The organism is Brucella thiophenivorans (assembly GCF_002252445.1).
GTDB classification, from domain to species: Bacteria; Pseudomonadota; Alphaproteobacteria; order Rhizobiales; family Rhizobiaceae; genus Brucella; species Brucella thiophenivorans.
The window spans coordinates 1-115,343 of sequence record NZ_NNRJ01000010.1; the positions used below are offsets into that span (position 1 = coordinate 1).

The following is a 115,343-nucleotide window of genomic DNA, read 5'->3' on the forward strand; positions in this document are numbered from 1 at the left end:
CAAGCTGATCCATCCCGAGTATGAAGCAGGTGTGCGCAAAGCACTACGGGATGCATATAATTACAGCGCTTAAATCTTTGAGCTCTCTACACTTTTATCCCTTTTTACTTTCCTGCGAATTGCAACACGCTTTCGCAGGCCATCTTACAAAAGTGATTTAATATGTTTAAGAAATTGACTGCCGAATTTATCGGTACATTTTGGCTGGTATTCATCGGATGCGGTGCAGCAATCATTTCAGCCGCGTTTCCCAATATGGGCATCGGCATTTTGGGTATTGCTTTAGCATTTGGACTGAGCCTCATGACAATGGCCTATGCCGTTGGTGGCATTTCCGGCGGGCACTTTAATCCGGCGGTTTCGCTTGGCCTGATGACAGCGGGACGCTTTCCTGCAAAAGATCTTATTCCCTACTGGGTCGCACAGGTTGCAGGGGCAATCGTTGCAGCCGGCGCACTCTATTTGATCGCGTCTGGCAAAGCTGATTTCACGGCTGGCGGCTTCGCAAGCAACGGTTACGGTGAGTTTTCACCCGGCGGCTACAGCTTGTTCGCCGCCATTATTTCAGAAATGATCCTCACCGGCTTTTTCATTTTTGTAATTCTAAGCGCAACATCATCCTCAACACCCGGTGGATTTGCACCAATCGCAATTGGTTTGTGCCTAACCGCAATCATCCTTATGTCGGGACCGATAGCAAATACGTCAGTCAACCCTGCCCGATCAACCGGTGTTGCTCTGTTCGCGGATGTGCCTGCCATGAGCCAACTTTGGGCTTTCTGGGTAGCTCCACTTTTGGGCGGAGTGCTCGGGGGAGCCGTCTGGAAAACACTGTTCGGGAACTCTGAGGCAAAATAATCTAACCCAAAGCAAAAATGGAGCCGACTTTACGCTCATGTAAAGTCGGCTCCATTTCTTTGTCAGAGCACAAGCTGAAAAGTAAGAAACGGTTTTCAGGATGTGAAACTTAAAAAGTTAGAGCGCCGATCTGATAACATCAGATCGGCGCTCTCAATCAGCGTCAGAAAACTATCAAAAATCTTATGCGCTTTCGCGCAGTTCTGAGCCATCGGGCTCACGCAGCACATAGCCACGACCCCAAACAGTTTCAATGAAGCTCTGGCTACCGGAAACGGCATCAAGCTTCTTGCGCAGCTTGCAGATAAACACGTCGATGATCTTCAGCTCAGGCTCATCCATACCGCCATAAAGGTGGTTGAGGAACATTTCCTTGGTGAGGGTCGTACCCTTGCGAAGCGAAAGCAACTCAAGCATCTGATATTCTTTGCCGGTCAGATGAACGCGCTGGCCACCAACCTCAACAGTCTTGGCGTCGAGGTTCACAATCAGATCGCCTGTTGTGATGACCGACTGGGCATGACCCTTGGAACGACGAACAATCGCATGAATACGTGCGATCAGCTCGTCCTTGTGGAACGGCTTCGTCATATAATCGTCTGCGCCAAAACCAAGGCCGCGAACTTTATCCTCAATGCCAGCCATGCCAGAGAGGATGAGGATCGGCGTCTTGACCTTCGAAAGGCGCAAGGTACGCAGAACCTCATAACCGGACATGTCCGGCAAGTTCAGATCCAGCAGAATGATGTCGTAATCATAAAGCTTGCCGAGATCGATGCCTTCTTCACCCAGATCGGTGGTGTAAACATTGAAGCTCTCGGACTTAAGCATGAGTTCAATGCTTTGTGCGATAGCACTGTCGTCTTCAATCAAAAGGACGCGCATATCTTATCCCCTTTCCGCCGCTGACCAGATATCCCTCACGGCAGCTGACGGAACTGTCGTTGCCTTAGCCTGAAGGTGCCTGCAAATGGTTAACAAAATATGATTCCTGTTGGCAAGCATAAATATTTCCTATTTAGAAAAAACTCTTATCCAACTGAATCATAAGTGATTATTTTATTCCTCAGTCATTCTTAATCACATTAAGAAAACGCCTTAAGTGATTCAATTGACTCTAACTTTTACCTGTTACTCAAAAACCACACCAGATTTACCGAGCCTTAATTCCTAACGCGTATGATTAACGTTGCAGGTAAAGGAATGGTTACCAAACGAGCGAAATCTTAACTTTTTGTTTCGCTTAATAAGATCATTCTTATGACCAGCGGCATAGTCCAGGCCCTGAAAAGCAAGGCTTTGCAACGGATTTCACGGCATATTGCGGGAAAGTAGCCCTCGCATAAGCCTGTTAATAAAGTCGGGGGGAACGCCCCAACATTTAAAAGAGCTGGTTGGTGTTCAAGGAGTATTGCGTATGAAGCCACGTGAAAGCCTCGTCAGGCTGAAATTGTTCCAGGTAAAGGAAAAACGCCGTCAACTGGGCCAACTTGACCTGATGATCGGAGAGTTCGAACGAATGGCCGGTGAACTCGACGCCCAAATTCTATCGGAAGAGAAGAAGGCGGGTATCACTGACATCAATCATTTTGCCTATCCGACCTTTGCCAAAGCAGCGCGTCAGCGGCGCGATAATCTGTTCGGATCGATTCGCGATCTGATGTCGCAAAAAGAAGATGCCGAGGCAGAACTGATAATTGCCGAAGCTGATCTCACAAAAGCTGAGGCTCTCGAAGAGCGTGATGGGGGCAAAGCGCCACGCGAAGTTATCGAGCGCCCTATCAACCAGCGTCGCGCGATGATCGGCTAAGGCCAGATCGAAAATTATAACGCACCTCTTAAAGCATCACCTCTCGTGGGTGATGCTTTTTCTTTGAAATGATAATTGCCGCACGTGACACACAATCTTGGTTTGCCTTTTCCTCCCTTTGAGTTGTAGGGAAGGAACGCCATGCAGAAACACGTCCCCCAAGGGCAGGAAAAGGCCCTCAATAGGTTCACCCTCAGCAAGATACCAAAGCCGGTCCAATGGGGCATGCTGTTTATCATCTCTGCGCTTTTGATCTATGTGGGCGAGGTTCTTGGGCTTCCTGCGGCATTTCTTCTGGGTGCCATGCTGGGAGCGATCCTGCTGGCCTCGCGCGAAAGCCATATCCGGGTTCACAAAAGCCTCTCGCTGCTTTCACAGGCCATCGTCGGGCTACTGATTGCGCGCGCGATGACTGCAGAATTTTTCACAAATATGGGGCAGCATCTGCCGATCATTCTGCTCTCGACCGGCTTTACACTGTTTGCGAGCACAACCATCGGCTATCTTCTGGCGCGCTTTCGCGTTTTGCCCGGCACCACCGCCGTTTGGGGTGTCTCGCCGGGAGCTGCGACGGCAATCGTTTTGATGTCCGAATCTTTTGGTTCCGACGCGCGCCTCGTTGCCTTCATGCAATATTTACGCGTGGTGCTGGTCGCAACGACGGCTTCGCTCGTTGTCATGTTCACAACCGATATTGAGGCAACCGCTCCGGTGGCCATAGAATGGTTTCCGCCCATCAACTGGCATACACTCGCACCAACCCTCACCTTGATCATCTGCGGTGCCTTTCTGGGCGAAAAATCACGCATTCCGACCGGAGCAATGCTCGTACCCCTGGCACTGGGAGCTTTATTGCAGGATACGGGTCTTATGATGATAGACCTGCCGCCGTGGTTACTTGCTGCAAGCTATGTCTTCATTGGCTGGCGCATTGGTCTTGGCTTTACACGCGGCATCATTGCACATGCCGCACGCGCCTTTCCGGCAGCGCTTGCCTCAACGTTGATTCTGATCGCTGTCTGCGGGTTGTTCGGCATGGTTCTCGGTCATGTCCTAGGCCTCGATCCATTGACCGCCTATCTTGCGACCAGCCCGGGCGGCGCGGATACGGTGGCAATCATTGCAGCTTCCAGCAATGTTGATCTGCCATTTATCATTGCGCTGCAAACCAGCCGGTTCTTCATCGTGCTGCTGGCAGGCCCGGCGATAGCTCGCTTCGTCGCCTCCCGCATTGCCAAACGGAAATAAAAAGCCCAGCTTTCGCCGGGCTTTTCAAATCGATACCTTATCAGGCTTATTTGCCGTGGAAGCCGCGGATAGCGCCAATGATCTTGTCCTGATCTTCTTCCGAAAGATATGGATGCATTGGCAGGCTCAAAATGCGTGCAGGCAGCGCTTCCGAAACAGGCAGGCCACCTGGGGCAATCGGATAATGCTTGTATGCTGTCTGCAGATGCAGTGGCTTCACATAATAGATGACCGATGGAACGCCTGCCGCCTGAAGATGTGCCTTCAGGCCATCACGGTTTTCGCTTTCAATCGAATACTGTGCCCAGGCCGAACGATTGCCAGCAGGCAGGCCCGGAACCTTGACCACATCCTTGAGCAACTCATTATAGCGCTTGGCAATACGGTCACGCGCAATCATTTCATCTTCAAGGATCGCCAGCTTTTCGAGAAGAATAGCGGCCTGAATCGTATCGAGACGCGAATTGATGCCAATGCGAACATTGTCATACTGCGTTTCGCCTTTGCCGTGGAACAGCACGGAGCGCAGCGTGTCGGCGAGTTCAGCATCGTTGGTGAACATTGCGCCGCCGTCGCCATAGCAGCCAAGCGGCTTGGCAGGATAGAAGCTTGTCGCACCAACATGGCCGAAAGCACCGCACATGACATTGTCGCGCTTGCCGCCAACCGACTGCGCAGCATCTTCTATCACAAACAGGCCTTCGCGCTCGGCGATTGCACTGATGCGATTGTAATCGGCAGCAAGACCGAACAGATCGACAGGAATGATTGCCTTTGGCTCCAGACGACCTTCCTTGCGGATAGCAGCAATGGCAGCTTCAAGCTGTTCGACATTCATGTTGTAGGTGTCGGCATCAACATCAACGAAAACCGGCTCTGCACCAACAAGGGCAACGACTTCAGCGGTTGCAGCGAACGTAAAAGACGGAACGAAAACCGCATGCCCCGGACCAATGCCGCGCGCCATCAAAGGCATCTGCAGCGCATCGGTGCCATTTGCACAGGCAATCACATGTTCGACGCCCAGATACTCACCAAGCTTCTTTTCAAACTCGGCCACTTCAGGACCCAGAATATATCGGCCTTCTGCAACAACCTTGGTAACGGCGGCATTAAGACGGTCTTCGATACGCGCGCGCTGCGCCCCAAGATCAATGAACTGCATATTGGCTCCAATTTATCAGGTTCGCCTCAATGAGTAGGCGAATCCACGGCAACCTATTTATTCCTTCACGCCCCGTCCTGCCATGGGTGGAACGTTCAAAGTTTTGCGACTTCCGTAACACCAGTTGACAGAGGATCCGCCAAACATTTTGTCAGGAATGACTTACTGAACCTTCGGTCAGTATCCGCAAGACGCTGATTGCTTCCTGCCCATCAGTGCGCGGCGTTTCGCGTGTTTCGATGCAGTGCAGGAAATGCTGCAATTCACGCGTTAGCGGCATGCCTTCTTCAACAGGTACATATTCCGGCTCAACGGACTTGAAAGCCCACTGATCATTCTCACGCCAGACTTCGTGCTTGTAGAATGCAAGTTTGCGATCCCAGGGTTCAGCATCGTCAAAGACAAGCATACCCTTGGTGCCGGTCACACTCAAACGGCGCTCGCGATAGGAATTTAGCCTTGAGGCAAAGAGATGACTCTTGATGCCGCTTGGAAACTCAAGATGCACATGCGCGAAATCGCTGATTTTATCGATGATGGCCGTGCCTTCGCCGCGCACCGATGACGGCTCTTCGCCAGTAATTGCTAGGATCATCGACAGATCATGCGGCGCAAGATCCCATAGCGCGTCAAACTTATCATGAAACTTGCCGAAACCGACGCGGTGCGAATGCACATAGCGTATATCGCCGAGCTCGCCGCTTTTTACCATATCGAGCAACTTCTCAAATGCCGGATGGAAGCGAAGAATATGCCCGACCATGAAAACACGACCATTTTCGCGCGCGGCTGCGACTTCCGCCTCTGCAGCGGCAACTTCCAGCGCAATTGGCTTTTCAACCAGAACGTCTTTGCCGTTCTTCACCGCTTCAATTGCATATTGCGCATGAAACTGTGCAGGCAGCGCCATAACGATGCCGTCAATGTCGGGATGGGAGAAAAGTGCATCGACGGGAATATTGGGAACACCGAACTCAGAAGCGAATCTTTTAGCATTCTGTGGATTGGCGTCAGAAACACCATGAAGAACGCCCAGGCTCTTCAGGGTACGAATATGGTTGCCGCCCCAATAGCCACAACCCAAAACCGCAATGCGAGGTGCCATAAAACTATGCCTTTGCTTTCCCACAGTTACTTATCTGCGCAAATCATGGAAAACAAGGCACAAGCCATGCTAAGAATGCTTGACAGGGTTTCATTCCCCACATATACCGCCGCCATTCCTTGTGAAAACATTCGCTTGAGACACTGGAAACGGTGTAGGATGGGTTTCGCAAATGGCATGGCGGAGTAGCTCAGTAGGTTAGAGCAGAGGAATCATAATCCTTGTGTCGGCGGTTCGAATCCGTCCTTCGCTACCATCACCCTCTTCCACTTGAAATATTGCCGTCTAGAGCAAATTTTTATCTCAACAAAACAATCAAACTATTATAACCATCAACCAAAACATGAGTTGGTGGTATGATTTATCTAAATTTTGCTTTCCTCGTTCTTCATCTGGTTTCTGTTGTTACGGGCGTGGCCGCCGGCATCCTTTGGATGAGATCTGCTGGCGTTAACGTTCCCGCTATCAAACCATCGAAGAAGCTGCGAAAACCGGATGGCTCATTATCCGGGGAATGGGTCAATGAAGTCGCGTTAAATCTTGATTCGCATCACAAGGGCTGGGTTAAGGCAACACAGTATAACAAGGCCGCAGCGACCGCAGCTGCTATTGCCGCCCTTGCGCAAGCCACTGTTTATGTTCTCAATATTGTACAGAATCTTATGTCGCTCTGAGTAGACGCCCCGATTTTTTGAAGCTTATCTTCGCCACAAAAACAACAGACTGGAGCCGAAATGAAAGCACTGATCCTATTCATTACATGGATTTTTGGCCTCGCCTGCGGCCTGTCAGTCGCAAGTTGGATGATGGCCAATGAACGCATTGGCGATGCAATCGTCATGCTCTACACGTCAAGCATCTTCGCAGTTTTAGCTCTGATTGTGCTCGTCTATCTCGTGATACGGCATGAATGGAAAAGCAACCACCGTTAGAGCGCGTTTTGCTCTAATCGCAAAGCTTATCGTTCGCGTAGTGCTTCACTGGCCCGGTTCAACGGCTTAATCAGATAGTCAAAGACCGTCTTGGCGCCCGTATGAATATCGACCGTTGCAATCATGCCGGGTACGATAGGAAAGCGCTCCTCATTTTTGTTGAGCAAGGCGTCAGTCTCAGTCTTAATGAAGACACGGTAATAATATTCTTCCGGCTTCGTTTCATCCTGAATAGTGTCAGCCGAGATGCTCACCACCTTGCCATTCAGCGCCCCGTAAATTGAATAATCATAAGCGGTGATCTTCACTGTCGCGCGCTGATCGGGATGGATATAGGCGATGTCACGCGGCAGAATGCGTGTTTCGATCAAAAGTTGTTCGTCGAGCGGCACAATCACCATCAGCTTGCCATTGGGCGGCACCACGCCGCCGATGGTCGAGACCTCGATATTCTTGACAATCCCGCGCACAGGAGAACGAAGCGTCATGCGCGCAAGCGAATCCGTGCGACCACGAATGACAGATGAGAGCGAATCCACCTCGGCATTGGCTTTTGCGAGTTCTTCGCGTGCCTGCACGATATATTCCGACCTCACTTCGGTTTCCTTAAGCTGCAATTCCACCAATTGCCGCTTGAGACGAATGACCTCCACATTGCTCGCTGCACCCATTTTCGTCAGCGACTGGCTGATGCTTAGTTCATCCTGCACCAGCTTCTTAGATTCAACAATCCATCCCAAAGCATCCGTGAGGCTTTGCCTGCGTGCCTCAAACAATTGCAATTCAGACATTTTGAGCAAAGGAAATGCATCAAGCTCAGGTGAGAACTGCAACTCGGTCTGACTGACCTCGGCTTTGAGACGTGCCGAACTTGCCAAAGCGGCACGATATTTCGCAGCACTTTCCTGGACGCTCGATTCCGTCATCGTGGGATCAAGCTGGGCCAATATCTGCCCGGGCTCAACCACATCATCCTGACGCACCAGAAGCTTTGCAACGACTCCGCCTTCCAGCGACTGAATGACCTGCTCCTGCGAGGTCGGAACCACCTTGCCCGTGCCGGTCGAAACTTCGTCAAGCAAAGCGAGATAGGACCAGCCGATGAGAACGACAAAGAAAATAAAGACAAGGCGCACGAAGCGTTTTGAGCGCTTAAGGCGCTGCCCCTCAGCACTTCCATTCACCCAAGCACCAAAGTCTTCGCCAGTGGCAGCCATGCCCCCTTATCCCTTCTTCGATGGTTCGACTTTGCTCATGCCCAGCAAGGTCTGAAGACCGCGTTCCTTGCTGTCATCAAGCGCAACCTGACCGTTCTCCACCACTATCAGCCGCTGCACCAGTTCGAGCACCCTCATCCGGTGTGTCGCAATCACAACCGTACGCCCGACGCTCCATTTGGCGAATTGTTCAATAAAATGTCGCTCGGTCGCCTCATCCATTGTCGAGGTCGGCTCATCAAGCAAAACCACCGATGGATCACGGATCAAGAGGCGCGCTAAAAGAATTGCCTGCTTCTGCCCGCCCGAAAGGCCACCGCCGCCTTCCTGTATTTGATGCTCGAGACCTTTCGGCAGCTTGCGTACAAAACCATCGGCACCAACCATCACCAGCACGCGCTGGATTTCTGCATCTGCTGCATCGGGGGCACCCATGGTGATATTTTCGCGCAATGTGCCGAAAAACAATCGAGAGTTCTGCGTAAGCAAGCCCACATCGCGACGCACATCGGCAGGGTCTATCTGCGGTAAAGACAAATCATCAAGCAGAACCTCGCCGTCCGAAGCGTCGAGAAGCCCCGATAAAGCCATCAACAACGTCGATTTTCCTGCGCCATTTCGGCCCAGCACGGCAATGCGCTCGCCCTGCCCTATCTTGAGATCTTTGACCAACAGAACCGGCGGCGAGCTCTCATCCCCATAACGGAACGAGGCAGCTTTCAACTGATAAGAACCACGGATTTTCGGGCAATGAATGCGCGTTTCACTGTCGGGATGATCGACCGGCATCTGCATGAGCTGGTCAAGGCCCTTTTTGGCGATACGGGCGTGCTGCAACCGACCCAATATCTGCGAAAGTTGTCCCATTGGTGCCAGCATACGCGATCCGAGGATGGACGCACCGACCAGCGCACCGGTCGTCATATCGCCTGCAATGATCAGTGGCGCACCAGCAAACACCGTCAATGCATACACACCCATCTGCACATTCTGCGTCCAGACACTGAGACTATTGGTCAGTGCACGTAGCCTGATCTGCGCTTCGCCCGTTACAGCATTGAAATGGTTCCATTGCTGCTGAAAACGATCTTCCGCCTGCAGGCCTTTAATGTCTTCAATGCCCTGCACTGTTTCAACCAGCATCGCATTGCGCAATGACGCTTCACGCATCGCCTGATTGGCATAGATTCTCAAGCGACGTTGCAACAAAAGCCCCGGCAAAATCAACGCAATCAATGCACCAATAGGGATGACGACAAGCCAGCCAGCGAGAAACCAGTAAATCACGAGAAACAGGAAGAAGAACGGCAGATCGGCAAGTGCAGCCACTGTTGTCGACGTCAGTAGCTCGCGCACCTGTTCGGTATCGCGCAACTGCGCAATAAACGATCCTGTCGAAGTCGGTCTTGCACGATTACGCACACGCAGCGCATGACCAAACACCACATCCGACATTTGCAAATCGGTCTGTTTTCCCAGCACATCGATGATGCCCATGCGCGCACGCCGCATCAGAAAATCGAACAGAATTGCCAGCAAAACGCCACTGAAAAGCACATAAAGCGTATTGAAAGATTGGGCTGGCACCACCCGATCATAAACTTGCATGGAAAAGAGAATACCCGCAAGACCAAGCGTATTGGCAATCAGCGACGCGATCAGCACATGGCCATAGGAACCCTTGTCGCGAAACAGGATACGCCTCAGCCAGTTTTCTTCATAGGGCTTGATATAGGCATCCACACGCGCATCAGGAATTGTTTTTGAAGGGCGCGCCAGAATGATCTTTTCCGTTTCAGCCAAAAGCACATTGAGCTTGAAAGGTTGTTCCAGACCACCCTCGCCGATCATCCAGACACTGACTTCACGATCTTTGGAGAGCGTGTTTACAACAGCAAGCTGACCGTCATTGAGCTTGAGCACAAAAGGTACATGCCATGGCGAAAGCGAAATCTTTTTGGGATCCACGGACCTGACACCCAGACCAACATGCCGGGCGATTGAACGAACTTTCTGATCTTCGCCAACACTTATATCGGCACTGGCCGCGATCTTTGTGCTCTGCTTGGATATGGGAATATGGTAATGCGTAGCGATCCGCCCAAGTGCTTCGAGCCAGCTCTCCACATCGAAAGGCAGCACATCCAGCTTTTGAGGCATGCCGCCATTCAGGATGAAACCTTCACACTCAGGGAGATTATCATCGCGTTTCATAGGCTGCCCCCGCTTGCCCGCAATGTTGCTGGATTAAGCCCGAAACTCTGGCGTGTTTTGCCCGAGTTATAAAGACAGCTAATATCCAGCCGCCTTATGTCATGCACCGTATTGGCCGTCTGAAAACGCGCTTCGTGAAGTTCCTGCTCGGAATTGAGCAGATCAAGCAGCGTGCGTGTGCCGAGTTCCACATATTGCTCGCGATAAAGATCGCGGGTTTTCACCATCATATCAGCCCGCAATTCCAGCGAATGCATCAACCGGTTCAACGTGCCGATCTGGCTGCGCGATTCCATGAGGTTGCGCTGAATGTCATAGCGCGCGGTGCTGATAGCAGCTTCCGCTGATTGCAGCGCATAAGCCGCAGCTCGCTTGCGCGCACCCGTCTGACCGCCATTATAAAGGCTTGAGGAGACATTCACGCCGACCGAATATTCTGGCTGCCTCTCATTGCCGGTCGTATAATTTTGCGAGCTGTTCAGGTCATAACCTGTAGTTGCCTCAAGTGAGACAGTCGGCATTGCATCTGCGCGGCTGGCCGCAAGCTGCGCTTTCGCTTCCTCTTTTGCGGCTTGCGCTTCAAGCAGTGCTGGAACCTCCTCCCAGTCGGGAGCAGCAACATCGCAGGCCTTACCCAGCCAAGAAGGAACAGACGAAGCGGGATTGTGCGCACCACCGCCAAGCAATGCCCCAAGTGCCACCTGCCAGCGGCTCAGTTCGGACTGATACTGCAATTGTGTTGCAATCGCCGATTCAACCCGCGCATCGGACTGTACCTTGTCCGACATGGTGCTGGCACCCTTGTCAGTTCTCTCATTAACGAGCGCTGCAATTTTCTTGACGCCAGTGACTTGTTCCTGCGCCAGTGATGACAGCGATCGGAAACGCTGCACTTCGACAACCGCATTGGCGGTATCGCGCGCCAGATTATCGACAGTCAGAAGAAGACGCGCATTGTTGATTTCTTTGCCGGCCCGTTCCGCATTAACGGAACTTGAAACCTTGCCAAAATCATAAAGCATCTGCGAAGCGCCGACATTGAATTGTGGTCGCCATCCGTCGCGATTGTTGCTCCGGTAGCCGGAATTCACACCAGCCTCCAGCTTGGGATAATAACCAGCCTGTGCCGCACGTATGCGCTCATCGGCCTCAAAAATCTTGCCGGATGCTTCATCAACTGCAGGATGCCAGCCCAACGCGCGCCGGACCGCAGTCTCCATCGTCAGAGAACCACGGTCCGGGGTCCCGGGAGGAATAGCGCTCGTCACAGCCTCTCTGTCAACCGCCGTTACGGGGGCGAAACCGGCAGTTGACAGGGGCCGCGGGGACTCGGTTTTCTTTGACCGTGACAATGTATCCGCGGTCGAAGCAGAATTATTGGGTGTCGTCTGGCATGCCGCCAAAAGACATAAGCTGATCAATAATGTCGCGAAACGTCTTAAGACCCAAAATTTTCGCATCCAATATCCATTATGACCGGTAGAGAACCGGGATATGTGATCTGCCCCTAGCGCCGATAATTTCGACGGCGGGGCAAAACCAGCGATCAGACCGCGTGTATCGTGCTGAGATTATCCTCCTGCATCAGTGGATCAGGGACCAGATGAGCCAGCGGATCATCGGATGGGATCGATTGTGTATCGGCTAAGTCAAATGCAGCTTCTGTTGTGACGAGTGAAGGCGTTGCACCACTGTCGTCCTCACTGGATGGCAAGCTAATCTCACTGTTACCATCGTCCAGCACCAAAGCCTCACGCAAACCGCTGAAAGATTGTTGATCCTGATCTGCGTTCTCCTGCTCGACGTCAGCGATGGGAACCACATCAGCGACCGCGAAGCTCGACAGAATTTCGATCGCTTCACCAGAATCCTGCCCCTCAACCGTACCGTTAACTGTCACAGTGAGTGATGCCGTTTCAACACGGCCATCGATTTCCACCTGATAAGCAAACGTATCAATCTGCGTGCCAATATTCGCGCGATCATCTGGTGTATAGGTGTAGCTTCCATCCGCATTGACTTCGAGCGTGCCGAAACTGCCTTCAATTGTATAGGTCTCACCGGCAGGCACGTCGAAGAAGGTAAGTCCATCTGCCGAAATCTTGAATGGGATAGGCTCAGAGCCAAGAAGATCGTTCTCGAACAGATTACCCGATGCAGAAAACAGATTTGGATTTTCAGCATATTCGGTGAGGTCTGTTATCGAAGAAGACATATCAAGCGAGAAACCACCCGCCACGCCAACCCCGGTTGTTACTGTCCGGATTCGATATTCGCCCGTTTGCAGCCCCTGAATAAGCAAGTCCCCCGGGCCATCGCTTCCCAGAAGGGCAAGCAACTGCGAACTGTTGTATTCGGCATAAGGATTCCACACAGTGGCGCCCACTGCTCTGGTCTCCACATAAACAAGCACCGAGCCTCCAAGACCCAGAAGATTACCCGCATCAATGGAAAGTGTGAGGTCCTGCGTTGTATTCTCCGCGACGGTGAAAGCGACAGTCGAGTTCTCGCGTGGAAGAAGGGAGAGTACCCAGCTGTCATTGATTGCATTTGCAACATTGATGCCTGGGATCACCAGATACTCATACTCAATACCGGCCTGAGCAACATCTCCAGTAAGCCTTGCCCCATCAATCCCAATCGATAAATTTGCCTCGGCACTATTGGTTCCGTCCGTGATTGTGTAGGTAAACACATCGGTCTGCCCAACGGATGCTGCGGAGCCATTTGGCGTGTAGACGTAGCTGCCGTCTGACTGGATAACGAGCGTTCCGTAAAGACCGGCTATCGTAATCCCACCGATACCCATCGTTACAACCAAGCCCGAACTATTTTCCACCTGCGTGACGCCTGAACCCGGAACCACCGTATCCTGACCAGCTTCACTACCCACATCCGGATCGATAACATTTCCGCTGATCGGTGTGTTACCCTCCGAGAATGTATGTTCCGTCAGTGTGACGGTAACCGAAGTATCCTGCAGCAATGTCAAAGTGTTGCTCAGCAAGGCATCGGCCACAGCACCAAGAACCTGATCCAGCGATGACGTGAGACCAAGATTACCCAGTGTCGTTGTAAGCACCTCTACAAGCTGTCCTGCACCGATTGAATCGACAGTCCCCAGCACAAGCTCCAGAACCCCTCTAACCGTTCCTCCGAGAACCGGCCCAAGAGCATTTTCGACAGCGTCGAGAACCAATGCCTGATTTTCGCTACCCAAAACAACGCCGCCCTGGCCAAGTTCTTGTAGGGAGACACCGTCGCCGTCAGCATCGAGCAATGTACCAAGCGCACTGTCCCCCTTGCGGACAACAACAGTGTAATTTCCAGGTGCTAAGCCGTTGAAGTTGGCAACCAGTGTATTATCGCCTGTCAAACCGAATATTTTTATCCCGGCAACATCTCCAATTAACGGATCATTGCCCGTTGTTGCAACAGCAACAAGATTTCCCTCCGCGTCATAGAGCTCAACATTGAAAGCATCGGCTACAGCAATAAGTGCAGTTTGGCTGACCTCAATAGCCAGATCACCTGTTGAGCCCGCAGCAATTGTAACCGGAACACCGTTTGTCGGTGTACCCGTATCCAGTAGCCCCAGCACTTCAAGACTTGCATCGCTTACAGGCGGCTGCGTTGTTGAAGCCCGACTGCCCAGATCCGCTGTTGCATCATCATTTGCAGCGGCCAGTTCGACCACCGTTACTGCGCCAAGAGATATGCTGTTGCTGACATTATCAGCTGCATCGGTTTGGCGGACCAGAACCTGACCATCGGTATAAACACCAACGGGAACCGCGAAACTCGTCCCTGTTCCAGTCTCCCAATCTACACCGCCATTCAACGAGTATTCCCAACTGGCCCCCTCTTCCAACCCGCCAATGTTGGCGGTTCCATCGCTGGTAATGCCGTCATCATCAATGCCAGTATCGACATTAAGCGCTACAGTCAGTGTTTCAGGCGCTAACGTATCGGGCAGTGTTGCCGGTGTGTCATCCGACACATTGCCTGCCGCATCGCTTTGGCTGACGCTCACAGCCTGACCATTGCTTGGGGCAACCGTGACCGTGCCAACACCATCCTCATCCAGAACAACACTGCCAAGTGGCGTGCCATCAGCTGCCGTGACTGTCGCAGTCGCACCAGCCTCGCCGGTAATGGTCAGCGTCAGACCGTCTGCACCAACCACAACTGTCGGTGCATCAGGGGTCAGCGTCAAACCGTCTGCACCAACCACAACTGTCGGTGCATCAGGCGCTAACGTATCAGGCAGTGTTGCCGGTGTTTCATCCGATTCATTGCCTGCCGCATCACTTTGCGTCACCGCCACGTCCTGACCATTGCTTGGAGCAAGCGTATAGGCCGCGGTGCCGGTTTCCCCGAGCGCAACCGTGTCAATGACATCGCCATTGGAATCATAGATTGTCGCTGTTGCGCCCGGCTCGCCGGTAATGGTCAGCGTCAGACCATCTTCACCGACCGTGACTGTTGGAGCATCAGGCGCCTCCGCATCTGAGTCTGAATCGGCGTCTGCATCCGCATCTGCATCGGCGTCAGCGTCTGCATCAGCGTCTGCGTCGGCATCGGCATCGGCATCTGCATCTGCGTCGGCATCAGCATCAGCGTCTGCGTCGGCATCTGCATCGGCGTCTGCATCAGCGTCGGCATCTGCATCAGCATCGGCATCGGCATCGGCATCGGCATCGGCATCAGCATCTGCATCAGCGTCAGTATCATCAATAATGGGATCACTATCATCACTGGAAGAACTTGCAGCGATTGCGCCAATGGCGCCGAGACCTGCTAGGCCAAGCAGAATTGGAGCCAGACTATCACTGCCTCCTACAAGTTGGTCGACATTCTGAATTTCACTGAAATTGAAATCGGCGAGACCATCGCTATGATTTCCTGCCCAAAGCTTGCCGTTTTCATCCACAAAGATGAGATCGTTATCCTGATCATTACTATATTGCGTGTAATAATTTACGATGCGGATCGTATCGCCGTTGTTAAGCTTGATGAGAAGATTGTCGCCTATTCTCTGATATTCGGAAACCGCATTAGGGCTCAGAGAAATTTTTACGATACTCGGCGCTGTTAGAATAATATCATTGCCAGAAATAGTTTGAGAATTACCACTCGCCTTATTCGTAACAACAGCAACCATGACTCTCTCCTCAAATCAAAATCGAGCTCGGAGGGCCAATATTGCTACAATCAGACATCTATGAAAAATAGATAGACTGGCATGAAATATTATAGAAATAAGAAGGAAATTTTTTAAAAAATGAACACGATTATGCAATATAACTGTTCATAGGAAATATGCCAGAAATCAACATCTCACAATGTCTGCTGAATCAACCCCTCAAAGACGACAACTACCCTGCCCAAAATTCTGTATTAAAAGAATTGTGTCTATGCCGATATCGACTTCTTTTGTATAAAATATGCATGTTTACAAATTACTTTACAGATGCAGCAATATTATTTTTATACTTTTTCCTGTAGGATGCAGGGCTTGTCCCGACAATTCTGCCAAAAAATCTTGTCAGATGAACTTGATCCGCGAAGCCGCACTCATGTGCAATTTCTGCAATTGGTGTGTCTGTTTCAGTCAAAAGATCGCGTGCACGCTCAACCCTGCGCTTGATGATATACTGGTGCAACGTCACATTTGTTGCACGCTTAAACAAACGGGCAAATTGCGCTGTTCCTACACCTGCTGTCACAGCAAGCCGGTCAATAACAATCCGGCGGTGAAGATTCTCATCGATGAAATCAAATGTTCTTTGAAGTACGGGAACAGAAAGTCCGGCATCCGTATTCAGATTTTCGGAAGCATTCGTTGAATATTTCGAAATAACGCGCGCGACCAAAACACGAGCAATATACTGAACTTCAATAGACGAGAACCGGCCGCCTGAATACAGCATTTCCTTCAATGAGTTTATGGTTTGCTCGATAAAATCATCGTAAATAGAGAAGCTGTGGTCTAACCTCAAAATACTATTACCTGATGCTGAAAAATCGATAATAATATCATTTACAATTTTTTTTGAGACATAAATATTTATAAATTCAGCTGGGTCTTTCAAAGTAACATCGAGCTGCACATCCGGAGGAAGAATGATTATTGATCCAGGTTGTAAAACTATTTCATATTCAATTTCATCGACCTCAAAGATACCAGTGGCGTGACCTTTAAGAACCATTGAAATGAGCAACGAATCAACCGGAGGAAAAGACGAGCTGAAAGGCTGAACCTTAAGAATGGAAGCATGTAGCTTATTCCATTCATGCTCCGCACTTGTCTTCGCGATTTCAATAGCTTCGACATTACTTACATCATGAAATGAAACCCGTGTTCCCGCCGGATTTAGCATACAGACCCCCAATCATGTATACGTCTGTCCTTTATAATTTATAAGAAATATACAAAAATCAAATATATAATGGTCTTTATAACAGCGAATTTCGATCTTTCTCATATATATCCGCCGCCAGGATTGTTAAAAAACACAGATTGCAAATTTAAACTCATTTTGAAAAATATTTCGATGGCTATTTTTATAGAAAATACAATATAACTATTCGAAAAATTGCACCCTCAAAGCCAATTAAATCGGACAAATAGATCGTATTCCACTTCACGTTGAAATAATTGTTCAACAATATCATGCGGCAAAGCTTCACTGGCATAAGGGCAATCAGCCAACTATATCAGTTGCGAAACCTCACGTGGCATCACCCGAACCCGACGGAAAACGATGACAATTCTTATAAATCAGCCTCACCCTTTCATCGATAAGGATTCTATCAACAAGCTGGTTGTGACGTTTTACGGACGCGCGCGCGAAGACGCTGTCATCGGTCCAATTTTTACGCAAGCGGTCCATAACTGGGACCATCATCTGGAACAGATCTCGCAGTTTTGGTCATCTGTTATATTGAAAACTGGCGGTTATGAAGGCCGTCCAATGCCACCGCATTTGCGCCTCGGCCTTAAAAACGAACATTTCGACCGTTGGCTTGAATTGTTCGAGCAAACAGCACGCGAGATTTTCCCGTCCGAGGCTGCGATTATCTTCATTGATCGCGCTCGCCGCATAGCCGACAGCTTTGAAATGGCAATTGCAACGCATGGCGGACAGATTGCTGGTCCACGCCATTCGCGAAAGGCACTGTGAAAAAGCCTGCCTCATTAGAGAAGCAGGCTTTTCATTTTATGCAGCAGGCTTGGACTTTTCCGCCTGAAGCTGCTGCTTGTGTCGCAGCAACATACCGTAAAGATCACGCGGCTCATCCGGATCGGCGAGCAGATCAAGCTGCACGTAGAAGCCCGTATCCTTCAGCTTATCGCGAACATAGCGCAGCGCCGAAAAATCTTCCGTGGCGAAACCAACCGAGTCGAACAGCGTAATCTGACGCGCATCCTTGCGGCCTTCGGTTTTGCCGGTAATCACTTCCCACAATTCATTGACCGGATAGTCATCGGGCAGCTGCTGAATTTCACCTTCAATGCGGGTCTGGGGTGGATACTCGACAAAAATGTCCGAACGGCGGAGAATATCGCCATGTAGCTCGGTTTTGCCGGGACAGTCGCCACCAACCGCATTGATGTGAACACCAGCGCCCACCAAGTTATCGGTCAGGATGGTTGCATTGAGCTTATCGGCAGTAACAGTTGTGATAATTTCCGCACCCTCAACGACTTCCTCAACGTCCTTGCAGATCGTGATTTCGATGCCAGTGCCCTGAAGATTACGGGCGCATTTTTCCGAAGCGCTGCGATCAATATCGTAAAGCCGCAGCTTATCGATGCCCAGTATGGCTTTGAAAGCCAGCGCCTGAAACTCGCTTTGCGCACCATTGCCGATGATTGCCATGGTCCGTGCATTCTTTGGTGCAAGATGCTTGGCGGCAACTGCGGACGTTGCAGCCGTACGCAATGCAGTCAGGATGGTCATTTCGGTCAAAAGCATCGGATAACCATTGCCCACATCCGAAAGCACACCAAATGCCGTCACCGTCTGCAAACCATCGCGGGTGTTCTTCGGATGGCCGTTCACATATTTGAAGCCGTAAAGCGTCCCATCGCTTGTCGGCATCAGTTCGATCACGCCTTCATCGGAATGCGAAGCCACGCGCGGCGTCTTGTCGAAGCTTTCCCAGCGGCGAAAATCTTCTTCCACGTAATCAGCGAGTTCCTTTAGAAAGGTTTCAACGCCAACAGAAAGAACCAGCTTCATCATGTGATCGACACTGACGAAAGGCACGATATTGAGGTTAGGCTGCGTCATCATTTCTCCCAAAGCGCATCCCCAAAAGTTCAAAGTGATTTTCGGAACAAGATGCACGTAAAATAAACAGATTGAGCATTCTGCGGCCAGATATTTACATTTAGCACGCCAGAAATGCGGTCTCGCGATCAATAGTTGATAGTTGGGCGGTCCATGACGCTGCGGCCAAGGAGACTTGCCATCAGATCAACCATCACCGTTGCAGTGCGTCCACGTTCATCGAGAAACGGATTGAGCTCAACGAGGTCGAGGCTGGTCACTAGCTCGCTGTCATGCAGCATTTCCATAATCAGATGGGCTTCACGGAAGGTAGCGCCACCCGGAACAGTGGTTCCCACGGCAGGCGCAATTGCCGGATCAAGAAAGTCCACATCAAGGCTGACGTGCAGAAGACCCTTTTCGTCTTTCACGCGCTGAAGGAATTTGCGCAACAACGCCGCCACGCCATGCTCATCAATAAGGCGCATGTCCATAACCGAAACTTTTGTCTTCTGGATTGCACTGCGTTCCTGAGGATCAACACTGCGAATACCCATCATGCAAACATTAGCCGGATCAATGGCCGCATCCAGTGCCGGGAAATAGCCTTCAAAGCCTTTCTGACCGGTGTAATAGGCCACCGGTGTGCCATGCAGATTGCCACTGTCGGTGGTTTCAAGCGTGTGAAAATCCGTATGCGCATCAAGCCAGAGCACAAATTGTTTGCGGCCCATTTCGCTCGCACGACGGGCTATACCCGGAACAGTACCTGCGGCCAGCAGATGATCGCCACCCAGAAAAATTGGAAAGCCCTCTTCGCTTTCGCGATAGGCTGCATCGCTGATCGCTTCGATCCAGGCAACAGCCTGCGGCAGCGCCTTAATTGCCTTATTGGGATGGGTCAGCGAACGCAGTTCAGCAGGCTTTAGATTGCCAAGATCGCTAAACTCATGACCCAGCTCACGAATGGCATCTGCAATACCGGCTGCGCGATAACCATCAGGCCCCATATTACAGCCCAGACGACCAGTTCCTTCCTGAACAGGCAATCCCAATATCTTGCAATGCATAAAGTGCTACTCCTGAAAAATTATTGGAATAGATTGATCATTTACCCTTGGCGATGTGAACCATACGGATTGGCAAATTTATCGTTTTGCTTTATCAAATCGGCAGATTTATATTTCAAATTGGAGAAATCATGGACGAACTGGATGAAAAGCTGATCACGCTTTTACGCCACAACGGTCGTCGCAGCATATCAGATGTCGCCATCGACCTTGGCGTTTCCCGCGCAACGGTTCGTGCGCGTATGGAACGACTGGAACGCTCCGGCGATATTATCGGCTATACCGTCATCCTGCGCTCGGATGCAGTTGATCTTCCGGTTCGCGGCATCATGATGATTGAAATCGAAGGTCATGTCGCCGATCGTGTGGTCAAGTCGCTCGGCGGCTTTTCGGAAATATCGGCAGTGCACACCACCAACGGACGCTTTGACTTGATCGTAGAGCTGGGCGCGGCAACGCTCACCGATTTTGATGCAGTTCTGCGTCGCATTCGATTGGTGCCAGGCATCAAGGCCAGTGAAACCAATCTGCTGTTAGCCACCCCGCGCTCAACGAGGGCCCGCCTGTAATAAAAAAGCCCGACACTTTGCCGGGCTTTTTGTTTTTATGATCAGGCGAGAACCGGATAATCTGTATATCCCTTGGCACCGCCGCCATACATATTCTGCTGGTCGAGTTCATTGAGCGGTGAATTGTCCTTCAGACGACGCACGAGATCCGGGTTGGAAATGAATGGCTTGCCAAAAGCAACCACGTCGGCAGCACCACTGGCGATGGCTTCTTCGGCCAGTTCACGGTCATAACCATTATTGACCATCCACGCGCCTTCCCCACCGGCATCGCGATAGACCTGCTTGAAACGTGCATAATCAAATGGCTGCGGTCCCTGCTGGAAGTCACGCGGTCCGCCCGTAGCCCCTTCAATGATGTGGATATAAGCAAGACCATAAGAGGCAAGCTTTTCGATTACGTAATCAAACAACGGCTGTGGATCAGAATCAGATGCGTCATTGGCAGGCGTAACAGGTGAAAGACGGATACCGACCTTGCCCGCACCAACAACCTTGGTGATTGCATCCACCACTTCAAACAGGAAGCGTGCGCGGTTTTCGATTGAGCCACCATATTCATCGGTCCGATGATTGCTGTCCGAACGCAGGAACTGATCAATCAGATAGCCGTTTGCTGCGTGGATTTCGATACCGTCAAAACCAGCGACTTCAACTGCGTCCTTGGCAGCCTTTGCATAGGTCGCAACGATTTCTGGAAGCTCGCTCTTTTCAAGCGCGCGTGGTTCCGATGTTGGCGCAAATTCGCCGGTGCCGTCGGGATGCACGAGATAGGTCTTTGACTTAGCCGTAATGGCCGAAGGTGCAACCGGCTTGCCGCCATTTGGCTGCAATGTATCATGCGAGATACGGCCAACATGCCACATCTGAACGACAATCTTGCCGCCTGCGCTGTGAACAGCATCGGTCACACGCTTCCAGCCTGCAAGCTGCTCATCAGAATAAAGGCCCGGAACATCGGCATAGCCTTGTCCCTGATGGCTGATCGGCGTTGCTTCGGTGATGATTAGACCCGCACTTGCGCGCTGTTCATAATAGGTGACGTTGAGATCGTTCGGCACCGCCTTTGGCGAACGATTGCGCGTCAACGGCGCCATCACAATGCGATTGCCAAGCTCTAAGTCGCCGATGGTGACAGGATCAAACAGTGAAGCCATGGGTATTTTCCTTCGGATTGAGAGAAATATTCAAAGTGTGGAAAGAGCGGCGAGAAAGGCGGAAATCGCCTTTTCATCACGTTTATAGAAAGTCCATTGCCCGACGCGCTGCGGCACGATCAGGCCCGCCTTCGTCAGAACAGAGAGGTGGCCGGAAACAGTGGATTGCGACAGACCACAGCGTTCAAACTGCCCAGCACATACGCCCATCTCCAGAGACATATGCTGCTCGCAAAAATGCTTCTCCGGCTCTTTGAGCCAGTTGAGAATCTCAAGGCGCACCGGATTGGCGAGTGCTTTGAGAATCTCGTCCTTCGCTGTGAGCTGTTCTTCCGGCATTTGTCTGGCCTCGCTGATCTTTATGCATATCGCTATTTCCCGATATATGTATCGCTCATTTCCGATTTTTAAAGACCATGTTCGTTCACAGGCGCGTGAACAAAGAATATACATGCTTTCCTGTGGACCATTATGTCGGTCGTGATTGCGTCAAAAACCTATCCGACTATGTTCAGACTAGATATTTTGAATTGGAATGAATAATGGCCAACGACATCAAGCGCATTGCCGCAATCATTGCAGCGGAGATCAACGCAAAGCCCGAACAGGCAGTTGCCGCCATTGGTCTTCTGGATGAAGGCTCAACCGTGCCGTTTGTCGCGCGCTACCGCAAGGAAGTCACCGGCGGGCTTGACGACACGCAACTACGCACGCTGGATGAGCGACTTTCTTATCTGCGTGAGCTTGAGGCGCGGCGCACTTCCATTCTGGAATCAATCCGCGGACAGGAAAAGCTGACGCCGGAACTCGAACTGAAAATTGCTGCTGTTCAGACCAAAGCAGAACTTGAAGATCTTTATCTGCCCTATAAGCCCAAGCGCCGCACCAAAGCCGAAATTGCGCGCGAACGCGGCCTTGGGCCACTGGCCGAAACCATCCTGACGGACCGCAGGCTCGTACCCGCCGATATTGCGGCGCAATATGTCACTGGCGATGTCGCTGATTTAAAGGCTGCACTTGATGGTGCACGCGACATCATTGCCGAAGGTTTTTCGGAAAACGCCGAACTCATCGGCAATTTGCGCAATTACCTCAAAGACCGTGCGGTATTGCGCTCGCGTGTCGTGGACGGCAAGCAAGAAGCTGGCGCGAAATTCTCGGATTATTTCGATCATTTTGAACGCTGGGCAAATGTTGCAGGCCACCGCGCTCTGGCGATGCTACGCGGTCGCAACGAGGATTTTCTGTCACTCGATATTGAAATCGATGCCGACGATACTTCCCCTGTCAAACCCGTCGAGCGCAAAATCGCAGCCGCTTACAACATCGGTGCAACCCTGCCCGGTGATCGCTGGCTGATGGAAGTCGCGGGTTGGGCGTGGCGCGTCAAACTTTCGCTGTCCTTGTCGCTCGATCTCATGCGCGACCTGCGTGAACGTTCTGAAGAAGAAGCAATCAACGTTTTTGCGCGCAACCTCAAAGACCTGTTGTTAGCTGCACCTGCCGGTTCGCGTGCAACCATGGGCCTTGATCCGGGCATCCGCACCGGCGTGAAAGTCGCAATCGTCGATGAAACCGGAAAGCTGCTCGACACAACGACAGTCTACCCGTTTCCGCCCAAGAACGATGTGCGCGGCACGCAGGCCGAGCTTGCAAACCTGATCCGCAAACACAAGATCGAGCTGATTGCGATTGGAAACGGCACCGGAAGCCGCGAAACCGAAAGGCTGGTCGTGGACATGCTCTCCGACATGCCAGCGCCAAAGCCGCTCAAAGTCATTGTGTCGGAAGCGGGTGCATCGGTCTATTCAGCCTCCGCAACCGCTGCGGCTGAATTCCCGCAACTTGATGTGTCGCTGCGCGGTGCGGTCTCGATTGCACGCCGTTTGCAAGACCCATTGGCAGAGCTTGTGAAAATCGAGCCAAAATCCATTGGCGTCGGTCAGTATCAGCACGACGTCGACCAGGTCCGGCTTGCCCGCTCGCTGGACGCCGTGGTTGAAGACGCCGTGAACGCTGTCGGTGTCGATCTCAACATGGCATCCGCGCCGCTCCTCGCACGTGTCTCCGGTCTCGGAAAATCTCTCGCGGAAGCAATCGTTGCGCATCGTGACGAAGTCGGAGCTTTCAAGAACCGTAAAGAACTTTTAAAAGTCGCCCGCCTTGGCAACCGCGCGTTTGAACAATGCGCAGGCTTTTTGCGTATCGCGAACGGCACCGAGCCGCTCGATGCGTCCTCCGTTCACCCGGAAGCCTATGGTGTTGCCAAGAAGATCGTTTCTGCCTGCGGCCGCGATGTGCGTAGCCTCATGGGTGATAGCGCAGCACTTAAGGCGCTCGATCCACGCGTCTTTGTCGATGAGCGCTTTGGTCTGCCGACCGTGCGCGACATCATTGCGGAACTCGACAAGCCGGGCCGCGATCCACGTCCGGGCTTTAAAACCGCAACTTTTGCGGATGGCATTGATGACATCAAAGACCTGAAACCCGGCATGATGCTCGAAGGTACAGTGACGAATGTTGCAGCTTTCGGCGCATTCGTCGACATCGGCGTGCATCAGGACGGGCTTGTTCACGTCTCACAGCTTGCTGATAAGTTTGTCAAAGACCCGCATGAAGTGGTCAAGGCTGGCGATGTGGTGAAAGTCCGCGTGACAGAAGTCGACGTGCCACGCAAGCGCATTGGCCTCACAATGCGCAAAGAGGGTGGCGAAGCCACCGGGCGTAAAGAGGGTGGCACAACGCTTGCGCCTCGCGAGACTGGCCCGCGCGATCAGCGACCTATTCAGAATGGGGCAAAAAACTTCACGCCACCGCGCAAGCAGGAACAGCCTTCAACCGGCGGCTTTGGTGCCGCCTTGCTTGAGGCTATGAAAAAGAAATAATCTCAAGCCGCCAATTAAGCCTGCGCAACGACGATGGACAAAGCAAGATGAGCTGGAACGGCGCTGGCCCGTTTCAGCATAGCGTTCAGGGAAGTTGCGCCCCTGATTTCGGTGTGATTTTCGACTGCATGAGATACTGCTCCAGCATGATTGCGCTGCATACGCGCCGAGATTGAGCAGATACTATCATATCGGGAAACGCGATCTGTTCTGTTCATTTTACACCTCAAGAACATATTCCTGAAACATCGTTGGGAATGCAAAATGCCCACACTAAGATATTATCTAAGTGTGGGCATATCGGATATTCACTTCAATTATATGACGGTGTTCAGGCGCTTTAGATAATTATCTCAGCTGCATGCGCCACCTGTGCGCCTGCTTCATAATAAGCTTCGCGCAGACCACGAAAACTCTGCTCCTTCGGATCGCTAACCGGCAGTGGCAGATCAACTTCCCCGATCTCACCTGAAACCAGCTTTGCAAGATACTTGCCGAAAACTGTGCCCGGCGCGATGCCACGTCCATTATAACCCGAGAATCCCACGACATTACGGCCAAGGCGATGGAACTTCGGCAGGCTGTCATTGGTCATCCCGATCTTACCGTACCATTCCGACTCAAATTCCACTTCGCCGATTTGCGGGAAGAGACGCTTGAGCGACTTCTTTGCCCATGCCTTATGCACACTCGAACCCGTATTGCGCAGTGCACCAACGCTGCCGAACACAAGACGACCCTGCTGATCAAAACGGAAGGAGGACAGAACTTCCTTGGTATCCCAGGCACCCTGACGTTCCGGCAGAATGCTCTTCTTCACATTGTCTGAAAGCGGCTTTGTCGCCATGTTGAAATAGGGCAGATGCACCAGTTCCGCGCGCACCTCTGCCCACGGCACATTGGTATAGGCATTAGTTGCAACGACAACCCAGTTAGCCGTAACCGTACCCTCAGCAGTCTTGACCACCCATTTGCCGTTTTGTTCACTGGCGCCTGTCACCGGGCTTGCGGTAAATATTTGCGCACCGGCAGCAACGGCAGCACTGGCAAGCCCGCGCACATAGGCGAGCGGCTGAATTGTACCGGCGCGCAGATCGAGCAGCGATCCGGAATAGGCCTTGGTGCCGACTTTGGCTTCGGTTTCCTGCGCGTTGAGCAGCTTCACGTTTGCACCGCGCCGCGCCCACTGCTCATAGCGAGCTTCAATATCTTTGAGGCCGTTTTTACCTACTGAACAATGAAGCGTGCCTTGCTTTTCAACTTCGCAAGCAATCTTGTGCTTCTCAATCAGTTCAAAAACGAGCTTTGGGGCATTGCCGAGCACGTCGAGCAGACGGTCACCATATTGCTGACCAAGCACGCCCGGCAGATCATCCGGCATGACCCACATGCCAGCATTGACGAGGCCCACATTGCGGCCCGAACCGCCATAGCCGATTTCAATGCCTTCCAGCACGACAGCGTTGGTGCCTTTTTCAGCCAGATGCAAAGCCGTCGAAAGGCCGGTAAATCCGCCGCCGACAATCACCACATCGGCAGACAGATCACCTTTCAGCGATGTGGTCTTTGGTGCGGCTGGAGCTGTCTTCTCCCAAAGACCATGCGAGCGAGGATCGTTCAACATTGAAGGCAACCATTTCTTATTTTGGAAAACTGGCGGTTTTTACCGTCGCAACTATTTCATGCTGTGGAAGCCACAAGAACAGCAATATTTCTGCAACAATTCATGCCGGTTGGGAATGACCTAGTGTGGTGGATTTGAAGTTCCTATCATTTGTGTTGCATTCACGTTTAGGAACTTCAAATCCGTAAACCACACTAGATTCAAAATTTTACTCGTATGGCTTAGAACCCGAAATTCGCACCGAGAAACTGCTTCAAAGTGATACGAATTTCGCGTTCGCCATACTAGACTAAAGGACAACGTTCCCCACCTGTCCTGCGATCCACTGACAAAAAACCTGCGTCAGCGGGTTCTCAAGCTTGCCTTCTGGAACCACGAGATAATAGTCATTCTCGGTACGCATCGGCTGCTCGAAAAGCATAACCAATTCGCCATTCCGCAATTCCTGTTCAATCAGATAAAGCGGCAAAAGCGCATAGCCAAGACCAGCAAGAGCCGCACCAATCACCATCGAAAACTGATCGAAACGGTGGCCACGATAGGCAGATTTTCCCTCAATTCCGCAGCTTTCAAACCATTGCGCCCACATTTTGGGGCGGGTTGCGAGATGCAACAGCGGTTCGTTTTCCAGCTCTTCCGGGGTTAACGGATGGCGTGCTTTCAGAAGGCTTGGACTTGCCACAGGCACAATCACTTCGGAGCACAGGAAAGTGCAGGTCGCATGGGCCCAGACCGGCTGGCCATAATGAATGGCCAGATCAAACGGCTGTTCTTCAAAGTCAAAAACGCCAGAACGTGACGCAACATTGATCGCAATGCCGGGATGCTTTTCGATAAAATCGGGAATGCGCGGCATCAACCAACGCGTCCCGAAGGTCGGCAAGGTTGCCACGCTGAACGACGATGTCGATTGCGCCGATGCCATGGCGCGCAGCATCGTGTCTTCTGTCTGATTGAGCAAACGCCGCACTTCCGGCAGGAACTTTCGCCCTGCATCAGACAGAAGAATACGCTGGCGGATGCGCTCAAATAACAATACGCCAAGCTGGCCTTCGAGATCTTTGATCTGACGGCTAACCGCACTTTGCGTAAGGTTGAGTTCGTTAGCAGCTTGCGTGAAACTGCCGTGGCGTGCTGCGCATTCAAATGCCTGTAGCGTGGCAATATCGGGGATCAGTCTCCTGCTAAGCTTCATTCCATTCTCGCATTAACATAGTTGCGTTCGTTGCGATCATAACGGCAAAACCGCTGATATGATACATTTTCATCATAATCATGGCATGTTCCTCCCGCAAAAAACATGTCCGCCCCCAAGATGACCCAAGTTCTACGGAAGCTTTTGCAATGAACACGCAGAAATACGTTTCACCCGATGCCATTCGCTCCGCCTTTTCGGCAGCCATGTCGGGCATGTATAAGGAAGAAGTGCCTGCTTATGGCACATTGATGGAACTCGTCTCCGATGTGAACGCAAAGGTTCTCGCAGACGACAAGCATCTGCATGAGCGTCTAACGGAAACAGATTCGCTCGAACGCATTTCCGAAGAACGTCACGGTGCAATTCGTTTGGGTACAGCCGCCGAACTTTCGATGATGCGCCGCGTTTTTGCGGTCATGGGCATGTTCCCTGTCGGCTATTACGATCTGAGTGCTGCTGGCGTGCCAGTGCATTCCACCGCCTTCCGCCCAATCGACGATGCAGCACTCAAGCACAATCCGTTCCGTGTTTTCACCTCGTTGCTGCGCCTTGATCTGATCTCTGATGAGACGCTGCGTGCAGAATCGGAAGAAGTGCTCGCGAAGCGCAACATCTTCACGCCGGGCGCGATTGCGCTTGTCGAGAAGGCAGAAGCCAATGGTGGCCTTGATGAAGGTGATGCGAAGGTTTTCGTTGTAGAAGTGCTCGAAACGTTCCGCTGGCACGATCATGCCAATGTCAGCGCCGAGCTTTACCATCGCCTCCACGATGCGCATCGCCTGATCGCTGACGTTGTTTCCTTCAAGGGTCCGCACATCAATCACCTGACACCGCGCACGCTCGACATCGACGCTGTGCAGGTTCAGATGCCAGATCGCGGCATCAACCCGAAGGCAGTTGTCGAAGGTCCACCAACCCGCAAATGCCCGATCCTTCTGCGCCAGACCTCGTTCAAGGCACTGGAAGAAGAAGTTTCGTTCGTCAGCGCAGATGGCACCTGGACCCCAGGCTCCCACACTGCCCGTTTCGGTGAAATCGAACAGCGCGGCGTAGCGTTAACACCAAAGGGCCGCGCGCTTTACGACAAGCTGCTCAACGACACCCGTGCCACTGCCCGCCCTGCCCCAGATGGCTCAAACTCGGCTGAATATGTGAAGGCACTGAGCGACACATTTGCCGCTTTCCCTGACACATGGGCAGGCGTGCGTGAAGAAGCGCTTGGCTATTTCGCCTATTCGGTCAAGGATGCCGCACGTCTTGCAGCATTCAAACCTGATACCGATATTGAAACTCTGATCGAAGGCGGCGCAGTCCAGTTCGATCCGATCATCTATGAAGACTTCCTGCCGGTCAGTGCCGCTGGTATCTTCCAGTCCAATCTGGGCGACGACGATGCGCAGGATTTTGTGGAAAGCCCGAACCAGAAGCGTTTCGAGGAAGACCTTGGCGCCAAAGTTCTTAATGAATTCGAGCATTATGCTCGTATCGAACGCGAATCCATTGAAGCTGTACAGGCCCGCTTTAGCGGTCTTGAAGCAGCAGAATAATAATTAGACAGGCTAAGAGGATTAATATGAACACCGCTGTTAAAAAACTCGACGTGAAAAAAGAAGCCGCTGATCTGCTTTCAAAGCTTGGCGTTGACGCAGCCATTTACACGTCGGGCGACCTCGCTGGCTTCAGCCCGGTCTCCGGTGAACAGATCGCTTCGATCAAGACCCACAGCAAAGAAGATGCAGTTAAAATCATCGACAAGGCTGACGAAGCTTTCCGCGCTTGGCGCACCGTTCCAGCTCCAAAGCGTGGCGAACTGATCCGCCTCTTGGGTGAAGAACTCCGCGCTTCCAAGGAAGATCTGGGCCGTCTCGTTTCGCTCGAAGCTGGTAAAATTCCTTCGGAAGGCCTCGGCGAAGTACAGGAAATGATCGACATCTGCGATTTCGCAGTTGGTCTGTCGCGTCAGCTTTACGGCCTCACAATCGCTACCGAACGTGCTGGCCATCGCATGATGGAAACCTGGCATCCACTTGGCGTTGTCGGCGTTATCTCGGCCTTCAACTTCCCAGTTGCTGTCTGGGCATGGAACTCCGCTCTTGCTATCGTTTGCGGCAACTCGGTTGTCTGGAAGCCATCGGAAAAGACCCTGCTCACCGCTATTGCATGTGACGCAATCCTGAAGCGCGCCATCAAGCGTTTTGGCGATGCTCCAGAAGGTCTTGCTGAAGTCGTGCTCGGCGACCGTACTGTTGGTGAAGTTCTTGTTGACAGCCCGAAGGTTCCTGTTCTTTCGGCAACCGGTTCGACCCGCATGGGCCGCGAAGTTGGTCCACGCCTTGCAAAGCGTTTTGCGCGTGCAATCCTCGAACTCGGCGGCAACAATGCCGGTATCGTCTGCCCATCGGCAGATCTCGACATGGCACTGCGCGCAATCGCTTTCGGTGCAATGGGCACTGCTGGTCAGCGTTGCACCACACTGCGTCGTCTGTTCGTACATGAAAGCGTTTATGACGCACTCGTTCCACGTCTGCAGAAAGCCTATGCCAGCGTTACCGTTGGTTCGCCGCTCGAAACCACGGCTCTGGTTGGTCCGTTGATCGACAAGGTTGCTTTCGACAACATGCAGAAGGCACTCAAGGAAGCCGCCGCTCACGGCGGTAAGGTACAGGGCGGCGAACGCGTCGATGCTGGCCATGAAAACGCTTACTACGTGCGTCCGGCAATCGTCGAAATGCCAAAGCAGCAGGGCCCGGTTCTCGAAGAAACCTTCGCACCGATCCTTTATGTCATGAAGTATTCCGATTTCGACGACGTGCTGGCAAGCCATAATGAAGTTGGCGCAGGCCTGTCCTCGTCGATCTTCACGCTCAACCTTCAGGAAGCAGAGCGCTTCCTTTCGGTTGAAGGTTCGGATTGCGGGATTGCAAACGTCAATATCGGCACTTCGGGTGCTGAAATCGGTGGCGCATTCGGCGGCGAAAAGGAAACCGGCGGCGGCCGTGAATCGGGTTCGGATGCGTGGAAGGGCTATATGCGCCGCGCAACCAACACCATCAACTACTCGAAGGCGCTGCCGCTCGCACAGGGCGTTTCCTTCGACATCGACTAATCGATCTCGCGATAAATCAAAAAAACCCCGCCAAAAGCGGGGTTTTTTATTATCTCAACATTCGCGATTAGCGAGATTGTCGTTATGACGTGTCGAAAATCGTGACTTTTGAGAACCAGCGCGCAGCGTACTTGAGTACATGAGCACCGGAAGCGCAGAGAATCGCCATTTGCAGACCGTCAGTGCGTAAATATCGACTGGTCGATCAGCCCATACGTTCGGAGGCGAATGATCCTGGAGAGGCTGGAAATACAACGGTGCGATTGCCGTTGAGGAATGATCGGTGATGAATATGCGCGTGCACAGCGCGCGCCAGAACCTGTGCTTCAACATCACGGCCAATCGACACATAATCGGCTGCGCTCTGCGCATGGGTCACACGAGCAACGTCCTGCTCGATGATCGGACCTTCATCAAGATCGGCGGTTACATAATGCGCAGTGGCACCAATCAGCTTCACACCGCGCTCATAGGCCTGCTTGTAAGGGTTTGCACCCTTAAACGACGGCAGAAAGGAGTGGTGGATATTGATGATGCGTCCCGACATTTTCTGGCAAAGCGGATCAGACAACACCTGCATATAGCGCGCCAGCACCACAAGCTCAGTGCCGGTAACGTTCACAATATCCAGCAGCCGTTGTTCAGCCTCGGGCTTATTGGCCTTGGTGACAGCGACATGATGGAAAGGAATGTCGTGATTGACGACAACCTTCTGGTAATCGAAGTGGTTCGACACAACACCAACAATATCGATTGGCAGTGCCCCGATTTTCCAGCGATAGAGGAGATCGTTGAGGCAATGACCAAAACGCGACACCATAAGCAAAGTCTTGGTGCGATGGGCATTGTCGTGGAAATCGAAGTCCATCTCAAAAGGTGCTGCGACTGGCACAAAGCCATCACGCAAAACATCAAGCGCCACACCGTCTTCGGAAATGAAACTGACGCGCATGAAAAAGCGGCCCGTGTCGAGATCATCGAACTGGGCGCTGTCGATGATATTGCACCCTTTACCCGACAAATAACCCGAAATGGCGGCAACAATACCGCGGGTGGACTTGCAGGTGACGGTCAGGACAAAGTTATGCATCGGACTTCCTTAATTACGCTGGTGTCATGACACCGTGAGTCTTAATCCACACCACGATGTCCGCCATGCCAGAATGCGTAATGCACTGACCGGATTGCGCTATCAAGTGATTTATACGGTTGATGTCACCTTGTTGAGGTGCCGGGGCTTATCCGGATCGTAGCCCTTGCGACGCGTGACTGTTTCAATGATCCGATAATAATTGATGAGCGAAACCAGCGGGTCGAGATGACCATTGCCAGTGCTGGCTGACGGTACATGATGGCCCGGCACCGTAACATCACCAAATGAAACAAGGTTTGCGCCGAACGACCCAAGCCTACCCAGTGCCTGAATGTTTGTTTCAAGCGCCTCATCCTGCGGAATGAACGACAAAATTGGAAAGCCGGTTTCCACCAGCCGCATCGGTCCATGCATCAGCTCGGCAAGCGAAAAAGCCTCGGCATGAATATTTGCCGTTTCCTTGGCCTTGAGTGCCGCCTCAAGCGAAATCGCATAGGCCGTGCCACGTCCGCCAGTGAACAGCGACTTTGCCTCAACCAACAGGTCTTCCACCACCTCGCGGCCTTCCGGCTTTGTAGCAGCCAACGCTTCCGGCAAGCGGCTCAAACCATCTCTTAGCCGCACGTCGTTGCTGGCGGCAGCCACCACGCCTGAAAGTGCCGCCACTGATGCAATGAAGGACTTGGTGGCGGCAACGCTTTTCTCTTCGCCAGCATGAAGCGCAAGCACAATGTCAGCACCCTTCGCAAGCGGACTATCAGTCACGTTAACAACGGCAACTGTCGTTGCACCGCCCCGTTTTGCTGCATCCTGCACCGCAATGATATCCGGGCTTGCACCCGATTGCGACACGGTGAAATGCAGCCCACCGTTGAGTCTCAGTTTCGCACCATAAACAGACGCAACCGACGGTCCGATGGAAGCAACCGGAATGCCGGTGGCAATCTCCATCAGATACTTGAAGAATGTCGCAGCATGGTCAGACGAGCCGCGCGCAGCCGTCGTAATCACTGGTGGCGATTTTTCAAACAAGCGCCCAATTTCCGCAAATGTTCCGGCCTCAGCTGCAAGAAGTTTAGCCACAACATCTGGCGACTGATCGGTTTCTTGCAGCATAAGCGATGGAGCAGTTTGCATGATTGTTCTCCGGTTGGGTCGCCCAACTCATATCAATGTTGTGGCTTTGGCTCCACCGCCGTTTGCGTATTTTTTATATCCGGTTCCTTGATGCGGAACCATGCCACATAAAGCGCTGGCAGGAACAGAAGCGTAATCGCTGTTCCGGCAATGATACCGCCCATCATGGCATAGGCCATCGGCCCCCAGAACACTTCACGGGCAATCGGAATCAGCGCCAGACTTGCAGCCGCTGCGGTCAAAGCAATCGGTCGCATACGATGCTGACTTGCATCAACAACCGCATCCCACGGATGCATACCCTCGGTAATATGCTCTTCAACCTGTACAATCAGAATGACCGAATTTCGGATGAGAATACCGATTAGCGCCAGCACACCCAGAATTGCCACGAAGCCAAGCGGCTGACCACTCGGCAGCAGTGCCGCAACTACCCCGATCAGCCCGAGTGGTGCGACGGCAACCACAAGGAACAGCCGCTGAAAACTCTGCAACTGAATCATCAGCACAGTTGCCATAACGAAGAGCATCAGCGGCACTACGGCTGCAATCGGCCCCTGACTCTTGCCGCTTTCTTCAACCGTACCCGCCGTTACAATCGAATAGCCCGCTGGCAGCTTTTCGATGAAACTATTCACCGAAGGCTGCAACTCGCTGACGATTGTATCCGGCATGGTCGTGTCGTTGATACCGGCAGCCACCGTAATCGTTGGAATGCGCGAACGGCGATAAACAACCGGCTGTTCAAGCTCGTAGCGGAAATTGGCAATGGCTGCGAGCGGGACAGAACTGCCGTTGCCCGTTGCAATCTGCAAGCTCTGCAATGTGTCAATGGAATCGCGTTCGTGCTTCTGCGCCCGCACAATCACATCAATCAGATAGATCGAATCGCGCACCTGCGTGATCGGAATACCACCCACCACGCCATTAAGCGTCGTCGCAATATCCTTGGATGAAATGCCGAGCTTGCGCGCCTTGTCCTGCATCACATCAACACGAATAACCCGGCCCGGTTCATTCCAGTTATAGCTGACAACACCCAAGCGCTTGTCCGCGCTCATGACGCCCGCAAAATCCTGCGCGATACCACGCAGTTCCTGAATATCAGGTCCAGAAATACGATACTGCACCGGACGACCAACCGGCGGTCCGAGTTCTAGGAATTTCACAAACGTATCAGTGCCGACATAATCCTTGCGCAGAACTTCATCGAACTTCGCTTTCAGACGGTCACGCGCTTCGACGTCCTTAGCAACCACGACCATCTGCCCGAAATAGGGATTGGCTGGCTGCACATCGAATGACAGGATGAAGCGGATCGCGCTCTGGCCGACATAGGTGCTCCAATGCTCAATATCTGGATTGTCCTTGAGCATTGTCTGCTCAAAACGCTCCATCTGCGCTTTGGTGTCAGCGATTGAACTGTTCTGCGGCAATGTCCAGTCTATCACCAGTTCGGGGCGATCCGACTCCGGGAAAAACTGGCGCTCGATAAAGCCCATTCCAAAAACCGAGACGACAAATAAGGCGATTGTCGCGACAATCGTGATCCACTTATGGCGCATTGCCAGCAGCAATGTCTTTGAAAAAGCTTGAAAAAAGCGGCTGGGCTTATGCTCATGATGCTTCATCTTTTTCGGCAATATAGTCACGCCGAGAAGCGGCGCAAATAACACGGCCACAATCCACGAAACGATCAGTGAAACCGCAATCACAACAAACAGCGTATAGGTATATTCGCCCGCCTGACTGGAATTAAGACCAATCGGGATGAAGCCTGCAATGGTCACAAGCGTTCCCGTCAGCATCGGGAATGCCGTATGGGAATAGACGTAAGTCGCAGCCTTATTGATAGGGTCGCCCTTTTCCAGCCGCGCCACCATCATCTCGACCGCAATCATCGCATCATCGACGAGAAGCCCGAGCGAGATAATCAAAGCACCCAAGGAAACGCGTTGCAGCGAAATATCCATCAATGACATGACAAGAAAGGTAATCGCCAGCACCAGCGGGATCGACAGCGAAACCACAAAGCCTGCGCGAAGACCAAGGCTTATGAAACTCACGGCCAGAACAATGACCACCGCTTCAAATAGCGCTTTGGTGAATCCGGACACAGCATCCTGAACCACTTCCGGCTGGTCAGCAACCTTGGAAACATTGATACCAACAGGCAGATCGGTCTTCACCTTATCCATCATGGCATCAAGTTTTTCGCCAAACTCCAGCAGATTGCCATTTGGCTTCATACCAACCGCAATCCCGATGGCATCTTCGCCATTGACGCGGAAAATCGCTGTCGGCGGATCAACATAACCGCGCGTGATCGTGGCAACATCCGAGAGGCGGAAGAAGCGATCATTGACACGCAGATTGACGGCGCGAAGATCATCCTCGGAGTTAAACTGACCACTCACCCGCACGCTGATACGTTCCGGCCCAGCCTGCACGACGCCAGAAGGCGTAATTGCATTCTGATCCTGAAGCGCTTTCAGAATTGCTTGCTGATCGAGACCAAGGGCTGCCACCTGACGCGTCGAGAACTCAAGATAGATCGCCTCATCCTGCGCACCGATCAGTTCGACCTTGCCAGCGCTTGGAATGGTCAGAATTTTGGTACGCACATCCTCCGCATAATCGCGAAGCTGACGCATCGATAGCCCATCCGATGTAAAGGCATAAATATTGCCAAACACATCGCCAAACTTGTCGTTATAATAAGGACCATAAACGCCCTCTGGAAGATTGGGCTTGATGTCATCGAGCATGTGCCGCACTTGCGTCCAGGCCTCTGTGACCTCTTTTTTACGCACGGTATCTTTCAGAAACACGAATACGACTGACTTGCCCGGTGTTGTCACACTGCGCGTATAATCCAGCGTATCCAGTTCTTCGAGCTTCTTTTCAAGGCGGTCCGTGACTTGGTTCATCGTCTCATCAATAGATGCCCCCGGCCAACTTGCCTGAACAACCATCGTTTTGACGGTAAATTCTGGATCTTCTGCGCGGCCCAGATCAAGGTAGGAGACGAAGCCCGCAACCAGAAACACCAGCATGAAATACCAGACCAGCGAACGATGGTTCAAAGCCCAGTCAGAAAGATTAAAACCTTTTTTCACAGGCCGCTTCCCTTCGCATCCAGTCGGACTTTTTGTCCTTCTTCAAGCTGGTTCACACCAGCCGTTGCCACGTAGCTACCCACTTCAACATTATTGGCCATAAAACTATCGCGCTCACGCTCCACAACCTGAACATCATGGAGGCTTACGGTCTGCATTTTGGGATCAACGACCCAGATTGCGGTTTTACCGTCTTTTTCCACCAGAGCCTCTATCGGCAGAATCACATGATCTTTCTGCGACCGTGTGCGGCCTGCACGAATGGTTGCCCCAAGCCGGAAGCCTTCTGGTGGATTTTCAAGTGCTATGCGAACACGACGTGTTCTGGTCTGCGCATCTGCTTGCGGCGCAACTTCACGCACTGTCCCCTGTCCCGTCACGCTTCCATCAGCCTGAAGCTGCACATGAAACGGTGTTCCCGGCACAAAAAACTCTGTCATATTGTCGGGTATATCAAGCACGGCTTCGCGAATATCCGGTCGTGCCACCGTCATCACCGCTTGTCCCGCGGCAACCACTTGTCCAACTTCTGCATTGGTGGCTGAAATAACACCGTCAAAATCCGGACTTAGTACAGCATAGCCACGCTGATCTTCCGCCTTACGCAAACCAGCCTGTGCTTTTTGAAGCCCCGCCTCAGCACTGTCACGCGCCTGTTTTGCGGCATCGTAATCGGCTTGTGAAATATTGCTGCCTTTGAGCAGAATATTAAGACGCCCCTCACTCGCAGCAGCATTGGCAAATTGGGCCTGAGCACTTGCAAGATCAGCCTTTGCCGCCTGCACAGAAAGATCAAGTGCCGTAGGATCAAGCATCGCGACTGTCTCGCCTTTATTAACGAGATCACCAACGATGACAGGACGTGCAATCAGTCGCCCCAGCACCCGAAAAGCAAGATCCGTGGAATAGCGCGGTTCGATCGTACCGGCAAAACTGGTTTGTATCGCAGGCTTTGGCGTAGCGATTGTGTAAAGCACCGGACGAACAGGGGAAGCGTCTGACGACTTATCATCTTCCTTGCCACACGCTGCAAGCACAACAAGCGTCCCCGCCAAAGCAAGAGAACCAAAGAATTTCATTGTCGACCTCATTGCGCTGCTGCCCCTTCAAGACCTTGAACAATCTCTGTCTGGGCACCTGCGCGCAACATCTGCGCACCCTTGGTCACAACAAGATCACCTTCATTCAGACCGGACGCAACGATCACCCGCTCTTTTTCAAAAGCAAGCACCTGAACCGGAACCAGCGCTGCAAGCTTCGTATCCTTGGCCACGCGCCACACAGCCGTATTCCCGGCATCCGATGTGACAGCGCTCCAAGGCAGAATAAACACTTCCTGGCCATCCATATGCACGGTGCCGGTCACGATTGCACCAAGCGCCATTTGCGCAGGCACTTCCGAAATGCCAACCTTCACGCGCACAGTGCCTGTCTGCGCATCGACCACCGGAGAAATTTCGCGAATGCTGCCTTCGGTCTTAACATCTTCATCAGAAAGCAAACCCAGCGTCACGCCCATCCCAATCTTGGCGTGATTGACGAGCGTTTCCTGCACATCGAAAATCGCATCGCGCGCACCGTCTTCGGCAATCGAAAAAGCGGTTTGCGCAGCCTGCACCACCTGACCGCTTTCAACATTGCGCGCGGTAATGACACCTGAGACTGGTGCACGAAGGTCTGTGTAAGAAAGTTCATCACTTGCATTTCCAAGCTGACTTTCAGCAGTTTTAAGGGTGCTTTCAGCAGTGCGCAAAACCTGTTGCGCCTGATCAAACTGACTGCGTGTGGTAAAACCCTGTCCAAGCAAGGCTTGCTGACGGTTAAAACTTGCCTGCGCCTGAACAAGCTGCGCTTTCGCTGCATCCTGTGATGCTTGTGCCACGCGCATGTTCGCCTGCTGCTCGGCATTGTCGATCCGGGCAAGAACCTCACCCTTATCGACATGCTGGCCGACTTCGACCATGCGCTCGACAACCTGACCATTAAGCCGAAACGATACATTAACCAGCGAACGCGCAGCAATCGCACCCGAAAGCGTCAATTCTGGTTGGTAATCGACCAGCTTAATCTGTGTGACGGCAACCGGAATGACACCGCTCATTTCGGCACGCGCCTCAAGGCCCGAAGCCAGAAAAGCACTCGTCACAATAACAACACTCGCAATCGCTTTGCGCACCCTCTGCCCCGCATGAACAAGAGGAGAAATTCTTGTGGCCATTTAAACGATTCTCACTGGTTTATTCGGAGGCACGATGCAACCAAAAGCATGCTGATAAAAGCACGCTTTATAAACATAATTAATCATCAAATTCACATGTAAAAATACATCTTCAAAATAAGTTTTCGTGAAGATCAGTGCTCAGCATCAGCCCAAAAATCAGTTAAATTGGAAGTGTTCTCTATAAAAACAATAAATCAGAATTAATTAAAGTCCCATTTCTTCGGCAAGTCGAATACCGGCCGCGTTCAACTCATAACGCGTGCGTTGCGTTCGTTCATCGCGTTGTCGGACGCGGATGTAACCACCATCCGCGTCAAGTGCCACAATCTCACGCAACACAAGCGCGTGAGCCACACCAAATAATCGTGAAAAGGTCCTGCTGTCCGAGGCTATATCAAGCGCGGTTGCAGCAAGAATGCCTGCACCAAGACGCGAAATCTTACCCGACGACGCCTCAAGCGCATCGACAAGCGCCAAATATTCTGCTTCTTCGCTCACGCCCCAACCACCTGCACAGGGCGAAACGACACAATGATCGATTTTGATGTCGGCGTATCGCTCCCCTCACCGGAGCTGCCAAGTGGCACCAGCACATTCATTTCGGGATAGTAGCCTGCAATACACCCACGCGGAATATCATAAGGCACAAAGCGGAAATCACGCGCGACACGCTCCACACCATCGGCAAAATCACCGACAATATCAGCCCGGTCACCTGCCTCGACACCAATATCCGACATATCGGCAGGATTCATGAACACCACCTGCCGTTCGCCATACACGCCGCGATAACGGTCATCCATGCCATAAATCGTCGTGTTGTACTGGTCATGGCTGCGGAAGGTCTGAAGCACATAGCGCCCTGACTTGCCCCGCGCTTGCTGATGCTCAATGGCTTCCGGCAAAGCACCACTCCAGAACGTGGCCTTACCCGCCGGTGTATCCCATTCCAGTTCACGCGCTGAATTGCGCAAATGAAACCCACGCGGCACACGCACGCGCTTGTTAAAATCGTAGAAGTCCGGCAAGACCCGCGCAATATGATCGCGGATCAGATCATAATCATCGGCCAGCGCCAGCCAATCAACCGGCTTTGGTCCCAGAGTTGCATTGGCAATGCCGGCAATGATCGCAACTTCCGAACGCAGCAGCGGTGACGCGGGTTGATTGATACCACCCGACCCATGAACCATGCTCATGGAATCTTCAACCGTTACAATCTGCGCAACAGCTTTAGAATTGAGATCAATCTCGGTGCGGCCAAGACATGGGAGGATGAAAGAATCCTTCCCCGGCACAAGATGCGAATGGTTGAGCTTGGTTGCGATATGGACAGTCAACCTTTGACCGGAGAGCGCTTTGGCGATCATTGGGCTATCGGGCGTGGCACGTGCGAAATTACCGCCAAGGCCTATGAACGCCTTTGCTGAACCATCAAGCATTGCGCCAATCGCACCCAGCACATTGTGCCCGGCAGCGCGGGGCACATTGAACCCAAATTCTTTCTCCAGCGCATCCAAAAATGCTGCCGACGGCTTTTCATTAATGCCGACCGTTCGATCACCCTGCACATTGGAGTGACCACGCACAGGGCAAAGCCCGGCTCCCGGCTTACCAATATTGCCGCGTAGCAGCATGAAATTGGTGATTTCGCGGATAGTGATCACTGAATGCCGGTGCTGCGTAATGCCCATCGCCCACGTGCAAATAACTTTGCCAGCCTGCATGTAAATGCGCGCGGCGTGCTCCAGAGCCTCGCGTAAAAGACCGGACTGATCTTCGATTTCTTCCCACGTCGTCGCATCGACTGCTTTGCGATACGCTTCAAACTCAGCCGTATGTTGCGCCAAAAACTCCCGATCAAGAACCGAAGGTTTACCCTCAGCCAGAGCTACATCATCAGCCGCAAACACAGCTTTTGCCATGCCACGAAAAGCCGCCATATCACCGCCGAGACGCGGCTGATAATAATCGCTGGCAATTGCTTCGCTACCGCCGCGCATCATTTCAAGTTTATCCTGCGGATCCGAAAAACGTTCCAGTCCGCGCTCGCGCACAGGATTAAAAACGACAATCTTGGCGCCGCGTTCGGCTGCGCGACGCAAATCGCCCAACATGCGCGGATGATTGGTTCCGGGATTCTGTCCAACGACAAAAATCGCATCGGTCTGCTCAAAGTCCTCAAGCAGAACAGTTCCCTTACCGACACCAACAGCCTGTGTCAGAGCTACACCACTCGCCTCATGACACATATTCGAGCAGTCAGGAAAATTGTTGGTGCCATAGGAACGCACAAAAAGCTGATAAAGAAATGCTGCCTCATTGGATGCACGGCCAGATGTGTAAAACTCAACACGATCCGGCGTATCAAAGCTCTTTAAAATACTGCCGATAGTCGCAAATGCTTCATCCCATTCGACCGCTTCAAATTTATCAGTCGCCGCATTATAGCGCATGGGATGCGTAAGCCGCCCGGTATTTTCAAGCGCATAATCCGTCCACGAGCGCAGTTCTGAAACCGTATGTTCGGTGAAAAACTTAGGCGTTGTGCGTCGCTCGGTGGCTTCCCACGCGACAGCCTTCACACCATTTTCGCAAAACTCGAAAGAAGAGCCATGTTCCGGGTCGCCCCATGCACAGCCGGGGCAGTCGAAACCGTCGGGCTGATTGGCTTTGAGCAACGCACGCGCACCCGTCAAAGGCGCACCGCTTGCAAGCAATTGCTTGCCGCAGCTTTTCAATGCACCCCATCCACCTGCAGCACTCGACTTTTTTCCAATAAATCCAGTGTCTTGAGTTTTGCTCATTTTGCCATCCTCGACTGCACAGCGCTTCAGCCACACCATTAATGCATAACTATGCTACGTTTCTCAGGCTATTGATTTTCAGTATGCGTCAAAAGCAGCCGCGAATTCTCACAAAGTTCTCTTTACATAATAGCATATGGCATCAACATCTCAGTCACAAAAGCCACCAGATAGTATAGTTGGAAGTGACATGCGATCAAATAACTGAGAGTGAACCGCCTCCGATTATCGGATGGCTCTTGATTTCAGCCGCGCAATCCTTCATGCGATTGGTAAAGAAAACTTACCACAAGGGGTGAGAAAATGCCCAATATCGTCGAGATCGCCGATCTCAAGCGACTTGCCAAGCGCCGCGTCCCGAAAATGTTCTTCGATTATGCGGATTCAGGCGCATGGACGGAATCGACCTATCGCGCCAACGAGAGCGATTTTTCCAAGATCAAATTGCGTCAGCGCGTGTTGGTCGACATGACCAATCGTTCACTGGAAACGACGATGATCGGTGAAAAAGTTTCGATGCCTGTCGCACTTGCTCCGACCGGCCTTACTGGCATGCAGCACGCGGATGGCGAAATGCTGGCTGCTCAGGCGGCGGAAGCAGCCGGTGTTCCCTTTACCCTTTCGACCATGAGCATATGCTCAATCGAAGATGTGGCATCAGTAACCAAGAAACCATTCTGGTTTCAGCTCTATGTCATGAAGGACCGCGAATTTGTGAAAAACCTGATCAGTCGCGCCAAAGCGGCAGGCTGTTCGGCTCTGGTGCTAACGCTCGATCTGCAAATTCTCGGCCAGCGCCACAAGGATCTGCGCAACGGATTGTCCGCCCCGCCAAAATTCACCCCAAAGCATATCTGGCAGATGGCCACGCGTCCCGGTTGGTGCATGGGCATGATGGGGACGCAACGACGCACATTTCGCAACATTGCCGGTCACGCTAAAAACGTCACCGACCTCTCCTCGCTCTCTTCATGGACCGCCGAACAGTTCGACCCGCAATTGAGCTGGAAAGACGTGGCATGGATCAAGGAACAATGGGGCGGCAAGCTGATCCTCAAGGGTATTCTCGATGAAGAAGATGCGCTTATGGCAGCCAAAACGGGTGCTGACGCAATCATCGTTTCCAACCATGGCGGCCGCCAGCTCGACGGTGCCGTCTCCTCGATTTCGATGCTGAAACCCATCGTGGACGCGGTCGGAGATCAGATCGAAGTGCATATGGATGGCGGTATCCGCTCCGGTCAGGACGTACTCAAAGCCCGGGCACTTGGTGCCCAGGGCGTCTATATTGGACGCCCGTTCCTTTATGGCCTTGGTGCGATGGGCAAGGATGGCGTCACACTGGCGCTTGAGATTATCCGCAAAGAACTCGATATAACAATGGCGCTTTGCGGCAAGAGAAACATTAACGACATTGATCAGTCGATACTTAAATCGGCAGATTTCAAGTAAAAATTCCACAATTCATACATCGAGAAAAAGTCACTTAGAAACAGTCATTTAAAGCATCGATCTGCCCCAGGCAGATCGATGCTCTGGAGCTTATTACTTTCAAAACCCAGTCCAACTTTAGTCCCCACTAATAAAAAGTAACATTAGCTTAAGCATATTCATTTACCATCTTTGGCTAACGGTTCGGGAGCCGCTATTTGTTTATTTTGGAGTTGGTTAGATGAAAAATGTTTCCGCGATAGCGCTCATGGCATGTGGAATGCTGATCGGTGCAAATGGAGCGCACGCAGCTGACATTATTCTTGAAGAGCCGGTAGTCCTTGCGCCTGCTCCTCTGCCGGTAGCATCTGGCTGGTACATTCGCGGCGACATCGGCTACAATTTCAAGAATAAGACAGATGGCGATTGGGCTTTCTGGAATCAATTTGACCCGCCTTATCGCGGCATTGACGACACATTGAAATATGATGAGTTCGACCTCAAGGGCGGCGCGTCTTATGGCGTCGGCGTTGGTTATCGTTTCAACGAAATGTTCCGCGCTGATGCGACATTGGATTTCTTCCGCGCTGGCATCAAAGGCCGCACCGATTGCCCAAGCTATGTGAAGTCAGCAAAGGGATTAAACCTCATTGAGGACAACTGCCATTATGAGGATTCCTCAACGGCAAATATCTGGACTGCCATGGCCAATGCCTATGTCGACCTGCCAAAGGTCGGTGTACTTACGCCTTATCTCGGCGCGGGACTGGGCGCCGCCTATGTTAATTATGGCAACTGGAACACACGTCAGGTTTGCACTGAAATCAACTGCGATTACCAGTCCGAGAAAGACGGTCTGGACAGCTGGCGTTTTGCAATGGGCCTGATGGCGGGTGTGAGCTACGATCTGACCGAACAGCTCAAGCTTGATCTCGGCTATCGTTATCTGCGCATCAACGGTGGCAAAGCCTATGGTTACGATGCAGAAGACCGCAGCACCAACCCTTTTGGCAATGTTGAAGGTCCGGGAGCAACCGGAACCCAAGCCCATGACAATGGCTTCAACATCCACACCGTTCGCGCTGGTCTTCGCTACGAATTCCGCTAAGACGCACCTGCCTCATCATGAAAAAGCCCGGCCCCGTGCCGGGCTTTTTCATGCACGGTTTGTCGGCGTCTTTGATAACAGCACCGTACGGATTGCAAAGCTTGAATGAATACGCGCGACGCCCGGCAGTCGCGACAGAATTTCCTTATGAATGATTTCATAGGAAGCCGCATTCTCGGCCTCAACCCGCAGAATATAATCTGCATCACCCGTCATCAAATAGCATTCCTGCACCTCCGGATGACGCCGCACGGCTTCTTCAAAACGATTGAGATATTCTTCCGTTTGCCGGTCCAGCGTGATGCGCACGATGGCCACAAGCCGCTCGTCCCCGCCTGACGAGCCAACGATCGCGGTATACCCGCGAATGACACCACTTTCTTCGAGAATCTGCACTCGCCGCAGACAGGCCGACTGTGACAAGCCGACTTCTGCTGCAAGCTGGCTGTTGGTCATACGCCCTTCGCGGCGCAGACAACGGATTATATTGCGATCAATGTTGTCGAGTGTTGCCATGCAGAATATTCAACCAAAAAGCTAATATGTGCGCAAATCATGTTAAAATTCGCATAATCTTCGATAAATTGCAAAAACATTCAAATAGTCTTCGACTATCATGATCTCTATCGTTTTGAAGGCAATAAATTATGAACTGTTGCTTTCCAGAACGATGAGCTTTTGGGAGGAAGCGGATCGATCCTGTTCATCCCGTAACCATTTGAGTGAACTGGAAATGACCGAGATGTCGATGCATTTTTCCCAGACCGAGCGCGACCTCGCCGCAGGTGGCATATTGACGATCGACCTTGCGGCTCTGCGTCACAATTATTCGACCATTTCCAGCCGCATTGCACCCACGCGCGCCGCTGCCGTTGTAAAGGCAAATGCCTATGGCCTCGGTGCAGAACGCGTAGCACCCGCCTTTTATGAAGCGGGCTGCCGCGACTTCTTTGTCGCCCATCTTGGCGAGGCAATTTCGCTCCGTCCTTTTCTCAACCCTGATGCGACGCTTTATGTGCTCAACGGCCTACAGCCCGGCACAGAAGCTGCCTGTGCACGCGAAAAAATCCTGCCTGTTCTCAACTCCATTGAGCAGATTGAAAACTGGTCGGCACTTGCCGCAAGCCTGAACGAAAAACTGCCTGCGCTTTTGCAAATTGACACTGGAATGTCACGCCTTGGTCTGTCGGCCAAAGAACTCGACCAGCTGATCGATGACCAGCATTTGCTCGACCATATCGATGTAAAATTCGTCATCAGTCATTTGGCGAGCGGCGACGAACCGGAAAACCCAGCCAATGCGCGCCAGCTTGCGGCTATGTCGGCAGCGCTTACACGTTTGCCAAAAATGCCAGTCGCATTTTCAAATTCCGGCGGCTGCTTCCTCGAAAATACCTATCACTTCAATCTCGCACGCCCCGGCGTGGCACTTTATGGTGTAGGACCGGCAGCGGGCGAAAACCCAATCAAGCCTGTGCTCGAATTGTCCGCACGCATCATTCAGGTGCGCGACATCGATAAAGGCGTTGCCGTCGGCTATGCCGGCACATTCATCGCACAAGCACCGATGCGGGTTGCAACCATTGCGGTGGGTTATGCCGATGGCTGGTTCCGCTCTTTGAGCAACAAAGGCTCAGCATTTTACGGCGATACACGCCTGCCGATTGTTGGTCGCGTCTCGATGGATTCGATCACGCTCGACGTCACAGCAGTCCCTGAAGGCACCCTTACCCTTGGCAGTCTGGTCGAACTGATCGGTCCGCATCAGCGGCTCGAAGATGTGGCGCGTGATTGCGACACTATTCCTTACGAAATCCTGACATCACTGGGCGATCGCTATGCGCGTATTTACGTGGATGGTCAGACGCCAAAAGCACAAGCATAAATATAAGAGGCGAACATGCATATCATCATTCTGGGCAGCGGCGTTGTTGGTGTCACAACGGCCTATTATCTGGCCAAGCTCGGCCATGAGGTCACCGTTGTCGACCGTGAGGAAGGCCCAGCACTTGAAACCAGCTTCGCCAATGCCGGACAGGTTTCGCCCGGCTATGCATCGCCATGGGCAGCACCCGGAATTCCGCTGAAAGCTGCCAAATGGCTGCTACAAAAACACGCCCCGCTTGTGCTGCGCCTAACCACTGATCCGAAGCAATATACCTGGCTCTTGCAAATGCTCGCGAACTGCACCGAGAGCCGCTACAAGGTTAATAAAAGCCGCATGGTGCGCGTTGCCGAATATAGCCGCGATTGCCTCGTTGCGCTGCGCGATGAAACCGGCATTCAATATGACCAGCGCACAAAGGGAACCTTGCAGCTCTTCCGCGAACAATACCAGCTCGACGGCATTGGCAAGGACATCGAAGTTCTGCGTCAGGATGGCGTGCCTTTTGAAGTGCTAGACCGCGAAGATTGCGTTCGCGTTGAACCAGCTCTGGCGCGTGCCAGAGACAAATTTGTTGGCGGATTGCGCCTACCCAATGATGAGACCGGCGACTGCTTTAAATTCACCAATGCGCTGGCGAAAATTGCGGAAGGTCTTGGCGTTAAATTCCGCTTCGGCGTCGATATTAAATCGCTTCTGCTGACCAGCGGAAAAGTCTCCGGCGTTGAGACATCGCAAGGCGTGTTGACAGCTGATCGCTATGTCGTCGCACTTGGCAGCTACACACCTGCTCTGGTCAAATCACTTGGGCTGAATGCGCCCATTTATCCGGTCAAAGGCTATTCGATCACCGCTCCGATCATCAATGAAGAACTGGCGCCGGTTTCAACCGTGCTGGATGAAAGCTTCAAAATCGCCATCACCCGCCTTGGCGACCGCATCCGCGTTGGCGGCATGGCCGAAGTCTCCGGCTTTACCAAGGATTTGCCAGCCGCTCGCCGTGCAACGCTCGATCTTTCGGTCAGCGACCTGTTTCCGGGCGGTGATCTGAAAGCTGCAACCTTCTGGTCGGGACTGCGCCCGATGACGCCGGATTCAACACCAATCATCGGTGGCACCCGCTACGATAATGTATTCATCAATGCAGGCCACGGCACGCTCGGATGGACCATGGGGCCCGGCTCCGGCAAGCTACTCGCAGACCTGATCTCCGGTAACAAGCCAGACATTCAGGCCGATGATCTGGGCATTTCACGCTACGCATAATCGCTGCTGAATCACATTGTTAACAAGGTGATTCAGCCCTTTGAATAGCGAGCAATATTAGAAACTTGGTGGTGTGCAGGCGCTCACCACTAAGCACTCCGCCGGCCCCACACATCGGAACCGATGCGGCAACTTGCTTGAAAAATAATAGGCGTCCCCCGGCCCCAGAATTCGGCGATCAGTTCCGACCGTGACTTCGATGCGTCCTGAAATGACAATCCCTCCCTCTTCGCCTTCATGCATGAGTAAGACCTTGCCGGTATCTGATCCCGGCTCATAGCGCTCTTTGAGGATTTGCAACGAACGCGCAAACAGGTGATCCCCCACCTGCCGATAGGAAATTGGACCTTTGCCAATCTCCACAAGCTCATCTGCCTGATAAAACACCTTATGCGGTGCATCCGGTTCAAGTGCAAAAAAATCGGCCATTCCGATAGGAATTCCATCGAGAATACGCTTTAATGCGCCCACCGAAGGATTGGACTGATTGGCTTCGATCAGCGATATGGTGGAGTTGGTCACGCCTGCGCGTTTTGCAAGCTCACGCTGAGACAGATTCTGCCGCATACGTACATAGCGAAGCCTGCCCCCAATATCGATGCTCATCGATGCTTCCTCATACTGTTTATGATGTTCGATATATCACAAACTTTATCTCTAAAGCACGTAAATTCAATGATTTAATTTTTAGGAGAAAAGGACTTGTTGCACGCAAGAAAGCATGTCCTCTTATCCTCAAAATAGGAGGTCCTAATGCTCAACAACACCAACGCACCAAGCCTTGATAACTTCTGGATGCCCTTCACGGCAAACCGCCAGTTCAAGGCCGCTCCTCGCCTGCTCGCAAGCGCTTCGGGCATGTATTACACCGATGTCGACGGCAAACAGGTGCTGGATGGCACGGCAGGTCTTTGGTGCTGCAATGCCGGTCATGGGCGTAAGCAGATCACCCAGGCTGTCGAACGCCAGATCTCGACCATGGACTTCGCGCCAACTTTCCAGATGGGCCACAATATTGCTTTCGACTTTGCCGAAAAGCTGGCAGCTATTGCGCCCGGTGGACCGGATGCTAAGCTCGACCGCGTCTTCTTCACCAATTCGGGTTCTGAATCGGTTGATACCGCACTGAAGATCGCCATTGCCTATCAGCGCGCCATTGGTCAGGGTACGCGTACTCTGATTATCGGCCGTGAAAAAGGCTATCACGGCGTTGGTTTCGGCGGCATTTCCGTGGGTGGCCTCGTCAATAATCGTCGCGTCTTCCCACAGATTCCTGCTGATCACATGCGCCATACACTCGATATTGGCCGCAATGCATTCTCCAAAGGCCTGCCAGCACATGGCATAGAACTGGCTGACGATCTGGAACGTCTGGTTCAGCTGCACGGCGCAGAAAAAATCGCAGCAGTCATCGTGGAGCCCATGTCCGGCTCTGCCGGTGTCGTCCTGCCGCCAAAGGGCTATCTGGAGCGCATCCGTGCAACCGCTGACAAGCACGGCATCCTCGTGATCTATGATGAAGTCATCACTGGCTTTGGTCGCCTCGGCACGCCATTTGCTGTCGATTACTTCGGCGTAAAGCCTGATCTTGTCACCACCGCCAAAGGCCTCACCAACGGTGCCATCCCGATGGGTGCAGTCTTTGCCAGCCGCGCGGTGCATGATGCACTGATGACCGGTCCGGAAAACGCCATCGAGCTCTTCCACGGCTACACCTATTCCGGCCATCCGGTTGCCTGTGCTGCTGGTCTTGCTACGCTTGAAATCTACGCCGAAGAAGGTCTTCTGATCCGCGGTGCAGAACTGGCTGAGCATTGGCAGAATGCCTTACATTCGCTGAAGGGCGCGCCAAATGTCATCGACATCCGTAACCTCGGCCTCGTTGGCGCAATTGAACTTTCGTCCCGTGAAGGTGCGGTTGGGGCACGCGCTTACGACGTCTTCACAGACTGCTTCAAGAAGGGTCTTCTGATCCGCGTCACCGGCGATGTGATCGCTCTTTCGCCACCGCTGATCGTCGAAAAGGAACAGATCGACACCATCGTTTCAATGATCGGAGATGCACTGAAACGCGCAGCCTGATCGCTACCCAGTCAGGCTGCAACAGAGCGCCACGCGCCGTGTCAGCCGCGCGAAGGACGCTCTGAAATTTTCCTACGCATCGCGCTTTCCAAAATCGAAATCGATTTTGGGCTGATGCTGTAGCCGCCGCGTTCCCCTGCGGCGGCTTTTTTTGTCTCTTTCGTTATGAATCATATTGTTTGGAAAAGAGGCCAAAGGATCCCGGCCATTATCATTTTAGCTTCCGCTATGCAGAAACACCCCAAAATCGTAATAACATTACGCTACATAACAGGTCTGTCTCTGTATCTGCCTTCCCAAAAATAAATGTTTCACTTCAACAACTGACGGCATATGAAAGGCTGCGATGTTCTTCGCAATCTCTTTCATATAGTTTGCGCGCATCTTATCCGAAAACCGCTAGACACTTTTCGGGATGCACTTGTTCAGGACCTATACATCATGGCCGTTTCAGTAGAACTTGAAGACCGTATCGTCTATGTAAATGGCGAATATGTCAGCGCCCGCGATGCCCGTATCTCCATCTTCGACCGTGGATTTCTCTTCGGCGATGGCATTTACGAAGTAACCGCAGTCCTTGACGGTAAGCTGGTCGATAGCGACCCGCATATGAAGCGTCTGCGTCGTTCGACAGGTGAAATCGGCATCGCTATGCCGATGAGCGAAGATGAGATTGTCGAGATCGAGCGCGAACTGATCCGCCGCAACAATCTCACTGAAGGTTTGGTCTATTTGCAAGTTACCCGCGGTGACGGTCGCGATCGTGATTTTGTCGCTAAAGGCTTGAAGCCATCGGTGGTTCTGTTCACCCAAGTTAAAGCTCTTGCCAACCGGCCGGAAGTCGCAAAAGGCATCCGCGTGCTTTCACTGGATGATATGCGCTGGAAGCGTCGCGACATCAAGACCGTTTGCCTTCTGCCGCAAGCTCTCGCCAAGGAAATCGCCAAGGGTTCCGGTTGCGATGAAGCCTGGATGTTAGAGGACGGCTATGTCACTGAAGGCGCATCTTCGACCGGCTACATCGTCACGCAGGATGATGTCATCGTCACCCGCCCGAACAGCAATGCGGTCTTGCCGGGTTGCACGCGCTTGTCTCTTTTGCAGCTCATCGCCGAGACCGGCATGAAGCTTGAAGAGCGTCTTTTCACGATTGATGAAGCATACGCTGCGAAAGAAGCTTTCATGACAAGCGCGGGTACTTTTGTAACGCCGATTTCGTTTATCGACGACAAGCCTATCGGTGGCGGCAAGCCGGGTCCGGTCGCACTCAAGCTGCGTGAAATTTATCTCGACCACGCGCGCCGCACTGCAATCTGAGAACAATAAATCAGGCTGAAAACAGATCGGGCCGGAACTGAGTTCCGGCCCGGTTTGCTCACGCCTCCCTCTCCCAAAAGAGCGGAGCAAAAGCGCTAAAACACGTTTTTTGTGCGCATCTTACGCAAAAAAGCGATGTTAAAATTGTGATTGACTCGGCAAATCCGTGTCAAAAATATGGCAATCCTGTGGCAATGCCCCTTTTTAGCGACGTTGGTTGTAGACGTCGATACACACTGCACCCAGCAGAACGATACCCTTGATCACCTGCTGATAGTCGATACCAATACCCAAAATCGACATGCCGTTGTTCATCACACCCATGATGAGCGCGCCGATAACAGCGCCCGTCACACGACCCACGCCGCCATAAGCAGACGCGCCGCCAATGAAGCAGGCAGCAATCACATCCAGCTCAAAACCAAGACCTGCCTTTGGCGTTGCAGTATTAAGACGAGCCGCGAAAACCAGACCAGCAAGTGCAGCCAGCACACCCATATTGACGAATGCAAGGAAGGTCAGTCGTTCGGTTTTCACGCCCGAAAGCTTGGCCGCATGGCGGTTGCCACCAACAGCATAAATCTGTCGTCCGATCACCGTGCGCGTCGTGAGAAACGCATAGGCTGCAATCAGAACAGCCATAATAATCAACACGTTAGGCATGCCGCGATGCGATGAAATCAGCAGTGCGAGATAAGCAATACCGGCAAAAAGCACGATATTCTTGACCACGAAAAAGGCGAACGGCTCTGTTTCCACCTCATGCGCAATGTGGCGTGCACGCGATCTGGAATTCTGCCAGACGAGAAAACCGGCCAGCACCAGACCGAGGATCAGCGACGTCAGATAAACACCACCCGTCGCACCAATGAACTCAGGAATAAAGCCCGACGACAATTTCTGAAACATCGGAGGGAATGGACCGACCGACTGTCCACCAAGAACCGCCAGCATCAATCCCTTAAAAACCAGCATGCCTGCAAGGGTGACGATGAAGGACGGGATATTGAAATACGCGACCCAGAACCCCTGCATCGCGCCGATAATACCACCGGCGATCAGACACAGAATGGCAGCAATAGGGAACGGAATTCCCCACCGCACCATCATTACCGCAGCCAGTGCGCCGATAAATCCGCAAACCGAACCGACCGACAAATCGATATGGCCAGTCACGATAATCAGCAACATGCCAAGCGCCATGATGACGATATAACTGTTTTGTAACACGAGGTTAGTCAGGTTCAGCGGCTTCATCAGCACGCCCCCCGTGACGATCTGGAAAAAGATCATAATCGCGATAAGCGAGAGCAACATTCCCGATTCACGCAGATTGTTTTTGAGATAACGCCCGATACCGCTTGGCGCTTTCTGGACTACGTTCTCGCTCATGATTGTTTTCCCTTATTGCGCATGATCGCACGCATGATGTTTTCCTGCGTTGCTTCTTCGCCAGATACTTCGCCGACGAAGGCTCCCTCATGCATGACGACAATGCGGTCGCAGATTCCGATCAGCTCTGGCATTTCGGATGAAATGACGACCACGCCCTTGCCGCTTTCGGCCAGTGAATTGATGATTGTGTAGATGTCGTATTTCGCGCCCACATCGATGCCGCGCGTTGGCTCATCGAGGATGAGCACATCCGGCCCGGTGAATAGCCATTTCGACAGCACCACCTTCTGCTGATTGCCGCCGGAAAGCGTTCCAGTTTCCTGATAAACATTGTGGCAGCGGATGCTCATCTGCTGTCGATAATCATTGGCAACCTTCATTTCGCGGATACTGTCTATGACACCACCGGGACTAACGCCTCGCAAATGTGCGAGTGATATGTTGCGCGAAATATTCTCGCCAAGAATAAGGCCGAGCTTTTTGCGATCCTCTGTCACATAAGCGAGCCCTGATTTGATAGCGCGGGCAACGGTGGAAATATCAACCGGCTTGCCATTCATCCGTGCTTCGCCGGTAATATTCGTGCCCCATGAACGCCCAAACAGGCTCATGGCGAACTCGGTGCGACCAGCACCCATCAAGCCTGCAATACCGACGATCTCACCGGCACGTACATTGAACGAGACATTTTTGACCGCGTGCCGCTCGGGGTGCAGCGGGTGATAAACTGACCAGTTTTTTACATCCAGAATGGTGTCACCGATCTTCGGCTCACGCTTCGGATAGCGGCTTTCCAGATCACGATCGACCATCTTGCGGATGATCTCATCTTCTTCGACTTCACCCTCATGGCAATCGAGCGTCGCAACCGCTCGACCATCGCGCAGCACCGTGATCTTATCGGCCACTTCGCGAATTTCATTGAGCTTATGTGAGATCAGGATGGAGGTGATGCCCTGCGCGCGAAACTCCTTGAGCAATGCCAAAAGCGCCGCGCTATCAGTTTCGTTCAAGCTCGCAGTGGGTTCATCAAGAATCAGTAGCTTCACACGCTTGGAAAGCGCCTTGGCGATTTCGACAAGCTGCTGTTTGCCAACACCAATATCGGTCACCAGCGTATCAGGCGATTCCGTCAGGCCGACTTTCTTCAACAGAACCTTGGTCCGCTGATAGACTTCGCTGCGGTCAATTACTCCATAAGAACCGGGCGGATTGACGAGAAAAATATTCTCGGCAATCGACATCAACGGCACAAGCGCGAGTTCCTGATGGATGATGACAATGCCCAGCGCTTCAGAATCGTTGATGTCGCGGAAGTGCCGCTCTTCGCCGTCAAAGACAATCGAGCCGTCATAGCTGCCAGAGGGATAAACCCCCGACAGCACCTTCATCAGCGTGGATTTTCCAGCGCCATTTTCACCCACAAAAGCATGGATCTCACCCGGCATAACGGTAAAATTGACGTCGCTCAACGCCTTCACCACACCGAAGGATTTGCTGATACCGCGCATTTCAAGCAGCGGCTGGCCACTCACATGCGGGCCTTCGCTGCCTGTCTCATGCGGGACAGGATTGGCTACATTCATTCGCTCGCTCCCATAACACAGCTGCAGTGCCATCAATTTGAAAGAACCTCGGCGCTGCAAAAGACAACGCTGTCAATCTTTCAGCCTAACCCATTTCGAAAACTGAGCAGTGGGGATGATGGCAATGAAGCAGGCATTCCGGACGCGCCATTTATGGCGCGTCCGGGCATAAAATTACTTGATCTGGTCTTCTTTGTAGTAACCGCTATCGACCAGAACTTCCTTCCAGTTCGACTTATCAACGATTACAGGCTTGAGCAGATAGGACGGCACAACCTTGACGCCATTGTCATAGGTCTTGGTGTCGTTGACTTCTGGCTCTTTACCGCTCATCGCAGCGTCAACCATATCGACGGTGACTTTTGCGAGTTCGCGCGTGTCCTTGAAGATGGTGGAGTTCTGCTCACCAGCGAGGATCGACTTGACCGAAGGCACTTCGGCATCCTGACCGGAAACGGCAGGCATTGGCATGTCGCCGCTACCATAGCCGACGCCCTTAAGCGACGACAGAATACCAATGGAAATGCCGTCATAAGGCGAAAGCACAGCATCGAGCTTCTTGTCGGAATAGAACGCCGACAGGATCGAATCCATACGCGCCTGAGCGGTTGCGCCGTCCCAACGCAACGTTGCTACCTTGTCCATACCAGTCTGGCCGCTGCCAACAATGACTTTGCCGCTGTCGATATAAGGCTGAAGAACCGACATCGCGCCGTTGTAGAAGAAATAGGCATTGTTATCGTCTGGCGAGCCACCGAAAAGCTCGACATAGAACGGGCCTTCCTTGTTCTTCAGATCAAGCGCCTTTTCAATCGACTGTGCCTGCAATACGCCAACCTGGAAATTGTCGAAGGTTGCGTAATAAGAAACATTCGGCGTGTCACGGATCAAGCGGTCATAGGCGATAACCTTGATGCCTGCATCATTGGCTTTTGCCAGAACGTCGGACAGTGTGGTGCCGTCAATCGATGCAACGACGAGAACCTTGGCACCCTTGGTGACCATGTTTTCGATCTGCGCCAACTGGTTCGGCACATCGTCTTCCGCATATTGAAGATCGGTCTTGTAACCGCGTTCCTGAAGGACTTTCACCATGTTGTCGCCATCGGCAATCCAGCGTGCCGAAGACTTGGTTGGCATTGCAACGCCAACGAGGCCCTTGTCCTCGGCATGTGCAAAGCCAGTAAAGGCAAAGGCGGCCAGCGCCGCTGCCAGTGTGAATGATTTCATGCCTGCCATTGTCTCACTCCCATAATTGGGCTGGCTCTTTGAGCCTGCCATTCTCCCAAATTTCCGCCCCCGCCTTAGGCTATGCGGAATTCCTCCATGAACAAGATGCTTTAAGCTTTCGTTTTTACGCATGTCTTTGTCCCAAAACCGGTTCCCACTTTTGGGAGACATGCTCTAGCCCGCGATCTTGTCCCATGCTTCAACGGCACGCTGCGCACGTTCGCGCACGTCAGCGACCGTCAATCCAGCCTTATAAAGACTGGAACCCAAACCGAAGCAGCTCACTCCTGCTGCCCGATAAGTGGCAAAATCATTCTCCGAGACACCACCCACGGCGCCCACCGGAATATCCTTTGGCAAGACAGCGGAGATCGCCTTGATACCGTCGGCACCCAGCACGCTTGCCGGGAAAAATTTCAGCGCAGATGCGCCAGCATGAATGGCACTGAAAGCCTCGGTCGGTGTAAACACGCCGGGCATCGTCACCATGCCATGTCTGCTCGCGCGGCGAATGACATCAGGCTCGACATTGGGACTGACCAGAAGCCTGCCGCCAACATCATTGAGTCGATCCACATTCTCGACCGAAAGCACAGTGCCAGCACCAATCAGCACATTATCCGGCGCAAGCTTTGCCGCCTTCTCAATGGAGACGAACGGCTCCGGCGAGTTGAGTGGAATTTCGATTGTCTCGAAGCCTGTCTCAATCAGTGCAGAAACAATGGCTTCGGTTTCTTCCGGGCGAATACCACGCAGGATTGCCACGAGCGGATAACGAAGCTTTGGCCATGCGATACGTTCGCTCATTGCGCACCTCCCGCAAATGCGTGTTTTGCCGCCATAAACAGCCCATCACGCACCAGTTCATCGGCTTCAATACGGTTCACTTTGATGCCTGCAATCTCAAGCGCGGATGCATAAACCGCACCCATCATTCCATCAGACAGCAGCAGGACTTCGTTCGTTTGTCCGAACAGAGTGCGGCCTCCGACAACTTCCAGTCCGATCAATAGACCCGACAAACGTGCAAGCTGATCTACCGGCTGATAGTCATTCACCAGCCAGCCTGCGCGAACCGTGAACAGCGCATTAGCGATAAGCTCAGGTGTTGCAAGCGAAGCCTTCACACCGGCGGCAAAGGCTGCACTTTGCGGATCAACCGGCCCAGCTCCTTCAAGCGCACCAGCCAGAACCGACTTGTCTTTCAAAAGCGCAAACAATTCACCCGTCATGAAAGAGCGATAATCGTTGAGCTTGCCGTCTGCAATATACACCCATTTGGCGTGCGTTCCAGGCATGACAACCACCGCATCACGCGTGCCGCTATGCACAAGACCAAGCAACTTGGTTTCTTCGCCGCGCATCACGTCCGGCGCATCCTCGCTGCGTCGCGCAACACCCGGCAGCATGATGACATGCCGTTTCGCAGGCACGCGCACCGCAGCAGCAACAATGCCTTCCAGTCCAGCAGGCAGACTCATAAAGGGCGCTTCTATCCAGCCGGTACGCGAACCCGCCATGCCGCAGATCACCACAGGCAGATCATCGGGTGCACCAAGCTGGGTCAGATGCTTTTCAAGCAGCGTCTCAAAGCCTGCTTCTTTTGCAAAGAGCAACCCGTCGTCGCCGCGGCTTTCATTGAGCACATTACTATCAACATCCAGCGTCCAGAGGCGGAACCGGGTCGTTCCCCAGTCCGCAACTGCTGCGAATGGTGTCTTTGCGCCGGACATTTAGTGGTTATCTCGCGGCAGGCCACGCGTATGCGCGATGTCCTGATATTTAACCGCGTTTTCGAGAACCGCACCTGTTTCCATCTGGCCAACAACAGCGCGCTGGATTTCCTGCCATGGTGTCTGGCTTTCAGGATATTTATAACCGCCAGCAGCTTCGAGAGCCTTGCGGCGCTCTGTCAGTTCTTCATCAGAAATCAGAATATCAGCAGTTCCGCGACCAAGATCGATACGAACGCGATCACCCATTCTGAGCAGCGCCAGACCGCCGCCAGCAGCCGCTTCCGGCGATGCATTCAGAATCGATGGCGAACCGGACGTCCCCGACTGACGGCCATCACCAATGCAAGGAAGCGAGCTGATGCCTTTTTTGAGCAGATAATCAGGCGCACGCATATTCACGACTTCCGCCGCACCCGGATAACCGATTGGGCCTGCACCACGCATAAACAGCACCGAACGCTCATCGATTTCCAGAGACGGATCGTCGATGCGGTGATGATAATCTTCCGGCCCATCAAACACGATTGCCTTGCCTTCAAAGGCATTCGGGTCTCTGTCGTCAGAAAGATAGCGATTGCGGAATTCTTCCGAAATAACGCTCAGTTTCATAATCGCCGACGAGAACAGATTGCCGCGCAGCACCCGGAAACCAGCATGGCTCTTCAATGGCTGATCATAGGTCTTGATGACATTGCTGTCTTCAATCGTAGCACCCTTACAGTTTTCACCGATGGTCTTGCCGTTAACAGTTAGCGCGTCTTCATGAATGAGGCCCTGCCCCATCAGCTGATTAACAACCGCTGGCACACCGCCCGCATGGTAATAATCTTCACCAAGATATTCGCCCGCTGGCTGGAGATTAACCAGAAGCGGAATTTCCTCACCATATTTCTGCCAGTCATCAATCGTCAGATCGACGCCAAGATGACGCGCCAGAGCGTTCAGATGGATCGGCGCATTGGTCGAACCACCAATGGCGGAATTGACGCGGATCGCATTGATGAAGGATTCCTTTGTCATGATGTCTGTTGGCTTCAGATCTTCATAGACCATTTCCACAATACGGCGACCGGTCAGATAAGACACTTCCTGACGATCGCGATAAGGCGCGGGAATTGCTGCCGAACCTGGCAACTGCATACCAAGTGCTTCAGCAAGCGAGTTCATCGTCGTGGCCGTGCCCATGGTGTTGCAATAGCCGGTCGATGGAGCTGAAGACGCCACCAGCTTGATAAAGCCCGCATAGTCGATCTCACCCTTGGCCAGCAGTTCGCGCGCCTTCCAGACGATCGTGCCCGAACCCGTGCGTTCACCACGGAACCAGCCATTGAGCATCGGACCAACGGAGAGCGCAATCGCCGGAATATTGACGGTCGCAGCAGCCATCAGGCAGGCAGGCGTGGTCTTGTCACAACCAATTGTCAGCACAACGCCATCGAGCGGATAGCCATAAAGCACTTCGACAAGGCCGAGATAAGCAAGGTTACGATCAAGGCCCGCAGTCGGGCGCTTACCCGTTTCCTGAATTGGGTGAACCGGAAATTCGATCACGATACCGCCCGCTTCACGCACACCTTCACGCACGCGATTGGCCAGCTCCAGATGATGACGGTTGCACGGTGAAAGGTCAGAGCCCGTCTGCGCAATACCGATGATCGGTCGACCGGATTGCAGCTCTTCCTGACTGAGACCGTAATTCATGTAGCGCTCAAGATAGAGCGCAGTCATATCAACATTGTCCGGGTTATCGAACCATGCGCGTGAGCGGAATCTTGGTGCTTTCGGGTCGACGGGCTTATTCATTTCATTGTCCTGCATGGGTAAGAGACCGCCGGGCGGCCCCAATTCCTAATCTTCAAAGGCTTCAACCGCGTGACGCTTTCCGAGAAGAAAAGCATCGGCCACATGGGTCAGCGGCGTGAGATCAACATCGCTGCGCCCCTCGCCAACAAGCTGCACAAAATTCCGGTAAAGGCGCTGATATTCACGATCAGGCTCGGCCATTTTCTCCGTGCCTGCGATGGTCAACCGACTACCGCCATGGCTCAACAGCAGCGTGCCTTTATCGGTCTCGACGCGAATATCCCATGTCTGCGGACCCGTCTGGCGCCAGTCGAGCTCAAAGGAAACAGGCACACCGTTTTCCGTCTCGAAGCTGAGATCTGCTGCAATCGGTGCCGCACGATTTTCAGGGAAATAGAGATCGGACTTCGTCAGGAAAAACCGTTCCGGCAAAATATGCGTGACAATCGACAGCGCATTGATGCCCGGATCGAACACTCCAAGACCACCCGGCTCCCAGATCCATTGCTGGCCGGGATGCCAATGACGCACATCCTCTTTCCACGACACCGCAACAGACTTGATTACGGCGCCTTTCAAAAATTCACGTGCCGGTTCAACGGCTGCGGCTTCGCGTGAATGCCACGTTGCATAAAGCGTAACGCCCTGCTTTTCAGCAAAACGCGTGAGTGCCTGCACTTCCGAGATTGTCGCACCCGGAGGCTTCTCCAGCATCACATGCTTGCGCGCCTTAAGTGCCGCATAGGCTTGCTGAAATCGGCCCTGCGGTGGCGTGCAAAGCGACACCGCATCAATGGCAACGTCACTCTCAAGCAACTGTTCGATGTCGTGAAACGATGGCAGACCATCAAGTCCAGCATTGCGGCTGGCAATGGCTTTGAGCTCAATGCCATCAATGGCTTCGATAGATGGCAGATGTTGGTCGCGGGCAATCTTGCCGAGACCAACAATTGCCAGATTGATATTGGATGCGGCCGCCATTTCAGAGCGCCTTCACGACAACATCTTCGGCGGATGCCTGTGCCAGTCTATTGACCAGCGGATAACGGAAAGGCTTTGCCGAAATTTCGAATTGGTCGCCATTTTCCGTCTTAACACCTTCCGAGAAGGACAGTGTTGCTGTGCCGAAGAAGTGCACATGAATGTCGCCCGGACGACGAAACAGTTCATACTTGAAATGATGATGCTCAAGATTGGCAATCGTGTGCGACATGTTCGCTTCGCCCGAAAGGAACGGCTTTTCAAAGATCACCTGATCGCCACGGCGAATCCGCGAAACACCTTCAACATGATCAGGTAATTCACCCACATAAAGCTCCGCACCCAGTGAAGCATGACGCAGCTTGGAATGGGCCAGCCAGAGATAATTCTGCTTTTCCGTTACATGATCAGAAAACTCATTGGCAAGGCAGAAGCCGAGACGGAATGGTGTCCCATCCGGGCCGATCAGATAAATGCCAGCCAGTTCCGGCTCTTCGCCGCCATCTTCTGCAAAGGATGGCGAAACAAGCTCACCGCCCGTTTCAACCAGCGCGGAGCCATCGCCCTTATAAAACCATTCCGGCTGTACACCTGTCTGACCGGGCTTTGGCTTGCCGCCCTCAACACCCATCAGGAACATACGCATGGAATCGGTCGGCTTTTCAGCAGCCTGTGCAGCCTTATGCATCTTGTCGCGACCATCCGCAGAGCCAAGATGTGTGAGGCCCGTACCAGCAACAATCAGATGCGCCGGGTCAGAATGGATAATTGGCAGGCCAACGCGACCACTTGCAAGCGCTGCATCAATATCAACAGCCTCGCCCGTACCACTGCGCTCAACCTGCTCCGCAAGAGTGATACCAGCGGAAATGGCTGCCCACGCAAGCTCATAAGTCGTTGTCACGCCATTGACGACATGTGCAGCCCCCTCATCATCGCAAGCAGCCACACGTGTTTCTCCGCTTGCATCGCGGAACTGTACCAGACGTAACATTAAACCTCCCATTTTCCGCAAAATGCTTGCAGAACATTCTTCCCGACCGCTTAAATGCATCCATATGCAAAAAGGCGGCTCCTTCTCATTAATATGACTAATTCGCCGGTTACTGTTTTGTCAAGCAAGCGAAAGCGCCCCTTAGCCGCCTCGTGTGGGTTGCCAGCATAAAACAGATATTAAGCTAATGTTTTCGCTATATAATTCGATAATATGCACGTTTGTCGCACCCTCAATTCCGGTTGTTTGAAAGAAATACACTTGCCATAAAGTAATATTATATGCTTGATAAACGAGAAGGCTGGGAGAGCCTTTTATTGGGAGGAACTAATATGAAACGCAGTCTGACGGCTCTGACGGCCGCCCTGTCTTTTGCTCTTATTTCAAGCGCATCCGCCGCCTCGTTGACGGTCGGCTTTTCGCAGATCGGTTCGGAATCGGGCTGGCGCGCTGCCGAAACCAGCGTAACCAAGCAGGAAGCTGAAAAGCGCGGCCACACGCTGAAATTTGCCGACGCACAGCAGAAACAGGAAAACCAGATCAAGGCCGTTCGCGGCTTCATTGCACAGGGCGTTGACGCGATCCTGATCGCGCCGGTTGTTGCAACCGGTTGGGATGCGGTTCTGAAGGAAGCCAAGGAAGCAGAAATTCCTGTCGTGCTTCTCGACCGCCAGATCGATGCACCGGAAGACCTTTATCTCACCGCTGTCACTTCCGATCAGGTCCATGAAGGCAAGGTCGCGGGCGACTGGCTGGTCAAGGAAGTGGGCGACAAGCCTTGCTCCGTCGTTGAGCTTCAGGGCACCACAGGCTCTTCACCGGCGATCAACCGCAAGAAGGGCTTTGAAGAAGCGCTTGCAGGCCACGAAAATATCAAGATTTCCCGCTCACAGACCGGCGACTTCACCCGCACCAAGGGCAAGGAAGTCATGGAAAGCTTCATCAAGGCTGAAGGTGGCGGCAAGGATATCTGCGCCGTTTACGCCCATAATGATGACATGGCAGTGGGTGCTATTCAGGCCATCAAGGAAGCTGGCTTGAAGCCAGGCACCGACATTAAGGTCGTCTCGATTGATGCCGTTCCTGATATTTTCCAGGCCATGGCAAATGGCGAAGCCAACGCGACCGTTGAGCTGACACCAAACATGGCAGGCCCGGCTTTCGACGTCATCGAAGCACTGAAAGCCAATGGCACCGTTCCGCCCAAGTGGATCCAGACCGAATCCAAGCTCTTCACGCAGGCTGACGATCCAAAGGCCGTTTATGAAGCCAAAAAGGGCCTCGGCTACTGATCGCATCATCTTGTCCGGGCTGCGCAGTGAGTGCGGCCCGGAACTGAGCATGTCGCGAAAAAGCGGGAACCGGTTTTTCAATAAAGATATGCGTGAAAATAAAAACGGAGCGAGTGCAGTGGTGCAATTACATGCAACACGCTCTGGTTTTGCAATTCGCAAGCGGAAGACTGCCATGGCTCGCCCCAACATCGCTGCGCGCGAGACGCCAGCAACGCCGCTCCTTGAAGCGCGTTCGATAACCAAATCTTTTCTCGGTGTGACTGCGCTTGATCGCGTCGACTTCGTGCTCAATCGTGGTGAAATCCACGCGCTGCTCGGCGAAAACGGAGCAGGAAAATCCACCCTCATCAAGATACTGACCGGCGCCTATCATGGCTTTGACGGTTCGGTTCTGCTTGATGGTCATGCAATCGCTCCGGCCTCTGTTGCGGAAGCACAGACGCTTGGCATCGGCACGGTCTATCAAGAAGTCAATCTTCTTGAAAATCTGACGGTTGCCGAAAATCTGTTCCTCGGTCGCCAGCCGCGACGTTTCGGTTTCATCGACCGTCGCCGCATGGAAAAGCACGCAACCACGCTTCTTGCGCGCTATGGCCTCACAATTGATGTCGGCGCGCCTTTGTCCGCCTATTCAGTGGCCATTCGGCAGATCATCGCAATCGCCCGGGCTGTTGATGTTTCCGGCAAGGTGCTGGTGCTTGATGAGCCAACGGCCAGCCTTGATGCCCACGAAGTTGAAATGCTGTTCGGTGTGCTGCGACAGCTGCAGGCAGAAGGCCTCGGCATCATCATCATCACGCATTTTCTTGATCAGGTCTATGCAATCGCCGATAGCGCAACCGTGCTGCGCAATGGCCGTCTGGTTGGTAGTCGCGACCTCTCAGAACTGCCGCGCACTGACCTTATTTCAATGATGCTTGGACATCAGCTACAAGAAACAGTTCGTCGCCATCTGACCGAAGATGTGAGCGACAACACGACTGCACCCATCCGCTTTTCCGGCTTTGGCAAAAAAGGCAGTGTCGCACCATTTGATCTCGCCATTAAACCCGGCGAAGCGGTCGGTATCGCCGGACTGCTCGGCTCTGGTCGCACAGAAACCGCACTTTTGATGTTCGGCGTCGATCAATCTGATAGTGGCACACTCACCATTGACGGCAAGGACACTAAGCTACCCTCACCTGTGGCAGCCATTGCCGAGCGTTTTGCTTTTTGCCCGGAAGAACGCAAGTCAGATGGCATCATCGGCGATTTTTCGGTGGCGGAAAACATCGCGCTCGCGGTACAGGCAAAGCGGGGCTGGTCGAAGCCAATTTCCTCACGCGAAAAAAATGCACTTGCAGAACGTTATATCAAGGCACTGGATATCCGCCCGCCTGATCCCAATAAACCCATCAAGTTACTGTCCGGCGGCAACCAACAAAAGGCCATTCTCGCACGCTGGCTTGCGACCGATCCGCGCCTGCTGATCCTTGATGAACCAACGCGTGGCATCGACATTGGCGCACATGCAGAAATCCTCAAGCTTATCGGCGAACTCTGCACCGAAGGCATGTCTCTGGTCATCATTTCCTCGGAATTTGAAGAACTTGCAGCCGTGGCAAACCGCGTTGTCGTTCTTTCAGATCGTCGTCATGTGGCGGAACTCAAAGGCGAGGAAATCACCGCCGACAATATCGTGCGAGCCATCGCCGATACGGGAAGCGAAAAGGAAGCCGTAGCATGATCGCTCGCATGGCCAAAAAACTCAAAAGACTTAGCCCCCAACTGGCAGCCCTCGGGCTTATTCTGGCGGCAAACACCATCATCGCGCCAGGCTTTCTCGGCATTTCCTTTCAAAACGGACGCCTCTACGGAAGCCTGATCGATATTCTGGTGCGTGCTGCACCTGTCGCCATTCTCGCGGTTGGCATGACATTGGTGATCGCAACCCGCGGCATCGATCTGTCGGTCGGCGCGGTCATGGCAATCAGCGGCGCAACAGCAGCATCACTGATCGTTGCAGGCTATCCGTTGGCGATCGTCATTCCTGTTGCACTCGGCGTCGGTCTCGTTTGCGGCTTGTGGAACGGCTTTCTTGTGGCCGTTTTCGACATCCAGCCAATCATCGCAACACTCATACTGATGGTTGCGGGGCGCGGTATCGCGCAGCTGATCACCGAAGGCGCAATCCTCACCTTCAACAATGATTCCTTCGCAACCCTTGGTTCCGGCTCGTTTCTTGGCATACCCGTGCCCGTCCTGATCTGGATACTTGCGGGTCTTGCCGTCGGGATTGCCGTGCGTTCAACAGCGCTTGGCTTCCTGATCGAAGCCACCGGCATCAACCGCCGCGCGGCGATGCTGGCAGGTGTGAAAGCCCGGTTTCTCCTGTTCAGTGTATATGCCGTTTCGGGCCTTTGCGCGGCGCTTGCCGGACTGATTGCCACAGCCGATATTCGCGGCGCAGATGCCAACAATGCCGGTCTCTGGCTTGAACTCGACGCTATTCTGGCGGTCGTCATCGGCGGGACATCATTGAATGGCGGACGCTTCTCAATCATGGCCTCTCTGCTCGGCGCACTGATCATCCAGTCAATCAATACCGGCATTCTGATGGCTGGCTTCCCGCCGGAATTCAACCTGATCATCAAAGCGGGCATTATCGTGATCGTGCTGACTTTCCAGTCGCCAGCGATTGTCAGCTTCTTCACCTTCCTGCGTGCTGAGCGCAAAAACAATGCTGCAAAGCCAACGCACCAAGGAGCACGGCAATGAGAGTGCTTCGCAATCTGCCCTTCGTCACAACGGTCGCGATTTTCCTGCTCGCTTATGCAATCTGCGTCATCCAGTTTCCGAACATGCTTTCAACGCGGGTGATCGGTAATCTTCTGACGGACAATGCCTTTTTAGGCATCGCAGCCGTTGGCATGACCTTTGTGATCATCTCTGGCGGCATCGACCTTTCGGTCGGATCAGTCATCGCCTTTACCAGCGTTTTTGTGGCTGTACTCGTCGGACAGCTTGGCGTCCATCCGCTGATTGCTTTCGGCCTCGTTCTGGTGATAGCGGCGATGTTTGGTGCGTGGATGGGGATGATGATCCATTATCTCGGCATCCCGCCCTTTGTGGCAACTCTTGCGGGTATGTTTCTGGCACGCGGTGCGGCATTCCTGATTTCAACTCAATCAGTGCCAATTTCGCACCCGTTCATCGATACGCTGCAAGGCTTCTATTTCCGGCTTCCGGGCGGCGGCAGATTGACTTTCGTCGCCATGCTGATGCTCGCAGTCTTCATCATCGGCGGTATCATTGCGCATCGCACACGCTTTGGCGCAAACATCTATGCTCTTGGCGGCAATGCGCAATCAGCCGAACTGATGGGCGTTCCCATTGGCCGTACGACAATCGGCATCTATACAATGTCGGGTGTGCTTTCCGGCTTAGCTGGCATCGTCTATACGCTCTACACATCATCGGGATATTCGCTGGCAACGGTGGGCGTTGAACTTGACGCGATTGCATCGGTGGTGATCGGCGGCACGCTGCTGACCGGCGGTGCGGGTCTGGTTGCAGGCACTTTTGTCGGCATTATGATACAGGGGCTGATACAGACCTATATCGTTTTCGATGGAACACTGTCTTCCTGGTGGACAAAAATCGCGATTGGTATCTTGCTGTTCCTGTTCATTGCGCTACAGCGAGGACTTGTATGGTTTTCCGATTTAAGGATTGCCAAACAACGCATGAAGGAGGCCTGAATTGGGACTACTGGAAACGGCCATAACCGGACGCAAGCGCCATAATAGCCACGCAGTTGTCGTGGGTGAACTCGGTCGCGGCATTGTTGCGGGCACGATTCTCGAAGGCTCCATACTTCCGGGCGATAACGAATTGTCGTTGCGCTTTGGCGTTTCCCGTACCGTTCTGCGCGAGGCTATGAAAACCCTTTCCGCCAAACGCCTGATCGAACCAAAGGCCAAAGTGGGAACCCGCGTTTTGGGCGCCAGCTCGTGGAACTTCTTTGATCCTGACGTGCTGACATGGCGCTTTGAAGCAGGCTTCGATGAAGTCTTCGTCGATCATCTGGCCGAGATGCGCATGGCACTCGAACCTGCGGCTGCTGCCGCAGCTGCAAAAAACGCAACCAGCGAAGAGCTTGTCGAACTCTATGCCTTAGCTGCAAAATTTGATGATCCGAAGCATACGCCTGAATCCATCGCCAAGGTTGATCTGGAGTTCCACCTGGCCATTGCCCGCATGTCAGGCAATCCATTCATGCGTTCGGTGAGTAGCCTGATCGAAGCAGCCCTTGCAATTTCATTCCAGCTGTCTTCGCCTGCAAGCTCACCCGAAGGCATCGCGGAATGCGCGGCCAATCACATGCGCATTGCGCATGCAATTGCATCGCGCGACCGTCAGAAAGCGCGCGCAGCGATGGAAAGCGTGATTACGCTTGGCGTAGAGCGTATCCGGGAAGAGATCTGATCACGCTTAAGATACTTTGAGGTCAAACTTTGGATCACCACGCAGCGTATTGCTGACGGTGCAGATTTCCTCGGCCATTTCCGCAAGACGATGCTTTTCATCTGCCGTGAGATCGCCGTCGAAATGGAATGTTATATTGAATCGTTCGATGCGTGACGGGCCTTCATGTGCCTTATCGCCTTTTACTTCCACCCGAACATCGGTGAGCTTCTCACGCAAATCGAGCTTGGTGGCAGCAATGCGCGCACTTAACGCCATACAGGCTGCAACGGACGCATAAATCAGATCAAGCGGATTAAAACCCGGCAAGCTGACGCTGGTGACAATATCAACCGTACCGCCTGTCGGCGTTGTGATCACAGGCAGTTTGCCATGCGGCATCTGCGCAACCGCGCCAGTTTCACGCGTTCTGACTTTCAGTTCACTCATGCCCGCAATCTCCAACACTCCACACAGCACTCATCATTTTAAACGCTCAATCAATGCCATTGCCGCATGTGGATTATGGGCCTTATAACCACTGATCACATAAAGATAGACATCACGCGCTACATTGTCTGGCAACGGCGGCTTGATGGTTTTCAGACTATCCGGCACATCATGGCCGACCGCTATCGCATTGGCACGCTCTGCCCAATGGTCAAGCTCATGATCGCTATAACCAAGTGGCTTGTTTTCCTCAGTACCCATGATGCGCAGATAGGCAAAAGGCGCCGTCATGTCTGCAATTTCCACGAACTTACTGTCGCCCGCAATCACCACCGCAACGCCATATTCCCGCAGCAGTGCTATGAAATCCGGCGCGTTGAAACTGTCGTGACGCACTTCCACAGCATGGCGTAGATCGCGCCCATCAACACGTTTTGGCAGAAGCTTCAGGAAAGCTTCAAAGTCAGTTGGATCGAATTTCTTCGTGCCCATAAACTGCCAGTTGATGACCCCGAGCTTATTTTTTAGCTCAAGCAGACCGCCGGTCACGAATTTCTCGATACCCTCGCCTGCTTCAGCCAAAACACGTTTGTTGGTCGAAAAGCGCGGTGCTTTGAGCGAAAAAACGAAGTCATCCGGTGTTTCGTCATGCCACTTGGCAAAAGTCGTCGGCTTCTGCGGGCCATAATAGGTGCTGTTGATTTCGATGGAGGTCAACTTGCTCGAAGCATATTCGAGCTGACGCTTTTTGGAGAGCTTTTCCGGATAGAAACTCTTGTCCCACTCCTCAAAAGCCCAGCCGCCAATACCCACGCGGATTTTGCCTGAATTGTTCTGGCTCATTTTATCCATACCTCCACGACATGAGTTCATGAGCGTTGCTCATCATGTTTATGCTGTATTCATATCATCCACTGTGTTGTTATCTCTAATGCGTTTGTGAGGAGGAAACAAATGTCAGACCTAAAAGATCCGATCGTGATCGCCAGTGCGGTACGAACACCGATCGGAAGTTTTCAAGGCGCGCTCAAGGGGGAGAGTGCAACGGCACTGGGCGCTGTCACAATCAAGGAAGCAGTCCACAGAGCTAAGCTGAACCCCGATCAAATCGACGAAGTGCTTATGGGCTGTGTGTTGCCCGCAGGGCTGGGACAGGCCCCCGGACGTCAGGCAGCAATGCATGCTGGCCTTTCTCAACACACACCTTGCTCGACCATCAACAAGGTTTGCGGCTCAGGCATGAAAACCGTCATGCTGGGTACCGATCTCATTTCCGCGGGAAGTGCCGACATAGTAGTTGCTGGCGGCATGGAAAGCATGACCAATGCACCTTATCTGCTTGAAAAGGCACGCGGTGGCTATCGCATGGGCCACGGCAAAATCTACGATCATATGTTCCTCGACGGCCTTGAAGACGCCTATGACAAAGGCCGAGCCATGGGAACATTCGCGGAAGAAACCGCCGATCACTACCAGTTCACGCGTCAGCAGCAGGACGAGTTTTCCCTGCGTTCGCTATCGCGCGCACTCAAAGCCACCGAAGCAGGTTATTTTGCAAATGAGCTGGTTCCAGTTGCAGAGCTTGATCGCGATGAACAGCCAACCCGCGCCAAGCCTGAAAAAATACCAAACCTTAAGCCTGCCTTCCGCGAAGGCGGCACAATCACTGCTGCTAATTCCTCATCGATTTCCGATGGTGCGGCATCTCTCACACTGATGCGCCTGTCCAAAGCTGAAAAGCTTGGCATAGAACCGCTTGCGATTATTCGCGGTCACGCAAGCCATGCACAACAGCCCGCCCTGTTCACCACGGCCCCGATCTTTGCGATGAGAAAACTCTTCGACAAAACCGGCTGGAATGTACGCGACATTGATTTGTTTGAAATCAATGAAGCTTTCGCCGTTGTTGTTATGGCTGCAATGCAGGAACTCGACCTCCCCGCCGACAGGGTGAATATCCATGGCGGTGCCTGCGCTATGGGCCATCCGATTGGCTGTTCTGGCGCACGCATCATCGTCACGCTGCTTCATGCCATGAAGCAGAACGATCTTAAGCGTGGAATAGCTTCAGTCTGTATCGGTGGCGGCGAGGCCACTGCCATTGCGCTGGAAGCGCTTTAAGCGGGGGAACAAATGGATATTGAAGGAAAAATCGCCATCGTCAGCGGTGCTGCATCAGGTCTTGGTGCTGCAACTGCACAGGCGCTTGCCGCCAAAGGCGCGAAAGTTGCAATCCTCGACTTCAACATTGAAGGCGCCAATGCGATTGCTGCCGAGATTGGCGGCATCGCTATTCAATGTGATGTTTCAGATGCAGCGAGTGCTGAATCAGCTTTTAAGGCAATCGGCGAAAAGCTCGGATCACCGCATATTCTGGTCAATTGCGCGGGCGTGGCACCAGCAAAGAAAATGCTGGCGCGTGATGGCAGCGTCATGCCACTCGATGATTTCCGTCGCGCTGTTGAAATCAATCTGATCGGCTCGTTCAATCTGCTGCGGCTTTTTGCCGATGTCGCATCCAAAAGCGAAGCGCTGCCAACGGGCGAGCGCGGCGTTGTCATCAACACAGCATCGGTTGCGGCCTTTGACGGCCAGATCGGCCAGACAGCCTATGCGGCGTCTAAAGGCGGTATCGTTGGCCTGACCCTGCCTGCTGCGCGTGAATTAGCCCCGCTTGGCATTCGGGTATGCGCCATCGCGCCCGGTATTTTTGAAACACCCATGCTCAAAGGCCTGCCGCAACCTGCACAGGATGCGTTGGGTCAGATGGTTCCTTTCCCCCCGCGTCTGGGTCGGCCAGACGAATATGCGGCACTCGCGCTGCATATTATCGAAAACAGCATGCTCAACGGCGAAACCATACGGCTCGATGGTGCGCTGCGTATGCCTCCGAAATAGAGCGCATATGCGCCAAAGTCGTTCAGACATTTTGAGGGTTAGGAAATGCACAAATCCACGACCAATTCCAACACACGCAATGGCGGCCAGATACTGGTGGATGCACTCGGCGTTCATGGCGTCGACCGCGTTTTCTGCGTGCCCGGCGAAAGTTACCTTGCAGCACTGGATGCTTTTCATGACGTAAGCGAACAGATTGATTTGATTGTCTGCCGTCAGGAAGGCGGTGCTGCTTACATGGCGGAAGCCTATGGCAAGCTGACTGGCAAGCCCGGCATCTGCTTTGTCACGCGCGGCCCCGGTGCAACGAATGCCTCCGTCGGCGTTCATACCGCTTTTCAGGATTCCACACCGATGCTTCTGTTTATCGGACAGGTCGCAAGTGATCAGGTGGAGCGCGAAGCATTTCAGGAAGTTGATTATCGCCGCATGTTTGGCCAGATGGCCAAATGGGTGGTGCAGATCGATGATCCCGCCCGTATCCCGGAACTGGTCAGTCAGGCTTTTCATCGCGCGATCAACGGACGCCCCGGCCCAGTGGTCATCGCCCTTCCCGAAGATATGCTGACATCACACGCAACCGTCAGCGATGCACCGACTTACAAGCATGTCGAGATGCATCCGGGAAGCGATCAGTTACAGGACATGAAAGCGCTTCTCGAAAAGGCCGAGCGGCCATTGATGATCGTCGGTGGTGGTGGCTGGAATGCGAAAGCGGTTCGCGATGTGCAGACATTCGCTGAAAACATGTCACTGCCTGTTGCAGCATCCTTCCGGTGTCAGGATATGTTCGACAATCACCACCCGCTTTATGCTGGTGAGATGGGAACATCGATCAGCCCGAAACTTGCAGCTCGCGTTAAAGATTCTGACCTTTTATTGGTGGTGGGTGCACGCCTTGGCGAAATGACCACGCAGGGCTATGATCTGATCAACATTCCTGTTCCAAAACAGAAGCTCATTCATGTTCATCCGGGTGCGGAAGAACTTGGCCGTGTCTATCATGCTGATATTCCGATCAATGCCAGCATGCCCGCTTTCGCAAAAGCGGCTGCAAAGCTCACACCAATTGCCAATCCAAACTGGAAAGCATGGGCGCAAAGCGCGAATGCCGATTACAGCGACAATCTAAAAACGCCAAACATTCCCGGTGACGTGCAGATGGGCGAGATCATGGAATGGCTGCGTGCACATTTACCCGATGATGCCATCATCACCAATGGCGCAGGCAATTATTCGGCATGGCCGCACCGCTTCTATCAGTACCGCACCTACCGCAGCCAGTTGGCCCCGACCAATGGTTCGATGGGCTATGGCGTTCCCGCGGCAGTCGCAGCCAAACTCACCGCGCCGGAAAGAACCGTCGTCTGCTTCGCTGGTGACGGCTGTTTTCTGATGAATGGTCAGGAACTCGCAACGGCTGCGCAATATGGTGCCAACGCGATTTTCATCGTGGTCAATAACGGCATGTATGGCACGATCCGCATGCATCAGGAACGCACCTATCCGGGTCGCGTTTCAGGCACTGGCCTTGCAAATCCTGACTTTGCAGCGCTCGCCCGTGCCTATGGCTTGCATGGAGAAACGGTCGAACAGACCGCTGAGTTTGCGGAAGCTTTCAAGCGCTGTGAACAATCCGGCAAGCCGGGTCTGATTGAAATCCGCATCGATCCGGAAGCGCTTTCGCCCAAGATGACGCTGAGCCAGATGCGCGAACATGGATTGGCAAAACAACGCTAAACTGTTTTCAAAAAAAGCGGCCCTCTCTTTTAAAGAGAGGGCCGCACTACTGGCAGATGAGGCAACTGAACAAAAACGAAAATGCCCCCGCTAATTTCGCCTTTGTTTCTGCAAGTTTACCTGCTCATGCCAGAATTATATAAATTCACATTAAAGCTTTCATCGGCATTTGATTTTCGTTGATAGCTTTAACCATCAATTCAACGGCGGATGAGATCGGGGCAATAATGGGCACATCGAACATCTTCTGTAGCTGTTCTGCGGCTTCGCCCAACGGTCCGCCACCAATCACGACAGCTTCTGCCCCGTCTTGTAAGCAAAGCTCAACTGCATAAGCCAGTTCCTCAATCAGGCGCTCCGGCTGTCCCGCTATTTCTCTCGGATTCCCCGGTGTACACCGGATACCAGTATAGAGGTGGGACAAGTCCAGATATTTGGAACGGTTCGCAATTTGAACAGCCAAATCTGGCGTGACCGTGGCAACACCGTATTTTCGCTGACCGTTTGCTGCGATGATCATTGAAGCTTCACAAATTCCGATAACTGGAATTTCCAGTTCGCCCCTGAGAAAATCGACTCCCGGGTCGCCATAAGCACTGACAATAATACCCGAACAACTATGTTTTCTCGCGTTGCCTATTTCGATAACTTGCTGTTCAGAAGCACTTAACTGCTCTCCATTCACGATCATTATAGGATTACGCGTAGATGTTTCTGCGCTCACAACGAGTCGTCCGCCAGCCGTTCGTTGAGCAATTTCGCGCATCATTCCGCTCGTTGCTATTGAGCTGTTCGGGTTGATTAGCAAAACATGAGGTGTTGCTGACATTCAGACATTTTCTCCCTAGTCTTTTTGGAGTGCCTGTTATCTCAAAAGATATCGGCACTCCTTATTTTTGGATCCCGTCTGTGATCCCTTTTGAGGCATTATGACTTTTGTGGCGCTGCCTCCACAAAATCGACTTCGTTGCTGCCGTCATCAGCAGGCTGCGTTAGGTCTTCCATGTTCCGCCCAAATGTTTCCGGTCCAAGCTGGATACAGAAAGCAAAGATTGCATACATAGACGCCGCCAACCCAAAAACGCCGATCATTCCATATGTATCGAATAATGCACCAGCGATTATCGGAATAAAGGAACCAGCAGCAGAACCGCTTGCAAGGATCAGCGCAACACCGAAACCACGAATACGGGTCGGATAAAGTTCTGGAGCGTAAATCCAAATCGACGTATTGAGCAACAATACGAAGAACTGAAACACTGCGCCGAAAAACAGGACGAGATAAAGACTTGTTCCGAGATAAACGATGCAAAGTGCTGCCGCACACGCACACACTGCTCCAACTGTCAAAACCCTCTTACGCGGAAAATAGTAACCGAAAGCCGAAGCTGCGATTGCACCCAGAACACTGCCACTCTGAATAACCATCGTATAGAGAAGGCTGCCAGAAAGCGTATAACCCATCGATATAAAGATCATCGGCATCAGGGTGAGGACCGAAAGCTGTGCGCCATAGCTCATCAAGATCGCGATGGCTACAGGAACGGTACGTCCGATAAACGGCGGCCGGAAAAGCTCCTTCCAAGCGCCCTTTGCAGGCTTGGTTTCACGTTCCTCGATCTTCGACAGATATTCAGTGACTTTCAAGTTCTTCGGGCGAAGCTTACCCGATGCAAGGATCGACAGAACCCTGTTTGCCTCACCTATTTTTCCCTGAGACGCAAGAAAGCGTGGTGTTTCAGGCACATACCAACGGAAGAAGACGACCAGAAGTGCTGGGATCGCAAGCACGCCAAACAACCAGCGCCAGTTATTTTCGCCCGGAAAGATCGTAAAAACCAACAGACCGAAAGCCGGTGCAAGGAAATTGCCAAAGCCGCCTGCGCCCACATTAACAAGACCAGCTGCTGTCCCGCGGAACTTGGGCGAACAGAATTCGGCCAGCATTGTAACAGCCGTTGAAATCTCGCCGCCTACGCCGAAGCCGACAATGGCGCGAGCAAAGCACAGCCAAGCGAAGCTGGGTGCTAAAGCACACAAGGCTGATCCCAGCGTGAAGAGCAACAAATTGAAGGTGAGCATCACACGGCGACCATAACGGTCACCAAGAATGCCAGAAAGAAGTCGCCCAATTGCAGCGCTTGCGAAGGTGATGGTATTCAGGAAGCCAATATCTGTTCCCGTCAGACCCCATTGTTCACGTAGGATAGGACCAACCAGTCCAATTGTGTTCTGCTCGAATGAGTCGAACAAGCAGCCGATGAGCACAAGAAGAAGTATCTTCTTGTGAGCACTGGTGACACCTATACTCCCAAGTGCCTGTTCCATTTGTTTATTCGTCGCGGACGTAGCGCCGGACTGCATCATTTGTTCCCCTGCCATATCGGTACAACCCCTTTTTATTACCGGCATGAAATTATTTTTTCATTATCAAGCCAGAGAAAATCAGTTTTGACAAGCAAAATTTTATTGTTTGTTATCAATTACTTATGTTGCACTCATTTTAAGCAAAAAAGCTACACATCTCGCAAAAAGCTGCTAATAATTAATGCAACTTGAAAAATGGATTTCATAAAACGATCATGAACCCAGCAGAAAGATCCTTTCTTTCCCGTGTCAGAGACGTCCTTGATGGCCTTCCGCCAGCAGAAAAAAGGCTGGGAGAATTCATTTGTGATTTTCCTGGTGAACTAGCGAGCTATTCTGCTTCGGAACTAGCAACACTAGCGCATGTGTCGAATGCCACAGTAACGCGCTTCGTTCGGCGACTGGGCTACGAAACTTATGAAGAATCGCGCCGTCATGCGCGTGAGGAGAAGCAGACCGGTTCACGGCTATTTTTATCTAGTCCGACGAACGGCGACAGCGCTCAATCTCTCTCGTCACATGTAAGCCAAGCAATCACCAATCTTGAAACAACATTTGTCTCTATACGCGATACACAAATCGATTCTGTTGTCGATACAATCCTCGCCGCTCGAAAAACATGGGTGATCGGTTTCCGTAGTAGCAATCCCTTCGCCACATATCTGCAATGGCAGATGATGCAGGTATTGGACAATATCGTTGCTATACCGGGTCCGGGTCAGACGATGGGCGAGTATATTGCCAGTATAAAACCTGACGATCTGGTCATCGTCTTTGGGCTGCGTCGGCGCATTGCTAAGATGGATGAGATCCTTGAGACCATTGAGAAGCGCGGCGCAAAGTTACTCTATATTACGGATGAAGGCGCCCCATTTCGAACCTCTGCGCAGTGGCATTTTCAATGTCAGACACTAGCCCCCGGCCCTCTCTTTAACCACGTATCCGTTATGGCGCTTTGTCACCTGCTTACAACAAGAGCCATTGAAAAGGTTGGTGCGAACGGTCGCAAACGGTTACGAGCGATTGAAACTTTTGGCGATGCGCTGGAAGAACTGTAGCGGAGGGTTTCACCGCAGAAACTGAACTAGACGGTCAAAAAGACCGAAAAAAGTTCTCATGTAGACAAATACAACTTTAGTTTGAACCGATGCAATTCACGGTAGACTTTCAAACCCTACTCAGCGATAACCCGCCCCGAATTGTATGCGGGGGGATAAAATTGCGATCACTAAACCTTTTCATTATTGGCTTCGGCTTCAGCGCGCTCGTCATTACCTGCATATATGCGATTGGCGGGGGCCTTATCTAAGATCGAAGCAGGCTTTCGCCTAAGAACGTTGTTGAGGCTTCACGCACTGCGCCAAGCATAAAATCACTGATCACCCGGATACGCGGGGCTGCCATCACATCAACATGGCAATTCATCCAGTATTCGCGCTCCAGATGCATTTCCTTTGGCAACACAGGCACAAGTTCCGAATGCTGACTTCCAATATAATATGGTAGAACACAAAGCCCATACCCGGTCAGCGTCGCCGTAAGTTGCGCGTGAATGCTGGAGCTTTGATAATTGCAACGCTGTCCGGGCAAGATCTCGCGCATGTAATCAAGGCCTGGTGTAAACACCATATCGTCAATATAGCCGATGAAGGGATGCTGTGAGAGGTCTTCACGCGACCTTATCGGCGGATGACACTTCAAATAATCACCATGGCCATAGATGAATAGTCGGTATGATGTCAGTTTTTCACTGTGATACGGCCCGGTGCGTGGCATATGCAGCGTGATCGAAAGCTCTGCCTCACGTCGCGATAGCGACATGATCTGCTGGATCGTTACCACTTCAACCGACAAGCTTGGATAGGATTTCGCCAGCACCGGCAGGCGATCCGCCAGAAAGAAATTGCCAAATCCTTCAAGCGTTGAAAGCCGCACCACACCTGACAGCGCCGAGAAACTCCCCGTTGCCTCTGTCTGGAATTTCAGCGCCTCGCGTTCCATCACTTCCGCAGGCTCAACCAGTCGCTCACCCATCGGAGTCAGAAGATAGCCGCGCGGATTGCGTTCAAACAATTTGGTCGCCAACGCCTGCTCCAGACGGTCAATCCGACGCAGCACCGTGACATGGCTGGTTCGCAATTGTCTGGCGGCAGTCGAAAGCTGACCCGTCCGCGCCACAGCGAGAAAATACTGTAGATCGTCCCATGTAAACTGGCGCAAGCGTTCCTCCCAATCTCCATCTGTACATTTTCGGACAGACCGTGTTCAAAAATTGTTGTTCTTGTACGCATTTGTCAATGCTACCGTTCCAACAATTAGCCCGCGTGGAGGAACAAACCGGGCCGAGGCAGAAGGGTGTGCGAACTTGAGGAGGTTTGCCCGCCTGGTCTAAAAAAGACTGCTTCACTGGAGGATTCCGTCTGCTCTTTAGCGACGGATATGGAGTTTTTGGGAGGAGAGCACTGAATGAAACTTTTTGCACTTGCGACGGCTGCACTTTTTGCTGCAACCGCGATTTCATCCGCAGCAGAAATATCAGACGGCAAAGTCAAAATCGGCATTCTGAACGACCAGTCCGGCGTTTATGCTGACTTCGGCGGCAAATGGTCTTATGAAGCGGCAAAAATGGCCGCTGAGGATTTTGGCGGAACGGTGCTGGACGCACCGATTGAAATCATCACCGCCGACCATCAGAACAAACCGGACGTTGCCGCAAACATCGCGCGCCAGTGGTATGACACAGAACAGGTTGACGCCATTATGGAGCTGACCAGCTCTTCCGTCGGTCTCGCTGTTCAGGCACTTTCCAAAGACAAGAAGAAAATCACCATCAATACCGGTGCCGCAACATCGGAACTCACAGGCAAGCAGTGCTCGCCTTATGGTTTCCACTGGGCTTATGACACCCATGCGCTTGCGGTTGGCACTGGCGGCTCACTGGTCGAACAGGGGGGCGATACGTGGTATTTCCTGACCGCTGATTATGCATTTGGGTATTCGCTGGAAGATCAGACCTCAAAATTCGTCACGTCAAAAGGCGGCAAGGTTCTCGGCTCCGTCCGTCATCCTCTGAGCACGACAGATTATTCCTCCTTCCTGCTACAGGCACAGGCTTCGGGTGCCAAGGTTGTTGGCCTTGCCAATGCCGGTCTTGATACATCCAATGCAATCAAACAGGCGGCAGAATTTGGCATCGTTGCCGGTGGGCAGCGCCTTGCAGCACTGCTCTTCACCATTGCCGAAGTGCACGGACTTGGTCTTGATGCAGCTCAGGGGCTGACGCTCACCGAAGGCTTCTATTGGGACCGCGACGATGAATCACGCGAGTTCAGCAAGCGCTTCTTTGACCGCACCGGCCGTATGCCAAATATGATTCAGGCAGGCACGTATTCCGCTGTGCTGCAATATCTGAAAGCCATCAAAGAAGCAGGCACCGACGAGACGGAAGCTGTCTCCAAGAAGCTGCATGAAATGCCGGTCAACGACGTCTTCGCCCGCAACGGTAAGGTCGGTCCAAATGGCCGCATGATCTACGACATGTATCTGATGGAAGTGAAAAAGCCTGACGAAAGCAAAGCTCCGTGGGACTATTATAATGTGCTGGCAACCATCCCCGGTGATCAGGCTTATTTGAAGCCTAAAGAAAGCGGCTGTACTCTGGTCACGCAGTAAGAGGCGGATGGCATGAACACAGCAACTCAAAATACTACGGCTCTGCGAGAAGCAGAGCCGGCGAGGATTGTTCTTTCTGCACGCGGGTTGGGCAAGTCGTTTGGCGGCTTTCATGCGGTGAAGAATGTCGATCTTGATGTGGAGCACGCCCGCGTTCATGCGCTGATCGGCCCGAATGGTGCAGGAAAAACAACTGTTTTCAACCTGCTGACCAAGTTCCTCCAGCCGACAAGTGGCGCGATCACGCTGCTTGGCGACAACATCACCAAGACCGATCCTGCCAAAGTTGCGCGGTTGGGTCTGGTGCGCTCGTTCCAGATTTCCGCAACCTTCCCGCATTTGACTGTGTTGGAAAACGTGAAGGTCGCACTTCAGCGCCCAAATGGTTTGGCAACGCAGTTCTGGCGTTCGCTGTCTGCACTGGATCAGCTCGACGCAAAAGCGATTGAACTGCTGGAGCGCGTTGGCCTAGCCGATGCCCGTTATGCGCTGGCTGCTGATTTATCTTATGGCCGCAAGCGTGCGCTTGAAATCGCCACCACACTGGCGCTTGATCCCAAAGTGCTACTACTCGACGAGCCGATGGCAGGCATGGGCCATGAAGACGTGCATATCATTGCAGCGCTGATCACCGATGTGGCCAAGGATCGTGCGGTGCTGATGGTCGAACACAATCTCAAAGTGGTGGCTGACATTGCCCATCACGTCACGGTGCTGCAACGCGGCGAGATCCTCGCATCGGGCAATTATGCCACCGTCGCACAAGACGAGCGCGTACGCACCGCCTATATGGGGACCGAACATGAATAAAGGCAAACCCCTGCTTTCCGTGCGCGGGCTTAATGCCTGGTATGGCGAAAGCCATGCGTTACACGGCGTCGATCTCGATATCTGGCCCGGCGAAACCATCACGCTTCTGGGCCGCAATGGTGTGGGCAAAACCACAACGCTGCGCACGATCATGGGCATTATCCGCAAGCGCACCGGAACCATCACGCTTGATGGCAAAGACATTCTGCGCGTACCGCTGCACCGTATTGCCCGTACGGGCCTTGGTTTTGTGCCGGAAGAACGCGGAATATTCGCAACGCTCAACGTGCATGAAAATCTGCTGCTTCCGCCGGTCGTTGGCAAAGGCGGCATGTCCTTAAACGAGATTTACGAACTCTTCCCTAATCTCTACGACCGCCGCAACAGCCCCGGCACCAAGCTTTCCGGTGGCGAACAACAGATGCTGGCCATTGCCCGTATTCTACGCACAGGTGTCAAAGTTCTGCTGCTGGATGAGCCGACCGAAGGGCTTGCGCCCGTCATCATCCAGCGCATCGGCGATGTGCTGGTGGAACTCAAAAAACGCGGCATGACTGTGTTGCTGGTCGAGCAGAACTTCCGCTTTGCCGCAAAAGTGGCAGACCGCTTCTATCTGATGGATCATGGCGTGGTGACGGAAAACTTCCCAACCGCCGAGCTGCCCGCTCGCATGGCATCGCTCACGCAAGCGTTAGGAGTTTAAGACGATGACGATGATCTTCGGAATTCCCGTTCAGGCGCTTCTCGGGCAATTGCTCGTAGGCCTGATCAATGGCTCTTTCTACGCTATGCTTAGCCTCGGCCTCGCCATCATCTTCGGGCTTTTGCGCATCATCAATTTTGCCCATGGCGCACAATATATGCTCGGCGCTTTTGTCGGCTATCTGCTGTTGAGCGGCCTTGGCATCGGCTATTGGCCAGCGCTTATTCTCGCTCCACTGATCGTGGGTCTGGGCGGCGCCATCATCGAACGCGTTGCGCTTTCAAGGCTCTATAATCTTGATCCGCTCTATGGTCTGCTGTTCACCTTTGGGTTAGCGCTCGTGATAGAAGGCACCTTCCGCTATTATTATGGTGCTGCCGGTCAACCTTATGCCGTGCCACCATCGCTTGCCGGTGGCAATAATCTCGGCTTCATGTTCCTGCCGAACTACCGCGCGTGGGTCGTGGTGGCATCGCTCATCATCTGCATCGGCACGTGGCTGCTTATTGAGAAAACCAAGCTCGGCGCTTATTTGCGTGCAGCAACGGAAAACCCGACCCTGGTTAAAGCCTTTGGCATCAATGTGCCACTTCTACTCACCTTCACCTACGCTTTAGGCTCAGCACTTGCTGGCTTTGCCGGAATTCTCGCAGCGCCCATCTATCAGGTCAGCCCGCTCATGGGGTCCAACATCATCATCGTGGTCTTTGCTGTGGTCGTGGTCGGCGGCATGGGGTCGATCCTTGGCGCTATCATCACAGGCTATGTGCTGGGACTGGCGGAAGGTCTGACCAAAGTGTTCTATCCGGAAGCCTCCAGCATCGTCATCTTCGTTATCATGGCTATCGTCCTTCTGGTGCGACCCGCCGGACTGTTCGGGAAGGAGGCCTGATATGACTGATACTGTTCTCAAAGCAACGACGGCACATCATCAAGCAAAAGCACCGAACCTTAACAGCCTGTCGGCAATCATTCTGGCGATTGCCGTTGCTGGACTGATCGTGGCTCCTTTCATGGTCTACCCGATCTTCCTGATGAAGATGCTGTGCTTTGCGCTGTTTGCCTCAGCCTTCAACCTGTTGCTCGGCTATACTGGTATTTTGTCCTTTGGCCATGCCGCTTTCTTCGGCGGTGCTGCCTATGTGACGGCACATGCAGTCAAAGTATGGGGCGTCACACCTGAAATTGGCATTCTGCTCGGCGTAGTGGCTGCGGCAGTGCTCGGTCTAGTGATCGGCTATCTCGCCATTCGCCGTCAGGGTATCTACTCAACGATGATCACACTTGCGCTGGCGCAGATGTTCTTCTTCTTCTGTCTGCAAGCGGCCTTCACCCACGGCGAAGACGGTCTTCAGGGCGTGCCACGTGGTTATCTCTTTGGCCTCATCGATCTCAATCAGCCGATGAACATGTATTATTTTGTGCTGGCTGTCTTTGTCATTGGGGTGTTCGCGATCTGGCGGATTACCAATTCGCCGTTCGGCATGATCCTCAAATCCGTACGCGAAAACGAAAGCCGTGCCGTCTCCTTGGGCTATTCCGTCAATCATTATAAGCTCGCGGCTTTTGTAATGTCGGCAGCGCTTGCAGGCCTTGCTGGTGGCATGAAAGCACTGGTGTTCCAGTTTGCAACACTCACCGATGTCGGCTGGCAGATGTCGGGCGAAGTGATCCTGATGACACTGCTCGGTGGTATCGGAACGCTGATTGGCCCAATCGTCGGTGCAGCTTTCGTGGTGGCTTTGCAGAACTATCTCGCAACCTCAGACTTCCCCGTGACAATCGTCACAGGCGTCATCTTCATGGCGTGCGTGCTCCTCTTCCGCAAAGGCATCGTTGGCGAGTTCTATGCATCGCGACTTGGCAAGAAATTGTTCGGATAACCGACGGAGCCGCATGTTCATAGGATAGCGGCTCCACCTTTTACTGGATTTAAGATCATGACCGACACCTACGATTATATCGTGGTTGGCGCGGGCACGGCTGGCTGCGCCCTTGCAAACCGCCTTTCTGCCGACCCAAACCATTCTGTCCTGCTGCTCGAAGCGGGCGGAAAAGATAATTATGCGTGGATTCATATCCCCGTCGGCTATCTCTATTGCATCGGCAATCCGCGCACCGACTGGTGCTTTACCACTGAAGCTGAACCCGGCCTGAATGGTCGCGCACTGGGCTATCCACGCGGTAAGGTGCTTGGCGGCTGCTCGTCTATCAACGGAATGATTTATATGCGCGGTCAGGCCCGCGACTATGATCTCTGGCGACAGGCCGGATGCGACGGCTGGGGCTGGGAGGACGTGCTGCCGTTCTTCAAAAAATCCGAAGACAATTTTGCAGGTGCTGATGATCTGCATGGCGCAGGCGGCGAATGGCGTGTGGAAACCGCGCGTCTCCATTGGGATATTCTCGATGCCTTCCGCGATGCAGCAATTGCCGCTGGCATCCCTGCGACCGATGATTTCAATCGCGGCGACAATGAAGGCGTGTCCTATTTCAAGGTCAATCAGAAGCGTGGCATTCGCTGGAACACGGCCAAGGCCTTTCTGCGTCCAGCCCTTAATCGCAAAAACTTACGTGTCGAGACGGGCGCACATGTAAAGCGCATCGAAATAAAGGAATTACGCGCCACAGGCGTCACGTTCAAACAGAATGGAACAACACGCACCATCACGGCAAGGCGCGAAGTGATTCTGGCAGCGGGCAGCGTCGGTTCACCACACATTTTGGAACTGTCAGGCATCGGGCGCGGCGATGTTTTGCAACAGGCCGAAGTCCCTGTTGTTCTGGAACGCGAACAGGTTGGCGAAAACCTGCAAGACCATCTGCAATTGCGTTGCGTCTATAAGGTGAGCGGCATTCCGACCCTCAACGAAAAGGCCAGCAAGCTGAGCGGCAAGGCGATGATTGGCCTTGAATATCTGCTGCGTCGTTCTGGTCCCATGTCGATGGCACCAAGCCAGCTTGGTGTCTTCACCCGCTCCGACCCGTCTTATGAAAGCGCCAATCTGCAATATCATGTGCAGCCGTTGAGCCTCGATAAATTCGGCGATGCGGTTCACCCCTTCCCTGCTTTTACCGCCAGCGTCTGCAATTTAAGACCCGACAGCCGGGGTTCTATTCATATCAAATCGCCCGATCATCACGCACAGCCTGCGATCCAGCCCAACTATCTTTCAACCCAAAGCGACCGCCGCGTTGCAGCCGATGCCATCCGCCTCACCCGCAACATCGTGGCACAGGCACCGTTGGAGAAATACCGCCCGGAAGAATTCAGACCTGGCCCCGACTATGAAACGCAGGAGCAACTCGAGAAGGCTGCTGGCGATATTGGAACCACGATTTTCCATCCCGTCGGCACCTGCCGCATGGGGCGCGATGCAGACGCAATCGTCGATCCCCAATTGCGGGTCAACGGCATTCATGGACTGCGCATCGCAGATGCCTCAATCATGCCAAGCATCACATCCGGCAACACCAATTCGCCAACATTGATGATTGCAGAAAAGGCCGCTCAAATGATCCTCAGCAACCAGCGCTGAAACGTGATTCCCGACAGGCGCGTGAGAGGAAATGACAATCCTCTCAACCTTTTGTGAAAACAATTTCACATTCACCATATCGCGCTTTTCTGAAATAATTTTTCTTGTTTCTTATCCGATAAACGGGAATTATCGGCACCAAGGTGGGCTGGAGCAGAAAGATCGTCTAAAAACGATTGCTTTCTGAAGTCGGTTCTCCAAATCTTTAAACAAGGAAAAACAAAATGTCGTCAGTCCTTTCCCGCTATTCGCTGACCCGCCGCGCTGGTCTCAAAGCAGCCCTTTTCACCGCAGCAGCACTCACCGTTGGCTTTGCGGCAGCGCCAAGCCATGCCGAAGACAAGACCATCAAGGTTGGTATCATGGGCGGCGAAGACGAAGACGTCTGGAAAGTTGTTGCCGAAGAAGCCAAGAAGAATGGCCTCATCATCGAACGCGTCATCTTCAACGACTACAACCAGCCAAATGAAGCACTGCAACGCAAGGAAGTCGACGCCAACGCCTTCCAGCACAAGCCTTATCTTGATGAGCAGATCAAGCAGCATGGTTATGACATCAGCGTTGCAGGTTACACCGCTGTTTGGCCAATCGGCATTTACTCGCGCAAAATCAAGAGCCTTGATGAACTTAAAGAAGGCGCAGTGGTCGGCGTTCCAAATGACCCATCGAACGAAGGCCGCGCACTGCGCGTTCTCGAAGCTGAAGGCCTTATCAAGCTGAAGCCCGATGCAGGCATTCTGGCAACGCCAATCGATATTGTCGAAAACCCAAAGAAGATCGAAGTCAAGGAACTTGATGCCGGTGTTGTTGGTCGTTCGATTGACGATCTCGATGCAGCCATCGTGAACAACGATTGGGCTGGCAAGGCTGGCCTCAAGAAAGAAGAAGCAATCGGTTGGGAATCCAAGGAAAACAACCCATACAACAACTTCATCGCCGTGCGTACCGAAGATGCAAACGCGGATTGGGTGAAGAACCTGGTTGCTGCTTACCAGAACGACACTGTGAAGGCCGAGCTTGACCGCGTTTACAAGGGCACAGGCATTCCAGCCTGGAACTAATCCTTCTAAGGCCTGAAAAGCCGCGCCGGAAAACGTTTCCGGCGCGGCTTTTATTGACGTATGGAAAAAAAATGCCCAAAAGCATCCGGCGCGCACCGAATGCACAGCGCTTTTGCACTTTGGCGTCATTCTCCTTGAAGCCTTATCGATTTAGCAAGTCACGGTTACACCGCGACACAAGATACAGAAGACACGACCGTGACCATTGAACCGCCACTCGCCACATCAGCGCCCATCGTCGAAATGAAAGACGTGCGCCGAATGTTCGGCGAAACACCGGCTATCAATGGCGTCTCTCTTTCGGTTGCACGCGGCGAGATTCTCGGCATTATCGGTCGCAGCGGCGCGGGTAAATCCACGCTGATCCGTTGCATCAATGGTCTGGAAACGCCCGATTCCGGTTCGATCAGGATCGAAGGCCGCGAAATCACACAACTAAATGAAAGCAGCCTGCAGCCGTTACGTCGCCGCATCGGCATGGTTTTCCAGCATTTCAATCTGCTCTCGGCAAAAACCGTGGCACAGAATATTGCACTGCCGTTGAAAATCGCAGGCCAGACAAAGACCCAACGAATTAAGCGCGTGTCGGAATTGCTGGAGCTCGTCGGATTATCAGACAAGATCAATCACTACCCGGCACAGCTTTCGGGTGGCCAGAAGCAGCGCGTTGGTATTGCGCGCGCACTCGCTGCGGAACCCGCCGTTCTGCTTTCCGATGAAGCAACCTCGGCGCTTGACCCTGAAACAACGCAATCTATTCTGGCGCTGCTCAAAGACATCAACACCAAGCTCGGCCTGACAATTCTGCTCATTACCCATGAGATGGAAGTCATCCGCCGCATCGCCGACCGTGTGATCGTGCTCGACCACGGTGCGATCGCCGAAGAAGGTCCAGTCTGGAAAGTCTTTGCAAATCCGCAGTCACCTGTCACCCAAAGCATGTTGCAGGTGCTAACCCCGGAACTGCCTGCCATCTGGCGTGACCGTCTCGACAAAACCGGCGATCTTGCCGTTCTCAAGGTCAAACTGTCCGGCGCTGCTGCCAAAGGCGCTTTTTTCTACGATCTGGCCAATGCCACCAGTATCGCTCCTCAACTGATCCATGGCGGCATGGACACCATTCAGGGCGAACCGGTCGGGACACTTTTCATTGGGTTGCCCGCGCAGGACAAGCCAAAACTGGAAGTCGCAATCACCTATCTCAACACCCATGCAGACGCCACGGAGGTACTCGGCTATGTCTCAGGCAATGCTTGATCTTCTCTGGCGCTCCTTTTGGGAGACCATGATCATGACTGGCTTTTCGAGCCTGATCTCGCTCGTGGTTGGCCTGCCACTCGCAATCATCATGATTCTCACAGAGCGCGGCGGCCTCGCGCAGAACCTGACGGTGAACAGCATCCTGGGTGCGCTCATCAACGGTTTCCGCTCCGTGCCCTTCATCATTCTACTGGTGGCACTGATTCCGGTTACCCGTCTTATAGTCGGCACATCCATCGGCACATGGGCATCCATCGTACCGCTGTCGATTGCTGCAATCCCCTATTATGCGCGTATTGCAGAAGTCTCTTTACGCGAAGTCGATAATGGCTTGATCGAAGCGGCACGCTCCATGGGGGCAAACCGCTGGACAATCGTGCGTGAAGTGCTGGTGCCAGAAGCCCTGCCGGGCATTGTGGCAGGCTTCACAGTTACCATCATCACACTAATTGGCGCATCGGCCATGGCTGGTGCCATCGGCGCAGGTGGTCTTGGCGATCTTGCAATCCGCTATGGGTATCAACGCTTTGAAACAACGGTGATGATTGCTGTTGTGATCATTCTGATCATCATGGTGTGCGGAATTCAATGGGTCGGCGACCAGATGGTTAATCGCCTCGACAAGCGAAATCTGCGCTCAAGAGCCTAAAAACAATCTATCTTGCTCTTTGACGGAAACCCGCTTCCAGTGTGTTTCCGTCGGGATCAAAGACAAGGGCCGCATAATAGCCCATTTCTTCCGGCCCCTGATAACCGGGCGCACCGCTTTCACCACCGCCGCCCTGAAGCGCTGCATGATGAAATGCCTCCACCTCAGCGCGGCTATTTGCATTAAACATCAGATGCAGATGATTGCCCGGTTTTCCGTCCGGCAGATCAGCGTCCGTTTTCTGCCTGCTATGGATCCATAGAAAGGGCACAGGTGCTCTTTCCCCGCCACTGATAAAGAAGCCGCGTTCCGAATGCGAAACAACGGCCAACCCAAGCTTAGGCATGCAGCTTTCATAAAATGAAAGACTGCGGCGAAGATTATTGCTTTGAAACCCGATGTGATCGAAGAGCGACATACAGCTATTATATGTCGCTGTTAAATAAAGGAAAGCGAAACGCGCTATTTAAGCGCGTGTACGTGAAAGACCTGCCTTGGCGGGCTGATAATTCGGATCAAGCTGAATAGCCCGCGTATAGGAATTAGCCGCCTTTGCCTTGTCTCCACGCTGCTCGTAAACCAGCGCCTGATTGGACCAGCTTTCAGCAACATTTCCGTCAAGGTTGATCGCCGTGTTGAAATCATCAAAGGCATTGTCGTAGTCGCCAAGAGCGACATAGGAAATACCACGACCATTATAAGGTTCGGGTGCTGTGGAATTCAGCGAAATCGCTTTCGAGAAATCTTCAATCGCCTGCTTATGCTGTCCCTTGGCCTGGTAAATCAGACCGCGATTATGATAGGCGCGTCCATCAGTGGTCTGAAGCGCAATCGCCTGATTAAAATCGCTGAGCGCCTGATCGAGGCGTCCGGCCTGACGATAGACATTGCCGCGTCCAACATAGGCCGCATCATATTGCGGATTGATCTGGATCGCGCGGCTGTAATCCTGCACCGCCTTAGTGCTGTCGCCCATATAGCGGTACACGAGACCGCGATTGGCATAAGCCTGATAGAAGTTCGGATTGAGCGCTATAGCCTGCTCAAAATCGCGCAGCGCTTCTTTATAGCGCCCGGCTTTGCCATAGGCCGAACCACGCACATTATATGCTTCAGGGTCGCGTGGATTGCTCTGGATGACGCTTGTAAGCGAGCTGATGTTCTCGGTCGAGCCCTGTGCACGATCAATCGAAGTCAGTACATTGGTAGAGGAACTCTGACAACCCGCGAGGCCAAGCGCCAGAACTGCCGTTGCGGCCAACAGACTGTTTCGGGCCATAGCGGTCCCGGACGAATGCATCATCTTAAAACGTGTTGGCAACGACAGCGTTCCTTTCTCAATAAAGGATCTATGGGATTCAACCACCAGCATCCCTCAAATTTATCCCCGACCGTTTAGTCTTATCGCTCTTAATAGCACAGAAAAGTCAGTAGAAAAAACTGTCCCTGACTTAATCCGGTAAAGCGGCAGCGCTCTGTTACAATCAGATCAAGGCGAGAATGAAGGTCTGGATATGGCGACCAACTGACAATTCAAATCACCATGTCTCATCTCGTGAACCTAGGTGATCCCAAACTCCAAATATGCAAAAACCGGCGCAAGCCATAGGCCGCACCGGAATGCAAAAAAAGGCGCTACACAGGCAGCGCCAATTTCAGATCGATCAACGAGCGGCTACGCGACCGCCGCCGATGAGACCTTCACGCTGTGCGCGCTTACGTGCCAGCTTACGGGCGCGGCGAACGGCTTCTGCCTTTTCGCGAGCACGCTTTTCGGAAGGCTTTTCATAATGGCCACGCATCTTCATTTCGCGGAAGATACCTTCGCGCTGCATCTTTTTCTTGAGAGCGCGGAGAGCCTGATCAACATTGTTATCGCGGACGAGTACCTGCACGTGTAATCCCGTATCGGTTAGAATTTCGATTGAGCCTGAGGCATTAGGGCGTCTCTTAACGAGTTCCAGTCAATCGAGTCAACCGGTAAACGCCTAAATTCTCCCAAGCTTCGCAGCTTAAACGCTGCAAATTGGTGCTGGCTATTACCAGATAGCCCCCCACCTGTCCACCTCCAGATGCAATTTTGCCCCTTGTCGCAGATAAATAATACTCTCACATCGATTTATAATGACGAACCAGCCCTTAATACGTTATCTGCCACGCGCATTCCGCACAATTCAGCCTCATTGCTCCATGATAGGAGCAATCGGTAATTCACAGGCTTTTTCCATTTCGATTGATTCCTTCGCGCCATATTCATGACCTTACGCAAACGACTCGTTATTCAATTCACAGGCTACGAAGGCCTACATCCCAAAGCCGTGCGCATACGTCATGCAATGGTATTGAAAGATTTTGACCGGTTATGGAAAGCCAAGACGAAGCTTTCACCCATGACCGACGAGCCGGATGATTGCGGAACGTTGACTGCCACCACCAAAGGCAATGGCTGGGAAACAGAAACGGAGTTCTGTCAGTTCGGCACTGCGGATATTTTCGATGATTATGCAGCACGCTCCACGCCAAAGCGCATGTTGACAGGCTTTTACGCCTTCATGAACATCCTCTTTACCGGAACGCTCTGGCGCTATCTCACCACAAGCTGGCGCTTTGTCATCTTCTTCATGTGGCCATTTCTGCTGTCGATTGCTCTGATTGCCATTGCAAGCCTCATTACCTATGCGCCGGTGCTTATAGGCTTCCCGCTCTGGAACCTCCTATGGTCTGTGCCAGTGGCAGCGATTGCTGCGACTTTGATGGTCCGCTGGCCGGGTGATCGCTTTTTCATGTCTTATCTGCTCGACGACTGGTCGGCAGCCTATGACCGCACTCATGATCGCAACAAAAAGCTCATTGAGCGACGCAAGGCTTTTGCAGAGGCGCTGAAAAAGAAAATCGCGGAAAGCAACGCCGACGAAGTCATCATCGTTGCGCACAGCCTCGGCACGGTTCCGGCAGTGGAAGCGCTTGCAGATGTTCAGCGTGAGCGCCCCGACCTTCTGCGCAAACAACCTGTCTCACTGCTTGCAATCGGCTCGTGCCTGCTGATGATCGCACTTCATCCCAAAGCGCGTACTTTGCGTGAAGATATGCGCGTTGTGATGGAAGTCAGCCCGGTTCTCTGGTCAGAATTTCAGGTACTCACCGACATCATCCATTTCTATGGCTCTGATCCGGCCAAGACACTCAAGATCAAGACCGAGAAACCTCCGCTGATTCACCGCATCCGCTTCAAGAATGTGCACAGTGAGAATCGCTACAAGCGCTCAAAAGGCAACTTCTTCCTCATGCATCTGCTCTATATGCGTGGCGCCGAAAAGAAAAATTTCTATGATTTCGGCATGTTTTTGCACGGTCCGTTTTTCTTCAGCGAGCTGATGACAGCGCACAAAGACAAAGCCGCCCCTCTCGATGAAGAAGGACGGCTTATTACTCTGTAATCAGAGATACTGTTAATCGCGTGGCAGCTCAACAACTGAGATGGTGATCCATGTCGCGGTTAGCGCTGGCTTCATCATGTTTTCGACTTCCAGCGTAACCTCGTAATGGTTGACCACACGACCTGATGGACGAATATCAGCACTCGAGAGCTTGAACCGCGCACGCACGCGCGCTCCGGTTTTTACCGGCGACATGAAGCGTACTTTGTCAAAGCCATAATTGATGCCCATCGTTGCCCCTTCGAGCATCGGCAATGCTTCAAATGCCAATGTTGAAAGCAACGACAAAGTCAGAAAACCGTGCGCAATCGTCCCGCCAAATGGCGTTTCCTTGGCCGCGCGTTCTGGATCAACATGGATGAACTGGTGGTCATCCGTTGCATCGGCAAATTGATCGATCATTGACTGCGTGACTTCACGCCATTCGGAACATCCAACTTCCGTGCCGATTGCTTCGCGCAACTGGTCGAGCGTAATTGCGTCTTTCATTCCATGAAACTTTCTGCTGAACCGATACTCTCTTGTTATCCATTAATCACAAGACAGCAAGACTAGTGATCAGGCTGCTACCAGTATTTCACGGGCAATATCATCCCAGTGGGAGAAAACGCGCTCCGCACCCTTGGATGACAGGCGTTCTGTGTGACCTTCATAGGTATGTCCGCCGCCCGTATAGCCAAAAGCCGTCATACCAGCCGCAACCGCGCCTTCGACGCCAAAGGGCGAATCTTCAATCACAACGCAACGCTTGGGATCGACACCCATCTTATCGGCAGCAAAGAGGAACAGATCAGGCGCAGGCTTGCCACGCTTGACCATGCTCGATGAATAAACCGCATCGCCAAAATATTGCTCAATCCCTGTCTTTTTCAAGCTGAATGCGATGCGCTCAGGCTGCGATGACGATGCAACGCAGCGCTTATAGGTCAGAACTTTTAGAAAATCGGCAATGCCCACGGCAGGCTGCAAATGCTCTGCAAACAACACTTTCGTCTCAGGCCAGAACTGGCTTAAAGCTTCATCAGGCAAACGATGGCCGGTCAGATCAACAATCATCTCAAGAATATCTGCCTGCTTCATGCCAATGCCCTTGGCAACCGTTCCTTCCGGCAGCATCATACCGTGATTGGCATAAACCTGTTCGAACGCACGGCAGGATAGCGGTTCGCTATCGACGAGAACACCGTCGCAATCGAAAATGATGAGGTCGAAGAGTGATGCGTTGCTCATAAAGACTCCGGTAGAATGCGTATTTTGTCGCGTCGATTTGAGATGCGAACGTGTCAGCGTTCATATAGAGACTGTTGAACGATTTCGCATCTATAACAAGTGAAGCGTGACAAAATTATCGCGGAGACTCTCATGACGACGAATGTGGCACTGGTTGGACTGGCGCGGGACTTGCAAACACGCGCCGAAACAGGAAAACCAATCCGCATCGGCCTCATCGGCGCGGGCGAAATGGGAACGGATATTGTCACACAAGTGGCGCGCATGCCGGGCATCGAAGTCGGCGCACTGTCCGCTCGCCGTTTGCCAAACACATTCAAGGCCGTGCGCACCGCTTATGGCAGCGAAGAAAACGCGCGCGAAGCGACGACCGAAAGCACCATGACCAGCGCTATTGAAAGCGGCAAGATTGCAGTAACCGGTGACAATGGCTTGATCCTCTCCAATCCGCTGATTGATGTGATTATCGATGCGACCGGCATTCCCGAAGTCGGCGCTGAAACCGGTATCAAGGCGATTGAAAACGGCAAGCATCTTGTGATGATGAATGTCGAGGCTGATGTGACCATCGGCCCCTACCTAAAAGCGCAGGCCGATAAGCAGGGCGTTATATATTCGCTGGGCGCTGGCGACGAACCTTCATCCTGCATGGAACTGATCGAATTCGTCTCGGCACTTGGGTATGAAGTCGTCTCGGCTGGCAAGGGCAAGAACAACCCGCTTAATTTCGATGCAATTCCCGATGATTATCACGAAGAAGCCGACCGTCGGAATATGAATGTCCGCCTGTTGGTGGAATTTGTCGATGGCTCGAAAACCATGGTCGAAATGGCTGCAATCGCCAATGCAACGGGCCTCGTTCCGGATATTGCAGGCATGCATGGACCGCGTGCCAGCGTTGATCAGCTAAGCCAAACCCTCATCCCGCAGGCTGATGGCGGCGTTCTCAGCAAGAGCGGCGTTGTGGATTATTCCATCGGCAAAGGCGTGTCGCCGGGCGTGTTCGTTGTGGCCAAGATGGACCACCCTCGCCTGAATGAACGGCTAGAAGACCTGAAAATCGGCAAAGGCCCCTACTTCACCTTCCACCGCCCTTATCACCTTACGTCGCTTGAAGTGCCACTGACAGTCGCGCGTGCTGTCCTGTATGGTAAATCGGATATGGTGCCGCTGCCAAAGCCCGTGGCGGAAGTCTGCGCCGTTGCGAAAAAGGACATGCAGCCGGGCGATCATCTCGATGCCATCGGTCAATATTGCTATCGTTCATGGATCATGACGACGCCGGAAGCACGCAGTGCCAAGGCCATTCCTTGCGGCTTGCTGCAAAACGGCACCGTCACTGCACCAATCAAAAAGGGTGAACTCATCACCTATGCCAACGCAGCACCACAGCCCGGCTCAAAGATTGCCGAACTGCGTGCGTTGCAGGACAAGATGATCTACGGTTGATCGAAAATTGCCAGCACAAACAAAAACGGCGGCTCGAAGCCGCCGTTTTTGTTTCTTGCCAGAACACCCCGGCCTTATGAGATTCGGGTAAATGACGTGCCGAAAATGGTGAGGTTCGAGAACCGGAGCGGAGTGAACTTAAAGTACATGAGCACCGGAAGCGCAGAACCACGCCATTTGCAGGCCGTCAGAACCCGAATATCGAAGGCCTAATGGTCAAGCGCTTTCACTATACTCTCAACCATCTTTTTCGCATCTGCAAACAGCATCATCGTATTGTCGCGGAAGAACAACTCGTTCTCGACGCCTGCATAGCCTGAACCCATGCCGCGCTTGATGAACAGCACCGTACCAGCCTTATCGACATCTAGGATCGGCATACCGAAAATCGGTGATTGCGGATCGGTCTTTGCAGCCGGATTGGTCACGTCATTGGCACCGATCACGAAGGCAACGTCAGCGGTTGCAAATTCGGAATTGATATCTTCAAGCTCAAAAACTTCATCATAAGGCACGTTGGCTTCTGCCAGCAGCACGTTCATATGACCCGGCATACGACCGGCAACCGGGTGGATTGCGTATTTCACTTCCACGCCTTCTGCCTTGAGTTTATCGGCCATTTCACGCAACGCATGCTGTGCCTGTGCCACCGCCATGCCGTAGCCCGGCACGATGATGACCTTGGATGCATTTTTCATGATGAAGGCGGCATCGTCAGCCGAACCCTGTTTGACCGGACGCTGTTCTACTTCGCCGCCGCCCGCAGCTGCCACATCACCGCCGAAGCCACCCAGAATAACCGAGATGAATGAGCGGTTCATGCCTTTACACATGATGTAGGACAGGATCGCACCGGATGAGCCAACCAGCGCCCCGGTAATAATCAGCGCGAGATTGCCAAGCGTGAAGCCAATGCCTGCCGCAGCCCACCCCGAATAGGAATTGAGCATGGAAACGACAACCGGCATATCCGCGCCGCCAATCGGGATGATAATCAGCACGCCAAAAATCAACGCGAGGATCACGATCAGCCAGAACACGAAATGGCTTTCGGCGTTGGTCAGAACAGCAATCAGGATCACGATTGCAGCAGCAAGGGCCGCATTGATGACATGGCGACCCGGCAACATGATTGGCCTGCCCGACATGCGACCATCAAGTTTCAAAAACGCAATGATCGATCCGGTAAAGGTGATGGCACCGATCGCAACACCCAGCGACATTTCGATCAGCGCCTGACCATGGATTTGACCGACTTCACCAATGCCAAATGAATGCGGTGAATAAAGGGCTGCCGCAGCCACCAGAACAGCCGCAAGACCGATCAACGAGTGAAAGGCAGCAACGAGCTGTGGCATTGCCGTCATCGCGATGCGACGCGCAATGACCGCACCAATACCGCCACCAATTGCGATGCCGACAAGGATCAAAACCAGACCGCCAAAGCTTGGGCGGGCCAGCAACAGCGTCGTGACAATGGCGATACCCATGCCAACCATGCCGAATGTATTGCCCTGACGGCTGGTTGTCGGATGCGACAGACCACGCAAAGCCAGAATGAACAACACACCGGAAACGAGATAAAGAAAGGCTGCAATATTAATGCTCATGGTGGTTCAGCCTCACTTTTCTTTTTTCTTATACATGGCAAGCATGCGCTGGGTGACGAGGAAGCCACCAAAAATATTCACACTTGCAAGGATCAGCGCAATAAAGCCAAAGCCGGTCGCCCAGCCGCTCAATGAGAGGCCAACCGCCAGAAGCGCGCCAACGACAATCACCGAAGAAATCGCATTGGTAACGGCCATCAGCGGCGTATGAAGCGCAGGCGTTACCTGCCAGACGACATAATATCCGACAAAAATCGACAGGACGAAAATCGCAAGGCGGAAGACGAAGGGATCCACCACGCCGCCACTTGCTGCATGTGCTGCAGCAGCCGCAGCATCGCCATAACCGCCAGCGTTTTCTGCAGCCTGTCTTACGGCATCTGCCGCCTGATTGAGGCTCTCAAGAGCTTTTTCAAGTGCTGTATCGGACATTATGCCTCTCCTCCATCAGCGGAAGTTTTTGCAGCTTTTGCCGGTGTTTTTCTGGCTGTTTTAGCGGCAGGCGCCTTTGGTTTTGGCGCAGCTTTTGGCTTTGCAACTTTCTCGACTACGATCACACGCTCAGCATCAGCCTTGGCAAAAGCCGGATGCACGACCTGGCCGCCGTGCGTCAACAGGGTTGCTTTGACGAGCTCTTCTTCTGGATCAAGCTTGAGAAGCTTGACTTCCTTATCGACCAGCGTTTCAAGAAAAGCATAAAGGTTGCGCGCATAAAGCTGCGACGCAGTTGCGGCGATACGTCCGGGCACATTAAGATGCCCGACGATCTTCACGCCATTAACTTCGGCAATTTGTCCGGCAATAGCACCTTCGACATTGCCGCCACGTTCAACCGCCAGATCAATCAAAACCGAACCTGGACGCATGGCTGCGACCATTTCTTTGGTCACAAGGCGTGGCGCAGGACGACCCGGAATAAGGGCAGTGGTGATGACAATATCCTGCTTGGCAATGTGGTCAGCAACGAGTGCCGCCTGCTTGGCCTGATATTCCTTTGACATTTCCTTGGCATAACCACCAGAAGTTTCAGCGGCCTTAAACTCTTCATCCTCGACGGCGACAAACTTCGCACCGAGTGATGCCACCTGCTCTTTGGCAGCCGGGCGAACGTCGGTTGCCGTCACCACAGCCCCCAGACGACGCGCTGTCGCAATCGCCTGAAGGCCAGCCACACCTGCACCCATGACAAACACACGCGCCGCAGGCACAGTGCCTGCCGCCGTCATCATCATCGGCATGGCCCGATCGTAGGTTTCAGACGCATCGATCACCGCCTGATAACCGGCAAGATTGGCCTGCGATGAGAGAACATCCATCACCTGCGCGCGGGTAATGCGCGGCATGAATTCCATTGTAAAAGCGGAGATACCAGCTTTACCCAATGCCGCAACTGCATCTTCATGACCATAAGGATCAAGCATCGCAAACAAAGCTGCGCCCGACCTATATCCTTTAAGCTCCGCATCGTTTGGACGGCGCACCTTGAGGATGACATCTGCCGTTTTGGAATCTGCCGCAGTTCCAATGCGAGCACCGGCACCCGAAAACTCGGTATCGATGATACGCGATTTTTCGCCTGCGCCCTTTTCCACCACGACATCAAAGCCAAGGGCGGTGAATTTCTTCACCGTCTCGGCAGATGCCGCAACGCGGGTCTCGTTGGGATCACTCTCTTTCGGAATGAATATAGTCTGGGCCAACTGGTTTCCCTTTCGTGGCTTGATCCGGCCAAAGAGCCGGGCAGAATTCAGGGCATCCGGGAAGAAGCCCCATCAATATATAAAAAGCAAAGAACATGCACAAAACCCCGGCGAGGCGCAAGCAGCACCCTTACCAAGGCATTCGATCAAATCGCGATGGGGGTTTAAATCCTTAGAGGATGAACCAGGCAGCAACGCAGATAAGAACAAAGAGAACGGAAGCGGAGAAAGCTCCCCCCGCAAAGAAGCCGAACGCCATGGAAGCAAGAAGCGCAACGAGAGCTACAGTGCCCCATTTCAACAGGCCCATGAAACCGGCATAAGTTTTCTCATGCTCCGGATAATCCATCTTCGCGCCGAGTTCAGCCGAGCCTGTAGTATGATGTTCTGCCATTTTTGTTCCACCCATTGAGTTATTTTGACTATTCTTAGCCAGAATATCCTCAATCTTCAACGCGCATGCAACAGTGACCGACATAAGCGTTGTGCTTTCCTGCCCGGCCCATTGTCGCAGTGCCCCTCACACCGCGCAAGGCGGCTCCTGCGCTTACCTAACCGCAATTTTCAAAAAGTGCTACATCTAAATATTTAGAGCAACTTTCAAAAAGATTTAAATAATCAAATGCAATGATCGTGCGTATAACGTCTTATACGCCAAGACCTGTATATTTCGCAGTCGGCATGATGGTCAGTGGGCCGACGCCATTGACCAGATTGCCAAACATGGCGCGCCGCTCATGTGGTTGCGACTTGAAAAAAGGAAACCGAACAGCAACAGCATCGCGAATATTGCGAACTGGCGCCGCCCCAAGACCAACCTTGATCCCATAACCTTCATGCTCACGGGCTTCCGCCATGACGGTTGTGCCAAAAATCCGCTTATAAAACGCCATATGCTCCGGTTTGACCGATGCAAGACATTGATCGGCTTCAAAATATTCCGAAGCCATCGCCGCAATGCGCAACGTGACATATGGAATAGCCGGATATTCGCTCAGAAGTTCAGGATCAGCAGCAAATCTGGTGGGATCGACAAAGCTCATACCACTGTTGAGAAGCGGATCGAGAATATCGGGAAAGAGTGCATGACTTGTACCGCGGCGATGGTCCGGCGTGATGTGATGAATACGCAGCGTGCTGACCAGTTGCCCATCAATATGGATACCATAGACGAACGCATGGCTGTCACGATCAATATCGTCGACGATGGACGGCACTTCGGCTTCATGCATAACATTTCGAGTACGATAGGAGCGATAACGCAGCCGCCCTATTTCTTCGAGATCTTCGGCCTGAACGACCCGGCGATATTCCACTCGATCCAGAAATTGCAATAGCTGCCGTGCAAAATTGGATAGCGGCGGTTGCCCGCCAGAGACAGCTTCATTGCTCATTCAAATCATATCCGCACTCATCAAATCAGCGCGCAGAATAAGGTGCTTTATGAGCGTGTAAAGGTATAAGTTTGAGTTTTTCTCACAGGCCTGTGACAGAGAAGTCTGCCGCCGCATCGAGTATCATGCTTTGGCGGCTTAATTTTCACAAAGCCCGTTCTGGAATGGCCCATAAACGACCATTCGAGCAGCTTTATCGATTATTTAAAGCGAATTGGCCAAAGACTGAAACATGTGAATAGTCTCATCTTTCATAGCCTGTCCGTCGACATTGTAATCCGCATAAGCCGATGTTTTGACAATAACGACATTCTTTACTGGGTTCACATAGATGAATTGCCCGTAAATGCCGACGCCAACGAAGTCTCCCTGAGGCTCGGATGGAATCCACCACTGATAGCCGTAACCATAAGCCAACTTGCCTGAAGGCAACATTCGGCCTGGCATCAGATACGGCTTATCCGGTGTCACAGAATCATGAACCCACTGCGCTGGCACAATCTGATCGCCACGGTAGTTTCGTCCATCATTCATATAAAGCAAACCAAAACGCGCATAGTCGCGCAGCACTGCATTCAAACCACCTGCTGCAACAACCTCACCTGTTGAATCGGTTAGCCAAAATGCGTCTGCTTCTGCACCAAGCTTTGACCAGAGCCTATCTTGGAAATACTCTTGTATCGGAATACCTGTGGCGTGTTCCAGAACCAGGGCAAGTACTTGCGTATCCGCAGACACATATTGATTGACGGTGCCCTGCTCACGCTCATTTTTCAGATGCGCCGTAAAATCCACAACAGAGCCAGTCAATATCTGGATGATATATCGGACAATATCAGAGTTCAGATCGCCATAGTTCTCGTTAAAGCCAATTCCTGATGACATTTGCAGAACGTTTTTAACCGTGACGCCATTGTAGCCCCCCTCTTTGAGAACCGGCACATAATGATCGACCGTTTCATCAAGCTTGATCTGTCCGTCGGCCACAGCGTTACCAATCAAAAAGGATACGAAAGATTTCGAAAGAGACATTGCAATAGACTGGGTGGCATCCGTATTGCCGCGATCATACTCCTCATGCACGATCACGCCATCTTTAAGCACGATAAGACCAGTCGTATCGGTGCGCTTGAGAAAATCCGCGACGTTCCGCGTCTCGCCCTTATACGTATAAGTTTCTGGCAATGGCCGCTCAGCTATCGGTAAAACACTGACATCGGCATTGTGCGGCACACGAACAGAAGAATACTTTTTATAAAGACTGCGGAAGTTTTCATCGATCACATCTGGCTTGAATGTTTGAGCATACTGATAAACCGCCCAATATTCATGTATCTTCTTCCAGAAAATTGCAGCCCCGGCCCCAGCAATAATAATGATTATCGTCAAAACGTATATTAAATAACGAAAATAGCGCCTCATAAAATCCCTCGCACATTCGCAAACTACATTAGAATAATTGAAATCATACTGAATAAATGTGTCAGATGACGACAGTTCAATATCATCATCTTTCTATGCTTGTTGAAAACCACTAAAACTTGCTAGGCAGTGGGGAGAGACGCGTTACGCGACGGTGCGCCCTGTGTCGTGATGTACGATCGCTTTGGCAGATGAAGTACGGATTTCGTCGGCTGGCATTGGCTTTCCCAAAAGATAGCCCTGAACAAGGTCGGCGCCTGCCGCAACACGGATAAGAGCCAGTTGCTCTTCGGTTTCCACACCTTCAACCGTAACAGCCAACCCAAGCTCATGTGAAAGCTGCGTGACACCACGCAACAGCATCAAAGAACGACGGTCGGTGGTAATATCCTGAACAAAGGAACGATCAACCTTAACTTTGGTCAATGGCAGGCTGTTGAGATAGCTGAGACTGGAATACCCCGTCCCGAAATCATCGAGCGCGATATTGATGCCAGCATTTTTAAGGCGCTGCAAAACAAGTGAGGTCTGGTTACGGTCTGCGATAATCGCACTTTCCGTTACCTCAACTTCGAGCTGCCGGGCAGGCAACTTGGACTTCTGTAACGCGCGCGCAATGTCACGCGCAATATCACTATTTTTAAGATCGATAGCGGAAAGATTGACAGAAACGCCAATCCGATCACCCCATGACATACAATCCTGACAGGCTTGCTCGAGCATGAACCGCGTTAGTTGCGAGATGATCCCGATTTCCTCGGCCAGTGGAATAAACTCCATTGGCGGGATGGGCCCGAGCTCCGCATGCTCCCAGCGCGCAAGCGCTTCATAGGCCACGATACGCAGGGACTGCGCACTGACAATCGGCTGATAAACCACTTTGATCTCACGGTTGGCAATCGCCTGCCGCAAATCGGCTTTCAGCTTCTGACGTCCACGATATTTGGTGTCCATAGCGCTGACAAACAACGCCCATTGCTTGCCTTCATCACCTTTAGCTTCATAAAGTGCTAAATCAGCATTCATATGCATGCTGGCAATATCGCATTTTTCAACGCTTTCAGTTGCCACGCCCGCACTGATCTCAATATGTATCTGATCACCATTGAGATCATAATTGCCGCTCGCAACCGCAATGATGTGATCCATCACCGGCGTGATTTCTTCTTCTCCCCCCAGATTAAAAACAAACACAACGAATTCGTCACCGCCAAAGCGCGAGGTGACATAACGCTGCGGATCAAGCAGATTCAGACGCTCTGCAAAAAGTCTGAGAAACATATCGCCGACATGATGCCCAAGCGTATCATTGACATGTTTGAAATGGTTGATGTCGATGACAATCAATGCTGCGAGCGTATCAGGGTCTTTGTGGGCAAGAAGTGAACGAACCATAGTTTCAAAATAATTACGATTTGGAAGGCCCGTCAGGCCATCAAAACGTGCCATGTGCTGAATCCGAACTTCCGATTCAACGCGCTGCGTCACATCTTCGAACATGAGCACCACACCGGCATTCGATGTCTGGTTGGACACGCATTCAATATAACGATTATCGGCAAGCTGAAAAATATCCCGCGACTTGCGGCCGGCAAGGAGATCGCGCATGCGGGTTCCGATATTGTTCAGGTCATTGTGCGGAAACAAGCCCTGTCGGATGCAATAACGTAGCAAAACCTCAAGCTTGCGCCCGCGCAGCTTCGTATGTTCGGCAATCTTCAGCAGGGCTTTGGTTTTATGATTGATGACAGCAATCCGCTGCTGCGCATCAAACATCAGCAAGCCTTGCGGCATATTATTCAGCGCTGCATCAAAACGACTGGCGACGACCGATAGGCGGCGCTTTCCCATGACGGCTGCGAAAAGAAATTCCCGCAGCCCATTGGCCATCTGAATATTGGATAGGAAATACGGGATCAGCAGCAAGCCAATCACAACGTGAAAGGGAGTCCCCGCAAGAATGAGACCAGCGAGAACAGGCAACAAAGTACAGGCCGACATCAGCACGACTGCCTTTGCCGATGCATAATTGCGCCCGACAATCGATACGACCGATGCAAGAAGAATAGTCAAGCTTGCTAGTTCTGCAAAAGAATCCCGCAGCACATAGCTTGAGAAAAAGCACAGCATACCGAGCGTTAAACAAACAAGGGATGCGCCGACAAGATAGCGAGCCTCCCATTTGTCGAGATCGGCATGGGACAAATTGCCAAGCTTTGCCTGGTCAAATTTGTGCATGTCGTAAATTCGGCCAAAGGCAACAATCGTAAACAATCCGGCAAAGCCCAGAAAGCGCCAGTCAGCCGTTTTTACATAGATGACGACACACGCCACCACATGGGCGAGCAAACCAAACCATAATGTTGTACGATTGCCGTAAAGCGACCGCAAAAACGATAGCCGCACATCGGCAGGTATCTCAGGTTGAAGGCTTCGCCACATATTTTTGATTGCATCCCTTTCAGAGGGGATAATATGCCACCAATCACTTAAAAATATCTTTCGTAAGACTAAACCACAAGCTGTTATTACAGCAATCAGGAGCTGTATTCTTTTTAAAGTAAGAAAAATCAGCAGCATTCCCCATAAAGCAAGAATACAACCCTAAGATATTATTTCAGAGCATTCTGAATATTTGAAAACACCATCATATTTTGACAAAAAGGATATTCGACGCATCGACCCAGTAGTAGAATTCACTACCAAATGCCCTGAAATGGTAGTCACACGCCAAATTTCGTATATTTTACAGATAAAAAGACCATAACGATCGCATTGCTTTTAAAAGGCGAGCTAAAGATGATGACCACCGTCGATTGTAATCACTGAACCTGTCATATAGCGGCTGGCTTCGGAAGCCAGCATAAGCACCACACCATCCAGATCCCGCATCTCGCCAAGACGCTTCATAGGATTTGAGCCTTTTAAGTAAGATGCGACTGGTCCCACAAGATGTTGCTCGTTGATTCGCGTTGGAAACCAGCCCGGAGCAATCGCATTGACCCGAATGTCATAAGGTGCAAATTCAAGCGCCAATGCACGCGTCATTTGCGTCACACACGCTTTGGACATTGCATAACCTGCGGTACTCTTTTGCGGCCTATCGGCAAGTATACTTGTGGTATTGACGATGGCACCGCCTATACCGCGATTGATCATTCGCTTTGCAACATCCTGTGCAGTAAAAAACGCGCCCGTTACATTTACCTCAAGCATATGTGTCAGCATATCGCGCGTCGTATCGAGCACGCGCGCTGCATGTGCAACACCCGCATTGTTAAAAAGCGCATCTATGGGACCGAGAACCCGCTCAGCTTCATCCAAAGCCGCGCTGATTTCGTGTGGCTGAGTGACGTCTGCCACGACATTCAGCACCGAACCATCGCAAAGATAAGCATTATCATCGTCGTGATGGCGTGAAATAGAAACAATGCGTGCACCATGGTTCGCAAGCACCCGAACCATTCGCTGCCCCAGACCAGAAGAGCCTCCGGTGACGGCAATGACTTTGCCGACAACAGAGAAAAGGTGATTGTCGGTCATTTGCCCCCCCAAAGACGCCAATCCATCCCACTGTTTAAAGCAGGATCAACTTTATGTGACTAGAGGACTATGACAAAAAATACTTGTTATCAATAGAATATAAAACAAAACTAGCCTTACAATAATCTTCGTTAATTGTAGACATTACTGATATATGCACTATATGCAGAATAATAAGCCATTTTCGGATTTCAACTGACATGCCAAATTCTGCCCGCCCCCTCATCGCAGTGCCTACTGATGTGAAGCCGTTCGAAAATTACATCTGGCATGCAGCACCAGAACAATATCTGGCAGCGGCCATTGATGTTGCTGAAGTCACGCCTCTGCTGGTGCCAAGTTTTGGTTCAAAGATGGATACCGACGCGATCCTTAGTGGTGTGGATGGCTTGCTTGTCACTGGCTCAAAATCGAACGTCAATCCAGAGCTTTATGGTGTCGAACAAAGTGCCGCTTTCGAGCCATATGATAATGCGCGTGATGCGACCTCGCTCCCGCTAATCCGCACGGCAATCGAAAAGGGTGTCCCCGTTCTGGCGATCTGCCGTGGCTTACAGGAACTCAATGTTGCACTCGGCGGAACATTGGCGACCGAAATTCAGGAACTTGAAGGACGGATGGATCATCGCGCACCGCAATCAGACAGTCAGGCCGAACGCTTTGCGATCCAGCATCCGGTGAAAATTGCGCCAAATTCGTGTCTGGCCGAAATTCTCAAATCTGACAGTGTAAAGGTCAACTCGGTCCACAGGCAGGCAATCGACAAACTGGCACCGGAGCTTGACATTGAAGCCATTGCCGAAGACGGCACCATCGAAGCTGTATCTGTGAAAAATTCCAAAGGCTTTATCGTTGGCGTACAATGGCACCCGGAATACTGGGTTCAGTCCGATGCACCATCGCGCAAAATTTTCGAAGCTTTTGGCGATGCGGTACGTGCGCATAATGCGCAACGCACAGCTTAACAGATCAGGGCTTCTGAAGCCTCACGGTTTCCGGCACGGGCGTCAAAGCTTCGCCCTTGTCAAACCATGAAATCAGATTATCGATGACAAGATCAGCCATGCCCTGACGGGTTTTTTCCGAGGCCGAACCGATATGCGGCAGCAAGACCGTATTTGGTGCATCAAGAAGCTCCTGCGGCACATTTGGTTCATTGGCGAAAACATCAAGACCGGCAGCAGCAATCGTGCCGTTCTTCAAAGCCTCTCCCAGCGCATCTTCATCAACCACCGATCCGCGACCGATATTGATCAGAACACCTTCGGGGCCAAGCGCACTTAGCACATCTGCGTTGACGGTCTTTGCAGTTTCAGCACCGCCCGGCGCCACCAGAATGAGCGTATCGATTGCTTTAGCCAGCTCAAGCAGGCTCGGATAATAGTCATAACTGACATCATCGGCTTTGCGACGATTGTGATAGGCAATCGGCAGGCCAAAAGCTTCAACGCGATGCGCCACAGCCTTGCCAATGCGTCCAAGACCAAAAATGCCGACCTTGCGGCCACGCAGCGACAGCCGGGAGAGCGGGTAACGACCCTTTTTCACCCAATCGCCAGCCCGCAAAAACTCCTGCGACTTTGACAATTCGCGAACCGTATCGATCAAAAGACCAATGGTCGTGTCGGCTACTTCGTCGGTCAGCACATCAGGCGTATTCGTGACCATGACGCGCTTGGTGGCGGCATGCTTTGCATCGACCGCATCATAACCAACACCGAAATTGCCAATGATTTCAAGATTGGGTAGCGCATCAATGAGGGATGCATTGACGCTCGACATGCTGGCGATGCCCTTAACGTCTGCCGCCCAGCTTGCGTCAATAAGATTGGCATCACCCTTGGTGATGCGCTGCACTTTAAATTCACCGGAAAGCCGCTGCACGGCGTAATCGTTAAAATTACCGAGCACCAGAATCGTCGCTTCACGTTGAGCCATGGGCGCTTTCCTTCTATTCATGCAAGATTCAACAAGCCGGAGAAAATGGCTCGCTGATTAGGGATAGGTCAGAGGTTTTTTGGCTTGGATGTCGATTGCCGAATATGGAGTTCCGGCTTGATCAGTTCCTGATTGGAGGAAACTTCAACACCGTTTAATTGGTCAAGCAGCGCACGCGCCGCCCTGCGTCCGACCTCGCGCTGGCCATTCCAGACGGTGGTCAGTGCAGGCGTTGCAATGGCAGCTTCTTCAAGGTCGTCATAACCGGTCACGGAAATGTCTTCACCGGGCACAAGCCCTGCACGCGAAATACCATTCATTAGGCCGATGGCGGCCAGATCGTTCCAGCAAACAGCTGCCGTTGGCTTGTCTTTGAGCGCCAGAAACTGCGGAGCAACTTCAAAACCCGCCTGCTTGGTACGCGGACCTGAAATGCGCCATTCCTGCTTCGCCTCAAGGCCAGCCTTGTCCATGGCCTGCAAATAGCCCTGATAGCGATCACGGCCCGTCGATGTCTGGTCCGTGCCACCGATCATTGCAATGCGTGTGTGACCCAGCGAAATCAGGTGATTGGTTGCAAGACCGATACCGTAAGCATCATCGCCACGGAAAACCGGCGCATGAACACCTTCGACGCTACGCGCAATCAGCACGACCGGCAGACCGTTATCTTCCGCAAGCTGAATGTCTTCCGGCGGCGTTCCAATGGCTGGCGACATGATGACACCATCCGCACCAAGCTGCAGCAACGTATCCATAAAGGTGCGCTGCTTTTCCAACTGGTCATAATGGTTGGAAAGAATGAATGTCTGACGCGAACGATCCAGTTCCGTTTCAATGGAGCGCAAAATTTCGGCAAAGAACGGGTTCATGATGTCATGCACCACGACACCTACGATGCCAGAACGTGAAGTACGCAAGCTCGCAGCACGACGGTTATAAATATAACCGATGGCACGGGCATGTTCCTTGATTTTCTCACGGGTCTGGTCAGCGACAAGCGGGCTGTCGCGCAATGCCAGCGAAACGGTGGCCGTCGAAACACCAAGCGCATCTGCGATGGTCGATAGCTTGATTTTCTGAGCCACGTCGCCTCCCCGAAATGATCTTGCATCAATCACAACAGGAAGGGCTTCAAATCATTTCAATTAAAGAAGCGGCCATCCCATTTCAATTGGTTATGCCATTGCAATCATTGAATTGAAAGTTTTTTCAGCGCGGCTTTATGGCCTTGCGCTTATTCCACATCGTCGTCCTCAATAACTTCCTTGTCCAGCTCATCGGACACCCGTACGGAGCCGCGGGCAGCGAGGTTGTTTTCCAGACGTCCGAGCATTTTGAGAAATGCCTTGCGCTCTTTCTTATCAAGGCCTTTAAGCATGTCTTTTTCAGTCTTGCGAATAGACTTCTCAATGATCTTAATCGCCTCAATACCCTGCGGCGTAAGAAACACATGCGACTGACGCTGATCCGTCTCTGACGCACGCTTGACGACAAAACCCTGACTTTGCAGCCGTGTAATGGTTTTTGTTATTGTCGGAGGACGCACGCCAAGGCGTTGCGCCAGAACGCCGGGTGGCAGACCATCTTCTGCAGCCAGTTGCAGCATCACTGCATCCTGACCCGCATAAAGCCCTAATTCGAGAAGACGTGTGGCAAGCACTGTCCGTGTGAGCCGTGCTACCGATTGCATCCGGTAGAGCATCACTGCCTTGTTGTCCTTGCTCATCGCCACCTCACCCTTGGTCATCCGACTAATAAAATGCAATCTATACTAAGATATTGTCTGGCATATGAAGCCGCAAACACCTGCAACATGTTAGAGCACATCCCGAAAAGTGTGAAACGGTTTTCGGATAAAGATGCGCGATAATATAAGGAGTTAGAGTGCCGATCTGATTCAATCAGATCGAACCGCGCTCTAAGGTAAATATTTCGATTGCAAAGCAACTTTGCCGAAGCAGGTAAAATTGGGCGGCTAACATTGCATGTCTTCGACAGATACGAAACGCAAATGTCGGAATCTGACCAATGGTTGCTGTTTTAATCGATCAACATTAGGCTCATGCCTGATAGTTTAAGAATATTCAGCACGGAGAAAAACATGACCGACCTGCGCGACCAGAACAGCGACATGATTGTCGTCCTGCCACTTGGCGCTCACGAACAGCATGGCCCTCACCTGCCATTTGAAACGGATACGATCATCGCTGAAGGTATCGTCGCGCGCGTCAATGAAGCGCTGCCCGCCAGTCTCAATGTGAATTTTCTACCCGTACAGCCGATCGGTTATTCGATCGAACATATGGATGTTGAAGGCACGCAGAGCCTTGCATTTTCAGAAGCCATAAACCAGTGGATCGGAATGGGCGAAAACCTTCATGCAGGCGGCATTCGCAAACTTGTGATGCTCAATGCGCACGGTGGTAATTCACCGTTAATGACAATCGTCGCAACCGAGCTGCGCAACCGCCTCGATATGCTGACTGTGGCGACAAGCTGGACGCGTTTCGGATTGCCGGAAGGACTGATCACGCCAGAAGACAAGTCGCTCGATATTCACGGCGGCTTCATCGAAACATCGGTGATGCTGGCGCTGCGCCCTGATCTGGTCGATATGACGAAGGCTGAAAATTTTTCCAACAAACAATCTGACTTCACAAATGAGTTTAAACACTTGCGCGCCTATGGCCCACACGCTTTTGGCTGGAAAATAAATGATCTGAATACGCAAGGCGTCGCAGGAAACGCCAGCGCTGCAACTGCCGAAGCGGGCGAAAAAATCCTCGCCCATGCCGTTTCGGGCTTTATCGAACTTTTACAAGATGTCGATCAGTTTGACCTTGCACGCTTTACGCCGGAAGCGCTGGCAAGAACGTGATTGGAGCGGATGTTATAATATAGCATTGCATATAGCATTCCCGGACACCTTCCCTTATATGAAATACCCGATCTGAAGCCTTAATGGTGCGCATCTGCGCGACCATCGAAAGACAGCAACTCAAGAGGCATAAACAATGAGCCAGGCTGAAGCCCAAACTGAGGACAAGTTGACCACAGAAGCAGCCCGCATTCCCGTTACCGTTCTGACCGGGTATCTGGGCTCGGGTAAAACGACGCTTCTCAACCGCATCCTCACCGAAAATCACGGCAAGCGTTATGCGGTTATCGTCAACGAATTTGGCGAGATCGGCATCGACAATGATCTGATCGTCGAGTCGGACGAAGAAATCTATGAAATGAACAATGGCTGCATTTGCTGCACCGTGCGCGGAGATTTGATTCGCGTTGTGCAAGGCCTGATGCGCCGTCCGGGTCGTTTTGATGCGATCATCGTGGAAACGACTGGCCTTGCCGATCCGGTTCCTGTCGCGCAGACCTTCTTCATGGATGACGATGTGCGCGCAAAGACGGTTCTTGATGCCGTTGTGGCCCTCGTTGATGCCAAGCATCTTCCGCTGCGCCTGAAAGACAGCCGCGAAGCCGAAGACCAGATCGCATTTGCCGATGTGGTACTCATCAACAAGACTGACCTTGTCACGCCAGAAGAACTTGCAACCGTTGAAGCCACTGTCCGCGCGATCAACCCGCATGCAGTTATGCACCGTACTGAACGCTCTTCGATCCCGCTTGACCGCGTGCTTGATCGCGGTGCCTTTGATTTAAAGCGTGCGTTGGAAAACGATCCACACTTCCTCGACCACGATCACCCGGATCACGTTTGCGGCCCTGATTGTGATCACGATCACGGGCATGACCATCATCATGGGCACGATCACACATGCGGCCCGGACTGCAATCACGACCATAGACACGATCACCATCATCATGACCATGCATCGCCGATCCATGATGTGACTGTGACCTCCGTTTCACTTCGTTTGGGCGAAGTCGATCCGGCCAAGTTCTTCCCGTGGATTCAGAATATCACCCAGACACAGGGGCCAAATATTCTGCGTCTCAAAGGTATCATCGCGTTTAAGGACGACCCAGACCGTTACGTGGTTCAGGGCGTTCACATGATCATCGAAGGCGATCACCAGCGCGCATGGAAGCCGGAAGAAAAGCATGAAAGTCGTCTGGTCTTCATCGGACGTGAGCTGGATCCGGCTGAACTCAAAGCCGGTTTTGAAAACTGCAAAGCCAATTAAAATTGCCAACTAAAATTGGACACTGATGCCTACAGTTGCCCCACTGGACCTTGACGGTCATTGCCTTTACGCACGTTTTATCAACGGCGTTCCCTTCTTTGTTCTGGCCGATGGAACCATCCATCGGCTGGACAATGGTCACCAGACCAGCACAGCGCATGACGGTTTGCTGAGTGCAACACTGTCCTTTGACGGCAAATCGCTGTTAACCGGCGGCGAAGATGGCCGCATCTGTCAAACCGCCTCCGATGGCACAGTCACAGAGCTTGCCAAAGTTCCGCGCAAATGGATGACGGCAATTGCGAGCGGTCCAAGCGGCACTGTTGCTTTCGCCTCAAGCCGCTCAGCATGGGTGCGCACATCCAACGGCAAGGTTCAGGAATATCCGCAGGAACGCAGCGTCGAAGGCATTGCGTTTGCACCGAAAGGCCAGCGTCTGGCAATTGCCCGATATAATGGCGCAACGCTAATCTGGACAGGCACTGAAGCGAAGCCTGTGGAACTGGAATGGAAAGGCGCACATATCGGTGCGATCTTCTCGCCCGATGGCCGCTTCCTGATCACCTCGATGCAGGAAAACGCACTGCATGGCTGGCGCCTTGAAGACAGCAAGCACATGCGCATGACCGGCTATCCGGCCAAGGTTAAAGATTGGTCGTGGAGCGTAAAGGCCAAATGGCTTGCCACTTCGGGCGCTCCTGCTGCAATTGTCTGGCCATTTGCGGGCAAAGATGGCCCGATGGGCAAGGCACCGCTGGAACTGGGGCTTCGCGGCGACAGCATGGTCACATCCGTCGCCTCCCACCCCGTCGAAGATATCACCGCGATTGGTTATAATGACGGCATGGTGCTTCTCGTGCGCTTTGAAGACCAAAAGGAAGTTCTTCTGCGTCGCCCCGGCAAGGGTGCAATCACCAGCATGGGCTGGGATGAGCAAGGCACACGCCTAGCCTTCGGCTCTGAAACGGGTGACTGCGGTGTCATCGATATGACAACCACCTGATTAACATAGTCAAACAAAAGGCCCCGAACGGGGCCTTTTTTATTACTTCGCTTTCATCGTGACCGTTGGTCCGCCGTCTGGACCAAGGGAAGCCACCCATTGGCTGATAGCGGATGCATCCTTGTCGCCAAGCATATGATTGGCGTCAATCGTCCGCGCATCGACCTTCGCACCACCAGCGCGCAACAGCGCTGATAAAGCGGGTGCAAATGGCGAATACAACTTGTCTTCTTCACCGGTGATCGTCAGCACACGCGTCTTACCAAGATTGGCGACCGACACATTATCCAGAACCGGCATTGAGCGCATCAACACAGCACGTTTCACCAGATCAGGGTGCAGCATCATGGTTGCTGCCAGCAGATTTGCGCCATTCGAATAACCAACGAATGTCGCATGTGGCAGGTCAAGATCCTTCTCGTCCGCCAAACGTGTGAGGAATGTCACAAAGGCATTGGCTTCAAGCTTCACATCTTTCTGGTCAAATTTGACGGGCGTGATGCGCTTATACCAGCGCGTGCCACCATCCTGCATCACGCGACCGCGGACACCCAACAGCGTTGCACGCGGCCAGATTTTTGATGCCATCGGAACAAGGCTGGCTTCATTGCCACCTGAACCGTGCAGCAGAACAATCACTTCATTGGAAGCGTTTTCAGGCTTATAAAAACGATAGATGAACCGCTTGCTGCGCGAGAAGTTTTGTTCCGGCGTCGTTTCAACATCCATTTTCTTGTCACGCATTGTTACGCCCTCACCCAGTCGGGGAGTGCCAGTTTCATCTTTCATAGAAGCGGAGATGCCGTTTAACGCCATGCCTTGTGACTTGCTCACGACCTTGACAGGACTGAGTTCACCCTCTGCGAAAGCAGTGCTTGTTGTTGCTGCGAGCGCCACCATAAGAGTGGCTATAAACATCTTCTTTACCATAAGCCCAACTTGCCATTGATATATTAACGAAGGTTTTATTCCGGCCGATGCCCGTTATGAATAGCAGCGCTTAAACAGGATAGATTTAGCACAAATGTGTCGAAAACACGGAAAGTTACAAACTGTTACATTCGTGTTACACTGCGCTTCCTCATCAACAAAGCGTGAGCCATAAGCAGCTCGCAAAAATATCCATGTTTTTGACGTGTTTAGCGTGAAAATTGACCTAATTAAATTATCCTGACAAAGAGGATTTCGTTATGGGCAGCTATAAACCAGACCGCAATTCTTCGGCCTACCTCAATTCGAGCGAGGTAACGCCGAAGAACCTCTATTTGCGTCGCCGCGAATTTCTCATCGGCGCAGGCGCTATCGCTGCAACTGGATATGCGTCAGGCGCTTTCGCCGACCCTCTGAAAGCGGCAGCTTCAGCCTACAAAGTCGGTGAAAAGCTTACACCCAAAGAATCCGTCACGACTTATAATAATTTCTACGAATTTGGCACAGACAAAAGCGATCCGTCCGCCAATTCCGGTGACTTCAAGCCATTGCCATGGCGGTTGAGAATCGATGGCCTGGTCAAACAGCCCAAAGAATTCGACATACAGGATCTGATTGCCAAAATGCCGCTTGAAGAGCGCATTTATCGGATGCGCTGCGTCGAGGCATGGTCGATGGTCATCCCATGGATCGGCTTTTCGCTCTCAAGCCTGTTGAAGCAGGTCGAACCACTGGGCTCTGCAAAATATATCGCCTTCACTGGTGTTGTTCGTCCAGAAGAAATGCCCGGTCAAAAGGGACTGTTTCAGACGTTAAACTGGCCTTATGTCGAAGGCCTGCGCCTTGATGAGGCCATGCATCCGCTTACGATCCTCTCTGTCGGCCTTTATGGCGAAACACTCCCCAATGCCAATGGCGCCCCTGTTCGCCTCGTCGTGCCGTGGAAATACGGCTTCAAAGGCATCAAATCGATCACCAAAATCAGCTTTGTCGAAAAGCAGCCGCCGACATCATGGCAGCAGCAAGCCGCCAATGAATATGGCTTCTATGCCAATGTGAATCCTGAGGTCGATCATCCGCGCTGGTCACAGGCGACAGAACGCAGGATCGGTGAAGGCAGCTTCTTTAGCGCCAGCCGCCGCCCGACTTTGCCATTCAATGGCTATGCCGAGGAGGTTGCGTCACTTTATGACGGCATGTACCTGCGGACGAATTACTAATATGGCAGTCACAAAAGCCAGATCAGCAAGCATTACGGAACTCAAAATCTGGGGCCTTTACGCCCTCGGCTTCGTTCCGGCTATATGGACATTCTATTTAGGTGCTACCGACCAGCTTGGTGCCGATCCCGTCAAAAGCTTTGAGCATACGCTTGGGCTTTGGGCGCTGCGCTTTCTGATCCTGACGCTTCTGGTGACGCCAATTCGCGATTTAACCGGCATCAGTCTGCTGCGCTACCGACGTGCACTTGGCCTTCTGGCATTCTATTACGTTTTGATGCATATGACCGTTTATATGGTGCTGGATCAGGCATTGAATATTCCGGTGGTAATTGCGGATGTTATCCGCCGACCTTTCATCACCATCGGCATGATCAGTTTCGCGCTTTTAATACCGCTGGCGCTCACCTCCAATAATTGGTCCATGCGCAAGCTCGGTCGACGCTGGACCACATTGCACAAGCTGGTCTATGTCGCCATTGCCGGTGGTGCGATCCATTTCCTCATGTCTGTCAAAAGCTGGCCAGCAGAGCCAATCATCTATGCAGCCATTGTAACCGCACTTCTTATATGGCGCGTGGCACGGCGATTTACCAAACCAGCTAAACGAATAAAGCACAGACCAGAAACAGCGGTAATATTAAAGAATAGGATGTAATCCTCTTCCTCTTATAGGTTCTAATCTATCAGATAAATTGCCTGTAAATCAGGATAGGCCATGACATTCCAATGCAAATCATGCCAGTATCTCTATAAATTCGACAAGTGAAGCGGCGGGCGAGTACGGGATGTCAATGTCTTCTATAGGAAAATCCAGACCCGTACGCTTCACAGGCAAAATTGTATTCATTCTATTCGTTGTAATCTTTGCGATTTGGTCGAGCTTCGGAATGTGGTTCCAGCTTCCATTCGGCAATGCTGTGCGCGGCTCGATCATTGCAGCTTGGCTCTTCATTGCGCTTTGGGTGATCGTAGGCGAGCGTAAGCTCCATTGCCGACGCAAGCGGCTATTTTTCTGCCTGCTCGCACTTGCTTTTCTGACTTGGTGGGCAACGATCCGCCCATCACTCGACCGAATATGGGCACCCGAAGTGGCCCGCACTGTGACCGGCAAGGTAGAGGGCAATCAGGTTACGCTCTATAATGTACGTGATTTCGACTGGCAAACGACAGATGACTTCACCCCGAACTGGAAAGACGAAACCTACGACCTTAATAAAATAACCTCAGTCGATCTTTACCTGTCGTATTGGGCGGGACCTTCCATCGCGCACACGCTTTTATCGTTCGGCTTTGAAGATGGGCGCCATGTCGTGTTCTCTGGCGAAATCCGCAAGGAGCATCACGAAGTTTACTCCCCGATTGGTGGTTTTTTTCGTGAGTTTGAGCTTGCGATGATCGCTGCAGAAGAAAACGATATTATTTTCCTGCGTACCAATGTGCGCAAGGAAGACGTTTATCGCTATGAGATTGACCTCCCGCCAGCAGCCGCGAAAGAACTATTTCTGACTTATGTAGAGCGCGGCAACCAGCTCGCGCAAAAAGCCGAATTTTACAACACGGTGACGACCAACTGCACGACCATTATTTTCCAGATGGCGCGGTTTCTCGATCCGGGCATCCCGTTCGATTACCGCATTTTGCTGTCCGGTTATCTGCCCGGTTATCTCCATGACCATGGATGGATAAAGAACGATGGCAGCAGCACCGAAGAAGCCCGCCGGCGCGCATCCATTGATGCAAAGGCGCAAGCAGGCGGACGCGAGGGCTATTCAGAACGCATTCGCCAATAAAAAAACCCCGCTTGCGCGGGGTTTCCAATCAACAACTACAAAGAATTAGATTGCAGCGGTAATGATGATTTCGACCTTGTAATCAGGCGTTGCAAGCGCTGCTTCGCCGGTCGCACGGGCTGGTGTGTTGGCCTTATCGACCCAGCTATCCCAGACTGCGTTCATTTCGGCAAAGTCCTTCATGTCGGCAAGCCAGATGATCGCCTGAAGGATTTTCGACTTGTCAGAACCGGCAGCTTCGAGCAGACGATCGACTTCAACCAGAACGGCCTTGGTCTGATCGGTCACGCTTGCACCCGGCTCGCCAACCTGGCCAGCGAGATAAACGGTATTGCCGTGAACAACGGCCTGGCTCATACGTGGTCCGACTTCGATACGACGGATGCTCATGGTGAACTCCTCTCATGACTGCTGCGGATATACCCGCTTGTAAAAATGGTGCGCATCCTTATTAGAGCGCATCCTGAAAAGTGTGAAGCGGTTTTCAGACAAGATGCGCGTTAAAAAAATCAGGGATGATTTGGTCTGACCGATACACCTCGCCCCCTGCCCACTTTGGCAATGGCTGATACATATATAGTGTCAAGAATTATTGCCGGGCGATTGACTCTTTACACCCCTTTCCCTATAAGCCGCACCACGTTCGCCCATAAGGGTCAATGGATGGTTTTTGCTATCCTTCTTTATGGGAAAAGAACTCGCTCCTGTTCAATAGAGCTTGGTCCTGAAACGTAACTTTAGATTTCAGACAAGACCATGCTCGTCGTAAAGACAGAACCAAGAAGGGCCGCACACCGCGGTATTAAATAAATGAAGCGTACTTTTCAGCCATCCAACCTCGTCCGCAAGCGCCGTCACGGTTTCCGTGCACGTATGGCAACTGCCGCAGGTCGTAAAGTTCTTGCCGCTCGCCGTTCGCGCGGCCGCAAGCGGCTTTCCGCTTAATCTTTTCCCGCGCGACCAGCGCGGTGAATAAAGATATGAAAAAGCAGAAACAAATACTCCGCCTTCGCAAGAGAGCGGAGTTTTTGTCTGTCAGGAATGGTGAAAAACGGCGTGGTCCACTGTTTCTTTTGGAAGTCCGGGAACGGTCTGAAGAAGAATCTGCGGCGGCCAAAATCGGCGACAACCCCCGCGCAGGCTTCACTGTCACCAAGAAAAACGGCAATGCAGTGATACGCAATCGTATCCGTCGCAGGTTGCGAGAAGCGGTTCGTTGTCACGTGGGGAGTGACATGGCGCTCTCGACCGACTATGTCATCGTAGCACGCGAGCAAGCACTTACTGCGCCCTTTTCGCAACTGACCGCGGAACTCTCCAAACGCTTAAAAGCGACGGATGGTAGGCGCGGCGAAAAGAAACGCCGAACGGAAAGACCGGAATCAGGACCCGTCGATGGAAAATAATCGTAATTTCTTCATAACCATTGCACTGTCCATCCTCGTATTAACGCTGTGGCAAGTATTCTATCTGGGACCGAAAACGGAAGCCCAGCGGGAACAGACACGCATTGAGGAGCAGCAGCGCCAGACCCAGCAAGCCACACAAAATGGCGCTCAGGGCGATACTCCACAGATGTCGGGCACACCCGGCGCAGTTCCAGGCCAGCACGATGGTGCAGTCGCGGGCGGCACACTGACCCGCGAAGCAGCCGTTGCTCAGACACAGCGCGTCGATATCGACACGCCTTCGCTGCGCGGTTCGATCAATCTGACCGGTGCACGTCTTGATGACCTCTATCTCAAGAATTATCGCGAAACGATTGACCCTAAATCGCCTGAAATTGAGCTGCTCGCTCCATCGGGTCTGAAGCAGGGCTATTTCGTAGAGCTCGGCTTTGCGGGCAATGACGCTGTTGGACAGGTTCCCGGCCCAAACACCGTCTGGTCGGTTGAAGGCAACAACAAGCTGACTCCATCGACGCCTGTGACGCTGACATATACCAACGATAAGAACATTAACTTTAAGCGCATTATCTCGGTTGACGATGCCTATATGTTCGAAGTTGACGACACGATCACCAACAATGCTAGCACTCCGGTCTCGCTTGCTTCTTATGGCCGCGTAACCCGCTTCAACCAGCCTGAACATGCAAGTGCGACTTACGTTCTCCATGAAGGACTGATCGGCGTCATGGGTCAGGACGGCTTGCAGGAAATCAAATATTCCAAGGTCGAAGACGACAAGGACATTTCGTTCAAGGACGTCACCGGCGGCTGGGTTGGTATCACCGACAAATACTGGGCAGCGACGCTTGTTCCTCCTCAGACTGAGAAGTTTACCGCCCGTTTCTCGCACTTCACCGATGGTCGTCCACGCTACCAGTCTGATCTTCTAAGCGCCCCGGTCACTATCGATGCCGGTCAGTCGCAGACGATCAAGAACCATGTTTTCGCTGGTGCAAAGGTCGTTCAGGACATTCAGAACTACGAAACAAAGCTCGGCATCAAGCAGTTTGAACTGCTGATCGACTGGGGCTGGTTCTACTTCATTACCAAGCCGATGTTCTACCTCATCGACTGGATCTACAAGTTCTCCGGCAACTTCGGCGTCGCCATTCTGCTTGTCACCGTTTTGCTCAAAGGCCTCTTCTTCCCGCTTGCCAACAAGTCTTACAAGTCGATGGCCCGCATGAAGCTCGTGCAGCCAAAAATGACGGAAATACGCGAGAAATACGCGGATGATAAGATGAAGCAGCAGCAGGAAATGATGCAGCTTTACAAGCAGGAAAAGATCAATCCGCTTGCAGGTTGCTGGCCAGTTCTGGTTCAGATTCCGGTGTTCTTCGCGCTTTATAAGGTTCTCTACGTCACCATCGAAATGCGCCATGCGCCGTTCTTTGGCTGGATTCATGACCTTGCAGCACCAGATCCAACCTCGATCTTCAACCTGTTTGGTTTGCTGCCTTTCGCAGTTCCGGCCTTCCTGATGATCGGTGTCTGGCCAATCATCATGGGCATTACCATGTTCCTGCAAATGCGCATGAACCCGACGCCTCCGGATCCAACACAGGCGATGATCTTCACCTGGATGCCTATAATCTTCACATTCATGCTGGCATCGTTCCCAGCTGGCCTGGTGATCTACTGGGCATGGAACAACACGCTTTCCATCCTCCAGCAGGGCTTCATCATGAAGCGTCAGGGCGTTAAGATTGAACTCTTTGACAATCTGAAAGACGTATTCAAGCGAAAGCCGAAAGAGGCGAAGAAATAAAACGTAAAAAGCCCCGCCTTTGCGGGGCTTTTTTTGTGCTGTACCATGCTCAGTGGTTGACAATGCAACGCGTAACCTTGATGCGTGTATTCTTTAGATTATGCGATCAGGAATACGACATTGAGCGATCAGGACAAGAAGCTGGTAGCAGCCCAGTTAGCAGCAGATGCGACCCGCGCGGCACATGCGGCCCTGGTTGAAGAAGGACGTCTCCTCTTCAAGAAGTCTTGGATTTTTATCCGCGGCGTACCTTCTATGAAGTTTCTGCCGCTGGAAGGCCCCGTGGAAATTGCCTTTGCCGGACGTTCCAACGTCGGCAAGTCATCGCTCATCAATGCGATTGTCGGCAAGAAGGCGCTAGCTCGTACATCCAACACGCCGGGCCGCACGCAGGAACTCAATTACTTTGTTCCCGATGGCTATTCCGGCGAGAATGGCGACCTTCCGCCATTGGCACTCGTTGACATGCCGGGCTACGGTTTTGCAGAAGCGCCGAAAGCACATGTCGATGCATGGACGCGACTTGTGTTCGATTATCTACGTGGCCGCACGACACTCAAGCGCGTTTATCTCCTCATAGACTCGCGCCACGGCATCAAGAAAAATGACGCAGACGTACTCGATCTCCTCGACAAAGCAGCTGTGTCTTATCAGATCGTTTTGACCAAGACCGACAAGATCAAGGCTGCGGGCATTCCGCGTTTGATCGAGGAAACCCATGCGCTCACGAAAAAGCGTGCGGCCTGTTTTCCCGGCATCATCACGACGTCGTCGGAAAAGGGCCTAGGC

102 protein-coding genes and 1 tRNA gene (1 of these 103 running past the window's edge) are annotated in these 115,343 nt (G+C 52.4%); 48 read left to right on the plus strand and 55 right to left on the minus strand.

From position 1 onward, the window contains the following. Window positions 1–162: 162 nt before the first annotated feature. Complete coding sequence (aqpZ, locus tag CEV31_RS02365; protein ID WP_094505306.1) at window positions 163–858, plus strand: aquaporin Z; 696 nt, start codon at window positions 163–165, stop codon at window positions 856–858. A 183-nt stretch (window positions 859–1,041) separates the two neighbouring features. Here aqpZ and ctrA read toward each other — a convergent pair whose 3' ends face one another. Then, window positions 1,042–1,743, minus strand: coding sequence for a response regulator transcription factor CtrA (gene ctrA, locus CEV31_RS02370; protein WP_094505307.1), 702 nt, complete (start codon window positions 1,741–1,743; stop codon window positions 1,042–1,044). Between the two features lie 532 nt (window positions 1,744–2,275). Between ctrA and CEV31_RS02375 the strand changes: the two genes are divergently transcribed. Beyond that, window positions 2,276–2,668: a flagellar export protein FliJ gene (locus CEV31_RS02375; RefSeq protein WP_094505308.1), complete on the plus strand. Its 393-nt coding sequence runs from the start codon at window positions 2,276–2,278 to the stop codon at window positions 2,666–2,668. 141 nt (window positions 2,669–2,809) lie between these two features. After that, the gene (locus tag CEV31_RS02380; RefSeq protein ID WP_094505309.1) at window positions 2,810–3,916 is read left to right on the plus strand and encodes an AbrB family transcriptional regulator; all 1,107 of its coding nucleotides are present in this window, start codon (window positions 2,810–2,812) and stop codon (window positions 3,914–3,916) included. 46 nt (window positions 3,917–3,962) lie between these two features. Here CEV31_RS02380 and CEV31_RS02385 read toward each other — a convergent pair whose 3' ends face one another. Together CEV31_RS02385 and CEV31_RS02390 are read right to left on the minus strand one after the other, a co-directional pair. Next, entirely contained in the window at window positions 3,963–5,081 is a 1,119-nt protein-coding gene (locus tag CEV31_RS02385; RefSeq protein WP_094505310.1) for a DegT/DnrJ/EryC1/StrS family aminotransferase, read from the minus strand. Window positions 5,082–5,232: 151 nt separating this feature from the next. Beyond that, a complete protein-coding gene (locus tag CEV31_RS02390; protein WP_094505311.1) occupies window positions 5,233–6,186 on the minus strand; it encodes a Gfo/Idh/MocA family protein in 954 nt (317 codons plus the stop codon). Between the two features lie 179 nt (window positions 6,187–6,365). On the opposite strand from CEV31_RS02390, the gene CEV31_RS02395 reads away from it, so the two are divergent. From CEV31_RS02395 to CEV31_RS02405, 3 genes are all read left to right on the plus strand, one after another. After that, window positions 6,366–6,442, plus strand: a tRNA-Met gene (locus CEV31_RS02395). 100 nt (window positions 6,443–6,542) lie between these two features. After that, window positions 6,543–6,860: a hypothetical protein gene (locus CEV31_RS02400; protein ID WP_094505312.1), complete on the plus strand. Its 318-nt coding sequence runs from the start codon at window positions 6,543–6,545 to the stop codon at window positions 6,858–6,860. 60 nt (window positions 6,861–6,920) lie between these two features. Continuing rightward, window positions 6,921–7,118: a hypothetical protein gene (locus CEV31_RS02405; RefSeq protein ID WP_094505313.1), complete on the plus strand. Its 198-nt coding sequence runs from the start codon at window positions 6,921–6,923 to the stop codon at window positions 7,116–7,118. A 26-nt stretch (window positions 7,119–7,144) separates the two neighbouring features. On the opposite strand, the gene CEV31_RS02410 is transcribed toward CEV31_RS02405, so the two are convergent. From CEV31_RS02410 to CEV31_RS02440, 5 genes are all read right to left on the minus strand, one after another. Beyond that, entirely contained in the window at window positions 7,145–8,335 is a 1,191-nt protein-coding gene (locus CEV31_RS02410; RefSeq protein ID WP_094505314.1) for an HlyD family efflux transporter periplasmic adaptor subunit, read from the minus strand. 6 nt (window positions 8,336–8,341) lie between these two features. Further along, window positions 8,342–10,549 carry a type I secretion system permease/ATPase gene (locus CEV31_RS02415; RefSeq protein WP_094505315.1) on the minus strand — a complete coding sequence of 736 codons (2,208 nt, stop codon included), beginning with the start codon at window positions 10,547–10,549 and terminating at the stop codon, window positions 8,342–8,344. Further along, entirely contained in the window at window positions 10,546–11,817 is a 1,272-nt protein-coding gene (locus tag CEV31_RS02420; RefSeq protein ID WP_235818022.1) for a TolC family outer membrane protein, read from the minus strand. Before CEV31_RS02420 ends, CEV31_RS02415 begins: the two co-directional genes overlap by 4 nt. Before the next feature lie 278 nt (window positions 11,818–12,095). Continuing rightward, window positions 12,096–15,713 (minus strand): BapA/Bap/LapF family large adhesin, encoded by a 3,618-nt coding sequence (locus CEV31_RS02425; protein ID WP_143850893.1) that lies wholly within the window; start codon window positions 15,711–15,713, stop codon window positions 12,096–12,098. 298 nt (window positions 15,714–16,011) lie between these two features. Next, on the minus strand, window positions 16,012–16,932 hold the full coding sequence (locus CEV31_RS02440; protein WP_094505319.1) for a helix-turn-helix domain-containing protein: 921 nt from the start codon (window positions 16,930–16,932) through the stop codon (window positions 16,012–16,014). A gap of 384 nt (window positions 16,933–17,316) precedes the next feature. Between CEV31_RS02440 and CEV31_RS02445 the strand changes: the two genes are divergently transcribed. Further along, window positions 17,317–17,736: a group III truncated hemoglobin gene (locus CEV31_RS02445; protein ID WP_094505320.1), complete on the plus strand. Its 420-nt coding sequence runs from the start codon at window positions 17,317–17,319 to the stop codon at window positions 17,734–17,736. 36 nt (window positions 17,737–17,772) lie between these two features. Here the strand turns inward: CEV31_RS02445 and CEV31_RS02450 are convergent, their stop codons facing one another. Together CEV31_RS02450 and rocF are read right to left on the minus strand one after the other, a co-directional pair. After that, window positions 17,773–18,849: an ornithine cyclodeaminase gene (locus CEV31_RS02450; RefSeq protein ID WP_094505402.1), complete on the minus strand. Its 1,077-nt coding sequence runs from the start codon at window positions 18,847–18,849 to the stop codon at window positions 17,773–17,775. 128 nt (window positions 18,850–18,977) lie between these two features. Then, entirely contained in the window at window positions 18,978–19,898 is a 921-nt protein-coding gene (gene rocF, locus CEV31_RS02455) for an arginase (RefSeq protein WP_094505321.1), read from the minus strand. Window positions 19,899–20,029: 131 nt separating this feature from the next. Here rocF and CEV31_RS02460 point away from each other — a divergent pair, with 131 nt between their 5' ends. Then, window positions 20,030–20,467 carry an Lrp/AsnC family transcriptional regulator gene (locus tag CEV31_RS02460; protein WP_094505322.1) on the plus strand — a complete coding sequence of 146 codons (438 nt, stop codon included), beginning with the start codon at window positions 20,030–20,032 and terminating at the stop codon, window positions 20,465–20,467. Window positions 20,468–20,508: 41 nt separating this feature from the next. On the opposite strand, the gene CEV31_RS02465 is transcribed toward CEV31_RS02460, so the two are convergent. Continuing rightward, a complete protein-coding gene (locus CEV31_RS02465; protein ID WP_094505323.1) occupies window positions 20,509–21,624 on the minus strand; it encodes an alkene reductase in 1,116 nt (371 codons plus the stop codon). A 30-nt stretch (window positions 21,625–21,654) separates the two neighbouring features. Beyond that, window positions 21,655–21,963, minus strand: coding sequence for an ArsR/SmtB family transcription factor (locus CEV31_RS02470; RefSeq protein WP_094505324.1), 309 nt, complete (start codon window positions 21,961–21,963; stop codon window positions 21,655–21,657). Window positions 21,964–22,166: 203 nt separating this feature from the next. Between CEV31_RS02470 and CEV31_RS02475 the strand changes: the two genes are divergently transcribed. Beyond that, entirely contained in the window at window positions 22,167–24,509 is a 2,343-nt protein-coding gene (locus tag CEV31_RS02475) for a Tex family protein (protein ID WP_094505325.1), read from the plus strand. Between the two features lie 14 nt (window positions 24,510–24,523). On the opposite strand, the gene CEV31_RS20840 is transcribed toward CEV31_RS02475, so the two are convergent. From CEV31_RS20840 to CEV31_RS02485, 3 genes are all read right to left on the minus strand, one after another. After that, window positions 24,524–24,727: a hypothetical protein gene (locus CEV31_RS20840; RefSeq protein ID WP_143850894.1), complete on the minus strand. Its 204-nt coding sequence runs from the start codon at window positions 24,725–24,727 to the stop codon at window positions 24,524–24,526. A 122-nt stretch (window positions 24,728–24,849) separates the two neighbouring features. Further along, entirely contained in the window at window positions 24,850–26,133 is a 1,284-nt protein-coding gene (locus CEV31_RS02480; RefSeq protein WP_094505326.1) for an NAD(P)/FAD-dependent oxidoreductase, read from the minus strand. 289 nt (window positions 26,134–26,422) lie between these two features. Continuing rightward, window positions 26,423–27,328, minus strand: a complete 906-nt coding sequence (locus CEV31_RS02485) for a LysR family transcriptional regulator (RefSeq protein WP_094505327.1) — start codon at window positions 27,326–27,328, stop codon at window positions 26,423–26,425. A gap of 149 nt (window positions 27,329–27,477) precedes the next feature. On the opposite strand from CEV31_RS02485, the gene hglS reads away from it, so the two are divergent. Both hglS and amaB read left to right on the plus strand, forming a co-directional pair. Then, entirely contained in the window at window positions 27,478–28,878 is a 1,401-nt protein-coding gene (gene hglS, locus CEV31_RS02490) for a 2-oxoadipate dioxygenase/decarboxylase HglS (RefSeq protein WP_094505403.1), read from the plus strand. Between the two features lie 26 nt (window positions 28,879–28,904). Next, window positions 28,905–30,437: an L-piperidine-6-carboxylate dehydrogenase gene (amaB, locus tag CEV31_RS02495; RefSeq protein ID WP_007876181.1), complete on the plus strand. Its 1,533-nt coding sequence runs from the start codon at window positions 28,905–28,907 to the stop codon at window positions 30,435–30,437. Window positions 30,438–30,642: 205 nt separating this feature from the next. Here the strand turns inward: amaB and purU are convergent, their stop codons facing one another. The 7 genes from purU to CEV31_RS02530 all read right to left on the minus strand — a co-directional run bounded on the left by purU (window position 30,643) and on the right by CEV31_RS02530 (window position 40,814). Further along, complete coding sequence (purU, locus tag CEV31_RS02500) at window positions 30,643–31,527, minus strand: formyltetrahydrofolate deformylase (RefSeq protein WP_094505328.1); 885 nt, start codon at window positions 31,525–31,527, stop codon at window positions 30,643–30,645. A gap of 111 nt (window positions 31,528–31,638) precedes the next feature. Then, on the minus strand, window positions 31,639–32,667 hold the full coding sequence (locus CEV31_RS02505; RefSeq protein WP_094505329.1) for an SIS domain-containing protein: 1,029 nt from the start codon (window positions 32,665–32,667) through the stop codon (window positions 31,639–31,641). A gap of 32 nt (window positions 32,668–32,699) precedes the next feature. Then, on the minus strand, window positions 32,700–35,786 hold the full coding sequence (locus tag CEV31_RS02510) for an efflux RND transporter permease subunit (RefSeq protein ID WP_094505330.1): 3,087 nt from the start codon (window positions 35,784–35,786) through the stop codon (window positions 32,700–32,702). Continuing rightward, window positions 35,783–36,877, minus strand: coding sequence for an efflux RND transporter periplasmic adaptor subunit (locus CEV31_RS02515; protein WP_094505331.1), 1,095 nt, complete (start codon window positions 36,875–36,877; stop codon window positions 35,783–35,785). The genes CEV31_RS02510 and CEV31_RS02515 overlap by 4 nt, the downstream gene beginning before the upstream one ends. Further along, entirely contained in the window at window positions 36,874–38,004 is a 1,131-nt protein-coding gene (locus CEV31_RS02520) for an efflux RND transporter periplasmic adaptor subunit (RefSeq protein WP_094505332.1), read from the minus strand. The genes CEV31_RS02515 and CEV31_RS02520 overlap by 4 nt, the downstream gene beginning before the upstream one ends. Before the next feature lie 207 nt (window positions 38,005–38,211). Next, complete coding sequence (locus tag CEV31_RS02525) at window positions 38,212–38,505, minus strand: hypothetical protein (protein ID WP_094505333.1); 294 nt, start codon at window positions 38,503–38,505, stop codon at window positions 38,212–38,214. After that, window positions 38,502–40,814, minus strand: a complete 2,313-nt coding sequence (locus tag CEV31_RS02530; RefSeq protein WP_094505404.1) for an FdhF/YdeP family oxidoreductase — start codon at window positions 40,812–40,814, stop codon at window positions 38,502–38,504. Before CEV31_RS02530 ends, CEV31_RS02525 begins: the two co-directional genes overlap by 4 nt. Before the next feature lie 303 nt (window positions 40,815–41,117). Here CEV31_RS02530 and CEV31_RS02535 point away from each other — a divergent pair, with 303 nt between their 5' ends. Further along, entirely contained in the window at window positions 41,118–42,266 is a 1,149-nt protein-coding gene (locus CEV31_RS02535; RefSeq protein ID WP_094505334.1) for an alpha-hydroxy acid oxidase, read from the plus strand. Window positions 42,267–42,486: 220 nt separating this feature from the next. Beyond that, complete coding sequence (locus CEV31_RS02540; RefSeq protein WP_094505335.1) at window positions 42,487–43,353, plus strand: outer membrane protein; 867 nt, start codon at window positions 42,487–42,489, stop codon at window positions 43,351–43,353. Between the two features lie 48 nt (window positions 43,354–43,401). Here CEV31_RS02540 and CEV31_RS02545 read toward each other — a convergent pair whose 3' ends face one another. Next, window positions 43,402–43,869 (minus strand): Lrp/AsnC family transcriptional regulator, encoded by a 468-nt coding sequence (locus tag CEV31_RS02545; protein WP_094505336.1) that lies wholly within the window; start codon window positions 43,867–43,869, stop codon window positions 43,402–43,404. A 217-nt stretch (window positions 43,870–44,086) separates the two neighbouring features. Here CEV31_RS02545 and alr point away from each other — a divergent pair, with 217 nt between their 5' ends. Together alr and CEV31_RS02555 are read left to right on the plus strand one after the other, a co-directional pair. Further along, the gene (gene alr / locus CEV31_RS02550) at window positions 44,087–45,238 is read left to right on the plus strand and encodes an alanine racemase (protein ID WP_094505405.1); all 1,152 of its coding nucleotides are present in this window, start codon (window positions 44,087–44,089) and stop codon (window positions 45,236–45,238) included. 15 nt (window positions 45,239–45,253) lie between these two features. Beyond that, entirely contained in the window at window positions 45,254–46,504 is a 1,251-nt protein-coding gene (locus CEV31_RS02555; protein WP_094505337.1) for a D-amino acid dehydrogenase, read from the plus strand. Between the two features lie 57 nt (window positions 46,505–46,561). Here CEV31_RS02555 and CEV31_RS02560 read toward each other — a convergent pair whose 3' ends face one another. Continuing rightward, a complete protein-coding gene (locus CEV31_RS02560) occupies window positions 46,562–47,110 on the minus strand; it encodes a cupin domain-containing protein (RefSeq protein WP_094505338.1) in 549 nt (182 codons plus the stop codon). A gap of 147 nt (window positions 47,111–47,257) precedes the next feature. Here CEV31_RS02560 and CEV31_RS02565 point away from each other — a divergent pair, with 147 nt between their 5' ends. Together CEV31_RS02565 and CEV31_RS02570 are read left to right on the plus strand one after the other, a co-directional pair. Next, entirely contained in the window at window positions 47,258–48,586 is a 1,329-nt protein-coding gene (locus CEV31_RS02565; protein ID WP_094505339.1) for an aspartate aminotransferase family protein, read from the plus strand. Window positions 48,587–49,027: 441 nt separating this feature from the next. After that, window positions 49,028–49,903 (plus strand): D-amino-acid transaminase, encoded by an 876-nt coding sequence (locus tag CEV31_RS02570; protein ID WP_094505406.1) that lies wholly within the window; start codon window positions 49,028–49,030, stop codon window positions 49,901–49,903. A gap of 204 nt (window positions 49,904–50,107) precedes the next feature. Here the strand turns inward: CEV31_RS02570 and mmsB are convergent, their stop codons facing one another. The 8 genes from mmsB to araD1 all read right to left on the minus strand — a co-directional run bounded on the left by mmsB (window position 50,108) and on the right by araD1 (window position 59,628). Continuing rightward, complete coding sequence (gene mmsB / locus CEV31_RS02575) at window positions 50,108–51,295, minus strand: multiple monosaccharide ABC transporter permease (RefSeq protein ID WP_094505340.1); 1,188 nt, start codon at window positions 51,293–51,295, stop codon at window positions 50,108–50,110. Beyond that, window positions 51,292–52,884 (minus strand): multiple monosaccharide ABC transporter ATP-binding protein, encoded by a 1,593-nt coding sequence (gene mmsA / locus CEV31_RS02580; protein WP_094505341.1) that lies wholly within the window; start codon window positions 52,882–52,884, stop codon window positions 51,292–51,294. Before mmsA ends, mmsB begins: the two co-directional genes overlap by 4 nt. Window positions 52,885–53,058: 174 nt before the next feature. Further along, window positions 53,059–54,123 (minus strand): multiple monosaccharide ABC transporter substrate-binding protein, encoded by a 1,065-nt coding sequence (gene chvE, locus CEV31_RS02585; RefSeq protein ID WP_094505407.1) that lies wholly within the window; start codon window positions 54,121–54,123, stop codon window positions 53,059–53,061. 165 nt (window positions 54,124–54,288) lie between these two features. Beyond that, on the minus strand, window positions 54,289–54,921 hold the full coding sequence (locus CEV31_RS02590) for a 2-dehydro-3-deoxy-6-phosphogalactonate aldolase (RefSeq protein WP_094505342.1): 633 nt from the start codon (window positions 54,919–54,921) through the stop codon (window positions 54,289–54,291). Further along, on the minus strand, window positions 54,918–55,847 hold the full coding sequence (locus CEV31_RS02595; protein ID WP_094505343.1) for a 2-dehydro-3-deoxygalactonokinase: 930 nt from the start codon (window positions 55,845–55,847) through the stop codon (window positions 54,918–54,920). The genes CEV31_RS02590 and CEV31_RS02595 overlap by 4 nt, the downstream gene beginning before the upstream one ends. Beyond that, window positions 55,848–57,653 carry an IlvD/Edd family dehydratase gene (locus CEV31_RS02600; RefSeq protein WP_094505408.1) on the minus strand — a complete coding sequence of 602 codons (1,806 nt, stop codon included), beginning with the start codon at window positions 57,651–57,653 and terminating at the stop codon, window positions 55,848–55,850. 45 nt (window positions 57,654–57,698) lie between these two features. Further along, entirely contained in the window at window positions 57,699–58,634 is a 936-nt protein-coding gene (locus CEV31_RS02605; RefSeq protein WP_094505344.1) for a Gfo/Idh/MocA family protein, read from the minus strand. Window position 58,635: 1 nt separating this feature from the next. Then, the gene (gene araD1 / locus CEV31_RS02610; RefSeq protein ID WP_094505345.1) at window positions 58,636–59,628 is read right to left on the minus strand and encodes an AraD1 family protein; all 993 of its coding nucleotides are present in this window, start codon (window positions 59,626–59,628) and stop codon (window positions 58,636–58,638) included. Between the two features lie 332 nt (window positions 59,629–59,960). Here araD1 and ytfQ point away from each other — a divergent pair, with 332 nt between their 5' ends. The 5 genes from ytfQ (at window position 59,961) to CEV31_RS02635 (ending at window position 65,390) form a co-directional block, all read left to right on the plus strand. Beyond that, window positions 59,961–60,920, plus strand: a complete 960-nt coding sequence (gene ytfQ, locus CEV31_RS02615; protein WP_094505346.1) for a galactofuranose ABC transporter, galactofuranose-binding protein YtfQ — start codon at window positions 59,961–59,963, stop codon at window positions 60,918–60,920. A gap of 175 nt (window positions 60,921–61,095) precedes the next feature. After that, on the plus strand, window positions 61,096–62,649 hold the full coding sequence (locus CEV31_RS02620; RefSeq protein ID WP_169717299.1) for a sugar ABC transporter ATP-binding protein: 1,554 nt from the start codon (window positions 61,096–61,098) through the stop codon (window positions 62,647–62,649). Then, window positions 62,646–63,680, plus strand: coding sequence for an ABC transporter permease (locus tag CEV31_RS02625; protein ID WP_094505347.1), 1,035 nt, complete (start codon window positions 62,646–62,648; stop codon window positions 63,678–63,680). Before CEV31_RS02620 ends, CEV31_RS02625 begins: the two co-directional genes overlap by 4 nt. After that, complete coding sequence (gene yjfF, locus CEV31_RS02630; protein ID WP_094505348.1) at window positions 63,677–64,663, plus strand: galactofuranose ABC transporter, permease protein YjfF; 987 nt, start codon at window positions 63,677–63,679, stop codon at window positions 64,661–64,663. The genes CEV31_RS02625 and yjfF overlap by 4 nt, the downstream gene beginning before the upstream one ends. Before the next feature lies 1 nt (window position 64,664). Continuing rightward, window positions 64,665–65,390, plus strand: coding sequence for a FadR/GntR family transcriptional regulator (locus CEV31_RS02635; protein ID WP_094505349.1), 726 nt, complete (start codon window positions 64,665–64,667; stop codon window positions 65,388–65,390). 6 nt (window positions 65,391–65,396) lie between these two features. Here CEV31_RS02635 and CEV31_RS02640 read toward each other — a convergent pair whose 3' ends face one another. Both CEV31_RS02640 and CEV31_RS02645 read right to left on the minus strand, forming a co-directional pair. Then, window positions 65,397–65,819: an OsmC family protein gene (locus CEV31_RS02640; protein ID WP_094505410.1), complete on the minus strand. Its 423-nt coding sequence runs from the start codon at window positions 65,817–65,819 to the stop codon at window positions 65,397–65,399. A gap of 33 nt (window positions 65,820–65,852) precedes the next feature. Further along, window positions 65,853–66,662 (minus strand): DUF72 domain-containing protein, encoded by an 810-nt coding sequence (locus CEV31_RS02645; RefSeq protein ID WP_094505411.1) that lies wholly within the window; start codon window positions 66,660–66,662, stop codon window positions 65,853–65,855. 111 nt (window positions 66,663–66,773) lie between these two features. On the opposite strand from CEV31_RS02645, the gene CEV31_RS02650 reads away from it, so the two are divergent. From CEV31_RS02650 to CEV31_RS02660, 3 genes are read left to right on the plus strand one after another with little or no spacing between them, the layout of a single operon-like run. Further along, complete coding sequence (locus CEV31_RS02650; protein WP_094505350.1) at window positions 66,774–67,940, plus strand: acetyl-CoA C-acyltransferase; 1,167 nt, start codon at window positions 66,774–66,776, stop codon at window positions 67,938–67,940. 12 nt (window positions 67,941–67,952) lie between these two features. Next, window positions 67,953–68,717: an SDR family oxidoreductase gene (locus tag CEV31_RS02655; RefSeq protein WP_094505351.1), complete on the plus strand. Its 765-nt coding sequence runs from the start codon at window positions 67,953–67,955 to the stop codon at window positions 68,715–68,717. A gap of 45 nt (window positions 68,718–68,762) precedes the next feature. Further along, window positions 68,763–70,457: a thiamine pyrophosphate-binding protein gene (locus CEV31_RS02660; protein WP_094505352.1), complete on the plus strand. Its 1,695-nt coding sequence runs from the start codon at window positions 68,763–68,765 to the stop codon at window positions 70,455–70,457. Between the two features lie 145 nt (window positions 70,458–70,602). On the opposite strand, the gene CEV31_RS02665 is transcribed toward CEV31_RS02660, so the two are convergent. Together CEV31_RS02665 and CEV31_RS02670 are read right to left on the minus strand one after the other, a co-directional pair. Then, window positions 70,603–71,286, minus strand: a complete 684-nt coding sequence (locus CEV31_RS02665; protein WP_094505353.1) for an aspartate/glutamate racemase family protein — start codon at window positions 71,284–71,286, stop codon at window positions 70,603–70,605. 98 nt (window positions 71,287–71,384) lie between these two features. Further along, on the minus strand, window positions 71,385–72,839 hold the full coding sequence (locus CEV31_RS02670) for an MFS transporter (protein ID WP_169717300.1): 1,455 nt from the start codon (window positions 72,837–72,839) through the stop codon (window positions 71,385–71,387). Between the two features lie 200 nt (window positions 72,840–73,039). On the opposite strand from CEV31_RS02670, the gene CEV31_RS02675 reads away from it, so the two are divergent. Further along, window positions 73,040–73,882 (plus strand): MurR/RpiR family transcriptional regulator, encoded by an 843-nt coding sequence (locus tag CEV31_RS02675; protein WP_094505354.1) that lies wholly within the window; start codon window positions 73,040–73,042, stop codon window positions 73,880–73,882. A 247-nt stretch (window positions 73,883–74,129) separates the two neighbouring features. On the opposite strand, the gene CEV31_RS02680 is transcribed toward CEV31_RS02675, so the two are convergent. After that, window positions 74,130–75,044, minus strand: coding sequence for a LysR family transcriptional regulator (locus CEV31_RS02680; RefSeq protein WP_094505355.1), 915 nt, complete (start codon window positions 75,042–75,044; stop codon window positions 74,130–74,132). Between the two features lie 246 nt (window positions 75,045–75,290). Between CEV31_RS02680 and CEV31_RS02685 the strand changes: the two genes are divergently transcribed. The 9 genes from CEV31_RS02685 (at window position 75,291) to CEV31_RS02725 (ending at window position 84,518) form a co-directional block, all read left to right on the plus strand. Further along, window positions 75,291–76,496, plus strand: coding sequence for an ABC transporter substrate-binding protein (locus tag CEV31_RS02685; protein WP_094505356.1), 1,206 nt, complete (start codon window positions 75,291–75,293; stop codon window positions 76,494–76,496). Between the two features lie 12 nt (window positions 76,497–76,508). Beyond that, complete coding sequence (locus CEV31_RS02690) at window positions 76,509–77,306, plus strand: ABC transporter ATP-binding protein (RefSeq protein WP_094505357.1); 798 nt, start codon at window positions 76,509–76,511, stop codon at window positions 77,304–77,306. After that, a complete protein-coding gene (locus tag CEV31_RS02695) occupies window positions 77,299–78,009 on the plus strand; it encodes an ABC transporter ATP-binding protein (protein ID WP_094505358.1) in 711 nt (236 codons plus the stop codon). Before CEV31_RS02690 ends, CEV31_RS02695 begins: the two co-directional genes overlap by 8 nt. 4 nt (window positions 78,010–78,013) lie before the next feature. Beyond that, window positions 78,014–78,901, plus strand: coding sequence for a branched-chain amino acid ABC transporter permease (locus CEV31_RS02700; protein ID WP_094505359.1), 888 nt, complete (start codon window positions 78,014–78,016; stop codon window positions 78,899–78,901). A gap of 1 nt (window position 78,902) precedes the next feature. Beyond that, window positions 78,903–79,892: a branched-chain amino acid ABC transporter permease gene (locus CEV31_RS02705; protein ID WP_094505360.1), complete on the plus strand. Its 990-nt coding sequence runs from the start codon at window positions 78,903–78,905 to the stop codon at window positions 79,890–79,892. A 57-nt stretch (window positions 79,893–79,949) separates the two neighbouring features. Then, on the plus strand, window positions 79,950–81,548 hold the full coding sequence (locus CEV31_RS02710; RefSeq protein ID WP_094505361.1) for a GMC family oxidoreductase: 1,599 nt from the start codon (window positions 79,950–79,952) through the stop codon (window positions 81,546–81,548). Between the two features lie 224 nt (window positions 81,549–81,772). Then, window positions 81,773–82,609 (plus strand): MetQ/NlpA family ABC transporter substrate-binding protein, encoded by an 837-nt coding sequence (locus CEV31_RS02715; RefSeq protein WP_094505362.1) that lies wholly within the window; start codon window positions 81,773–81,775, stop codon window positions 82,607–82,609. 198 nt (window positions 82,610–82,807) lie between these two features. Next, window positions 82,808–83,866 (plus strand): methionine ABC transporter ATP-binding protein, encoded by a 1,059-nt coding sequence (locus tag CEV31_RS02720; protein ID WP_094505363.1) that lies wholly within the window; start codon window positions 82,808–82,810, stop codon window positions 83,864–83,866. Then, a complete protein-coding gene (locus tag CEV31_RS02725) occupies window positions 83,847–84,518 on the plus strand; it encodes a methionine ABC transporter permease (protein ID WP_094505364.1) in 672 nt (223 codons plus the stop codon). Before CEV31_RS02720 ends, CEV31_RS02725 begins: the two co-directional genes overlap by 20 nt. A 7-nt stretch (window positions 84,519–84,525) precedes the next feature. Here CEV31_RS02725 and CEV31_RS02730 read toward each other — a convergent pair whose 3' ends face one another. The 3 genes from CEV31_RS02730 to rpsU all read right to left on the minus strand — a co-directional run bounded on the left by CEV31_RS02730 (window position 84,526) and on the right by rpsU (window position 86,413). Continuing rightward, complete coding sequence (locus tag CEV31_RS02730) at window positions 84,526–84,936, minus strand: VOC family protein (RefSeq protein WP_094505365.1); 411 nt, start codon at window positions 84,934–84,936, stop codon at window positions 84,526–84,528. 48 nt (window positions 84,937–84,984) lie between these two features. Next, entirely contained in the window at window positions 84,985–85,890 is a 906-nt protein-coding gene (locus CEV31_RS02735; protein ID WP_094505366.1) for a tetratricopeptide repeat protein, read from the minus strand. 292 nt (window positions 85,891–86,182) lie between these two features. Continuing rightward, entirely contained in the window at window positions 86,183–86,413 is a 231-nt protein-coding gene (rpsU, locus tag CEV31_RS02740; RefSeq protein ID WP_094505367.1) for a 30S ribosomal protein S21, read from the minus strand. 360 nt (window positions 86,414–86,773) lie between these two features. Here rpsU and CEV31_RS02745 point away from each other — a divergent pair, with 360 nt between their 5' ends. Beyond that, the gene (locus tag CEV31_RS02745; RefSeq protein ID WP_094505368.1) at window positions 86,774–87,955 is read left to right on the plus strand and encodes an alpha/beta hydrolase; all 1,182 of its coding nucleotides are present in this window, start codon (window positions 86,774–86,776) and stop codon (window positions 87,953–87,955) included. A 12-nt stretch (window positions 87,956–87,967) separates the two neighbouring features. Here CEV31_RS02745 and CEV31_RS02750 read toward each other — a convergent pair whose 3' ends face one another. Together CEV31_RS02750 and CEV31_RS02755 are read right to left on the minus strand one after the other, a co-directional pair. Next, on the minus strand, window positions 87,968–88,444 hold the full coding sequence (locus tag CEV31_RS02750; RefSeq protein ID WP_094505369.1) for a MaoC family dehydratase: 477 nt from the start codon (window positions 88,442–88,444) through the stop codon (window positions 87,968–87,970). 69 nt (window positions 88,445–88,513) lie between these two features. Beyond that, on the minus strand, window positions 88,514–89,185 hold the full coding sequence (locus CEV31_RS02755) for an HAD family hydrolase (RefSeq protein WP_094505370.1): 672 nt from the start codon (window positions 89,183–89,185) through the stop codon (window positions 88,514–88,516). A 132-nt stretch (window positions 89,186–89,317) separates the two neighbouring features. Between CEV31_RS02755 and CEV31_RS02760 the strand changes: the two genes are divergently transcribed. Next, complete coding sequence (locus CEV31_RS02760; protein WP_094505413.1) at window positions 89,318–90,634, plus strand: 1-deoxy-D-ribulose 5-phosphate reductoisomerase; 1,317 nt, start codon at window positions 89,318–89,320, stop codon at window positions 90,632–90,634. 209 nt (window positions 90,635–90,843) lie between these two features. On the opposite strand, the gene CEV31_RS02765 is transcribed toward CEV31_RS02760, so the two are convergent. The 8 genes from CEV31_RS02765 to CEV31_RS02800 form a co-directional block, all read right to left on the minus strand. Then, window positions 90,844–92,244 (minus strand): NAD(P)(+) transhydrogenase (Re/Si-specific) subunit beta, encoded by a 1,401-nt coding sequence (locus tag CEV31_RS02765; RefSeq protein ID WP_094505371.1) that lies wholly within the window; start codon window positions 92,242–92,244, stop codon window positions 90,844–90,846. A 12-nt stretch (window positions 92,245–92,256) separates the two neighbouring features. Further along, on the minus strand, window positions 92,257–92,676 hold the full coding sequence (locus CEV31_RS02770; protein ID WP_094505372.1) for an NAD(P) transhydrogenase subunit alpha: 420 nt from the start codon (window positions 92,674–92,676) through the stop codon (window positions 92,257–92,259). Next, the gene (locus CEV31_RS02775; protein WP_094505373.1) at window positions 92,676–93,944 is read right to left on the minus strand and encodes a Re/Si-specific NAD(P)(+) transhydrogenase subunit alpha; all 1,269 of its coding nucleotides are present in this window, start codon (window positions 93,942–93,944) and stop codon (window positions 92,676–92,678) included. Before CEV31_RS02775 ends, CEV31_RS02770 begins: the two co-directional genes overlap by 1 nt. A 172-nt stretch (window positions 93,945–94,116) precedes the next feature. Continuing rightward, window positions 94,117–94,338 carry an aa3-type cytochrome c oxidase subunit IV gene (locus tag CEV31_RS02780; RefSeq protein ID WP_094505414.1) on the minus strand — a complete coding sequence of 74 codons (222 nt, stop codon included), beginning with the start codon at window positions 94,336–94,338 and terminating at the stop codon, window positions 94,117–94,119. 253 nt (window positions 94,339–94,591) lie between these two features. Next, complete coding sequence (locus tag CEV31_RS02785; RefSeq protein WP_094505374.1) at window positions 94,592–95,338, minus strand: N-acyl amino acid synthase FeeM domain-containing protein; 747 nt, start codon at window positions 95,336–95,338, stop codon at window positions 94,592–94,594. 204 nt (window positions 95,339–95,542) lie between these two features. Then, entirely contained in the window at window positions 95,543–96,760 is a 1,218-nt protein-coding gene (locus tag CEV31_RS02790; protein WP_094505375.1) for a serine hydrolase domain-containing protein, read from the minus strand. 144 nt (window positions 96,761–96,904) lie between these two features. Continuing rightward, entirely contained in the window at window positions 96,905–99,202 is a 2,298-nt protein-coding gene (locus CEV31_RS02795; protein ID WP_094505376.1) for a putative bifunctional diguanylate cyclase/phosphodiesterase, read from the minus strand. Between the two features lie 351 nt (window positions 99,203–99,553). Continuing rightward, on the minus strand, window positions 99,554–100,303 hold the full coding sequence (locus tag CEV31_RS02800) for an SDR family NAD(P)-dependent oxidoreductase (protein WP_094505377.1): 750 nt from the start codon (window positions 100,301–100,303) through the stop codon (window positions 99,554–99,556). Window positions 100,304–100,503: 200 nt separating this feature from the next. Between CEV31_RS02800 and CEV31_RS02805 the strand changes: the two genes are divergently transcribed. Beyond that, window positions 100,504–101,268 carry a gamma-glutamyl-gamma-aminobutyrate hydrolase family protein gene (locus CEV31_RS02805; RefSeq protein ID WP_094505378.1) on the plus strand — a complete coding sequence of 255 codons (765 nt, stop codon included), beginning with the start codon at window positions 100,504–100,506 and terminating at the stop codon, window positions 101,266–101,268. 4 nt (window positions 101,269–101,272) lie between these two features. On the opposite strand, the gene CEV31_RS02810 is transcribed toward CEV31_RS02805, so the two are convergent. The 3 genes from CEV31_RS02810 to CEV31_RS02820 all read right to left on the minus strand — a co-directional run bounded on the left by CEV31_RS02810 (window position 101,273) and on the right by CEV31_RS02820 (window position 103,970). Then, on the minus strand, window positions 101,273–102,241 hold the full coding sequence (locus CEV31_RS02810; protein ID WP_094505379.1) for a 2-hydroxyacid dehydrogenase: 969 nt from the start codon (window positions 102,239–102,241) through the stop codon (window positions 101,273–101,275). A 68-nt stretch (window positions 102,242–102,309) separates the two neighbouring features. Beyond that, window positions 102,310–103,329, minus strand: coding sequence for a LacI family DNA-binding transcriptional regulator (locus CEV31_RS02815; RefSeq protein ID WP_094505415.1), 1,020 nt, complete (start codon window positions 103,327–103,329; stop codon window positions 102,310–102,312). A gap of 149 nt (window positions 103,330–103,478) precedes the next feature. Continuing rightward, window positions 103,479–103,970: a MarR family winged helix-turn-helix transcriptional regulator gene (locus CEV31_RS02820; protein ID WP_094505416.1), complete on the minus strand. Its 492-nt coding sequence runs from the start codon at window positions 103,968–103,970 to the stop codon at window positions 103,479–103,481. 375 nt (window positions 103,971–104,345) lie between these two features. Here CEV31_RS02820 and CEV31_RS02825 point away from each other — a divergent pair, with 375 nt between their 5' ends. The 3 genes from CEV31_RS02825 to CEV31_RS02835 all read left to right on the plus strand — a co-directional run bounded on the left by CEV31_RS02825 (window position 104,346) and on the right by CEV31_RS02835 (window position 107,395). Continuing rightward, on the plus strand, window positions 104,346–105,122 hold the full coding sequence (locus CEV31_RS02825) for a creatininase family protein (protein WP_094505380.1): 777 nt from the start codon (window positions 104,346–104,348) through the stop codon (window positions 105,120–105,122). A gap of 136 nt (window positions 105,123–105,258) precedes the next feature. Further along, window positions 105,259–106,392 (plus strand): CobW family GTP-binding protein, encoded by a 1,134-nt coding sequence (locus CEV31_RS02830; RefSeq protein WP_094505381.1) that lies wholly within the window; start codon window positions 105,259–105,261, stop codon window positions 106,390–106,392. 25 nt (window positions 106,393–106,417) lie between these two features. After that, window positions 106,418–107,395, plus strand: a complete 978-nt coding sequence (locus CEV31_RS02835; protein ID WP_094505382.1) for a WD40 repeat domain-containing protein — start codon at window positions 106,418–106,420, stop codon at window positions 107,393–107,395. A gap of 42 nt (window positions 107,396–107,437) precedes the next feature. Here the strand turns inward: CEV31_RS02835 and CEV31_RS02840 are convergent, their stop codons facing one another. Further along, window positions 107,438–108,325 (minus strand): alpha/beta hydrolase, encoded by an 888-nt coding sequence (locus CEV31_RS02840; protein ID WP_094505383.1) that lies wholly within the window; start codon window positions 108,323–108,325, stop codon window positions 107,438–107,440. Between the two features lie 260 nt (window positions 108,326–108,585). Between CEV31_RS02840 and msrP the strand changes: the two genes are divergently transcribed. The 3 genes from msrP to CEV31_RS02855 all read left to right on the plus strand — a co-directional run bounded on the left by msrP (window position 108,586) and on the right by CEV31_RS02855 (window position 111,338). Beyond that, window positions 108,586–109,545, plus strand: coding sequence for a protein-methionine-sulfoxide reductase catalytic subunit MsrP (gene msrP, locus CEV31_RS02845; protein WP_094505384.1), 960 nt, complete (start codon window positions 108,586–108,588; stop codon window positions 109,543–109,545). 1 nt (window position 109,546) lies between these two features. Continuing rightward, a complete protein-coding gene (msrQ, locus tag CEV31_RS02850) occupies window positions 109,547–110,203 on the plus strand; it encodes a protein-methionine-sulfoxide reductase heme-binding subunit MsrQ (protein WP_094505385.1) in 657 nt (218 codons plus the stop codon). Window positions 110,204–110,339: 136 nt separating this feature from the next. Continuing rightward, window positions 110,340–111,338 carry an Lnb N-terminal periplasmic domain-containing protein gene (locus tag CEV31_RS02855; RefSeq protein WP_210190869.1) on the plus strand — a complete coding sequence of 333 codons (999 nt, stop codon included), beginning with the start codon at window positions 110,340–110,342 and terminating at the stop codon, window positions 111,336–111,338. Window positions 111,339–111,383: 45 nt separating this feature from the next. Here CEV31_RS02855 and CEV31_RS02860 read toward each other — a convergent pair whose 3' ends face one another. Continuing rightward, complete coding sequence (locus tag CEV31_RS02860; protein ID WP_094505387.1) at window positions 111,384–111,728, minus strand: RidA family protein; 345 nt, start codon at window positions 111,726–111,728, stop codon at window positions 111,384–111,386. A gap of 420 nt (window positions 111,729–112,148) precedes the next feature. Between CEV31_RS02860 and rpmH the strand changes: the two genes are divergently transcribed. From rpmH to yihA, 4 genes are all read left to right on the plus strand, one after another. Beyond that, window positions 112,149–112,283, plus strand: coding sequence for a 50S ribosomal protein L34 (gene rpmH / locus CEV31_RS02865; RefSeq protein WP_094505388.1), 135 nt, complete (start codon window positions 112,149–112,151; stop codon window positions 112,281–112,283). 35 nt (window positions 112,284–112,318) lie between these two features. Then, window positions 112,319–112,744 (plus strand): ribonuclease P protein component, encoded by a 426-nt coding sequence (rnpA, locus tag CEV31_RS02870; RefSeq protein WP_094505389.1) that lies wholly within the window; start codon window positions 112,319–112,321, stop codon window positions 112,742–112,744. After that, the gene (gene yidC / locus CEV31_RS02875) at window positions 112,734–114,554 is read left to right on the plus strand and encodes a membrane protein insertase YidC (RefSeq protein WP_094505390.1); all 1,821 of its coding nucleotides are present in this window, start codon (window positions 112,734–112,736) and stop codon (window positions 114,552–114,554) included. The genes rnpA and yidC overlap by 11 nt, the downstream gene beginning before the upstream one ends. An 84-nt stretch (window positions 114,555–114,638) precedes the next feature. Continuing rightward, window positions 114,639–115,343 carry the 5' portion of a ribosome biogenesis GTP-binding protein YihA/YsxC gene (yihA, locus tag CEV31_RS02880; protein WP_374847242.1) on the plus strand. The gene runs 45 nt beyond the window's last position, so only the first 705 of its 750 coding nucleotides appear in the window; the start codon lies at window positions 114,639–114,641; its stop codon lies off the right edge, out of view.

Coding starts and splice junctions, on each gene's coding strand:
- CEV31_RS02745 (WP_094505368.1), top strand. CDS start 86,774: ATGACCTTACGCAAACGACTCGTTATTCAATTCACAGGCTACGAAGGC.
- CEV31_RS02650 (WP_094505350.1), top strand. CDS start 66,774: ATGTCAGACCTAAAAGATCCGATCGTGATCGCCAGTGCGGTACGAACA.
- CEV31_RS02440 (WP_094505319.1), bottom strand. CDS start 16,932: ATGCTAAATCCGGCGGGAACACGGGTTTCATTTCATGATGTAAGTAAT.
- CEV31_RS02480 (WP_094505326.1), bottom strand. CDS start 26,133: ATGTTGAACGATCCTCGCTCGCATGGTCTTTGGGAGAAGACAGCTCCA.
- CEV31_RS02715 (WP_094505362.1), top strand. CDS start 81,773: ATGTCGTCAGTCCTTTCCCGCTATTCGCTGACCCGCCGCGCTGGTCTC.
- CEV31_RS02515 (WP_094505331.1), bottom strand. CDS start 36,877: ATGAGGTCGACAATGAAATTCTTTGGTTCTCTTGCTTTGGCGGGGACG.
- yjfF (WP_094505348.1), top strand. CDS start 63,677: ATGAGAGTGCTTCGCAATCTGCCCTTCGTCACAACGGTCGCGATTTTC.
- CEV31_RS02460 (WP_094505322.1), top strand. CDS start 20,030: ATGGACGAACTGGATGAAAAGCTGATCACGCTTTTACGCCACAACGGT.
- mmsB (WP_094505340.1), bottom strand. CDS start 51,295: ATGAGCGAGAACGTAGTCCAGAAAGCGCCAAGCGGTATCGGGCGTTAT.
- CEV31_RS02705 (WP_094505360.1), top strand. CDS start 78,903: ATGACTGATACTGTTCTCAAAGCAACGACGGCACATCATCAAGCAAAA.
- CEV31_RS02800 (WP_094505377.1), bottom strand. CDS start 100,303: ATGACCGACAATCACCTTTTCTCTGTTGTCGGCAAAGTCATTGCCGTC.
- CEV31_RS02655 (WP_094505351.1), top strand. CDS start 67,953: ATGGATATTGAAGGAAAAATCGCCATCGTCAGCGGTGCTGCATCAGGT.
- CEV31_RS02695 (WP_094505358.1), top strand. CDS start 77,299: ATGAATAAAGGCAAACCCCTGCTTTCCGTGCGCGGGCTTAATGCCTGG.
- CEV31_RS02825 (WP_094505380.1), top strand. CDS start 104,346: ATGACCGACCTGCGCGACCAGAACAGCGACATGATTGTCGTCCTGCCA.
- CEV31_RS02485 (WP_094505327.1), bottom strand. CDS start 27,328: ATGAAGCTTAGCAGGAGACTGATCCCCGATATTGCCACGCTACAGGCA.
- CEV31_RS02405 (WP_094505313.1), top strand. CDS start 6,921: ATGAAAGCACTGATCCTATTCATTACATGGATTTTTGGCCTCGCCTGC.
- CEV31_RS02570 (WP_094505406.1), top strand. CDS start 49,028: ATGGCCGTTTCAGTAGAACTTGAAGACCGTATCGTCTATGTAAATGGC.
- ctrA (WP_094505307.1), bottom strand. CDS start 1,743: ATGCGCGTCCTTTTGATTGAAGACGACAGTGCTATCGCACAAAGCATT.
- CEV31_RS02730 (WP_094505365.1), bottom strand. CDS start 84,936: ATGTCGCTCTTCGATCACATCGGGTTTCAAAGCAATAATCTTCGCCGC.
- amaB (WP_007876181.1), top strand. CDS start 28,905: ATGAACACCGCTGTTAAAAAACTCGACGTGAAAAAAGAAGCCGCTGAT.
- CEV31_RS20840 (WP_143850894.1), bottom strand. CDS start 24,727: ATGAACAGAACAGATCGCGTTTCCCGATATGATAGTATCTGCTCAATC.
- CEV31_RS02790 (WP_094505375.1), bottom strand. CDS start 96,760: ATGAGGCGCTATTTTCGTTATTTAATATACGTTTTGACGATAATCATT.
- mmsA (WP_094505341.1), bottom strand. CDS start 52,884: ATGAATGTAGCCAATCCTGTCCCGCATGAGACAGGCAGCGAAGGCCCG.
- CEV31_RS02375 (WP_094505308.1), top strand. CDS start 2,276: ATGAAGCCACGTGAAAGCCTCGTCAGGCTGAAATTGTTCCAGGTAAAG.
- CEV31_RS02855 (WP_210190869.1), top strand. CDS start 110,340: ATGTCTTCTATAGGAAAATCCAGACCCGTACGCTTCACAGGCAAAATT.
- CEV31_RS02765 (WP_094505371.1), bottom strand. CDS start 92,244: ATGAGCATTAATATTGCAGCCTTTCTTTATCTCGTTTCCGGTGTGTTG.
- CEV31_RS02780 (WP_094505414.1), bottom strand. CDS start 94,338: ATGGCAGAACATCATACTACAGGCTCGGCTGAACTCGGCGCGAAGATG.
- chvE (WP_094505407.1), bottom strand. CDS start 54,123: ATGGCAGGCATGAAATCATTCACACTGGCAGCGGCGCTGGCCGCCTTT.
- CEV31_RS02675 (WP_094505354.1), top strand. CDS start 73,040: ATGAACCCAGCAGAAAGATCCTTTCTTTCCCGTGTCAGAGACGTCCTT.
- CEV31_RS02445 (WP_094505320.1), top strand. CDS start 17,317: ATGACAATTCTTATAAATCAGCCTCACCCTTTCATCGATAAGGATTCT.
- CEV31_RS02645 (WP_094505411.1), bottom strand. CDS start 66,662: ATGAGCCAGAACAATTCAGGCAAAATCCGCGTGGGTATTGGCGGCTGG.
- yidC (WP_094505390.1), top strand. CDS start 112,734: ATGGAAAATAATCGTAATTTCTTCATAACCATTGCACTGTCCATCCTC.
- CEV31_RS02760 (WP_094505413.1), top strand. CDS start 89,318: ATGACGACGAATGTGGCACTGGTTGGACTGGCGCGGGACTTGCAAACA.
- CEV31_RS02840 (WP_094505383.1), bottom strand. CDS start 108,325: ATGGTAAAGAAGATGTTTATAGCCACTCTTATGGTGGCGCTCGCAGCA.
- CEV31_RS02860 (WP_094505387.1), bottom strand. CDS start 111,728: ATGAGCATCCGTCGTATCGAAGTCGGACCACGTATGAGCCAGGCCGTT.
- CEV31_RS02830 (WP_094505381.1), top strand. CDS start 105,259: ATGAGCCAGGCTGAAGCCCAAACTGAGGACAAGTTGACCACAGAAGCA.
- CEV31_RS02390 (WP_094505311.1), bottom strand. CDS start 6,186: ATGGCACCTCGCATTGCGGTTTTGGGTTGTGGCTATTGGGGCGGCAAC.
- CEV31_RS02670 (WP_169717300.1), bottom strand. CDS start 72,839: ATGGCAGGGGAACAAATGATGCAGTCCGGCGCTACGTCCGCGACGAAT.
- CEV31_RS02385 (WP_094505310.1), bottom strand. CDS start 5,081: ATGCAGTTCATTGATCTTGGGGCGCAGCGCGCGCGTATCGAAGACCGT.
- CEV31_RS02620 (WP_169717299.1), top strand. CDS start 61,096: ATGGCTCGCCCCAACATCGCTGCGCGCGAGACGCCAGCAACGCCGCTC.
- rpmH (WP_094505388.1), top strand. CDS start 112,149: ATGAAGCGTACTTTTCAGCCATCCAACCTCGTCCGCAAGCGCCGTCAC.
- CEV31_RS02450 (WP_094505402.1), bottom strand. CDS start 18,849: ATGACGCAGCCTAACCTCAATATCGTGCCTTTCGTCAGTGTCGATCAC.
- CEV31_RS02475 (WP_094505325.1), top strand. CDS start 22,167: ATGGCCAACGACATCAAGCGCATTGCCGCAATCATTGCAGCGGAGATC.
- CEV31_RS02425 (WP_143850893.1), bottom strand. CDS start 15,713: ATGGTTGCTGTTGTTACGAATAAGGCGAGTGGTAATTCTCAAACTATT.
- CEV31_RS02545 (WP_094505336.1), bottom strand. CDS start 43,869: ATGGCAACACTCGACAACATTGATCGCAATATAATCCGTTGTCTGCGC.
- CEV31_RS02560 (WP_094505338.1), bottom strand. CDS start 47,110: ATGAGCATCGATATTGGGGGCAGGCTTCGCTATGTACGTATGCGGCAG.
- CEV31_RS02380 (WP_094505309.1), top strand. CDS start 2,810: ATGCAGAAACACGTCCCCCAAGGGCAGGAAAAGGCCCTCAATAGGTTC.
- CEV31_RS02770 (WP_094505372.1), bottom strand. CDS start 92,676: ATGTCCGATACAGCACTTGAAAAAGCTCTTGAGAGCCTCAATCAGGCG.
- CEV31_RS02605 (WP_094505344.1), bottom strand. CDS start 58,634: ATGGCGGCCGCATCCAATATCAATCTGGCAATTGTTGGTCTCGGCAAG.
- ytfQ (WP_094505346.1), top strand. CDS start 59,961: ATGAAACGCAGTCTGACGGCTCTGACGGCCGCCCTGTCTTTTGCTCTT.
- CEV31_RS02755 (WP_094505370.1), bottom strand. CDS start 89,185: ATGAGCAACGCATCACTCTTCGACCTCATCATTTTCGATTGCGACGGT.
- CEV31_RS02555 (WP_094505337.1), top strand. CDS start 45,254: ATGCATATCATCATTCTGGGCAGCGGCGTTGTTGGTGTCACAACGGCC.
- CEV31_RS02810 (WP_094505379.1), bottom strand. CDS start 102,241: ATGGCTCAACGTGAAGCGACGATTCTGGTGCTCGGTAATTTTAACGAT.
- CEV31_RS02725 (WP_094505364.1), top strand. CDS start 83,847: ATGTCTCAGGCAATGCTTGATCTTCTCTGGCGCTCCTTTTGGGAGACC.
- CEV31_RS02795 (WP_094505376.1), bottom strand. CDS start 99,202: ATGTGGCGAAGCCTTCAACCTGAGATACCTGCCGATGTGCGGCTATCG.
- CEV31_RS02690 (WP_094505357.1), top strand. CDS start 76,509: ATGAACACAGCAACTCAAAATACTACGGCTCTGCGAGAAGCAGAGCCG.
- CEV31_RS02785 (WP_094505374.1), bottom strand. CDS start 95,338: ATGAGCAATGAAGCTGTCTCTGGCGGGCAACCGCCGCTATCCAATTTT.
- rocF (WP_094505321.1), bottom strand. CDS start 19,898: ATGCATTGCAAGATATTGGGATTGCCTGTTCAGGAAGGAACTGGTCGT.
- CEV31_RS02820 (WP_094505416.1), bottom strand. CDS start 103,970: ATGAGCAAGGACAACAAGGCAGTGATGCTCTACCGGATGCAATCGGTA.
- msrP (WP_094505384.1), top strand. CDS start 108,586: ATGGGCAGCTATAAACCAGACCGCAATTCTTCGGCCTACCTCAATTCG.
- CEV31_RS02415 (WP_094505315.1), bottom strand. CDS start 10,549: ATGAAACGCGATGATAATCTCCCTGAGTGTGAAGGTTTCATCCTGAAT.
- CEV31_RS02665 (WP_094505353.1), bottom strand. CDS start 71,286: ATGTCAGCAACACCTCATGTTTTGCTAATCAACCCGAACAGCTCAATA.
- CEV31_RS02600 (WP_094505408.1), bottom strand. CDS start 57,653: ATGAATAAGCCCGTCGACCCGAAAGCACCAAGATTCCGCTCACGCGCA.
- CEV31_RS02590 (WP_094505342.1), bottom strand. CDS start 54,921: ATGAGCGAACGTATCGCATGGCCAAAGCTTCGTTATCCGCTCGTGGCA.
- araD1 (WP_094505345.1), bottom strand. CDS start 59,628: ATGTTACGTCTGGTACAGTTCCGCGATGCAAGCGGAGAAACACGTGTG.
- CEV31_RS02535 (WP_094505334.1), top strand. CDS start 41,118: ATGCCCAATATCGTCGAGATCGCCGATCTCAAGCGACTTGCCAAGCGC.
- CEV31_RS02505 (WP_094505329.1), bottom strand. CDS start 32,667: ATGCAAACTGCTCCATCGCTTATGCTGCAAGAAACCGATCAGTCGCCA.
- CEV31_RS02530 (WP_094505404.1), bottom strand. CDS start 40,814: ATGAGCAAAACTCAAGACACTGGATTTATTGGAAAAAAGTCGAGTGCT.
- CEV31_RS02660 (WP_094505352.1), top strand. CDS start 68,763: ATGCACAAATCCACGACCAATTCCAACACACGCAATGGCGGCCAGATA.
- alr (WP_094505405.1), top strand. CDS start 44,087: ATGACCGAGATGTCGATGCATTTTTCCCAGACCGAGCGCGACCTCGCC.
- hglS (WP_094505403.1), top strand. CDS start 27,478: ATGAACACGCAGAAATACGTTTCACCCGATGCCATTCGCTCCGCCTTT.
- CEV31_RS02835 (WP_094505382.1), top strand. CDS start 106,418: ATGCCTACAGTTGCCCCACTGGACCTTGACGGTCATTGCCTTTACGCA.
- CEV31_RS02470 (WP_094505324.1), bottom strand. CDS start 21,963: ATGCCGGAAGAACAGCTCACAGCGAAGGACGAGATTCTCAAAGCACTC.
- CEV31_RS02710 (WP_094505361.1), top strand. CDS start 79,950: ATGACCGACACCTACGATTATATCGTGGTTGGCGCGGGCACGGCTGGC.
- CEV31_RS02700 (WP_094505359.1), top strand. CDS start 78,014: ATGACGATGATCTTCGGAATTCCCGTTCAGGCGCTTCTCGGGCAATTG.
- CEV31_RS02520 (WP_094505332.1), bottom strand. CDS start 38,004: ATGGCCACAAGAATTTCTCCTCTTGTTCATGCGGGGCAGAGGGTGCGC.
- CEV31_RS02625 (WP_094505347.1), top strand. CDS start 62,646: ATGATCGCTCGCATGGCCAAAAAACTCAAAAGACTTAGCCCCCAACTG.
- CEV31_RS02640 (WP_094505410.1), bottom strand. CDS start 65,819: ATGAGTGAACTGAAAGTCAGAACGCGTGAAACTGGCGCGGTTGCGCAG.
- CEV31_RS02400 (WP_094505312.1), top strand. CDS start 6,543: ATGATTTATCTAAATTTTGCTTTCCTCGTTCTTCATCTGGTTTCTGTT.
- CEV31_RS02750 (WP_094505369.1), bottom strand. CDS start 88,444: ATGAAAGACGCAATTACGCTCGACCAGTTGCGCGAAGCAATCGGCACG.
- CEV31_RS02465 (WP_094505323.1), bottom strand. CDS start 21,624: ATGGCTTCACTGTTTGATCCTGTCACCATCGGCGACTTAGAGCTTGGC.
- CEV31_RS02595 (WP_094505343.1), bottom strand. CDS start 55,847: ATGTCCGGCGCAAAGACACCATTCGCAGCAGTTGCGGACTGGGGAACG.
- CEV31_RS02410 (WP_094505314.1), bottom strand. CDS start 8,335: ATGGCTGCCACTGGCGAAGACTTTGGTGCTTGGGTGAATGGAAGTGCT.
- purU (WP_094505328.1), bottom strand. CDS start 31,527: ATGCATAACTTTGTCCTGACCGTCACCTGCAAGTCCACCCGCGGTATT.
- CEV31_RS02685 (WP_094505356.1), top strand. CDS start 75,291: ATGAAACTTTTTGCACTTGCGACGGCTGCACTTTTTGCTGCAACCGCG.
- CEV31_RS02805 (WP_094505378.1), top strand. CDS start 100,504: ATGCCAAATTCTGCCCGCCCCCTCATCGCAGTGCCTACTGATGTGAAG.
- CEV31_RS02735 (WP_094505366.1), bottom strand. CDS start 85,890: ATGCTGGTGGTTGAATCCCATAGATCCTTTATTGAGAAAGGAACGCTG.
- rnpA (WP_094505389.1), top strand. CDS start 112,319: ATGAAAAAGCAGAAACAAATACTCCGCCTTCGCAAGAGAGCGGAGTTT.
- aqpZ (WP_094505306.1), top strand. CDS start 163: ATGTTTAAGAAATTGACTGCCGAATTTATCGGTACATTTTGGCTGGTA.
- CEV31_RS02540 (WP_094505335.1), top strand. CDS start 42,487: ATGAAAAATGTTTCCGCGATAGCGCTCATGGCATGTGGAATGCTGATC.
- CEV31_RS02565 (WP_094505339.1), top strand. CDS start 47,258: ATGCTCAACAACACCAACGCACCAAGCCTTGATAACTTCTGGATGCCC.
- msrQ (WP_094505385.1), top strand. CDS start 109,547: ATGGCAGTCACAAAAGCCAGATCAGCAAGCATTACGGAACTCAAAATC.